Origin of the sequence: Actinospineispora acaciae DSM 45401, from assembly GCF_000620785.1 — a bacterium.
Classification (GTDB): domain Bacteria; phylum Actinomycetota; class Actinomycetes; order Mycobacteriales; family Pseudonocardiaceae; genus Pseudonocardia; species Pseudonocardia acaciae.
The window spans coordinates 340490-452871 of record NZ_JIAI01000003.1; the positions used below are offsets into that span (position 1 = coordinate 340490).

General features: G+C 73.7%; 107 protein-coding genes (1 of these 107 cut by a window edge). 39 read left to right on the plus strand and 68 right to left on the minus strand.

Annotation, left to right across the window (positions count from 1 at the left end):
• Positions 1 to 9: 9 nt before the first annotated feature.
• Complete coding sequence (locus tag N912_RS0118445; protein WP_028923571.1) at positions 10 to 219, plus strand: TOBE domain-containing protein; 210 nt, start codon at positions 10 to 12, stop codon at positions 217 to 219.
• A gap of 4 nt (positions 220 to 223) precedes the next feature.
• Here the strand turns inward: N912_RS0118445 and N912_RS52875 are convergent, their stop codons facing one another.
• The 3 genes from N912_RS52875 to N912_RS0118460 are packed head-to-tail and all read right to left on the minus strand — an operon-like array spanning position 224 to position 2109.
• Complete coding sequence (locus tag N912_RS52875) at positions 224 to 1489, minus strand: amidohydrolase family protein (protein WP_051580396.1); 1266 nt, start codon at positions 1487 to 1489, stop codon at positions 224 to 226.
• A 4-nt stretch (positions 1490 to 1493) separates the two neighbouring features.
• A complete protein-coding gene (locus N912_RS0118455) occupies positions 1494 to 1745 on the minus strand; it encodes a hypothetical protein (RefSeq protein WP_028923572.1) in 252 nt (83 codons plus the stop codon).
• Complete coding sequence (locus N912_RS0118460) at positions 1729 to 2109, minus strand: Rieske (2Fe-2S) protein (protein WP_028923573.1); 381 nt, start codon at positions 2107 to 2109, stop codon at positions 1729 to 1731. Before N912_RS0118460 ends, N912_RS0118455 begins: the two co-directional genes overlap by 17 nt.
• A gap of 54 nt (positions 2110 to 2163) precedes the next feature.
• On the opposite strand from N912_RS0118460, the gene N912_RS52880 reads away from it, so the two are divergent.
• Positions 2164 to 3384 carry a PucR family transcriptional regulator gene (locus N912_RS52880; RefSeq protein ID WP_051580397.1) on the plus strand — a complete coding sequence of 407 codons (1221 nt, stop codon included), beginning with the start codon at positions 2164 to 2166 and terminating at the stop codon, positions 3382 to 3384.
• On the opposite strand, the gene N912_RS0118470 is transcribed toward N912_RS52880, so the two are convergent.
• The 3 genes from N912_RS0118470 to N912_RS0118480 are packed head-to-tail and all read right to left on the minus strand — an operon-like array spanning position 3323 to position 6226.
• Positions 3323 to 4249 (minus strand): fumarylacetoacetate hydrolase family protein, encoded by a 927-nt coding sequence (locus N912_RS0118470; RefSeq protein ID WP_028923574.1) that lies wholly within the window; start codon positions 4247 to 4249, stop codon positions 3323 to 3325. The genes N912_RS52880 and N912_RS0118470 overlap by 62 nt on opposite strands.
• Positions 4246 to 5025 (minus strand): cyclase family protein, encoded by a 780-nt coding sequence (locus N912_RS0118475; RefSeq protein WP_028923575.1) that lies wholly within the window; start codon positions 5023 to 5025, stop codon positions 4246 to 4248. The genes N912_RS0118470 and N912_RS0118475 overlap by 4 nt, the downstream gene beginning before the upstream one ends.
• Complete coding sequence (locus N912_RS0118480) at positions 5009 to 6226, minus strand: MFS transporter (protein ID WP_028923576.1); 1218 nt, start codon at positions 6224 to 6226, stop codon at positions 5009 to 5011. The genes N912_RS0118475 and N912_RS0118480 overlap by 17 nt, the downstream gene beginning before the upstream one ends.
• A gap of 95 nt (positions 6227 to 6321) precedes the next feature.
• On the opposite strand from N912_RS0118480, the gene N912_RS52885 reads away from it, so the two are divergent.
• The 9 genes from N912_RS52885 to N912_RS0118525 all read left to right on the plus strand — a co-directional run bounded on the left by N912_RS52885 (position 6322) and on the right by N912_RS0118525 (position 17126).
• Complete coding sequence (locus N912_RS52885) at positions 6322 to 6945, plus strand: TetR/AcrR family transcriptional regulator (protein ID WP_037065321.1); 624 nt, start codon at positions 6322 to 6324, stop codon at positions 6943 to 6945.
• A 94-nt stretch (positions 6946 to 7039) separates the two neighbouring features.
• Entirely contained in the window at positions 7040 to 8494 is a 1455-nt protein-coding gene (locus N912_RS0118490) for a 4-hydroxyphenylacetate 3-hydroxylase family protein (protein ID WP_028923577.1), read from the plus strand.
• Between the two features lie 12 nt (positions 8495 to 8506).
• Positions 8507 to 9508 (plus strand): amidohydrolase family protein, encoded by a 1002-nt coding sequence (locus tag N912_RS0118495; RefSeq protein WP_028923578.1) that lies wholly within the window; start codon positions 8507 to 8509, stop codon positions 9506 to 9508.
• Positions 9509 to 9521: 13 nt separating this feature from the next.
• Positions 9522 to 10178, plus strand: a complete 657-nt coding sequence (locus tag N912_RS0118500; RefSeq protein ID WP_084211033.1) for an RraA family protein — start codon at positions 9522 to 9524, stop codon at positions 10176 to 10178.
• Positions 10175 to 10825: an RraA family protein gene (locus tag N912_RS0118505; protein WP_028923580.1), complete on the plus strand. Its 651-nt coding sequence runs from the start codon at positions 10175 to 10177 to the stop codon at positions 10823 to 10825. Before N912_RS0118500 ends, N912_RS0118505 begins: the two co-directional genes overlap by 4 nt.
• A 61-nt stretch (positions 10826 to 10886) precedes the next feature.
• Positions 10887 to 11387 (plus strand): flavin reductase family protein, encoded by a 501-nt coding sequence (locus N912_RS52890; RefSeq protein WP_037065322.1) that lies wholly within the window; start codon positions 10887 to 10889, stop codon positions 11385 to 11387.
• Between the two features lie 174 nt (positions 11388 to 11561).
• A complete protein-coding gene (locus N912_RS0118515; RefSeq protein WP_028923581.1) occupies positions 11562 to 12686 on the plus strand; it encodes an ABC transporter ATP-binding protein in 1125 nt (374 codons plus the stop codon).
• A gap of 8 nt (positions 12687 to 12694) precedes the next feature.
• Positions 12695 to 15742 (plus strand): AfsR/SARP family transcriptional regulator, encoded by a 3048-nt coding sequence (locus N912_RS0118520; RefSeq protein ID WP_028923582.1) that lies wholly within the window; start codon positions 12695 to 12697, stop codon positions 15740 to 15742.
• Between the two features lie 31 nt (positions 15743 to 15773).
• The gene (locus tag N912_RS0118525; RefSeq protein WP_028923583.1) at positions 15774 to 17126 is read left to right on the plus strand and encodes an erythromycin esterase family protein; all 1353 of its coding nucleotides are present in this window, start codon (positions 15774 to 15776) and stop codon (positions 17124 to 17126) included.
• Here the strand turns inward: N912_RS0118525 and N912_RS52895 are convergent.
• From N912_RS52895 to N912_RS60460, 8 genes are all read right to left on the minus strand, one after another.
• Positions 17123 to 17983: an MBL fold metallo-hydrolase gene (locus N912_RS52895; RefSeq protein WP_051580399.1), complete on the minus strand. Its 861-nt coding sequence runs from the start codon at positions 17981 to 17983 to the stop codon at positions 17123 to 17125. The two genes, N912_RS0118525 and N912_RS52895, sit on opposite strands and share 4 nt — an antisense overlap.
• Positions 17976 to 19229, minus strand: a complete 1254-nt coding sequence (locus N912_RS0118535; protein WP_028923584.1) for an MFS transporter — start codon at positions 19227 to 19229, stop codon at positions 17976 to 17978. The genes N912_RS52895 and N912_RS0118535 overlap by 8 nt, the downstream gene beginning before the upstream one ends.
• On the minus strand, positions 19226 to 20086 hold the full coding sequence (locus tag N912_RS60455; RefSeq protein ID WP_051580400.1) for an alpha/beta hydrolase: 861 nt from the start codon (positions 20084 to 20086) through the stop codon (positions 19226 to 19228). The genes N912_RS0118535 and N912_RS60455 overlap by 4 nt, the downstream gene beginning before the upstream one ends.
• A gap of 187 nt (positions 20087 to 20273) precedes the next feature.
• A complete protein-coding gene (gene nudC, locus N912_RS0118545; RefSeq protein WP_245645327.1) occupies positions 20274 to 21242 on the minus strand; it encodes an NAD(+) diphosphatase in 969 nt (322 codons plus the stop codon).
• Entirely contained in the window at positions 21239 to 22639 is a 1401-nt protein-coding gene (locus tag N912_RS0118550; protein ID WP_051580401.1) for a M16 family metallopeptidase, read from the minus strand. Before N912_RS0118550 ends, nudC begins: the two co-directional genes overlap by 4 nt.
• A complete protein-coding gene (locus N912_RS0118555) occupies positions 22636 to 23961 on the minus strand; it encodes a M16 family metallopeptidase (RefSeq protein ID WP_037065323.1) in 1326 nt (441 codons plus the stop codon). The genes N912_RS0118550 and N912_RS0118555 overlap by 4 nt, the downstream gene beginning before the upstream one ends.
• A 30-nt stretch (positions 23962 to 23991) precedes the next feature.
• Positions 23992 to 24495, minus strand: coding sequence for a YbaK/EbsC family protein (locus N912_RS0118560; protein ID WP_037065325.1), 504 nt, complete (start codon positions 24493 to 24495; stop codon positions 23992 to 23994).
• A 43-nt stretch (positions 24496 to 24538) separates the two neighbouring features.
• Complete coding sequence (locus N912_RS60460; RefSeq protein ID WP_051580402.1) at positions 24539 to 25348, minus strand: DUF5666 domain-containing protein; 810 nt, start codon at positions 25346 to 25348, stop codon at positions 24539 to 24541.
• A gap of 141 nt (positions 25349 to 25489) precedes the next feature.
• Between N912_RS60460 and N912_RS0118575 the strand changes: the two genes are divergently transcribed.
• Complete coding sequence (locus N912_RS0118575; protein ID WP_028923590.1) at positions 25490 to 26161, plus strand: response regulator transcription factor; 672 nt, start codon at positions 25490 to 25492, stop codon at positions 26159 to 26161.
• Positions 26158 to 27564 (plus strand): sensor histidine kinase, encoded by a 1407-nt coding sequence (locus N912_RS0118580; RefSeq protein ID WP_028923591.1) that lies wholly within the window; start codon positions 26158 to 26160, stop codon positions 27562 to 27564. The genes N912_RS0118575 and N912_RS0118580 overlap by 4 nt, the downstream gene beginning before the upstream one ends.
• Here the strand turns inward: N912_RS0118580 and N912_RS60465 are convergent.
• Positions 27561 to 28826, minus strand: a complete 1266-nt coding sequence (locus N912_RS60465) for an RDD family protein (protein WP_051580403.1) — start codon at positions 28824 to 28826, stop codon at positions 27561 to 27563. The two genes, N912_RS0118580 and N912_RS60465, sit on opposite strands and share 4 nt — an antisense overlap.
• 87 nt (positions 28827 to 28913) lie before the next feature.
• On the opposite strand from N912_RS60465, the gene N912_RS52915 reads away from it, so the two are divergent.
• Positions 28914 to 29600, plus strand: coding sequence for a class I SAM-dependent methyltransferase (locus N912_RS52915; RefSeq protein WP_037065327.1), 687 nt, complete (start codon positions 28914 to 28916; stop codon positions 29598 to 29600).
• Here N912_RS52915 and N912_RS0118595 read toward each other — a convergent pair.
• Together N912_RS0118595 and N912_RS0118600 are read right to left on the minus strand one after the other, a co-directional pair.
• On the minus strand, positions 29572 to 30567 hold the full coding sequence (locus N912_RS0118595) for a potassium channel family protein (protein WP_084211035.1): 996 nt from the start codon (positions 30565 to 30567) through the stop codon (positions 29572 to 29574). The genes N912_RS52915 and N912_RS0118595 overlap by 29 nt on opposite strands.
• 71 nt (positions 30568 to 30638) lie before the next feature.
• Positions 30639 to 31448, minus strand: coding sequence for an SDR family NAD(P)-dependent oxidoreductase (locus N912_RS0118600; protein WP_084210995.1), 810 nt, complete (start codon positions 31446 to 31448; stop codon positions 30639 to 30641).
• A gap of 87 nt (positions 31449 to 31535) precedes the next feature.
• On the opposite strand from N912_RS0118600, the gene N912_RS0118605 reads away from it, so the two are divergent.
• The gene (locus tag N912_RS0118605) at positions 31536 to 32183 is read left to right on the plus strand and encodes a winged helix-turn-helix transcriptional regulator (RefSeq protein ID WP_028923594.1); all 648 of its coding nucleotides are present in this window, start codon (positions 31536 to 31538) and stop codon (positions 32181 to 32183) included.
• On the opposite strand, the gene N912_RS0118610 is transcribed toward N912_RS0118605, so the two are convergent.
• From N912_RS0118610 to N912_RS0118645, 8 genes are all read right to left on the minus strand, one after another.
• Complete coding sequence (locus N912_RS0118610; protein WP_028923595.1) at positions 32155 to 33720, minus strand: GMC family oxidoreductase; 1566 nt, start codon at positions 33718 to 33720, stop codon at positions 32155 to 32157. The genes N912_RS0118605 and N912_RS0118610 overlap by 29 nt on opposite strands.
• 168 nt (positions 33721 to 33888) lie before the next feature.
• Positions 33889 to 35394, minus strand: a complete 1506-nt coding sequence (locus tag N912_RS0118615; protein WP_037065331.1) for an amidohydrolase family protein — start codon at positions 35392 to 35394, stop codon at positions 33889 to 33891.
• Positions 35391 to 36104: a nitroreductase gene (locus N912_RS0118620; protein ID WP_028923597.1), complete on the minus strand. Its 714-nt coding sequence runs from the start codon at positions 36102 to 36104 to the stop codon at positions 35391 to 35393. The genes N912_RS0118615 and N912_RS0118620 overlap by 4 nt, the downstream gene beginning before the upstream one ends.
• Positions 36105 to 36110: 6 nt before the next feature.
• On the minus strand, positions 36111 to 36623 hold the full coding sequence (locus tag N912_RS0118625) for a DUF4863 family protein (protein ID WP_028923598.1): 513 nt from the start codon (positions 36621 to 36623) through the stop codon (positions 36111 to 36113).
• Between the two features lie 79 nt (positions 36624 to 36702).
• A complete protein-coding gene (locus tag N912_RS0118630; protein ID WP_051580467.1) occupies positions 36703 to 37344 on the minus strand; it encodes a TetR/AcrR family transcriptional regulator in 642 nt (213 codons plus the stop codon).
• 114 nt (positions 37345 to 37458) lie between these two features.
• The gene (locus N912_RS0118635; RefSeq protein WP_028923600.1) at positions 37459 to 38586 is read right to left on the minus strand and encodes a saccharopine dehydrogenase family protein; all 1128 of its coding nucleotides are present in this window, start codon (positions 38584 to 38586) and stop codon (positions 37459 to 37461) included.
• Positions 38583 to 41936, minus strand: a complete 3354-nt coding sequence (locus N912_RS0118640) for an ATP-dependent helicase (RefSeq protein WP_028923601.1) — start codon at positions 41934 to 41936, stop codon at positions 38583 to 38585. The genes N912_RS0118635 and N912_RS0118640 overlap by 4 nt, the downstream gene beginning before the upstream one ends.
• A complete protein-coding gene (locus N912_RS0118645) occupies positions 41933 to 45253 on the minus strand; it encodes an ATP-dependent helicase (RefSeq protein ID WP_028923602.1) in 3321 nt (1106 codons plus the stop codon). Before N912_RS0118645 ends, N912_RS0118640 begins: the two co-directional genes overlap by 4 nt.
• A 70-nt stretch (positions 45254 to 45323) precedes the next feature.
• Between N912_RS0118645 and N912_RS0118650 the strand changes: the two genes are divergently transcribed.
• On the plus strand, positions 45324 to 45596 hold the full coding sequence (locus N912_RS0118650; RefSeq protein WP_028923603.1) for an MGMT family protein: 273 nt from the start codon (positions 45324 to 45326) through the stop codon (positions 45594 to 45596).
• A gap of 4 nt (positions 45597 to 45600) precedes the next feature.
• On the opposite strand, the gene N912_RS60470 is transcribed toward N912_RS0118650, so the two are convergent.
• The 7 genes from N912_RS60470 to N912_RS0118685 all read right to left on the minus strand — a co-directional run bounded on the left by N912_RS60470 (position 45601) and on the right by N912_RS0118685 (position 56229).
• Positions 45601 to 47916: a hypothetical protein gene (locus N912_RS60470; protein ID WP_028923604.1), complete on the minus strand. Its 2316-nt coding sequence runs from the start codon at positions 47914 to 47916 to the stop codon at positions 45601 to 45603.
• 269 nt (positions 47917 to 48185) lie between these two features.
• Entirely contained in the window at positions 48186 to 49307 is a 1122-nt protein-coding gene (locus tag N912_RS52925; protein ID WP_037065333.1) for a uroporphyrinogen-III synthase, read from the minus strand.
• Positions 49304 to 49627: a nitrite reductase small subunit NirD gene (gene nirD / locus N912_RS0118665; RefSeq protein ID WP_028923605.1), complete on the minus strand. Its 324-nt coding sequence runs from the start codon at positions 49625 to 49627 to the stop codon at positions 49304 to 49306. Before nirD ends, N912_RS52925 begins: the two co-directional genes overlap by 4 nt.
• Positions 49624 to 52122, minus strand: coding sequence for a nitrite reductase large subunit NirB (nirB, locus tag N912_RS0118670; protein WP_156993750.1), 2499 nt, complete (start codon positions 52120 to 52122; stop codon positions 49624 to 49626). Before nirB ends, nirD begins: the two co-directional genes overlap by 4 nt.
• Positions 52119 to 53576 (minus strand): FAD-dependent oxidoreductase, encoded by a 1458-nt coding sequence (locus N912_RS0118675; protein ID WP_028923607.1) that lies wholly within the window; start codon positions 53574 to 53576, stop codon positions 52119 to 52121. Before N912_RS0118675 ends, nirB begins: the two co-directional genes overlap by 4 nt.
• A 90-nt stretch (positions 53577 to 53666) precedes the next feature.
• Positions 53667 to 55736 carry a molybdopterin oxidoreductase family protein gene (locus N912_RS0118680; protein WP_028923608.1) on the minus strand — a complete coding sequence of 690 codons (2070 nt, stop codon included), beginning with the start codon at positions 55734 to 55736 and terminating at the stop codon, positions 53667 to 53669.
• A gap of 181 nt (positions 55737 to 55917) precedes the next feature.
• Complete coding sequence (locus N912_RS0118685; RefSeq protein ID WP_028923609.1) at positions 55918 to 56229, minus strand: hypothetical protein; 312 nt, start codon at positions 56227 to 56229, stop codon at positions 55918 to 55920.
• A gap of 135 nt (positions 56230 to 56364) precedes the next feature.
• On the opposite strand from N912_RS0118685, the gene N912_RS0118690 reads away from it, so the two are divergent.
• From N912_RS0118690 to N912_RS52930, 3 genes are all read left to right on the plus strand, one after another.
• Positions 56365 to 58035 carry a hypothetical protein gene (locus N912_RS0118690; RefSeq protein WP_156993752.1) on the plus strand — a complete coding sequence of 557 codons (1671 nt, stop codon included), beginning with the start codon at positions 56365 to 56367 and terminating at the stop codon, positions 58033 to 58035.
• Positions 58036 to 58130: 95 nt separating this feature from the next.
• The gene (locus N912_RS0118695; protein WP_028923611.1) at positions 58131 to 59129 is read left to right on the plus strand and encodes a zinc-binding dehydrogenase; all 999 of its coding nucleotides are present in this window, start codon (positions 58131 to 58133) and stop codon (positions 59127 to 59129) included.
• Between the two features lie 20 nt (positions 59130 to 59149).
• Positions 59150 to 60172, plus strand: a complete 1023-nt coding sequence (locus tag N912_RS52930) for an RNA polymerase subunit sigma-70 (protein WP_245645328.1) — start codon at positions 59150 to 59152, stop codon at positions 60170 to 60172.
• On the opposite strand, the gene N912_RS0118705 is transcribed toward N912_RS52930, so the two are convergent.
• From N912_RS0118705 to N912_RS0118725, 5 genes are all read right to left on the minus strand, one after another.
• A complete protein-coding gene (locus tag N912_RS0118705; protein ID WP_037065334.1) occupies positions 60112 to 61422 on the minus strand; it encodes a nitrate/nitrite transporter in 1311 nt (436 codons plus the stop codon). The two genes, N912_RS52930 and N912_RS0118705, sit on opposite strands and share 61 nt — an antisense overlap.
• Before the next feature lie 74 nt (positions 61423 to 61496).
• Positions 61497 to 62135 (minus strand): response regulator, encoded by a 639-nt coding sequence (locus N912_RS0118710; RefSeq protein ID WP_028923613.1) that lies wholly within the window; start codon positions 62133 to 62135, stop codon positions 61497 to 61499.
• Positions 62135 to 63532: a sensor histidine kinase gene (locus tag N912_RS66485; protein ID WP_211261293.1), complete on the minus strand. Its 1398-nt coding sequence runs from the start codon at positions 63530 to 63532 to the stop codon at positions 62135 to 62137. The genes N912_RS0118710 and N912_RS66485 overlap by 1 nt, the downstream gene beginning before the upstream one ends.
• A gap of 135 nt (positions 63533 to 63667) precedes the next feature.
• On the minus strand, positions 63668 to 64327 hold the full coding sequence (locus tag N912_RS52940) for a sensor domain-containing protein (protein ID WP_051580404.1): 660 nt from the start codon (positions 64325 to 64327) through the stop codon (positions 63668 to 63670).
• 190 nt (positions 64328 to 64517) lie between these two features.
• Positions 64518 to 65399, minus strand: coding sequence for a TIGR02569 family protein (locus tag N912_RS0118725; protein ID WP_281176282.1), 882 nt, complete (start codon positions 65397 to 65399; stop codon positions 64518 to 64520).
• 1322 nt (positions 65400 to 66721) lie between these two features.
• Here N912_RS0118725 and N912_RS0118730 point away from each other — a divergent pair.
• Positions 66722 to 67555: a hypothetical protein gene (locus tag N912_RS0118730; protein ID WP_028923615.1), complete on the plus strand. Its 834-nt coding sequence runs from the start codon at positions 66722 to 66724 to the stop codon at positions 67553 to 67555.
• A gap of 50 nt (positions 67556 to 67605) precedes the next feature.
• Here N912_RS0118730 and moeZ read toward each other — a convergent pair whose 3' ends face one another.
• Both moeZ and N912_RS0118740 read right to left on the minus strand, forming a co-directional pair.
• Positions 67606 to 68778 carry an adenylyltransferase/sulfurtransferase MoeZ gene (gene moeZ, locus N912_RS0118735; RefSeq protein ID WP_028923616.1) on the minus strand — a complete coding sequence of 391 codons (1173 nt, stop codon included), beginning with the start codon at positions 68776 to 68778 and terminating at the stop codon, positions 67606 to 67608.
• Positions 68779 to 68857: 79 nt separating this feature from the next.
• Entirely contained in the window at positions 68858 to 69922 is a 1065-nt protein-coding gene (locus N912_RS0118740) for an alpha/beta hydrolase (RefSeq protein WP_084210996.1), read from the minus strand.
• A gap of 150 nt (positions 69923 to 70072) precedes the next feature.
• Here N912_RS0118740 and N912_RS0118745 point away from each other — a divergent pair, with 150 nt between their 5' ends.
• Positions 70073 to 70711: a TetR/AcrR family transcriptional regulator gene (locus N912_RS0118745; protein WP_028923618.1), complete on the plus strand. Its 639-nt coding sequence runs from the start codon at positions 70073 to 70075 to the stop codon at positions 70709 to 70711.
• A 61-nt stretch (positions 70712 to 70772) separates the two neighbouring features.
• On the opposite strand, the gene N912_RS0118750 is transcribed toward N912_RS0118745, so the two are convergent.
• On the minus strand, positions 70773 to 71687 hold the full coding sequence (locus N912_RS0118750; RefSeq protein WP_028923619.1) for an AurF N-oxygenase family protein: 915 nt from the start codon (positions 71685 to 71687) through the stop codon (positions 70773 to 70775).
• 78 nt (positions 71688 to 71765) lie between these two features.
• On the opposite strand from N912_RS0118750, the gene N912_RS0118755 reads away from it, so the two are divergent.
• Positions 71766 to 72470: a TetR/AcrR family transcriptional regulator gene (locus N912_RS0118755; protein WP_051580405.1), complete on the plus strand. Its 705-nt coding sequence runs from the start codon at positions 71766 to 71768 to the stop codon at positions 72468 to 72470.
• A complete protein-coding gene (locus tag N912_RS0118760; protein WP_028923621.1) occupies positions 72467 to 72775 on the plus strand; it encodes a DUF4873 domain-containing protein in 309 nt (102 codons plus the stop codon). Before N912_RS0118755 ends, N912_RS0118760 begins: the two co-directional genes overlap by 4 nt.
• A 2-nt stretch (positions 72776 to 72777) precedes the next feature.
• Here the strand turns inward: N912_RS0118760 and N912_RS0118765 are convergent, their stop codons facing one another.
• The gene (locus N912_RS0118765; protein WP_028923622.1) at positions 72778 to 73008 is read right to left on the minus strand and encodes a DUF3107 domain-containing protein; all 231 of its coding nucleotides are present in this window, start codon (positions 73006 to 73008) and stop codon (positions 72778 to 72780) included.
• 117 nt (positions 73009 to 73125) lie between these two features.
• Positions 73126 to 73764: a ferritin-like fold-containing protein gene (locus N912_RS0118770; RefSeq protein WP_028923623.1), complete on the minus strand. Its 639-nt coding sequence runs from the start codon at positions 73762 to 73764 to the stop codon at positions 73126 to 73128.
• Positions 73765 to 74156: 392 nt separating this feature from the next.
• Here N912_RS0118770 and N912_RS0118775 point away from each other — a divergent pair, with 392 nt between their 5' ends.
• From N912_RS0118775 to N912_RS0118785, 3 genes are all read left to right on the plus strand, one after another.
• The gene (locus N912_RS0118775; RefSeq protein ID WP_051580406.1) at positions 74157 to 75842 is read left to right on the plus strand and encodes a DEAD/DEAH box helicase; all 1686 of its coding nucleotides are present in this window, start codon (positions 74157 to 74159) and stop codon (positions 75840 to 75842) included.
• Positions 75843 to 75875: 33 nt separating this feature from the next.
• The gene (locus N912_RS0118780; protein WP_483826444.1) at positions 75876 to 77090 is read left to right on the plus strand and encodes an Rv3212 family protein; all 1215 of its coding nucleotides are present in this window, start codon (positions 75876 to 75878) and stop codon (positions 77088 to 77090) included.
• 94 nt (positions 77091 to 77184) lie between these two features.
• Positions 77185 to 77754, plus strand: a complete 570-nt coding sequence (locus tag N912_RS0118785; RefSeq protein WP_028923626.1) for a dihydrofolate reductase family protein — start codon at positions 77185 to 77187, stop codon at positions 77752 to 77754.
• A gap of 7 nt (positions 77755 to 77761) precedes the next feature.
• Here the strand turns inward: N912_RS0118785 and N912_RS52945 are convergent, their stop codons facing one another.
• Genes N912_RS52945 through N912_RS64535 form a run of 5 tightly spaced genes read right to left on the minus strand, consistent with a single transcriptional unit; the run spans position 77762 to position 80484 of the window.
• A complete protein-coding gene (locus N912_RS52945) occupies positions 77762 to 78031 on the minus strand; it encodes a hypothetical protein (protein WP_051580407.1) in 270 nt (89 codons plus the stop codon).
• Complete coding sequence (locus tag N912_RS0118795; protein ID WP_028923627.1) at positions 78028 to 78849, minus strand: RecB family exonuclease; 822 nt, start codon at positions 78847 to 78849, stop codon at positions 78028 to 78030. The genes N912_RS52945 and N912_RS0118795 overlap by 4 nt, the downstream gene beginning before the upstream one ends.
• 55 nt (positions 78850 to 78904) lie before the next feature.
• Complete coding sequence (locus N912_RS0118800) at positions 78905 to 79762, minus strand: PHP domain-containing protein (RefSeq protein WP_028923628.1); 858 nt, start codon at positions 79760 to 79762, stop codon at positions 78905 to 78907.
• A gap of 8 nt (positions 79763 to 79770) precedes the next feature.
• Positions 79771 to 80301 (minus strand): PH domain-containing protein, encoded by a 531-nt coding sequence (locus tag N912_RS0118805; protein WP_028923629.1) that lies wholly within the window; start codon positions 80299 to 80301, stop codon positions 79771 to 79773.
• 24 nt (positions 80302 to 80325) lie between these two features.
• Positions 80326 to 80484, minus strand: a complete 159-nt coding sequence (locus N912_RS64535) for a hypothetical protein (RefSeq protein WP_169747905.1) — start codon at positions 80482 to 80484, stop codon at positions 80326 to 80328.
• 130 nt (positions 80485 to 80614) lie between these two features.
• Here N912_RS64535 and N912_RS0118815 point away from each other — a divergent pair, with 130 nt between their 5' ends.
• Positions 80615 to 81025, plus strand: a complete 411-nt coding sequence (locus tag N912_RS0118815) for an NUDIX domain-containing protein (RefSeq protein ID WP_037065338.1) — start codon at positions 80615 to 80617, stop codon at positions 81023 to 81025.
• A 41-nt stretch (positions 81026 to 81066) separates the two neighbouring features.
• Positions 81067 to 81495: a MerR family transcriptional regulator gene (locus N912_RS52950; RefSeq protein WP_037065339.1), complete on the plus strand. Its 429-nt coding sequence runs from the start codon at positions 81067 to 81069 to the stop codon at positions 81493 to 81495.
• 3 nt (positions 81496 to 81498) lie between these two features.
• On the opposite strand, the gene asnB is transcribed toward N912_RS52950, so the two are convergent.
• Positions 81499 to 83316 (minus strand): asparagine synthase (glutamine-hydrolyzing), encoded by a 1818-nt coding sequence (gene asnB / locus N912_RS0118825; protein WP_028923631.1) that lies wholly within the window; start codon positions 83314 to 83316, stop codon positions 81499 to 81501.
• Between the two features lie 127 nt (positions 83317 to 83443).
• Here asnB and N912_RS52955 point away from each other — a divergent pair, with 127 nt between their 5' ends.
• Positions 83444 to 84520, plus strand: coding sequence for a DUF4037 domain-containing protein (locus N912_RS52955; RefSeq protein ID WP_037065341.1), 1077 nt, complete (start codon positions 83444 to 83446; stop codon positions 84518 to 84520).
• On the opposite strand, the gene N912_RS52960 is transcribed toward N912_RS52955, so the two are convergent.
• Positions 84462 to 85082: a TetR/AcrR family transcriptional regulator gene (locus tag N912_RS52960; protein ID WP_051580409.1), complete on the minus strand. Its 621-nt coding sequence runs from the start codon at positions 85080 to 85082 to the stop codon at positions 84462 to 84464. The two genes, N912_RS52955 and N912_RS52960, sit on opposite strands and share 59 nt — an antisense overlap.
• 9 nt (positions 85083 to 85091) lie before the next feature.
• On the minus strand, positions 85092 to 85595 hold the full coding sequence (locus tag N912_RS0118840; RefSeq protein ID WP_028923632.1) for a MaoC family dehydratase: 504 nt from the start codon (positions 85593 to 85595) through the stop codon (positions 85092 to 85094).
• 262 nt (positions 85596 to 85857) lie between these two features.
• Between N912_RS0118840 and corA the strand changes: the two genes are divergently transcribed.
• A complete protein-coding gene (corA, locus tag N912_RS0118845; protein WP_028923633.1) occupies positions 85858 to 86952 on the plus strand; it encodes a magnesium/cobalt transporter CorA in 1095 nt (364 codons plus the stop codon).
• Between the two features lies 1 nt (position 86953).
• Here corA and N912_RS52965 read toward each other — a convergent pair whose 3' ends face one another.
• Positions 86954 to 88363: a DHA2 family efflux MFS transporter permease subunit gene (locus N912_RS52965; protein WP_051580410.1), complete on the minus strand. Its 1410-nt coding sequence runs from the start codon at positions 88361 to 88363 to the stop codon at positions 86954 to 86956.
• Positions 88364 to 88460: 97 nt separating this feature from the next.
• On the opposite strand from N912_RS52965, the gene N912_RS52970 reads away from it, so the two are divergent.
• Both N912_RS52970 and N912_RS0118860 read left to right on the plus strand, forming a co-directional pair.
• Positions 88461 to 88880: a MerR family transcriptional regulator gene (locus N912_RS52970; protein ID WP_037065343.1), complete on the plus strand. Its 420-nt coding sequence runs from the start codon at positions 88461 to 88463 to the stop codon at positions 88878 to 88880.
• Positions 88881 to 88890: 10 nt separating this feature from the next.
• Positions 88891 to 89853: a DUF5914 domain-containing protein gene (locus N912_RS0118860; protein WP_037065346.1), complete on the plus strand. Its 963-nt coding sequence runs from the start codon at positions 88891 to 88893 to the stop codon at positions 89851 to 89853.
• Between the two features lie 24 nt (positions 89854 to 89877).
• Here N912_RS0118860 and N912_RS0118865 read toward each other — a convergent pair whose 3' ends face one another.
• The 4 genes from N912_RS0118865 to N912_RS0118880 form a co-directional block, all read right to left on the minus strand.
• Positions 89878 to 90603, minus strand: coding sequence for a class I SAM-dependent methyltransferase (locus tag N912_RS0118865; RefSeq protein ID WP_028923635.1), 726 nt, complete (start codon positions 90601 to 90603; stop codon positions 89878 to 89880).
• Between the two features lie 4 nt (positions 90604 to 90607).
• The gene (locus N912_RS0118870; protein ID WP_037065348.1) at positions 90608 to 91135 is read right to left on the minus strand and encodes a YflT domain-containing protein; all 528 of its coding nucleotides are present in this window, start codon (positions 91133 to 91135) and stop codon (positions 90608 to 90610) included.
• A gap of 79 nt (positions 91136 to 91214) precedes the next feature.
• Positions 91215 to 92408 carry an acyl-CoA dehydrogenase family protein gene (locus tag N912_RS0118875; RefSeq protein ID WP_028923637.1) on the minus strand — a complete coding sequence of 398 codons (1194 nt, stop codon included), beginning with the start codon at positions 92406 to 92408 and terminating at the stop codon, positions 91215 to 91217.
• Positions 92409 to 92431: 23 nt separating this feature from the next.
• Positions 92432 to 93394, minus strand: coding sequence for an HpcH/HpaI aldolase/citrate lyase family protein (locus N912_RS0118880; RefSeq protein ID WP_028923638.1), 963 nt, complete (start codon positions 93392 to 93394; stop codon positions 92432 to 92434).
• 182 nt (positions 93395 to 93576) lie between these two features.
• On the opposite strand from N912_RS0118880, the gene N912_RS63575 reads away from it, so the two are divergent.
• Positions 93577 to 94437, plus strand: a complete 861-nt coding sequence (locus tag N912_RS63575; protein ID WP_037065350.1) for an endonuclease domain-containing protein — start codon at positions 93577 to 93579, stop codon at positions 94435 to 94437.
• Positions 94438 to 94549: 112 nt separating this feature from the next.
• Here N912_RS63575 and N912_RS0118890 read toward each other — a convergent pair whose 3' ends face one another.
• Positions 94550 to 95425 carry a PhzF family phenazine biosynthesis protein gene (locus N912_RS0118890; RefSeq protein ID WP_037065602.1) on the minus strand — a complete coding sequence of 292 codons (876 nt, stop codon included), beginning with the start codon at positions 95423 to 95425 and terminating at the stop codon, positions 94550 to 94552.
• A gap of 69 nt (positions 95426 to 95494) precedes the next feature.
• On the opposite strand from N912_RS0118890, the gene N912_RS52975 reads away from it, so the two are divergent.
• Positions 95495 to 96730: a magnesium transporter MgtE N-terminal domain-containing protein gene (locus N912_RS52975; RefSeq protein WP_037065604.1), complete on the plus strand. Its 1236-nt coding sequence runs from the start codon at positions 95495 to 95497 to the stop codon at positions 96728 to 96730.
• The gene (locus N912_RS0118900) at positions 96723 to 97229 is read left to right on the plus strand and encodes a DUF1003 domain-containing protein (RefSeq protein WP_028923641.1); all 507 of its coding nucleotides are present in this window, start codon (positions 96723 to 96725) and stop codon (positions 97227 to 97229) included. Before N912_RS52975 ends, N912_RS0118900 begins: the two co-directional genes overlap by 8 nt.
• A 24-nt stretch (positions 97230 to 97253) precedes the next feature.
• On the opposite strand, the gene N912_RS0118905 is transcribed toward N912_RS0118900, so the two are convergent.
• Positions 97254 to 97784: a MarR family winged helix-turn-helix transcriptional regulator gene (locus tag N912_RS0118905; RefSeq protein WP_084210999.1), complete on the minus strand. Its 531-nt coding sequence runs from the start codon at positions 97782 to 97784 to the stop codon at positions 97254 to 97256.
• A gap of 139 nt (positions 97785 to 97923) precedes the next feature.
• On the opposite strand from N912_RS0118905, the gene N912_RS0118910 reads away from it, so the two are divergent.
• Complete coding sequence (locus N912_RS0118910; protein ID WP_028923643.1) at positions 97924 to 99081, plus strand: Mrp/NBP35 family ATP-binding protein; 1158 nt, start codon at positions 97924 to 97926, stop codon at positions 99079 to 99081.
• On the opposite strand, the gene N912_RS0118915 is transcribed toward N912_RS0118910, so the two are convergent.
• The 6 genes from N912_RS0118915 to N912_RS0118940 form a co-directional block, all read right to left on the minus strand.
• Positions 99059 to 100393 carry an amino acid permease gene (locus tag N912_RS0118915; protein WP_051580411.1) on the minus strand — a complete coding sequence of 445 codons (1335 nt, stop codon included), beginning with the start codon at positions 100391 to 100393 and terminating at the stop codon, positions 99059 to 99061. The two genes, N912_RS0118910 and N912_RS0118915, sit on opposite strands and share 23 nt — an antisense overlap.
• Positions 100394 to 100480: 87 nt before the next feature.
• Complete coding sequence (locus N912_RS0118920; protein WP_028923645.1) at positions 100481 to 101749, minus strand: aspartate aminotransferase family protein; 1269 nt, start codon at positions 101747 to 101749, stop codon at positions 100481 to 100483.
• Between the two features lie 97 nt (positions 101750 to 101846).
• Complete coding sequence (locus tag N912_RS0118925) at positions 101847 to 102539, minus strand: GntR family transcriptional regulator (protein WP_028923646.1); 693 nt, start codon at positions 102537 to 102539, stop codon at positions 101847 to 101849.
• Entirely contained in the window at positions 102536 to 103300 is a 765-nt protein-coding gene (locus tag N912_RS0118930) for a maleate cis-trans isomerase family protein (protein ID WP_028923647.1), read from the minus strand. Before N912_RS0118930 ends, N912_RS0118925 begins: the two co-directional genes overlap by 4 nt.
• 21 nt (positions 103301 to 103321) lie before the next feature.
• On the minus strand, positions 103322 to 104083 hold the full coding sequence (locus tag N912_RS0118935; RefSeq protein ID WP_028923648.1) for a maleate cis-trans isomerase family protein: 762 nt from the start codon (positions 104081 to 104083) through the stop codon (positions 103322 to 103324).
• Positions 104084 to 104095: 12 nt separating this feature from the next.
• The gene (locus tag N912_RS0118940) at positions 104096 to 104593 is read right to left on the minus strand and encodes a DUF3830 family protein (RefSeq protein ID WP_028923649.1); all 498 of its coding nucleotides are present in this window, start codon (positions 104591 to 104593) and stop codon (positions 104096 to 104098) included.
• Between the two features lie 155 nt (positions 104594 to 104748).
• On the opposite strand from N912_RS0118940, the gene N912_RS0118945 reads away from it, so the two are divergent.
• Together N912_RS0118945 and N912_RS0118950 are read left to right on the plus strand one after the other, a co-directional pair.
• Positions 104749 to 105759, plus strand: coding sequence for a D-2-hydroxyacid dehydrogenase (locus N912_RS0118945; RefSeq protein WP_037065353.1), 1011 nt, complete (start codon positions 104749 to 104751; stop codon positions 105757 to 105759).
• Positions 105756 to 107198: an amidase gene (locus N912_RS0118950; RefSeq protein ID WP_051580412.1), complete on the plus strand. Its 1443-nt coding sequence runs from the start codon at positions 105756 to 105758 to the stop codon at positions 107196 to 107198. Before N912_RS0118945 ends, N912_RS0118950 begins: the two co-directional genes overlap by 4 nt.
• Before the next feature lie 151 nt (positions 107199 to 107349).
• Here N912_RS0118950 and tatB read toward each other — a convergent pair whose 3' ends face one another.
• From tatB to sigE, 4 genes are all read right to left on the minus strand, one after another.
• A complete protein-coding gene (gene tatB, locus N912_RS0118955) occupies positions 107350 to 107757 on the minus strand; it encodes a Sec-independent protein translocase protein TatB (RefSeq protein ID WP_028923652.1) in 408 nt (135 codons plus the stop codon).
• A 22-nt stretch (positions 107758 to 107779) separates the two neighbouring features.
• Positions 107780 to 109450: a trypsin-like peptidase domain-containing protein gene (locus tag N912_RS52980; protein WP_084211000.1), complete on the minus strand. Its 1671-nt coding sequence runs from the start codon at positions 109448 to 109450 to the stop codon at positions 107780 to 107782.
• A gap of 102 nt (positions 109451 to 109552) precedes the next feature.
• Entirely contained in the window at positions 109553 to 110221 is a 669-nt protein-coding gene (locus N912_RS60475; protein WP_064745316.1) for a zf-HC2 domain-containing protein, read from the minus strand.
• A gap of 3 nt (positions 110222 to 110224) precedes the next feature.
• Positions 110225 to 110818 carry an RNA polymerase sigma factor SigE gene (sigE, locus tag N912_RS0118970; protein ID WP_051580473.1) on the minus strand — a complete coding sequence of 198 codons (594 nt, stop codon included), beginning with the start codon at positions 110816 to 110818 and terminating at the stop codon, positions 110225 to 110227.
• Between the two features lie 268 nt (positions 110819 to 111086).
• Here sigE and N912_RS52990 point away from each other — a divergent pair, with 268 nt between their 5' ends.
• Positions 111087 to 111752, plus strand: a complete 666-nt coding sequence (locus N912_RS52990) for an O-methyltransferase (RefSeq protein WP_051580414.1) — start codon at positions 111087 to 111089, stop codon at positions 111750 to 111752.
• 243 nt (positions 111753 to 111995) lie between these two features.
• Here N912_RS52990 and glgC read toward each other — a convergent pair whose 3' ends face one another.
• On the minus strand, positions 111996 to 112382 hold the final stretch of the coding sequence (gene glgC, locus N912_RS0118980) for a glucose-1-phosphate adenylyltransferase (RefSeq protein WP_211261294.1). Its footprint extends 852 nt past the window's final position; only the last 387 of its 1239 coding nucleotides appear in the window; the start codon falls outside the window, past its right edge; it ends in the stop codon at positions 111996 to 111998.

Here is a 112382-nt window from a genome sequence, read left to right on the forward strand (position 1 = left end):
GAGGTCTCCGTGCGGCTCTCGGCCCGCAACCAGCTCGCCGGCACCGTCGCCTCGGTCGACGTCGGCGCCGTGATGACCATCGTCAAGGTCGACATCGGCGGCGGCCAGCAGATCACGTCGAGCATCACCAAGGACGCCGCCGAGGACCTCGGCCTGGCCACCGGCGCCCCGGTCACCGTCGTGATCAAGTCGACGGAGGTCATGCTCGCCACCGAGTGACCGGTCAGGACAGCGCGGGCTCGATGGGCTCGCCGCCGGTGAACGCGGGCCGGGTCGCGGCGGCGCGGGGGGCGCGCTTGCCGGCGGGCAGGCCGAACAGGTCCAGGGCGTTGCCGCCGAGGATCCTGCGCTTGGCGTGCTCGGACAGGAACGGCAGGTCGAGGATGACGCTGGGCACGTCGAAGTCCCAGTGCGGGTAGTCCGACGAGTACAGCAGGGTGTTCTCGGCGTTGATCTCCTCGAAGCTGGCCTTCATCAGCGCGGGCGAGCCGGTGCGCTCCATGGGCTGGGTGGAATAGTACATCTCGCGCATGTACTCGCTGGGCAGGCGTTTCAGGCCCGGGCACTCCGAGGTGCGCATCAGGTACTCGTTGTCCAGGCGCTGCATCAGGAACGGGATCCAGGCCAGGCCGGACTCCACCCAGATCAGCTTGAGCCGGGGGAACCGCTCCGGGATCGCGTTCACCAGCATGTTCGTCAGGTGGATGATGTTGCAGAAGGTGAAGCCCAGCGCGTGCGCGGAGATGAACTTGTTGAGCTGGGTCATGGCCTGCTCGTGCCAGTTGTAGGCGGCGTGGAAGGCCAGCGGCTTTCCGGTGTCCTGGATCGCGGAGTAGACGGGCGCGTACTCGTTGGCGTGCACGCCCCGGTAACGGATGCTGGTCACCATGAAGCCGACCACGCCCGGCACGTCGGCGAACTCCTCGACGAAGGCCAGGCTCGCGGCCGGGTCGTTGAACGGCAGGTAGACCAGCGTCTTGATCCGGTCGTCCTGAGGGAGTAGTTCCTCGGTGAGCCAGCGGGTGTAGGCGCGGGCCAGCGCCACCTCCACCTCGGGCGCGGGATGCAGCGACAGGTGCAGCATCGGGGTCGGGAACATGACCGTGTAGTCGATGCCCATCATGTCCATCGACCAGATGGTTCTGACCACGTCGTCGTGGCGCTTGCTCGCGCCGAGGTCGTGCTGCGAGGCGAGCTGGTTGCGGCCGGCCCGGAGCACCCGGCCCGAGATCTCCTGGTGGCCGAGCTGGGCGGTGGTGATCGTGGTCGCGGCGGCCTTGCCGGAGCGCTGGGTCATCGCCCTGGCCCAGTCCCGGATCTGGTCGTCGTCGATGTACGGGATGATCTCGTCCCAGCGCCGGTCCTCGTAGTGGTGCGAGTCGACGTCGACGATGGTGAACTCGTGCAGGCGCCGCTCCTCGGCCTGGCGCTGGGCGTTGCCGAGCAGGTTCTCGATCTGGATCTGGCCCCTGTCGTACAGCTCGCGCATTCCTTCACTCCCCCGCCGTCTGCCAGGGCCGGCCGCCCCAGGTCTCCCAGAGGGCCAGCTCGAAGACCTCCAGGTTCACCGCGTGCAGCAGCGCGCTGGCCGCTCGGGCCGCGTCGGTGGCGGTCACCCGGTGGTCGGCGTCCAGCACCGGGACCGCCTGGCCGGACTCGACCAGCTGCCCGTACCCCCGCACCGCGCGCTCCATCAGCCGTCTGACCTCGTCGATGTCCGGCTCGGACTCAGTCGAGTACGACATAGACGTCCTCCCCCTCCACGGTGACCGGGTAGGAGCGCAGCCGCCGGCGCCGGTCGCCGCAGAACTCGCCGGTGCGCAGGTCGTACTCCCAGCCGTGCCACGGGCAGACCAGGTGCGGCTCGGACTCGTCGTAGCGCTCGCCCAGCGCCCGGCCGCCGGCGTCCACCACCGCCGTCATCAGCGGGAAGTAGCGACCCTCGCAGACCGGGCCGCCCTGGTGCAGGCACACGTTGCGGTAGGCGCGGAACTCGCCGTCCACCCGGAACACCCCGACCGCGTACCGCCCGTGCGGCACCAGCACGCGGTGCCCCTCGGCGAACTCGTGCACGGAGCCGACGCGGACCCGGACCGCCGCTTGAGTCATGAGGTTATAATTATCATATGTTTTGGCACGGCGCCGGCTGAGCGGGACGGGCGGATGCTGTCCCCCGAGATCACCGAGTCGCTGGCCGCCCGCCTGGGGCGGCCGGTGGTGGTGTTCGACACCGGGCTGCGACTGGTGGAGTTCAGCAGGCACGACGGCGACGTCGACCCGGCCCGCATCTCGATCATCCTGTCCCGACGGGGCTCGGCAAGGGCCAGCAAGCTGATCAAGGAATCCGGGGTGCGGCACGCCGAGGGGCCGGTGGTCATCCCCCGCGAGCCGACCACCGGCAGCCCGCCGAGGGTGGTCTTCCCGGTGCGGCGGGACGGCGAGCTGCTCGGCTACATCGTGTACGTCGACCCGGACGCCGGCGACGAGCCACCCGGCTGGCAGCGGCGGGTGTTGGCGGAGGCGAACGGTGAGTTCGCCGAGCTGTTGGCCCGGCACCGGCTCGGCCGGCCGGGTGGCGACCAGCGACGGATCGACGCCCTGCTGGGCGAGCTGTTGCGCGGTGATCACCAGGCCGGCGAGCGGCTGGTCGGCGAGGGGCACCTGCGCGCCTCGGACCGCTACACGGCGATGGTGCTGGCCGGCGCGCCGTCAGATTCGAGCGCCGAGACGCGCGCGCGGCTGGAGGGCTGTCTGGCCGAGCTGCTGTCGCTGTGCGCGGCCACGGCGTGCGGGACGGTGCTCGACGACCCTGTGGTCCAAGCGGTGCTGGTGCTGCCCCGGCCGGTCAAGGTCGAGCTGCTCGCCGCCCGGCTGACCGGCCCGGTCCGCGCCGGCGTCGGCGACCCGCGCCCCACCCTCGACCAGATCGCCGAGGCCGCGCGCGAGGCAGGGACGGCGGCCAGGGCGGCCTGGCTGGACCCGGCGTACGGCGCGCTGGCGAGCTGGCGCGACCTGGGCGTGGACCGGCTGCTGCTACGGCTGCCGCTCGAACACATGACCGTCCGCGACCTGCCCACCCCGGTGCAGCTGCTGCTCGCCGAGGAGGACAAGGGGCCGGACCTGTGGACCACCCTGGACTGCTACCTGGACACCGGCGGCGACGCCCAGGAGAGCGCGCGGCGGCTGGTGATCCACCGCAGCAGCATGTACTACCGCCTGGACCGGATCAAGAAGATCATCAACGTCGACCTGGCCGACGGGCGGGTGCGCAGCGAGCTGCACGTCGGGCTGCGGGTGGCCCGGCTGCTGGGCTACGGCCCGGTCAGGGTGGGCTCGGACGGCCACGGCGCGCGGGCCGCACCTCGTGCAGCTCAGGACCGGTGACCACCGTGTTGCGGATGGTGCCGATGCCCTCGACGGTCATCCGCACGGTGTCCCCGACCCGCAGCGGCGGCGGGTACCGCTCGCCCCGCCACCCCCACAGCTCGGCCAGGCAGCCTCCGCCGCAGGTGCCGGAGCCCAGGACGTCGCCGGGACGCACCCAGGTCCCCCGGCTGGCGTAGGCGACCAGCTCGGCGAACGTCCAGGCCATGTTCGCCAGGGTGTCGCCGCCGATCCTGGTGTCGTTGACGAACACCTCCATGGCCAGGTCGTAGCGTCCGTTCCGGTCACGCAGCTCGTCGCGGGTGACCAGGACCGGGCCGAGCGTGGTGGCGGTGTCCTTGCCCTTGGCCGGGCCCAGGCCGACGCGCATCTCGCGGGCCTGCAGGTCGCGGGCCGACCAGTCGTTGAGGATGGTGAACCCGGCGATGTGCCCGGCGGCCTCGTCCGGGGTCAGGTTGAACCCGGGCCGGCCGATCACGGCGGCCACCTCCAGCTCGAAGTCCAGCACCTCACAGCCAGGGGGCATCGGCACCGGCGCGCCGGAGCCGATCGCGGCGTGCGGGTTGGTGAAGTAGAACGCGGGCGCCTCGTACCACGCGTCCGGCACCTGCGCCGCCCCGGTGACCGAGCGCAGCGAGCCTGCGGTGTGCTGCTCGAACGTGATGAAGTCTCTGATCGTGGCGACGGGGAACGGCACCTCCAGCGGTGCCGTCTCGTCCCAGGGCAGCCGCTCGCCGACGCGCAGTGAACCGGTCGCCAGCGCCTCGAAGACGTCGGCCTCGCGATCCAGCAGGTCGATGTGGCCGTCGGTAACGATGCCGTACCGCCGCACGCCGTCGAGGCGCAGCGACCCGATCCGGCTCACGCCGCCTCCTCGAAGATCGCTACCGCCCGCGTCCAGCCGGCCGATGCTTTGTGGATCTTGACGGGGAGGCACGACACGTCGAACCCGTGAGCGGGCAGCGCCTCCAGGTTGTGCAGCTTCTCGATGTGGCAGTAGCCGATCTCGCGGCCGGCCCGGTGGCCCTCCCAGATGATGCTCGCGTCGCCCTCCTCGGCGTAGCGGCGGGCGGTGTGCACGAACGGGGCGTCCCAGCTCCAGGCGTCGGTGCCGGTCACCCGCACGCCCTGGCGCAGCAGGTGCAGCGTCGCGTCCCGGCCCATCCCGCAGCCCCTGCTCAGGTAGTCGTCGTGGCCGTAGCGCGCGCCCGCGCTGGTGTTGACCAGCACGATGTCCAGCGGCGCCAGCTCGTGGCCGATCCGCTCCAGCTCGACGTCGACGTCCTCCGGGGTCACCACGTACCCGTCGTCGAACCGCCGGAAGTCCAGCTTGACCCCGCGCTGGAAGCACCAGTCCAGCGGCACCTCGTCGATGGTGATCGCCCGCTTCCCGCCGTCCATCGTGGACGCGTAGTGGTACGGCGCGTCGAGGTGCGTGCCGTTGTGCGTGGACAGGCGGACGTGCTCCAGCGCCCACCCCTCCCGGTCGGGCAGGTCGTCGACGCCCGCGCCGGGGAAGAACCGCAGCACGTCGTCGCGGGTCTGCTCGTGGTCCAGGTAGTCGATCTCGGGCAGCAGCCCGGGCGGGTCGGACGCGATCCCCGCCCGCAGGGGCACCGACAGGTCAACGATTCGCCGCATCCACGGCTCCTTCCAGGGTGCTCGGTTGGGCATCGGGCTCGCGGGGCAGCAGGAAGGTGAGCAGGCCGGCGGCGGCGAAGAACCCGGCGCACACCAGCAGCCCGCCGCCCAGCCCGGTCACCGCCGCGAGCGCCGCCAGACCGAACGGCGCGAACGCCGACACCCCACGCCCGACATTGAAGCTGAACCCGGCGCCGGTGGTCCGCACCCGGGTCGGGAACAGCTCGCCGAGGTACGAGCCGAACAGCCCGGTGAACGCCGCGAAGAACGCGAACAGCGGCCCGAACCACATCAGCGCCGTCGGGTCCGAGGTCAGCGCGTACAGCGGCAGCGTCGCCGCCACCCCGAGCAGCGAGACGATGATCGCGGTGCGCCGCCCGATCCGGTCGGCGAGCATGCCGAACACGTTGTAGCCAAGGAACATCCCGAGGTTCAGCACCGTCATGTACACCGCGACCGTGCCCGCCGCGATGCCGCGCTCCGCGCTCAGGTACGTCGGCAGCCAGGTCGACCCGCCCCACCAGCCGGTCAGGGCCAGCGCGGCGACCAGCGTGGCCACCACCGTGCGCCCGCGCAGCCCGGGCACGAAGATCTCCCCGATCGACACCCGCCCGGTGTCGGCCCGCGCCGCGCGCTCCCGTTCCCACTCCCCCGACTCCGGGAACAGCAGCACCACCACCAGCACCGGCATCGCCACCGCCAGCCCCGCGACCAGGAACAACAGCCGCCAGCTCGGCAGGAACAGCCCGGACAGCACGGCGGCCACCGCTCCCCCCACCGGAAAGCTGCTCAGCACGAACGCCGCCGCCTTGCCGCGCGAGCGGCTCGGCCAGGTCTCCACCACGTACGCCGAGACCACGCTCCACACCCCGCCCAGCCCGAACCCGGCCACGAACCGCAGCACCAGGAACAGCGCGAACCCCGGCACCGCCGCCAGCGCCGCCGTGCACACCCCGAACGTGACCAGCGAGCCGACCAGCGCCGTGCGCCGCCCGAAGTTGTCCGACAGGTAGCCCACGCTGACGCTGGACAGCCCGATCCCGAGCAGCGTCGCGGTGGCGAGCAGGCCGCCCTGCGCGGGCGTCAGCCCCAGGTCCGCGCGGATCGCCGGCAGCGCCAGCGACAGCAGCAGGATCTCCAGCGCGTCGAACATGTACGCGAGGAAGCCCCCGCCCAGCACCACCCAGCGCGTGCGCACCATCGCCTCCACCGCCTCGGCCCGAGCCGGAACTGTACGAGCGTCCAGTCAAGAGCGTCAAGAGGCCGGCTGCACGGACGTCCAGTAGCCTCGCCGCCATGTCCCCCGCCGCGCGCGCGGCCGCCCCGGCGGCGACCGACCGGCGCGTCCGCATCCTGGACGCCGCCGAGCGGATCTTCGCCGAGCACGGCTACGACGGCGCCACGCTGCGCCAGGTCGCCTCGACGGCCGGGGTCCAGCTGTCGCTGCTCGGCTACCACTTCCCGTCGAAGCTGGCGCTCTACTCGGCGGTGTTCGAACGCCGCCAGTACGTCAACGAGCAGCGGCTGGAACGCCTGGAGACGCTCGGCGACCCGCGCGCGCCGGACGCGCTGGACCGGCTGGTCGCGGCGTTCATGGACCCGGTCATGGCGCTGCGCGAGCAGGGCACCTGGTACCGCCGCCTGGTGCTGCGCGAGGCCGCCGACCCGTCCAGCCCCCGGCGCCCGATCATCCGCGAGCTGTTCGACCCGATGGCCCGGCGGTTCATCGCCGCGCTGCGCGAGGTCCGCCCCGGCCGGCCGGAGGGTTGGTACGAGTGGAGCTACCTGTTCGCCGTCGGCGCCCTGACCCAGAGCGCGTCGGACGACCGCCTGGCCAACCTCACCGAGCACCCGGCCGCCGCCACCCCGAACGACGAGCTGCTGCGCGGCTTCGTCACGGCGGCCTGGCGCCACGGCTGAGCCGTCGGGTCAGACACCGTGTCGCACGGGGTGCGGGCGGATTTCGCACAACGAACCGGTGAGCCGGGCACTGCGGCGCGGTTAGCGTCCGGACATGGATGTGACCGGCGCGAGCGGGGCCCTGAGCGGCGAACGCTTTCGGGACAGCCTCGACGACGGCCGTGAGGTCTGGCTGAGCGGCGAGCGGGTGAAGAACGTCGGCGAGCACCCGGCGTTCCGGGGCGTGATCGACGAGTTCGCCCGGCTGTTCGACCTGCGCCTGACCGACCCGGCGGCGCGCGCGGCCACGCTGTACACCAGCGAGCGCACCGCGAACCCGGTGAGCCTGGCGTACTCGCTGCCCCGGACCCGCGAGGAGCTGCGGGCCAAGCTGGCGGCCACCGAGTGGTGGATGCGGGAGAGCTGGGGCCAGCTGGGCCGCTCCCCGGACTTTATGTCCAACGTGGTGGTCGGGCTCTACGACTACCGCGACGAGCTGGAGGCACACCGCCCGGGGTTCGGCGCTCACGCGGTCGACTATCACCGGTTCGCGTCCGAGCACGACCTGGTGCTCACCCACGCGCTCGGCGACCCGCAGATCGACCGGAGCGCCAGCCCGCTCGAACACCCCGACCTGGCCCTGCGGGTGGTCGGCGAGAACGACAACGGCGTGGTGATCAGGGGCGCGAAGCAGCTGGCCACGCTGGCGCCGTTCGCGCACGAGGTGATGGTCTACCTGAACGGGGTCTCCGCGCTGCGGGGGGCCGAGGAGTTCGTCATCTGGTTCGCGCTGCCGATGAACACCAAGGGGCTCAAGACGCTGTGCCGCGAGCCGCTGGGCGCGCACCGCACCGGGCACAGCCACCACCTGGCCAGCCGGTTCGACGAGCAGGACGCGATGTTGTTCTTCGACGACGTCGTGGTGCCGTGGGAGCGGGTGTTCCTGCTCGGCGACGGGCCGCTGGCGCTGCGCGGGCTGGGCCGGCTCAACGCGTGGAGCATGCAGAGCACGCACATCAGGCTGCACGAGCGGCTGCGGGTGTTCGTCTCGGTGGCGGCGCTGCTGGCGAACAGCATCGGGGTGGACGCGTTCCGGGGCATCCAGGAGGAGCTCGGCGAGATCATCTCCTACGCCGAGACGCTGCGCCTGGGCATCGCGGGCGCTGAGGCGGGAGCGGCGATGACCCCGGGCGGGCTGCTCGCGCCCGCGCCCAGCTACGGGCTGGCGTACTGGTCGGCGGGGGTGTCCGCGCGGGTCGTCGAGGTGCTGCGGCGGATCGGCGCGTCCGGGCTGATCATGCAGCCGTCCGAGGCGGACCTGGCCAACCCCGAGCTGCGGCCGTTCCTGGAGCGGTACATGCGCGGCCACGACATCGGCGTGGACCAGAAGTCGCGGCTGTTCCGGATCGCCTGGGAGCTGGTCGGCGACGGGTTCGGCTCGCGGCAGGAGCTGTACGAGTACCTGCACCGCGGCGACCCGGGCGCCGGCCGGACCCGGCTGCTGCGGATGTACGACCGCTCCGAGGCCGACGAGCGAGTCCGCCGGCTCATCTCCTCCCCGCTGTCGTAGGAGGCGTTACACATGATCATTGACGTACACGGCCACCTGACCGCGCCGGCCGAGCTGTACGCGTGGAAGGCGAACCTGCTCTCCCACCGGGGCGCGCACGGCAGGGGCAGCCCCCGGATCAGCGACGACGCGCTGCGGGCCGCCCAGTTCGAGCCGAACCCCGCGTTCGGCAACGCCTCGCACGTCGAGCACCTGGACGGAGCGGGCGTGGACGTCCAGCTGATCTCGCCCCGGCCGTACCAGATGATGCACTCCGAGCAGGGCACCCTGGTGCGCTGGTTCATCGAGGAGACCAACGACGTCATCCACCGGGTCGGCACGCTCTTTCCCGACCGGTTCCGAGGCCTGGCCGGGCTGCCGCAGAGCCCGGAGCTTCCCGTCTCCGAGTGGGCGGCGGAACTGAGAAGGACGGTCACCGAGCTGGGGTTCGTCGGCTGCCTGCTCAACCCGGACCCGTGCGAGGGCACCTCGGTGCCGCCCGCGCTGGGCGAGCGGTACTGGTACCCGCTGTACGAGGCGCTGTGCGAGCTGGACGTGCCGGCGGTGATCCACGCCGCCGGCTGCCGGCCGCCCACCCGCGAGACGTACAGCCTGCACTTCATCCAGGAGGAGACGGTCGCGGTCTGGAGCCTGCTGTCCTCGACGGTCATGCGCGACTTCCCGGAGCTGAAGATCGTGGTCTCGCACGGCGGCGGGGCCATCCCGTACCAGGTGGGTCGGTTCCTGCCGTCCGGGGTGCGCTCCGGCGGCGAGCCGTACCTGGACAGGCTGCGCCGGCTGTGGTTCGACACCTGCCTGTACACCCGGGACGCGATCGAGCTGCTGATCCGGACGGTGGGCGTGGACAGGTGCCTGTTCGGCACCGAGAAGCCGGGCACCGGCTCGCAGCGCGACCCGGCGACCGGGCGGTGGTTCGACGACATCCACCTGCTCATCCGCGACATCGACTGGCTGGACGAGGACGCGCGGCGGACCCTGTTCGAGGACAACGCCCGGAAGCTGTTCGGGCTCTGACGCGGGGGTGGTCATGGCAGACCTGGTGGCGCGGCTGCGGGCGGTGGACAGCTGCGCGGTGTCGGACGCGCTCGACACGCTGGGGCGGCCGGGCGCGGTGCTCGGGCTGGCGCCGGTGTGGCCGTCGGGGGGCACGGTGGTCGGGCGGGCGCGGACGGTGGTGGCCGGGCCGAGGGCCGGTGGCGGGCCGGGCACGCACATCGCCAGCCCGGTGGTCGACTCGGCGGCCCCGGACGACGTGATCGTGATCGACAACCACGGCCGGACCGACGTGTCGTGCTGGGGCGGGCTGCTCGCGATGGCGGCCGCCCGGCGCGGGGTTGCGGGGGTGGTGGTGGACGGCGCCTGCCGGGACGTGCCGGACTGCGTGGACGCCGGCCTGCCGGTGTTCTCCCGGGCGGTGGTCCCGGTCAGCGCGCGCGGACGGATCGTGCAGCGCGACATGGACGTCCCGATCCAGGTGGCCGGGGTGCTGGTGAGCCCTGGCGACCTGGTGGTGGCGGACCGCAACGGCGTGGTGTTCGTGGCCGCCGAGGGCGCCGGCGAGGTGGTCGAGCTGGCCGAGCGGATCGTCGCGCGGGAACGTTCGATGGCCGAGGCGGTCGCGGCCGGGCGGCCGGTCAGCGAGGTCATGCACGACACGCGCTTCCCGAAGGTGGGACAGTCATGACGATCGACCCCCGGTTCGCGGACGTGTCCACCGCGAGCGTGTCCGACGCGCTGGACCGGCTGGGGCGCGCCGGCGGGCTGCCCGGGCTGGGGCCGCTGGCGGGAGGGCAGCGGCTGCTCGGGCGGGCGTACACGGTCCGCTACCGCCCGGCCGGCGACCCGCCGGGGACCGTGGGCGACTACCTCGACGAGGTGCCGCGCGGCGCCGTGGTGGTGCTGGCCAACGACGGGCTCACCGACCGCACCGTCTGGGGCGACATCCTCACCGCCGTGGCCCACCACCGGGGCGTGGCCGGCACCGTGATCGACGGGGTGTGCCGGGACGTGCGCCGAGCCCTGGACCTGGGCTACCCGATCTACAGCCGGGGCCGGTTCATGCGCACCGGCAAGGACCGGGTGGAGGTGGCCGCCGTGCAGGAGCCGGTGGGGGTCGCGGGCGTCCAGGTCCGGCCCGGCGACCTGCTGGTCGGGGACGACGACGGCGTGGTGCTGGTCCCGGCCGAGGTGGAGGCGGACGTGCTGGCGGTGGCGTTGGAGATCGCCGAGCGGGAGGCCGGCATCCTGGCCCGGGCACTCGGCGGCAGCTCGCTGGCCCAGGCGCGCGCCGCCTTCGGCTACCACGGCCTGCAGCGCGGGCCGGACCGGTGAGCACGCCGCCGCCGTCGCAAGGCGGTTCCGCGGAACCGCTTTTCCCGGCCGGACGCGGCGGATGAGCGCCGACCGCGACCCGACCGGGCGGTTCAAGCGCGCCGCCGGCCGGTTCGCGTCCGGGGTGACGGTGGTGGCCACCCGCAACGGCCGGCACCTCTACGGCATCACCTGCTCGTCGTTCCAGTCCCTGTCGCTGGACCCGCTGCTGGTCACCGTGTCGGTGAACGCCGCCAGCCCGTTCCTGGCCGAGGTGCGCGCGTCCGGGCACTTCGCGGTGAGCGTGCTCGCGTCCGACCAGCAGCGGGTGTCCCGGTACTTCGCCACCCCGGGCCGGGGCCGCGCCCGCGACCGGTTCCCCGGCGTCCCGACCGAGGTGGTGCAGACCGGGTCGCCGGTGGTCGGCGGCTGCCTGAGCTGGTTCGACGCCGCGCTGCACGCCCTGCTGCCCGGCGGCGACCACCAGATACTGATCGGCGAGGTCGTCGCGGCGGGCGGGCGCGACGGCGAGCCGCTGCTCTACTGGGCGGGCGGCTACCACCGGCTACGGGCACGCACCTGACTCACGGCGGAGGGCTGTACATGAGTCCGGCTGAGCGATGGCAGGCCGGAGGTCTGCCTGAGCGCCGGACCCTGCGCCGGGCCTACGAGACCCGGGAGATCGACGCGACGGCGCGCGACCGCCGGAGGCGGTCTCGATGGACAGCCCGACATTCAACAAAACACGGAGTGGACGATGGCAGAGGTCCAGATCGGCGGCTTGAGGAAACTGTTCGACGGGCACGCCGCCGTCGACGGCATCGACCTGAGGATCGAGGACGGCGAGTTCGTGGTGCTGCTCGGGCCCAGCGGGTGCGGCAAGACCACCACGCTGCGCTGCCTGGCCGGGCTGGAGGAGCCGACGGCCGGTGAGGTCCGGATCGGCGGCCAGGCCGTGTCCGACGCCGCCCGGGGCGTGTTCGTCCGGCCGGAGAAGCGCAAGGTCGGCATGGTGTTCCAGAGCTACGCGCTGTGGCCGCACATGACCGTGTTCGGCAACGTGGCCTACCCGCTGCGGCTGGCCGGGCTGCCCAGGCGCGACATCGCGGCCAGGGTGGCGGAGATCCTGGAACAGGTGGACCTGGCCGGGCGCGGCGAGCACCTGGCCACCACGCTGTCCGGCGGGCAGCAGCAGCGGGTGGCGCTGGCCAGGGCGATGGTGGCGCGGCCGAGGCTGGTGTTCTTCGACGAGCCGCTGTCCAACCTGGACGCCCGGCTGCGCTACACGATGCGCCAGCAGATCCGCTCGCTGCACGACGCCTACGGCATGACCTCGGTGTACGTCACGCACGACCAGGACGAGGCGATCGCGCTGGCCGACCGGGTGGTGGTGATGGACAGGGGCCGGATCGTGCAGGTCGGCGGCCCGCGCGAGCTCTACACCCGGCCCGCCACGCCGTTCGTGGCCGACTTCCTGGGCTACCAGAACCTGTGGGACGGCGCCGTGACCGCTCACGACACGACAACGGTGACCGTCCGTGTCCACGACCACACCCTGGACGTCCGCGCCCCCGCCCCGCCCGCGCCGCTCACCCCCGGCGACCGGGTGACGCTCGCGTTCCGCGCCGCGCACGTGCGGCTCAACCCCGCCGGCCCGGACCGGCGCAACACCGCGCTGAAGGGCACCGTGCGGCGCTCGACCTACCTGGGCAGCGCGGTGAACCTGCTGGTCGACCTGGACGGGCTGGGGCTGCGGGCGCGCCTGGACGAGGTGGAGCTGGCCCGCCTCGGCCAGTGCCCGCCCCGGGTGGGCGAGCCGGTCGCGCTGGAGCTGGCCACCGAGCACGTCGTGGTGCTGCCCGGGGCGGCGCGGGAGGTATAAACGCCCGGGTGCGGTTCGGGATCCTCGGGCCCCTGCTGGTGACCGGGGGCGACGGCGCGCCCGTCACGCTCGGCAGCCGGAAGGCCCGGGCGCTGGTCGCCCTGCTGGTGCTGGACGCGGGCCGGGTGGTGACCGTGGACCGGCTGCTGCACGCGGTGTACGGCGGCGCGCCGCCGGCCGGGGCGGCGAACGCGCTGCAGGCGCATGTGTCGCGGATCCGCCGGCGGCTGGGGGCGGACGCGGCGCTGGTGGAGTTCCACCCCGGCGGCTACCGGCTCGCGGTGCGCCCCGAGGAGGTCGACGCGCACGAGTTCGCGCGCCTGGCCGACGCCGGCCGCGAGGCGCTGGCCGGGGGCGAGCACGCCGCCGCGGCGGACCGGCTGCGCACGGCGCTCGGGCTGTGGCGCGGGCGCGCGCTGGCCGATCTGGACGACGCCCCTGGGGTGGCCGCCGAGCTGGACGAGCGGTGGGTCGAGGCGTCGGAGGACCTGGTCGACGCCGAGCTGGCGCTGGGCTCGGCGGACGGGCTGGTGGCGCGGCTGCGCGCGATGGTCGCGGCACACCCGTTGCGGGAGCGGCCGAGGGCGCTGCTGGTGCGGGCGCTGGCCGCCCAGGGGCGGGACGCGGAGGCGCTGGCCGCGTTCGAGGAGGCCAGGGCGACGCTGGCCGACGAGCTCGGCGCCGACCCCTCGCCCGAGCTGCGCCGCGCCCACCTCGACGTGCTCGCACAGGCCGGTGGCCCTAGGCCGAGGCCGCTGCCACAGTGGCCGAACGCGTTCGTCGGCCGGGAGCGCGAGCTGGACGAGCTGGCGTCCGCGCTGAAAGCCCACCGGCTGGTGACGGTGACCGGCCCCGGCGGCATCGGCAAGACCCGGCTGGCCGTGGCGGGCGCCCGCCGGCACCCGGGGCCGGCCCGTTTCGCCGACCTGAGCCCCGTGACCGAGCCCGAGGGCGTCATCGCGGCGCTGCGGTCCGCGCTCGGGCTGCGCGATGACGACGGGCCTCACCTCGCGCACGTACGAGCCGCGCTCGCCGAGGGGCCGAGCCTGCTCGTCCTGGACAACTGCGAACACGTCGTCGAGGCGGCCGCCGAGGTCGTGCACCGGCTGCTGGCCGGCTGCCCGGAGCTGCGGGTGCTGGCGACCAGCCGAGAGCCGCTGGCCATCGACGGCGAGGCCCCGTTCGCGGTCCCCACGCTGCCGGTACCGGCGGCGGTCGCCCTGTTCGCGTCCAGGTCCGGTCTGGCCAGCGCCCCCGACACCGCCTCCGACACCGGCTCCGACACCGCCTCCGGCGAGACCATGGCCCGCATCTGCGCCGCCCTGGACGGCCTGCCGCTGGCCATCGAGCTGGCGGCGGCCCGCGCCCGCGCGCTCCCGCTGGACGAGCTGGCGCGCCGCCTGGACGACCGTTTCACGCTGCTGTCCCGGAAACGGCGGGCGGCGGCCCCGGCCCGGCACGCCACGCTGCACGCCGTCGTGGCGTGGAGCTGGGAGCTGCTGGACGACGGCGAGCGGGCCACCCTGAGCAGGCTCAGCGTGTTCGCCGGCGGCGCCACCGTGGCGGCGGTGGAGCGGGTGTGCGGGCCGCCGGACCCGGTGCCGGCGCTGGCCTCGCTGGTGGACAGGTCGCTGGTCCAGCTCGCCGACGGGCGCTACCGGATGCTGGAGACGATCCGGCTGTTCGCGGCCCGGCTGCTGGACGCCGACGAGGCCGAACGGCTGCGCCGAGGGCACGCCGAACACCACCTCGCCCTGGCCAACCGGGCCGACCCCCGGCTGCGCGGCGGCGACCAGCTGGAGTGGCTGGCTCGCCTGGACGCCGAGCTGGACAACCTGCGCGCGGCCCTGCGCTGGGCGGTGGCGAACGACCCGGTGCTGGCGCTGCGGCTGTGCGGCGCGCTGGCCATGTACTGGTGGCTGCGCGGGCACGGCTGCGAGGCCGGGGCCACCTGCGCCGAGCTGGCAAACCGGATCGGCCCGCGCCCGCCCGAGAGCCTGGCCGAGGAGTACGCGCTGTGCGTGCTCACCGCCGCCGGCGCCGGCGCCGACCTCGGCGAGCACCTGGACGCGCTCAACTCGCTGGCCGCGACCTGGACCGAACCGCCCCGCCAGCCCATGCTCACGGTGCTCTGGGCGCGCCTGGCCGGCCCGCGCCCGGACGGGCGCCTGGCGCCGCCCCCGGACGCGCTGCTGGACTCCGACCCGTGGAACCACGCGCTGCGCCCGCTCTCCGACGGGCTGCGCGCGCTGCACCTGGGCCGCGCCGACGACGCCGAGCGCGCCCTGCGCCGCGCGCTGGAGCGCTTCCGGGTGCTCGGCGAGCGCTGGGGGCTGGTCAAGACGCTGGCCGAGCTGGCGGAGCTGACCGGCTGGCGCGGCCGGCGGGACCAGGCGCTGGCCTACCTGGACGAGGCCGTCGAGCTGTCCGTCCAGCTCGGCGCCCCGGAGGACACCGCCGAGCTGCTCTGCCGCCGCGCCGAATGGCACGCCCGCTCCGGCACCGAGCGTGACGCCGAGAACGACCTGCGCCGCGCGCTGGCGATCGCCGCGCGGACCGGCGCCGCCGCCCGGGTGGCCCGCGCGCACGGCGGCCTTGCCGAGCTGGCCAGGCTGCGCGGCGACCTGGCCACCGCCCGCGCCGAGGCCGCCCGCGCCCTCGCCGACACCCCGGCGCCCGGGATACGCCCGCCCGAGGCGCACCCGCGCGCGCTGGTCACGCTCGGTCTGGTCGCGGCGGCGGTCGGCGAGCTGGACGAGGCGGCGGACCGCCTCCGCGGGGCCCTGGACGGCCGGCACGCGCTGATCGCGGCCACCGCGACCGAGGCGGTGGCGGGCCTCGCGGTAGCCAGAAACGAGCACCGCGACGCCGCGAGGCTGCTCGGCGCGGCGGTGGCGCTGCGCGGGCTGCCGGTCGACGGCGACCCGACGGTGGCGCGGGTGGCCGGCGCCGTGCGCGGGCGCCTGGACGGCGCGAGCTTCGACGACCTCTACCGGGCCGGCGCCTCGCTCACCCAGGACCAGGCGCTGACGCTGGCCGCCCGCGCCTGTCAGTGATCGGTCAGCGCCGGCCCGCACGCTGGGCGCCATGAGACGAACTGTGCTGTCCGTGCTCGGCGCGCTGGTGCTGGCCTCCTGCTCGGTCGCGCCCGGCGAGGGGGCCGGGGACCTGGCGGCGGACCCGGCGGCGGACCCGGTGGCGGGGCTGGAGCGCGGGGCGCACCCGATCCGCTCCACCGAACCCGGCGGCGACGCCGACGACCTGGGCGCGTTCGGCGAGATGGTCGGCGGCGCCACGGTGGTCAGCGTCGGCGAGGCCACCCACAGCTCGCACGAGTTCGTCACCCTGCAACAGCGGCTGTTCGCGCACCTGGCCGCCGAGAAGGGCTTCGTCACGTTCGCCAGGGAGCTGAGCTGGAGCACCGGGGTGCGGCTCAACGACTACGTGCTGCGCGGCACCGGCGACCCGGGCGCGATCATGGACGACGAGTTCGACATGTACTACCAGTCGTTCGACAACCGCGAGATGCTCGGCCTCATCGAGTGGATGCGCGCCTACAACGCCGGCCACCAGAAGAAGGTCCAGTTCATGGGCAGTGACCTGGCCTACCCGGGCCAGGTGCTGTTCGACAGGGTGGGACGCTACGTCGCCCGCTGGCACCCGGACCTCACCGCCCGCATCGACCAGCTCTACAACGGCCTGGCCCCGGCGCCCGGGATGTCGCTGAACGACTACTTCGGCTCCCAGGCGGCCAAGCCGCTGCCCGAACGGCAACGGATCGCCCGCGACGCCGACGCCGTGGTCGAGCTGCTGCGCGCGCGCCCGCGCATCCAGGACCCCGAGTACGCCTGGACCGTCCAGCACGCGAGGGCGCTGGCGCAGAGCGCGCACGGCTACTCCTTCGACACCAGGACGCCACAGGGCCAGGCCGACGCGGGCGCCTACCGTGACCAGATCATGGCCGAGAACATCGCGTGGTGGCGCGAGCGCGTACCCGGCAAGATCATGATCTCGAACATGACGGCACACGCCAGCTACGAACCCATCGACCCGGCCGCCCCGCGCCGGACGGTGAGCGGCTGGCTGCGCGAGCGCCTCGGCGACACGTTCGTCACCGTCGGCACCAGCTTCCACCACGGCGGGTTCAACGCCGGCGACCCCAAGGAGCACTACCAGGCGTTCACCGTGGGCGACCCCGGCCCCGACCACAACGAGCACACCCTGGACCAGGTGAGCCACCGGAACTACGTCGTCGACCTGCGCGCCGTCCCCGCCGGCGCCCGGAGCTGGCTGGCCCAGGCCCGGCCGACCCGCAACGTCGGCGGCCACTACAACCAGGCCAAGCCCAACGCCGGCGACCTGGACGTGGCCCTCGGCCGCTCCTACGACATCCTCATCCACCTGCACGAGGTCCGGCCGACGGCGCTGCGGTTCTCCTAGGTCTCGGGTTCGAAGGTGTAGCCCGTGCCGGCGCGGGTGACGCGCCCGGGGCGGGGGTACGCGAAGTGGGCGGGGAGCATCGGGGCGGCGGTCGCTGCGAGGCGGTCGAGCAGGGCGCGGCGGGTCCGGGCCGCGGCGGCGGGGTCCACGCAGTAGCGGGTGCTCCAGTCCGGGCGCAGCAGCTGCAGCGGGTGGTGCAGCGCGTCGCCGAGCAGCCAGAGGTCGGACTCCGAGCCGGTGACGTGCACGCAGACGTTGCCGGGCGTGTGGCCGAAGGCGGGCACCAGGCGGATCCGGTTGCCGATGGCGGCGTTGGGCGCGGTCAGGCGCAGCAGGCCGCGCTCGCGCAGCGGGTGCACGCTGTCGGCCAGGTAGTCGCCGGTGCGGTGCATCGCGGCGGCGCCGGCCGGGCCGGTCCAGTAGTCGTACTCGCGGGCGGTGACGTGGTGGCGGGCGCGGGCGAACACCGGCTCCCAGGCCGGGCCGGCGCGGCGGGTGGCCCAGCCGACGTGGTCCACGTGCAGGTGGGTGAGGACCACGTCGGTGACGTCGTCGGGGTCGAGGCCGATCGAGCCCGCCGCGTCCAGCCAGCCCGTGTGCTGGTCGTCGAACTCGGGGCGCCGGCGGGGCTTGGCGTCGCCGACGCAGGCGTCCACCAGCACCGTCCGGTCCGGGGCACGCACCAGGAAGGCCCGGATGGCGTACACCAGCCGGTCGGCGCCGGTGTCGTACCACGGCTCGGCGAAACACCAGCCGGAGCGGTCGCCGGCCAGCCGGGGGAAGAACTCCTCGGGTTCGATCAGCAGCCGGGGGTTCTCCACCAGCGGGACGACCGTGACGTCACCCAGGTCATACACGGTGGGTACGCAACCACAGCGCGGCGGCGGCGCCGACGGCGGCCACCACCGGGATCGCGGTGAGCGCGATGATGTTCTGCCCGGACAGGGCGAGCGCGAGCAGGATGCCGGCCACGCCGGGGCCCACGATCGAGCCCACCCGGCCCAGCGCGGCCGCCCAGCCGACGCCGGTGGTGCGCGCCCCGGTCGGGTAGAGGGCCACCGCGAGCGCGAGCTGGCCGATCTGGCCGGCGGTCACGCCCGCGCCGGCGCCGCCGAGCACGAGCAGCAGCGCCAGCCCGTCGAGCCCGGCCCGCGAGGCGACCACCATGCACACCGCGGCCAGCGCCGGCATCAGCACCAGCGCGCGGGTGACGCCGATGCGCGCGGCCAGCGGGATCAGCACGATGCCGCCGAGCACGCCGCCCAGGTGCACGAACGCCAGCCCGAGCGGGGCCTGGCTGGCCGAGAAGCCGTACCCGGTCAGGAACGTCGGCACCCAGGAGGTCAGCGTGTACGCCGCCACGAAGACCAGGAACGCGAACGCCCACAGCAGCGCGGTGTTGGTCCGCAGCGCGGGCGCGAACAGCCGGCCGACCCTGGCCTCGTCCCTGGCCCGGTCCCTGGCCGCCTCCCGGTCCGGGCCGGTGGCCGCCGGGGGTTCGGGCAGCCAGCGCGCCATCAGCAGGGCCAGCACGACCGGGGCCAGACCGCCGATCCAGAACACCCCGGCGGTGCCCACGGTGCTGATCAACGGCCCGCCGACGAACCCGCCCAGGGTGCCGCCGGAGGCCAGCCCGAGCGTCACCGTGACCGAGACCAGCTCGCGGCGCCGCGCCGGGCTCTGGTCCGCGGACAGCGACACCGCGACCGGCAGCACCACGCCCAGACCGAGCCCGGTGACCAGCCGCACCACGCTGAGCGCCGCGATCGAGTGCACCGCCGGCAGCAGCACCGCCGTGCACAGCGTGCCCACCGCGAACACCAGCACGCCGCCGACCAGCAGCCGCCGCCGGCCGAACCGGGCGCCCAGCGCCCCGCAGCCCAGGTACCCGACCACCACCCCGATGTTCGTGAGCACCAGCGGGAAGGTGAACGCGGCCGGCGCCATCGCCCACTGCCTGGCCAGGGTGGGCACCGCGAACGCCAGCGACGCCGTGTCGAAGCCGTCCAACAGCACGGCCAGGAACGACAGCGCGACCACCCGCCAGGGCACGGTGGTCGGCTCGGTACGGGCGGCGGCGGGCGCGGGCTGGTCGGTGCTCACGGCCCGTCCCCGAACACGACGGCGCGGGCGGCGGCGAACAGCGGCGATGCCGGGTCGGCGAACGCGGCGGCGGTGGCGCGGTGGTCGGTGTGCCCGAGGTTGACGGTGGTGGCCGGCAGGTCGGCCTTGTCCAGCGCGTCGGCCAGCAGCCGGCCCTGTTCGGTGAGCAGCCTGTCGTCCTCGCTCTTCTTGTTCGGCTCCGGGTCGCCGTACGAGACGACCACCCCGGCCGGCGCGTGGGTGAGCCGCGCCACCGGGCTCAGCCGCTCCGCGTCCGCCTCGGCCAGCCCGCGAGTGCGCAGGTCCGCCGGCGCGCTCATGACCAGCGCGCCCCGTACCGAGCGGCCGGGTGCCCAGTCCGTCATGGTGACCATCGCCGCCAGGTGACCGCCCGCGGAGTGCCCGGCCACCGTGATCCTCTCCGGGTCACCGCCGTAACGGCGCGCGTTCGTACCGACCCAGTCCACCGCACTCACCGCGTCGTCGACGGCGTCCGCGATGCTGTGCTCCGGCGTGAGCCGATACCCTGCGGACACGAACACCGCGCCGGCCTCGACCCACGGCTCGCCGAAGTGGTCGTAGAACGCCGGATGCCCCTCCCGCCACCGTCCGCCGTGAAAGTAGACGATCACCGGGCGCCCCGACCCGCCGGCGTCGTGCGGGTGGTAGACGTCCAGCAGCTGATGCGGGTCAGGCCCGTACTTGACGTCCACCTCGTGCGGAAACCGCTCCTGGACGCCGCGACGCCGCTCCAGCGCCTCGGTGTAGAACCCCTTCCAGTCCGGATGGTACAGCTCCGGGTTCTGGTAGGTGACGAATCCGCTCGGGTCGGCCGCCCGGGCCACGCTGCTGCTCACCAAGGTCCTCCACGGCTGTGTGTCGCGACCGTCACATGGTCGTCGACGCCGGGAGCCCGGACCAGTACCAATCCGGCGCACCTGGATGCCCATACCGGCATACCCGCCTGGCTCGCCGCATACCTACCGGTGCTGCCGCACACCCCGCACCATGCGCGACACCCCAGGAAGGTATGCGGTGCCCAGGTCAGTCGGCGGCGGCCCAGGACTCCAGCATGGAGCGGGCTATCGAGACGGGGCCTGGGAGGAGGACCCTGCGCCGGTCGGTGTCGCCGGCGCGGGCGGCCCAGTCGCCGGCCTCCAGGGCGGCGCGCAGCTCGTCGCGGGTCAGCCAGAAGGCCTCGGCGATCTCGCCGTCGGCGGGGTGCAGCGGCTCGGACGGGTCGGCCACGGCGGAGAAGCCGATCATGATCGAGCGCGGGAACGGCCAGGCCTGGCTGCCGAGGTAGCGGATGTCGGAGACCCGCACCCCGACCTCCTCGTGGATCTCCCGCGCCACGCAGGCCTCCAGCGACTCGCCGGCCTCGACGAAACCGGCCAGCACCGAGTACCGCCCCGCCGGCCACACCGGCTGGCGGGCCAGCAGCAGCCGCGCCGAGCCGCCCGCGCCGCCGTCGTGGACCAGGCAGATGATCGCCGGGTCGGTGCGCGGGTACTCCTCGTGCCCGCACCTGGTGCAGACCCGCAGCCAGCCGGCGTTGCGCGGCTCGGTCGGCGAGCCGCAGCGCGCGCAGAAGCCGGCGTTGTCGTGCCAGCCCAGCGTCGCGACGGCGGTCACCATCAGGCCGGCGCCGGTGGCGTCCAGGTCCGCGCCACGCGCGCGGAGATCCTGCCAGGCCGCCGGGTCGTCGCCATCGACAAGGGACGGGCGCCCGCGCACCGCCCAGTAGGCGACCCCGGCCTGCTCGCCGAGGAACACCGCGCCGGGCGGCGGCGCGTCACCGAACTCGGGGCCGCGCTTGGTGAGCAGCTCGTGCCCGCCGGCCTCGATGGGGGTGCGGCCCTTCTCGTCCACCACCAGCACCCGGGCGCCGCGCCAGCCGGCGGCCAGCCGGGCGGCGTCGGTGCGCAGCGGCTCCTCGCGGTCCACCGTGGAGCGGGACAGCCTGGGCGGTTCGAGCAGGCCGAAGCCGCCCAGCGCGGACGAGCAGGTCAAGGCAGCTCGACCCCGCCGAGCGCGCGCAACCCGGAGCCGACGGCCGAGGCGTCCCCGACCACCACGCCGGTGAACGCGGTGGGGGTGAAGAACTCGGCGGCGGCCCGCGCCACCTGCTCGGGCGTGACCGCTTCCAGGCGAGCGGGGTGCGCCCGCAGCCATTGCGCGTCCAGGCCCACCCCGGCCAGCGCGGCCAGGGTGGCCGCCAGCCCGGGCTGGCTGTCCAGCGAGATCAGCAGCGAGCCGATCGCGTAGCGGCGGGCCGACTCCACCTCGGCGTCGGTGGGGGGCACGGCGGAGAGCCTGGCCAGCTCGTAGCGGGTCTCCAGCAGGGCGGCGGCGGTGACGTCGGTGGCCACGTCGGTCTCCACCAGCAGCGTCGCCCCGGACGGGGTGAACTCCAGGTAGGACGACGCGGAGTAGGTGTAGCCCTTGTCCTCGCGGATGTTCTCCACCAGGCGCGAGGAGAAGTAGCCGCCGAGCACCAGGTTGGCCAGTTGGACCGCGGGGTAGCTCGGGTCGGTGCGGGGTACGGCGGCCGCCGAGAGGCGAAGTTGGGACTGCACGGACCCCGGGCGGTCGACCAGCAGCAGGTCACGGCCGGTCAGGGTGGGCAGCGGCGGCAGCTCGGCGGCGGTGCCGGACGGCGCCCAGGCGGCCAGTTTGTCGGCCACGGTGGCGATCGCGCGCTCCGGCTCCACGTCGCCGACCAGCACCAGCGTCGAGCCGGCCGGCAGCACGGCGGCGCGGTGCAGCTCCCGGGCGTCCGTCGAGGCCACGGCTGCGACATCTTCGGCGAGCGGCATCTCGCGCGACGCCGGGTGGTCGCCGTAGCGGCGGCGCTGCAGTGCCTCCCTGGCCACCGTGCGCGGCTGCGAGCGGGCCACCGCGATCCGCTCCACCAGCCGCTCGCGCTCGCGGTCGAAGTCACCGTCCGGGTAGGCCGGCGCGACCAGCAGGTCGGCCAGCACGTCCAGCAGCGCGGGTAGCCCGCCGGCCAGCGCGCTGCCCGAGACCAGCAGCCGCTCCGGGTCCACCCCGGCGGCCAGCTCGCCGCCGATGTTGGCCAGCTCGTCGTCGATCTCCACCCGGCTGCGCCCCGCCGTGCCGGTGAGCAGCGCGGAGGCCACCATCTCGGCGCGGGCCGGATGGGTGGGCTCGGCCCCGGCGAACGGGATGCGCAGCCGCAGCTCCACGGTCGGCACCGTGCGCCTGGCCACCGCGATCACCCGCAGCCCGTTCGGCAGCGTGCGGTCCGCCAGGTCCAGGTCGGGCACCGTGCGCTGCGCGCCCAGCGGGGGCAGCGGGCGCGGCCCGGTCTCGGTGTGCCCGATCTGCTCGGCGCCTCGGTGGCCGCCGGCGCCGTTGCGCCCGGTCGTCCCGGCCGTGACAGTCACTGTGCTTCCCCGTTTCCGTTGCTTGCGGGTTCGACCACCAGGATCGCCCGGCCGTGCCCGCGCAGCCGGCCGGCCGCCTCGGCCACCTGGGCCGGGGTGACGGCCGCAATCCGGGCGGGCAGCTCGGCGGCCAGCTCGGCGCGACCGTAGAGCAGCTCGCGGGCGCCCAGCGCGAGCAGCCGGCTCATCACCCGGTCCTGCTCGTGGTACAGCGAGGCCGCCCAGCGCGCCGAGATCCGGGCCAGCTCGTGCTCGCCCGGCCCGTCGGTGGCCAGCCGGTCCAGCTCCTCGTCCACCGCGCGGGTCACCCGGTCCGGGTCGACGGTGGCCGGGTGCACGGCGGTCACCGTGAAGGTGTCCGGGTCGCGCGCGTCCAGCGGGGCGCCGAACAGCCCGCAGCCGGCGGAGATGTCGGTGACGATGCCCTCGCCGTAGACCAGCCGCTCCTGCAGCCGGGCCGCCTCGCCGTCGGTGAGCACCGAGCCGAGCAGCGTGTGCGCCAGGTAGCCGTCCAGGTCGGTGTCCGGGTCGGGCAGCCGGTAGCCCAGCGCGAGCGCGGGCAGCGGGGCGTGCGCGTCGGGCACGGACTGGCGCCGCTCGGTGCCCGGCAGCGGCTCGGCGAACGAAGGACGGGCCGGCACCGGGCGCTCCGGGATGTCCCCGAAGTGCTTCTCCACCAGCGCGGTGGTCTCGTCAACCGACAGGTCGCCGGCGATCGTGAGCACCGCGTTTCCCGGCGCGTAGTAGCCGTCGAAGAACGCGGCGGCGTCGTCCAGGGTGGCCTGCTCCAGCTCGGAGAAGTCGCCGTAGCCGTTGTGCGCGTTCGGGAACGTGTCGTAGAGCACCGGCGGCAGCAGGATCCACGGGAACCCGCCGTAGGGCCGGCTCAGCACGTTGAGCCGGATCTCCTCCTTGACCACGTCGACCTGGTTGCGCAGGTTCTCCTCGGTCAGCCGGGGCGCGCGCAGCCGGTCGGCCTCCATGAACAGCGCGCGTTCCAGCGCGGCGGCCGGCAGCACCTCGAAGTAGTCGGTGTAGTCCGGGTGGGTGGAGCCGTTGAACACCCCGCCGGAGCCCTGCACGTGCCGGAAGTGCGCCAGCTTCTCCAGGCTCTCGCTGCCCTGGAACATCAGGTGCTCGAACAGGTGCGCGAACCCGGTCCGGCCCTCCGGCTCGGAGCGGAAGCCCACGTCCACGTGGACCGACACCGCCACCACCGGGGTGCTGGCGTCCGGCGCGAGCAGCACCCGCAGGCCGTTGGGCAGGGTGAACCTGTGCAGCTCGGGCACGGTCGGGCGGCCGAGGTCGGTCAGCGGCCCCATGGGTGACGTGGCGGAAGACACTCCCCGACCCTAACGCGCGTCGGCGACGGCCGTGGCGGTACCGCCGGTGACGGCGACCAGCTCGTCGAACGTCGTTGGAAAGACCGCGTGCGGGACGCCGCCCGCCGCCCAGATCTCGTCGTGGTCGGCCAGCGCGACGTCCACCACGGTGCGCAGCTTTGCGGGGTGTCCGACCGGCGCCACCCCGCCGATCACCTGGCCGGTGGCGGCCCTGACGAACTTCGGGTCCGCCCTGCTGATCGTGCGCAGGCCCAGCTCGGCGGCCAGCTTGTCGGTGTCCACCCGGTGCGCGCCGGACGCGAGCACCAGCAGCGGCTGGTCTTGATCCGTCCGGAACACCAGGGAGTTCGCGATCTGGCCGACCTGGATGCCGAGCGCGTCGGCGGCGGCCTGCGCGGTGCTGACCGCGTCCGGGAGCACCCGCATCCGCTCGATGCTGCCCTCGGCCGCGCCGCCGGCACGCAACGCGGCCACCACTGCCTGGATGTTCGGATGGTCTGGTGGTGGAGTCACCAGACCATCCGATCACATCTCGTCAACGTGGTTTGGTTCGGTGTTACTTCGGCAGGGTGCGCAGCGAGCTGGCCTTGAGGGTGGCGCCGTTGTCGGCGATCACGCCGCGCACGTCCACCCGGTCGCCGGCCTTGGGCTTGTTGGTCACCCCGGAGACGTCCACCGCCTGGGTCAGGCCGTCCGGCCTGGTCACGGTGGCGCGGTCGCCTTCGAGCGCGGTGACGGTGCCGAACGCGCGGGCCGGCGGCACGAAGACGCCGACCGCCGTGTTCGCGTCCCGCACCCTGACCAGCACCCGGTCGCCGGGCTTGAGGTCGGCCACCGAGTGCCGCTGCTCGCCGGCCACCCTGGTCCGGTCGCTGGTGGTGACGGTGACCGGGCCGCCGCCGTCGGTGTTCACCACCAGGCTCGGGCCGTTCACCGAGGCCACCGTGCCGGCCAGCCCCTGGCCACCGGGGCCGCCGTGACCACCAGGACCGCCGGGGCCGCCGCGCTCGTGCCGACCCCAGCCCGGGCCGTCGCCGAACTCGCCGCGCTCGCCCATCATCCACGGGCCGCCGCCGGGGCCGTCGTGCATCCGGCCGGCGCCCCAGTGGTCGCCGCGACCACCGTGCCACCCGGGGCCGCCGTCGTGCCAGCGCCCGGTGGCCCGGCCGGCCCCGAACGCCGCGAACAGCAGCAGCACGCCCAGCACCGCCGCGCCCGCGATCAGCCACGGCCGCCGGCGGCTGCCCCGACCGGACGGGCCGGAGGGGCCGGAAGGCGGCGGCGCGGCGGGCGGCGGTTCGGACGGTGTGGTTGTGCCCTCGCCCTCGCCGGCGGCCTTGCTCTCGCCGGGTTCCGACGTCGTCATCGTTGTCCTCCCTCGACATCGTGGGGCTCGTTGACCCCTCTGACATCGACGGTGCGCCCGGTTTCTGTGTGGGGGCTGAGGACGGCCGAACCCTTCAGCCGATCTTCAGCTTGTCCGCGCTGAACGCGGCAAAATGGGCAGGTGAACGAACGTGCCCGGGTGCTGGTGGTGGAGGACGCCGAGGCGATCCTGGCCGCCGTGGTGGCCGGCCTTGCCGACGCCGGCTTCGAGGCCACCGGCCGCCCCGACGGCCAGGGCCTGGAGCACGACCTGGCCACCTTCCGCCCGGACTTGGTGGTGCTGGACGTGATGCTGCCCGGCCGCGACGGGTTCGCCCTGCTCGACGTCGTACGCCGGCACAGTGCGGCAGGGGTGCTGCTGCTGACCGCCCGCGACGGCATCGACGACCGGCTGCGCGGCCTGCACGGCGGCGCGGACGACTACCTGGTCAAGCCGTTCGTGCTGGCCGAGCTGGTGGCGCGGGTGACGGCGGTGCTGCGCCGGATGGGCCGCACCCCGTCCACCGTGCAGGTCGGCGACCTGGTGTTGGACGGCGCGGCGGGCACCGTGATGCGCGGCGACCGGCCGATCGAGCTGACCGCCACCGAGCGCCGGCTGCTCGAACACCTGGCCGCGCACCGGGACCGGGTGCTCAGCAAGGCGCAGCTGCTCACCTCGGTGTGGGGCTACGAGGACTTCGACCCGAACCTGGTCGAGGTCTACATCTCCTCGCTGCGCCGCAAGCTCGGCGAGCCCCGCCTGCTGCACACCGTGCGCGGCATGGGCTACGTGCTGCGCACAGGGCCGTCATGACCGCTCCGCTGTCCACCGTGTCCCTGCGCCGGCGGGTGATCCTGTACAGCCTCGCCGTGCTCGCCGTGGTGTTGCTGCTGGTCGGCGCGCTGTCGCTGGTGTTCGTCGGGGTCCAGTCCCGGGCCGACCTGGCCGCTGGGCTGGCCACCCGCGCCGCCCAGGCCGACCAGCTGGCCAGGCAGGGCACCCCGCCGGCGACGATCGTGGAGCGGCTGGCCGGGCCGGCGGTCCGGGTCGGGCTGGTCGGCGCGGACGGGACGGTGTACGGCTCGCGCCCCGGCCCGGACCACGGCTGGCCAGGCGAGGACAGAGACGGCGACGGCGACCGGGGTCCGGAAGGCCCCCGCTACCGGGGCGGGCCGCCCGGGCACTACGGCCCGGTGGTGCGGCGCACCCTGGCCGACGGGTCGCGGCTGACCCTGGCCGGCGACGTCGGCGAGCTGGCCGCCATCCAGCGCCGGCTGAGCCGGTTGCTGTTGCTGCTCGGCATCGGCGGGCTGGCGGCGGCCGGGCTGGCGCTGCTGGCCACCACCCGGGTGGCGCTGCGCCCGCTGGACACCATGACCTTGCTGGCCCGCTCCATCGCCGCCGGCGACCGGGGCCGGCGCCTCGGCCCGACCCGGCCGAACACCGAGCTGGGCCGCACCGCCGCGGCGTTCGACGACATGCTCGACGCGCTGGAGGGCGCCGAGCGGCAGGCCCGCGAGGCGGAGTCCGCCGCCCGCGAGTCCGAGCTGCGCACCCGCCAGTTCGTCGCGGACGCCGCGCACGAGCTGCGCACCCCGATCACCGGGCTGCGCGCCGCCGCCGAGGCCGCGCTGCGCACCCGGGCCACCGGCGAGGAGCGCGACCGGCTGCAGCTGCTGCTCATCCGGGAGGCCGGCCGGGCCGGGCGGCTGGTGGAGGACCTGCTGGCGATGGCCCAGATCGACGCCGGGCTGCGGCTGGTCACCGAGCCCGTGGAGCTGCGCGGCCTGGCCGAGGCGGAGGCCGAGCGGGTCCGGCTGCTGGCGCCCACGCTGACCGTCACCGTCACCGGGGAGCCGCTGACCGTGCCCGGGGACGCCGGCCGTCTCGCCCAGGTGCTGGCGAACCTGCTGGACAACGCCCGGCGGCACACCCCGGACGGCGGCACCGTCGACATCGAGGTGGTGCGCGCCTCGGCCCGGGCCGTAGTCCGAGTGGCGGACAGCGGGCCCGGCGTGCCGGCCGAGGACCGCGAGCGGATCTTCGACCGACTGGTGCGGCTGGACGGCGCGCGCGGCCGGGAGCCGGGCTCGCCCGGGTTCGGCGGCGCCGGGCTCGGCCTGGCCATCGCGCGCGGCATCGCCAGGGCCCACGGCGGCGACCTGACCTGCGGCGCCGACTCGGTCTTCGAGCTGACCCTGCCGGCCGAGCCCTAGGCCCGTATCACCAGGGTGTTGGCCGCCATGTCACCGATCCGCTGGTGCCGCGTGCTGGACAGCATGACGATCAGGCCGACCAGCCCCCAGAAGAAGCCGTCGACGATCAACAACAGCCAGCGCACGGTCAGCGCGCCGAGGCTCGGTTGGCCACCCTCCGTGGTCACGATGCGCAGGTTCAGCCAGCCCATCGCCGGGGTCTGCCCGCCGTGCGTGGACGGCCACCAGGCGAACACCAGCCAGTAGCCGACGATCCCGAGCACGGTCAACACCAGGAACCCGGTGACCGGCAGCATCGATCGGCGCGACCCGACGGAGGCCACCAGCGAGAAGAACCCGACCCACAGCGCGACCAGCGGCACCATGACCAGCAGCGCGTCCACGATGTACTGGCCGACCCTGGCGCCGACCACGTTGGTGGGGTCCTGCCCCGGAGGCGGTTGGCCGTACGGCTGCCCCGGGTAGGGCTGGCCGGGATAGGGCGGTTGACCCTGGTACGGCGGCTGGCCGGAGTAGGACGCCTGCCCTGGGTAGGGCTGTCCCGGGTACTGCTGCTGGCCTGGGTACTGCTGCTGTCCCGGGTACTGCTGCTGGCCGGAGTACGGCTGCTGGCCCGGGTACGGCTGGCCCGGGTAGGACTGCTGGCCCGGATAGGGCTGGCCGGGGTACGGCTGCTGTCCTGGGTACGGCTGCTGACCGGGGTATCCGGCCTGGCCGGGGTACGGCGCCTGCTGCTCCGGGTACGGCTGCCCCGGGTAGGGCTGCTGGCCGGGATAGGGCTGCTGGCCGGGATAGGGCTGCTGGCCGGGATAGGGCTGCTGGCCGGGGTACGGCTGGCCGGGATAGGACGGCTGCTCGTGCCCCGGCGGCTGCTCCTGGCGCGGCGGCGGGGCGGCGGGCGGCGGTGGCGCGGGCGGCGGCGGTGGCGCGGCGGGCGGCGGCTCGGCGGGGTGTGGCGGGACGGGTGGCCGGTCGGCGACGACCGTCGGCTCCTCCGGTGTGGCCGTCGGCTCCTCGGTGCCGGCGGGCGAGCGGTCGGAGGCGGCGGTCGGTTCCTCGGGATCGGCGGCCGGGCGCTCCGGGACGACCGTCGGCTCGTCGGGGCTCACGGCCGGCCGCTCGGCGACAACCGTCGGCTCCTCGGAGGCTTGCGTCGGTTCCTCGGAACCGGCGGCGGGCCTGTCCGGGCCGGATGTCGGCTTGTCCGAGCCGTCGGGCGGCTGTTCTGGACCGTCGGGCTGGGGCGGGCGTGTCATGGTCATCAAGGATTCCACGCGAACGGCCGCCACAGGCGGATTGGGCGTCGAAAATCGCGACGACTTTCTTGATCTTTCCGCTACCGTGCCGTGATGGCCGATGACGGGCTCGAGCCGCTGCTGGCCGAGCAGGTTTCCTACTACCGCGCCCGCGCGCCCGAATACTTCGACGGCACGCTCGACTTCCCGGGCATGGACGAGATCGAGGCGGCGCTCGACGCCTTCGCCCCCGCCGGTGACGTGCTCGAACTGGCCTGCGGCCCGGGGACATGGACGCCTCGCCTGCTGGACCACGCCGCGACGGTGACCGCCGTCGACGCCGCGCCGGAGATGCTCGCGATAGCGCGCGACCGCGTCCGTGACCGTGGCCAGGACCACCGGGTCCGGTTCGTGCTGGCCGACCTGTTCGAGTGGCGGCCGGACCGGCGCTACGACGTGGTGTTCTTCGGGTTCTGGCTCTCGCACGTGCCGCTGGAGCGCTTCGCCGACTTCTGGAAGCTGGTGGACGACGGCCTCGAACCCGGCGGCCGGGTCTTCTTCGCCGACGACGCCTACCGCGAGCCCGACGAGCTCATCGAGGGCGAGGCGTCGTCGACCATTCGCCGCCGGCTCAACGACGGCTCCGCCTACCGGGCGGTCAAGGTCCCGCACCAGGCGCTGGAGCTGGAGGCACGCCTCGCCGTCCACGGCTGGGAGTTCACGGTGACCCCGACCGAGGGCCCGTTCTACTGGGGCACGGGCGGCCGGGCGGCTACTCGCCGGGCGGGGTCACCTTCTTGACGTAGAGCAGGCGGTCGCCGGACTCCAGGGCGTCCACCGCCGGGGCGTCCACCCGGTGCAGCTCGTCGGCCCTGACCACGCCGAGCACGATGTCCGAGAGGTGCCGCGGCGAGCCGCCCACCTCGGACTGCTCCACCGGGCGCTCGGCGATGGCGAAGCCGACGTCCGGGGTCAACAGGTCCTCGATCACGTTGACCACCGACGGGGTGGTGGTGGCCATGCCGAGCAGCCGGCCGGCCGTCTCCGAGGAGACCACCACGGAGTCCGCGCCGGACTGGCGGACCAGGTGCACGTTCTCCGTCTCCCGCACCGAGGCCACGATGGTCGCCCGGGGCGCCAGCTCGCGGGCGGTGAGCGTGACCAGCACCGCGGTGTCGTCGCGGTTGGGGGCGACCACGATGGACGCGGCGCGGTCCACCCCCGCCGTGCGCAGCACCTCCGAGCGGGTGCCGCTGCCGGTCACCGTGACCAGCCCGCGCGCGCCGGCCAGCCGCAGCCGCTCCGGGTCGCTGTCCACCACGACGATCTTCGCCGGGTCCGCCGCCTCGTCGCCGAGCATGGTGTCCACGGCGGCCGCGCCCTTCGTGCCGTATCCGACAACCACCACGTGGTCGCGCACCCGTGACCTCCACTTCTGGACCTTGAACACCTGCCGGGAGCGCTCGGTGAGCAGCTCGATGGTGGTGCCCACGAACACGATGAGGAACACCAGCCGCAGCGGCGTGACCACCAGGATGTTGATCAGCCTGGCCTGGTCGCTGGCCGGAGTGATGTCACCGTAGCCGGTGGTGGACAGCGACACGGTGGCGTAGTAGATCGCGTCCAGCAGCGTGACGCCGTCCTCGTTGACGTCCCGGTAGCCGTCCCGCCCGAGGTAGACGACCAGCACCGTGATGCCCAACGCGAGCAGCGCCACGCCCAGCCGCCGCACGATCGCCTGGAGCGGGTGGAACCGCCGCTCAGGCATCCGGATCACACCGGCGCCGGGGTGCTCGATCTCGGGCCTGGGCGCGGTCACCCGGATAGCCTAACGGCAGTTCAGTCCACCAGTGCGCCGGCGGACAGGTTGACGACGGTCCCGGTCATGGCCCCGGCCCGGTCCGACGCCAGGAACGCGGCGGTCTCGGCTATCTCGGACAGCGTCGGCAGCCGTTTGAGCAGCGTCCCCTGCACCATCCCGACCTCGAGGAACTCCTGGACCGACTGCCCGGCCGCCGCGGCGGGTCGTTCGAAGAGGTCCTTGGTGTACGAACCAGCCGCCGGCGCATCGGCAACCGCGTGCGGCCGGATGTCGACGACCCGGATGTTCGCGGGCGCCAGCTCGGCGGCCAACAGCCGGGAGAACGCCTCCTTGCCGGCCGCGCTCACGCCGTGCCCCAGGATGCCGCCCACCGCCAGCTTGGCGCCCGGCTCGGACAACGTCAGGATGACGCCGGGGCGCTCCCGGCCCATGTGCCGCGCCACGGCCTTGCTGGTGATGAACAGCTGCCGCAGGAACCCGTCGATCGGCCGGATGAACTCCTCCAGCGAGAGGTCCGCGAGCAACGTGCCCTGGTCGTGCATGACGCTCACGGCGTTGAGGGCGATGTCGATGCCGCCGGCCTGCGCAGCGACCGCATCGGCGTGCCTCTCGACGGCCCGTTGATCGAGGACGTCGACCGCCTCGGCCTCGACGGCACCGCCCTGGGCGGCGATGTCACCCGCCACCGCGTCCAGCCTCGCCCGCGTCCGCCCGGCAATGAACACCCGCGCCCCTTCCCTGGCGAACACCCGCGCCACGGCACCGCCGATGGCACCCCCGCCGCCATAGATCACGGCGTTCTTCTTCTCCAGCAGCAACCCGCTCACGCGCGTCCTCCGTTCAATCGGTTTGATTGTGAAAGGCAAGCACAGTTGATTGTGAAAAACAACTACCTGTTGTGGTAGTTTCGAACCATGCCGACCAGCCGCAGCTACCGGGACGCCTGTGCGATCGCACGGGCCCTCGACGTCGTCGGGGAGCGGTGGGCGCTGCTGGTCGTGCGCGAGCTGCTCCTGGCGCCGCAACGCTTCTCGGAGCTGCGGCACGCGCTCCCGCACATCAGCTCGAACCTGCTGGCGGACCGGCTCCGTGAGCTGGAGCAGCAGGGCGTGGTCCGGCGGCCCACGGAAGGCCCCCGGGTCTACGAACTGACCGAGCGGGGCCGGAAGCTGGAGCCGGTGCTGCTGGCCCTGAGCGACTGGGGGCTCGACGCCCCGCAGCCCCCGCCGCCGAGCGCGCTCAGCGCCACCTCAGTGCTGATCTTTCTGCAACACGCCGCTCGCCCCGACCCCTCGGCGCCGCCGACGACGTGCCGTCTCGAGCTGGACGGCCGAGCCTGGGAGGTCCGCCTGGAGTCCGGACGGATCGAGGTGCGACCCGGCGAGCCCGCGACGGCGGCCGTCTCGCTCCGTACGGACCCCCGGACGCTCAGCACCCTGCTGACCGACCCGGCCACCCTCGCGCGGGCATCCGCCGACGGCAACGCGGCCGTCATCGGAGACGTGTCCGCCCTCGACCGGCTGCTGCGCGCGGTCACCGACCCGGCAGGCGGTCGGCCATGAGCTCGGCGGCCATGATGGTGGCGAGGTTGGGGTTGGCGCGCGGGCACGACGGGAAGACGGAGGCGTCGACGACGTGGAGTGCCTCCGTGCCGAGCACCCGGCAGTCGGGGTCGACGACGGTGGTCGGGGCGGACGGGTCGCCCATGCGGCAGGTGCTGGTGGCGTGCTGGCCGTCGGCGATGGTGGCGAGCAGGTGTTCGTCGAGGGCGGCGTCGTCGTCGACCACCGCGAGCAGCCCCTCGTTGACCTGGTCGAGCGTGCCGTCGGTGATCGCCTTGACGTGGCCGCTCCGGCCGAGGTCGAGCAGCAGCCGCACCCCGGTGCGCATCCGGGACAGGTCGCGGGGGTCGGAGAGCATCCGATGGTCCAGTACGGGTTGCACGGCGGGATCGGCCGAGGTGAGCGCCACCGTCCCCCGGGAGTAGGCCTGGTTGACCCAGACCAGCAGGGCGCCGGCGCCGAACCGGACGTCCGCGCTGGCCAGGGACAGGACGTTCTGGTTGCACGCCACGAGCATCATGTCGTCGGGCTGCCCGGCGGGGTCGTCACCGCTGTAGCGGACGCAGACGTTGGTGTACCTGTCGTCCGGTGATGCCGCCGACCGCTCGTTCAGCGGCAGCCCGAGGAAGTACAGCGCATGGTCCTGCAGCCCGTGCCCGACCGGCAGTTCGTGCAGCACGTCGATGCCGAGGGAGCGCAGACGACCGGCCGGCCCGATCCCGGACCGGAGCAGGATCGCCGGTGAGTGGATGGCTCCGGCACTGAGCACGACACGGTCGGCGTGCTCGGTCGCGGCGCGCCCGTCGGTGACCACCCGGACGCCGACCGCGCGGGTGCCGGCGAAGACCACCCGGTCGACGGTGGCATTGCCCCGGACCGTGAGGTTGGGGTCCGCCCTTGCCGGCTCGAGGTAGCCGTCGTTGGTGGACACCCGCCGGCCGCCCCGGGAGTTGACCGGGTACGGCGAGACCCCCGTCGCACCGGGGGCGTTGACATCCGGCGCCCAGCCGTACCCGGCGTCGCGGGCCGCCTCGTACAGGGCGTTGTCCGCCGCTCCCCAGTCCGGCCTCGGCGTGCGGTGGATCGGTATCGGCCCGCCCCGGCCGTGGTAGGCCGCCTCGCCGAACTCCTCGTCGTCCTCCATCCTGACGAAGTGGGGCAGCACGTCCGAGGGGGACCATCCGGTGCATCCCTCGCCGGCCCAGTCCTCGAAGTCCCGCATCGGCGGGCGGATCGCGATGTGCCCGTTGACCGACGAACCGCCGCCGACGCCGCGGCCCTGCGTGTACGGGGCGGCGGGCTGTCGCTCGGTCCGGCGGGTGTAGAGGCCGCGCTGGAGCAGGTCGGCGCCGGCAGCGGGGTCCAGCAGCGCCCGCAACGGGTTCGGCGACCGCCAGACCTCGGGCATGTCCGCCGACCGGTAGTCCGGTCCCGCCTCCAGCAGGAGCACGCGCCTGCCCATCGCGGCCGACCGCGCCGCCACCACGGCCCCCGCCGACCCCGCGCCCACGACGATCAGATCCCAGCCGCCCGGCATGCGCTTCTCCTCATTTCATTACAGTCACTGAACGTAACATAACTGCGTGCAGAAGGAGCCGCCAGTGAGATCCGCCGCCCACGGTGGCCCTGCACGAGCGGATGTACCTGGTGCGCGGGGATGAGGTGCTCACGACCTGGCCGGTGGACCTGCGAGGTTGGTGACCGCTCAGGCCGCCGAGGCGCGCACCGGGCGGCCGGGGCGGGCGTCGGGCAGCAGCTTGCCGTCGCGGACCACGAACTGGCCGTCCACGAGCACGTGGTGGATGCCGGCCGAGGGGGCGAGCGCGGCGTAGGTGGCCCGGTCGGTGATGGTGTCGGGGTCGAAGACGACCAGGTCGGCGTCGGCCCCGGGCTGGACGCGGCCCTTGGCCGCCATGGACGGCACGGCGTCGGCGAGGATCTGGGCGGGCAGCAGCGAGCAGCGGCGCACCGCCTCGGTCAGGGTCAGCGCGCCGGTCTCGCGGACCAGCCAGCGGAAGGTGCGGGCGTAGCAGCCGGCGCTGCGCGGGTGGGTGGCGTAGCCGGGCGGGACCGGCCAGACGTCGGCGGCGACCTCACCGCCGGGCTTGACCAGCGGCATCGCGTCGGTGGCGATCGCGGTGTCGGACAGCAGCAGCGAGCGGCGCAGCAGCGCCAGGTCGGCGTCGTCGTCCTCGTCGAGGAACCGCAGGAACACCAGCCCGCCCGGGTCGGCCGCGCGCAGCTCTCGCAGCCTGGCCTCGTCGGCGATCCGCTCGCCGGTGGCCAGGTAGGTCAGCGAGCACGGGCTCATGCCGTGCGCGGCCAGCTCCTCCGGGTCCAGGAAGGCGGCGCCGATCACGGTGGAGCCGGCGCCGTAGGGGTAGGCCTCGGTGGTGACCCGCAGCCCGTAGCCCCGTGCGCTGTCGATGGCGTCGGCGATGGCGTCGATCGAGCGGTTGGACGTGCTGTTGAGGTGGCACAGGTGCATGTGCGCGCCGGTGCCGGCGGCTGCCGAGATCACCTCCAGCGCCGCCTCCAGCGAGCCGTGCGGCTCCCGGTGCGCGCCGTAGCGGGCGTGGGTGAACGTCGGCACCCCCAGCCGTTGCGCGAGGCCGGCCAGCCGCAGGTACTCCGCGCGGCCGGTGTCCGGGGCGTAGCCCAGCAGCACGCCGATCCCGATCGCGCCCTCCCCGACCGCCTCCTCCAGCGCGCCGAGGATCCGCGACAGCTCCGGTCCCTCGGCGGGGCGCCGCCAGTTCGGGCCGTCCTGGTGAGCGGCGAACGCGGCCAGCCCGCCGCGCCCGTCCGACTGGAGGTCGACACCGTCCAGCACCCGCATCCGCGCCCCGGTCCAGGACGCGGAGAACCCGAAGTTGATCGGACGGCCCTCCTCGGCGGCCACCGCGTACGAACCCGCCACCGGCAGCGCCCCGGCCTCCAGCTCGAGCGCGGTGGTCACCCCGTCCAGCGCCTGCAGTTGCAGCCCGGTGGTGCCCTGCGCGTGGCTGTGCAGGTCGACGAAACCCGGCGCGACCACCAGGCCGGTGACGTCCAGGGTCCGGACCGCGCGAGGCGGGGACTCGGTGACCGCGACGATCCGGCCACCGTCGATCCCGACCGTCCGCACGGCGTCCAGCCCGGACTCCGGGTCGACCACCCGCGCGCCGGACAACGCCAGCTCACATCGTGGCGGCTCGTCGTACGTCGTCATCGGATCGGCTCCTCATCGGCGTCGGTCGGCCCGTGGAAGGTGGTGAAGCCGTCCACCGGTTCTCGTGGCGTCCGGTGCCGGCTCAGGACATGCTCGGGGTCCGCGTACCCCAGCGCCAGCCCGCAGACGATCAGCCGGTCCGGGGGGACCTCGAGGTGGGCACGCAGCACCGGGTAGAAGTGGATCAGCGACGCCTGCGGGCAGGTGTCCAGGCCGGCGCCCCGGGCGGCCAGCATGAGCGCCTGCAGGAACAGCCCGGCGTCGACCAGCGCGCCGGCCAGCGGATGCCTGCTGACGGTGAGGACCATGCCCACCGGCGCGCCGAAGAAGTCGTAGTTGCGCAGGTGGTAGGCGTGCCGGCGGGCGGTGTCGGCGCGGTCGATCCCGAGCGCCTCGCCGTAGAGGCCCTCGCCGAACCGGTGCCGCCGCGACCGGAACGGCTCCGGCCAGGCGCCCGGCTCGGGCTGGTACGGGTACTCCAGCTCGCGCTCCGCCACCCGCCGCCCGGCCGCCATCGCCGCCACCAGCGCCGCCGTCAGCCGGCGCTTCGGCTCCCCGGTCAGCACGTGCACGTGCCAGGGCTGCACGTTGGAGTTGCTCGCCGACCGCGCCGCCAGCGCCAGCAACCGCTCGATCTCGCCGCGCGAAACCTCGACCGGGAGGAACGCCCGGACACTGCGGCGCGACAGCAGGGCCTGCTCGACGTCCACCTCGCATCACGCGTCGGCGGGCGGGGTGATGTCGTAGGAGATCCGCCCCGCCGGCAGGTAGAACAACGCGATCAACGCGCCGCCCTTCACCTCCGGGTAGTGGTGGCTGCCGGGCTCCGGCGCGGTCCAGCCGGCGCCCGACCAGCCGCGCGGGCCGGCCAGCCGGGCGTCCGGGTCCAGCGGGACGACGAGGTTGAGCTCCCCGTAGGGATGCTGGTGGTACTGCCCCCGGTAGCCGGGCACGCTGTTCATGTAGACGGCGGTGATGCTGAAGTAGCTCAGCTCCTCGCTCGGGTCCGCGATCCGGCTCCGCCGGTAGTTCGGCCCGTCCACCTCGACGTTCGCCGCCCATCCCGCCGCGACGCCGTCGGCGATGATCCGGGCCAGGTCGTCGTGGAGCGGGCTGCCGGGGCCGTGGGTCCGGTTGAGCCACGACTCCAGCTCGGCCCCGGCGGTGCGGTTCTTGACCTCCTCCAGGAACGGGATGCTGCGCTCGATCAACTCACGGCTGGATGACATCTCGATCGCCTTTCGCCCGGCCGGTCACGACAGGACGGTAGGAACTTTTTCCGTTACGGTCAATAGCTGTAACGAAACTCTAGGAGCCGGCCGCGGCGATGCCCGGCCAGAGCACGGCGGCCACCTTGGCGGCCAGGTCGGCCCGGTCCGCCTCGCCGCGCAGGAACGCCGAGTAGTAGGCGCCGAAACAGAGGGTGGCGATCGTGTGCGTGTCGAGGTCGGCCCGTACCGCGCCCCGGTCGCGCAGGTCGCGCAGCACCCGCTCGACCAGGTGCACCCTCGGCTCCACGGCGTGCGCGCGGACCACCGCGAGCAGCTCCGGGGTGCGCAGCGTCTCCCCCATGAAGTTGCCCATCAGCACCATCGCGTCGGGGTTGAAGTAGCACGGGTCGACCCGCCGGATGGCCTCGGTGAACGCCTCCCGCGCCGACAGCTCCTCGAACGTCAGCCTCGGATACGTGTCGCGCTGGGCGCGGAAGCCGTAGTCCAGGGCGTCGATGGTCAGCTCGAGCTTGTCCCGCCAGCGCCGGTAGATCGTCGGGCGGGACACCCCGGCGTCGGCGGCGATGTCCCCGATGGTCATGTCGGAGTACCCGTCGAGCACCAGCCGCCGCCGGGTGGCCTTGACGATCGCCTCGTCCAGCGCCGGATCGCGCGGGCGGCCGCCCCGGGAGGCGCCCGCCTCACCCCGCCGCTCGTCGGTCCGCGCTCCGTCCGCCATGGACGCCATTGTCGACCACGCCGGCCGACCGGCGCCGACTCATGGCACCGCGCGCACCAAAACCCCAGCTCACCACCCGTGAGTGGTAAACGGTGCTATGGCACCTCTAGCCACTCACGGGTTGTGAGCTGGGACGATGCCCGCTTCGGCGGCGCCGGCGCGCAGGGTGTCCAGGCCGAACGCGGCCACCGGGTCCAGGGCGCCGGTGCCGGTGACGCCGTGCTCGGCGGCGTGGCCGGCGGCCCAGGCGAGCAGGTCGGCGGTGATCGCGTACGGGTCCGGGGCGGTCAGGGTCACGGAGGCCAGCCGCTGGCCGGAGGCGCCGGAGGCCTCGGCGACGAAGTACGAGGTGCTGGACGCCAGCGCGGCGGCGCTCGGTTCTTCGGAAGCTCGGCGCACCGCCAGGCCGGCCAGGGCGTTCACCGCGCGCGCCAGGGGCTCGGTGCGGGCGAGGAACGGGGTGATCTTGGAGCCGAGGTGCACGGCCTTGGTGGCCGGGCCGAACCAGCCGAGGTAGACGTCCACCTCGCGCAGCCGGGGGGCCACCCCGGTGGCGGCCAGCCGGGGCAGCGCGAACTGCTCGACGGCGCCGATCGTCGCCGCCGGGCGGTCCTTGCCGGCCACCGCGAACTCGCGCATCCGCAGCCCGGCCGGCTCGTCGTGCAGCGAGCCGTCCCGCCAGGCGTACATCGGCTCCAGCAGCACGCCGGCCAGCGAGCGCAGGGTGCCCTTGGAGAACGGCTGGCCGCCGCGCCCGCCGACCAGGAAGTAGCCGACGTGCACCGAGGCGGTGGCCACGCCGGCCTCGGTCAGCGCCATCGCGCCGGCCAGCACGCCGGGCACGTAGTCGTTGCCGAACGCAGGCAGCAGCGCGGCCCCGGTGCGCTCGGCCTCCGGCCCGTGCCGCTCGAACACCTCGCGGATGAACGGCGGCTCGCCGGTGGAGTCGAGGTAGACGGCGCCGGCGTCCACGGCGGCGGCCACCGCGGGCCCGCCCCGCTCGGCGAACGGGCCGACGGTGCTGACCAGCACGTCGCCGGCCCCGATCAGGGAGCGCACGGACGCCGGGTCGGAGGCGTCGGCGGTCGCGGTGGGCAGCCCGCCGAGCCGCTCGGCGACGGTGGCCAGGCGCGCGGGGTCCCGGCCGGCGAGTACCGGTGCGAGGCCCCGCCTGGTCATCGCCTCGGCGGTGCGCGCGCCGGTGTACCCGGTCGCGCCGAAGAGGACGATCTTCGCGGTCATGCCGGTGAGGGTAACCCCGTTTCGCCCGGCGGTGGCACGCCGCGTACGAGCGCGCGCAGGCCCTCGGCGTCGAGCAGGTCGGCGGGGCGGACGGTGACGCCGGCGCGGACGTAGTGGAACGCGGCGCGCACCCGGTCCACGTCGCAGCCGGCCAGCGCCGCCCAGGCCAGCCGGTAGGCGGCGAGCTGCACGGCCAGGGCGGGCTGGCGCGCGGAGTCCGGGACGGCGCCGGTCTTCCAGTCCACCACCGTCCAGCCGCCGTCCGGGTCGGCGAACACCGCGTCCATCCGGCCCCGGATGCCGATGCCGTCCAGCTCGGTCTCGAACGGGACCTCCACCTCGACCGGGCGGCGCGAGGCCCAGTCGGAGGCGAGGAAGGCGGTGCGCAGCTCGTCCAGGTCGGTGTCCGGGGCGGCGCCGTCGTCGGCCGCGCCGGGCAGCTCGTCCAGGTCCAGCAGCCGGGTGGCGCCGAAGCGCTGTTCGAGCCAGGCGTGGAACGCGGTGCCCCGGCGGGCGTAGGGGTTCGGCGGGAACGGCATCGGGCGGCGCAGCCGGGCGGCCAGGGCCTCCGGGTCGTCGGCCAGCTCGACCAGTTGGCTGACCGACAGGAACGGCGGCAGCGCCACCTGCGGGCGGGCCATGCTGGCGGCGGCCCGCTCGGCCAGCAGCGCGTCGACGTCCTCGGCCCAGCCTTCGGGGTCCTTCTCGGGGTCGCGCTCGGGCGGGGCCTCGCCGGTCGGGAACAGCTGCATCTGATCCTGGCGCTTCTTGGTCGGGATCTTCGCCAGCGCCTTGCGGACCAGCTGTGCGCCCAGGTGCACGCCGTCGTGGCGGTCGCCGAGCGGGTCGATGGGCCAGCGCTCGGTGCGGGGCTGGGCGGTCACCGGGTTCGGTTCGTCCTCTTCCGGCTCGTCCGCCCAGTGTTCTACGACCCCTAGCTGGGACAGCTCCTCGAGGAACTCGGACGGGCCGCGCGGGCGGTCGCCGCTGGCGCCCCACCAGTGGCCGGAGAGCAGCAGGGTGCGCTCGGCGCGGGTGATCGCCACGTAGAGCAGCCGCCGCTCCTCGGACAGCCGGCGGTCGTCCAGCGCCTCCTTGTGCGCCTTGATCGCGTCCACGACCTCCTTGCGGTCGCCGTCCTCGGGCAGCTCGGGGTCGGGCAGGTCGGGGGCGTCGCCGCGCAGCGGGACGGGCAGCTCGGCCGGGTTGGTCAGCCAGGAGCCGGTCTTGGCGGCGGACGGGAACACCTTGCGGACCAGGTGCGGCACCGCCACGAGCTGCCACTCCAGGCCCTTGGCGGCGTGCACCGTGAGGATCTGCACCCGGTCCTCGGCGACGGTCACCTCGCCGGGGCGCAGCCCGTCCTCGGCCTGCTCGGCGGTGGCCAGGTAGTCCAGCAGCGCGGGCAGGGTCGGCACCTCGGCGCCGGCCGCGAACTCGGCGACCACCTCGGCGAACGCGTCCAGGTGCGCGCGGCCGGCCGGGCCGGGGCGGGCCGCCGTCTCGGCGTCCAGCAGCAGCGCCCGCTCGGCGTCGGTGACCAGGTCGGACAGGCCGGCCCAGCCCGCGCTGCCGGCCCCGCCGGCCCGCGAGCGCAGGTGCAGCAGCTCGCCGGCGAGGCGGCGGATGCGCTGGTAGCCGGCCTCGGAGTAGCGCTCCGGGGGGCCGGGGTCGTCCAGCGCGTCGACCAGGCCGGCCTGTTCGGCATGCTCGCCGGGCAGCGCGGTGTCCACCAGGTCGGCGAGGTTGTTCGCCTTGGTGGGCGTCTCGTCCAGGGGCCTGGCCAGTTCTTTGGCGCGCGCCCAGAGCGCGGCCAGGTCGGCGGCGCCCAGCCGCCAGCGCGCCCCGGTGAGCAGCCGCATCGCGGCGGTGCCGGCCAGCGGGTCGGCGACCAGCCGCAGCGCGCTGACCAGGTCGCGGACCTCCGGCTCGGCCAGCAGCCCGCCGAGGCCGACCACCTCGACCGGGACGTTGCGTTCGCGCAGCGCGGCGGCCATCGGGGCCATGTCGGCGCGCCGGCGGACCAGCACGGCGGCGGTCGGCGCGGGGTCGCCGGCGTCCAGCGCGGCGTGCCAGCGGGCGGCGATCGCGTCGGCGGTCCAGGCGATCTCCTCGGTGACGTCGGCGAGCAGCGCGATCCGGACCGTTCCGGGGGCGGCGCCGTCCAGGGGGCGCAGCTCGTCCACGCTCACCGCGCCGGCGCGCAGCGGTTCGGACACGGCGTTGGCCAGCGTGAGCACCTCGGCCGGGTTGCGGAAGCTGGTGAGCAGGCCGTACCTCGGCGCCGGCCGGAGCGTGGGCGTCGGGAAGTCGGTGCTGAACCGGGGCAGGTTGGCCGCGCTCGCCCCGCGCCAGCCGTAGATCGACTGGCACGGGTCGCCGACCGCCGTGACCGCGACCGGCTCCTCCTCTGGGTCCGTACGGAACAGCGAGCGGAGCAGGACTCGCTGGGCGTGCCCGGTGTCCTGGTACTCGTCCAGCAGCACCGCCCGGTAGCGCGCGCGCTCGCCGGCGCCGACGTCCGGGTGCTCGGCGGCGATGCGGGCGGCGATGGCCATCTGGTCGGCGAAGTCCACCGCCCGCTCGGCCCGCTTGCGCGCGGTGAACGCCTCCAGCAGCGGCAGCAGTGCCACCCGGGTGCGCTGGGTGTCCAGCATCCGGCGCACGTCCTGGGCCAGCGCGGCCCGCTGCCCCTTCGCCCGGGGCGCGTTCTCCACCAGTTGGACGAACCAGTCCGCGTGCGCGCGAAGCTGGCCGGGCTCGACCAGGTGCTCGCCCAACTCGCCGGCCAGCGACAGCAGGTAGTTCGTGACGGTGGCCGGCACCCGGTCGATGTCCAGGTCCGCCGCCCAGGTGGACACCACCCGGTGCGCGAGCTGCCAGGCGGCGGTCTCGGACAGCAGCCGCGCGCCCGGCTCGGCGGGCAGCCGCAGCGCGTGCTCGCCGACCAGCCGGCCGGCGTAGGCGTGGTAGGTGGCCACCGTGACGTCCCCGGCCCGGTCGGCGAGCGCGGCCTTGCGCGCCCCGGTGGGGTCGATGTCGTCGAGCAGCCGGGAGCCGGCGAGGCGGCGCAGCCGGGAACGGACCCGGTCGGCGAGCTGCTGGGCGGCCTTGCGGGTGAACGTCAGGCCGAGCACCTGCTCGGGCAGCACCTGGCCGGTGGCCACCAGCCAGACCACCCTGGCCGCCATGGTCTCGGTCTTGCCGGCGCCGGCCCCGGCCACCACCAGCGCGGGCTCTGCGGGGGCGGCGATCACGGCGGCCTGCTCGGGGGTGGGCGGCGGGACACCTAGCGCGGCGGCCAGGCGGGCGGGGGTGAGCCACTCCGTTCTTTCCTGGACGACGGTCATCGGCCCGGGACCCCTCGGCCGTCGCCGGTGAGCGGGCAGCTGGTGCGGACGCCGCAGCGCTCGCAGTCGGGGCTCTCCCTGGCGGTGAACTCGGCGGCTCCGGTCACCTCGGCGCTGGCCCTGAGCTGGTCGCGCCAGCGGGCCACGTCCTCGGGCCCCAGCGCGGGCTGGTGGCGCTCCTTGGCGCGGCCGTCGGAGCGGCGGTCGGCCAGGAAGAGCAGCCGCGCCCCGCCCGGTTCCGCGGAACCGCGGCCCAGCACGTCCCGGAACGCGCCCAGCGCGGCGGCGAGCTGGTACATCGCCAGCTGCGGGTGGGCCAGGGCGTCGTCCTCGCTGATCGCCGTCTTGCCGGTCTTGACGTCCACGATCACCGGCCGGCCCTCGGCGTCACGTTCGAGCCGGTCCACCCGCCCGCGCAGCCGCACGCCGGGGCCGTCCTCGCTCGGCGGCAGGGTGAGCGCGAGCCCGCGTTCGACGTCGACCTGGGTCAGGCCGGCCGCCCTGGTCTCCTCCAGCCAGCGGCGGAACGCGGTGAGCATGCCGCGCACCCGCTCCAGCTCGCGGCGGCTGAACCACGGCGCGCCGGCGTCCACCGCCGACCAGGCGCGCCGCAGCGAGTCCTCCACCTCGGCCTCGTCGGCGCCGCTCGCGGTGGCCTGCACCAGCGCGTGCACCAGCGAGCCGGTGACCGAGGGCAGCATCGCGCCGTCGTCGCCGCCGTGGCGCTCCAGCATCCACCGCAGCTGGCACTTCATGATCTTCTCGACGTCCGAGGGCGAGACCGGGGCCGGCTCCGTCGGCTCGCGCAGTGGCTTGTCGGTGCTGACCGGCGCGAGCCCGTACCACTCGTCGGGATGCGCGCCCCGCACCCCGGCGGCGGCCAGCCGGGCGAGCTGGGCCACCGCCCGTTCCCGGCGCCCGGGTGGGCCGGGGTCGCCGGGGGGCGCGCAGGCCGCCCGGCGCAGCTCGCCGACCAGCTCGGCGAGCACCAGCGCCCGGGGCGGGCGGGTCACCGGTCGCGGCTCGTCCGGATCGACGCCGTCGGACGGCTGTGTTGATGCGCCTCCCGCTGAACTGGCTACCGGCGGCGGGTCCAGCTCGTCGAGGAACCGGGACGGCTGCTCGTCCTCGCCGCGCACCGCCGAGACGTACAGCGCCTCCCGCGCCCGGGTGCACGCCACGTAGAACAGCCGCCGCTCCTCGGCGAGCAGCGGCGCGACGCGGGACAGCCGCTCGGAGCCGCTCTCGGTGCCCTCCACGACGTCCACCAGCCGCTCGACGCCCAGCAGGGTGCCGCGCAGCCGCAGGTCCGGCCAGCTGCCCTCCTGCACGGCCGGCACCGCGACCACCCGCCACTCCCGCCCGCGCGCGGCGTGCGCGGTCAGCACCGCCACCGACTCGCCGGCCGGCGCGCGCGGCGCCAGGCTGTCGCCGGGGATCCGCTGGTCCTCGACGTACCGGACGAACCCGGCGATGTCCCCGCCGCCGGGCAGCCGGTCGGTGTAGCGGGCGGCCGCGTCGAACAGCGCGACCACGGCGTCCAGGTCCCGGTCCGCCTGCGCCCCCGCCGGACCCAGGCGCGCGCTCGCGGCCGCCCACCGCCCGGCCAGCCCGCTGGCCTGCCACACCCGCCACAGCACCTCCTCGGCGCTGGCCCCCTCCGCGCCCGACGAGCGGGCCAGCCCGAGCAACTCGGCCACCCGGCGCAGCGGGGCGGTGTCGGCGGCCGGCAGCGTGGGCAGCGGGTCGGTCTCCCCGTCCGCGCCGGCGCGCAACGCCGCGACCAGCAGCTCGTCGCTGCCGCCGTCCTCGTCGTCTGTCTCGTCGGCGGCCGCGCCACCCGCCGCGTGCAGCCGCAGCAGGCCGCGGCGCAGCCGGCGCAGCCGCAGCGGGTCCGCCGCCCCCAGCGGGGAGGACAGCAGCGCCACCGCGGCGTCCGCGTCGATCTCCTCCGGCCGGGCCGCGCTGCGCAGCAGCAACAGCAGCGGCAGCACCGCCGGCTGGCGGGACAGCGGCAGCTCGTCGGCCGGCACCGCCATCGGCACCCCGGCGGCCAGCAGCGCGCGCCGCAGCACCGGCAGCGAGCGGTTCGTGGAGCGCACCAGCACCGCCATCCGCGACCACGGCACGCCGTCGGACAGGTGCGCGCGGCGCAGCCGGTCGGCCACCCACCGGGCCTCCTGCGCGGCGGAGGCGAACACCCGCACCGCCAGCGTGCCCTCGCCCGCGTCGGACCGTTCGGGCGCGGTGCGGCGGCGGGCGCCGACGCCGGGCAGCCGCGCGGACAACCGGGCGGTGGCCTCCCGCAGCACCGGCGCGCTTCGGTGGTCGGCGGTGAGCACGGCGGTGCGGGTCCCGTCCGGGTCGGCGGCGCGCAGCGCTGTCGGGTCGGCGCCCCGGAACCCGAGCACTGCCTGGTCCGGGTCGCCGGCCAGCAGGAACGTCTCCGCCGTGGACCCGAGCAGGCGGACCAGCCGCATCTGCTGCGGGTCCAGGTCCTGCGCGTCGTCCACCACCAGGTGCCGGACCCGGTTGCGCTCGGCGGCCAGCAGCTCCGGGTCGGCGGCCAGCACGTCCAGCGCGGCGGCGACCAGCTCGGCGGCGTCCAGGGCGGGCGCGGTGGCCGCCCAGCCGGCGTCCCCGGCCGCTCCCCCACCGGCGCCGCGCAACAGGTTCACCTGCTCGTAGCCGAGGTAGAACCGCCCGGCGGCCACCCATTCGGGGGCGTCGCGCTCCGCGCCCAGCTCGGCCAGCTCGTACGGGCCGAGCCCGCGCTCGGCCGCCCGCAGCAGCAGCTCGCGCAGCTCGGTGGCGAAACCGGACACCTCCAGCGCGGGCCGCAGCCGCTCCGGCCACCCGGACCCCGGCACGTCGCCCTCCAGCTCGCCGGCCAGCAGCTCGCGCACCACGGCGTCCTGCTCCGGCCCGGCCAGCAGCCTCGGCGGCGGGTCGCCCACCCGCCCGGCGTAGAGCCGCAGCAGCCCGAACGCGTAGGAGTGCACGGTGCGCACCAGCGGCTCGCGGACGGTGCCCAGCCCGGACTCCCCCGTCACCCGTGAGGTGATGCGTTCGCGCAGCTCACCGGCCGCGCGACGGCTGCCGACCAGCACCAGCAGCCGCTCCGGGTCGGCGCCGGCCCCGATCCGGCGCAGCACCGACTCCACCAGCACCGTCGTCTTCCCGGTGCCCGGGGCGCCGAGCACCCGCAGCAGGCCGTCGGCGTGGTCGAGCACCCGGCGCGCGGTGGCGTCCCAATGCGGCTCCGGGGCCGCCGGCAGCGGGTGGCGAACCAGCAGCGGACGGGTCACGTTCGGCATGGAACCACGCCCGCCGGAGCGGGCCGGTCACGGGGCACGGCGTGTCCGGGGGTTGTCCTATCCTTCCGGCGTGGACCCTGAGGTGGCCGAGCGGGTGCGTGAGGTGATCGAGGCGATCCCGGTGGGCAGCGTGCTCAGCTACGGCGAGGTCGCGGCGCGGGCCGGGGTGACGTCCGCGCGGCAGGTCGGGCGGCTGCTCTCCGAGGACGGCCAGGACCTGCCGTGGCACCGGGTGCTGCGCGCCGACGGCACCTGCGCGCCGCACCTGGCCGACGAGCAGCTCGCCAGGCTACGGGCCGAGGGCGTCACGATCGTGAACAGGCGGGTCCGCCGCGCGAGGTGACCGGCTAGTGCTTGCCGCCGCCCTTGCTCTTGCCGCCGCCGCCCTTACCGCCGCCGCCCCGGCTTCCGCCGCCGCCGCTCTTACCGCTGCCGCCGCCGTGGCCGCCGCTGGTGCCGTGGGCGCCGCTGTGACCGCCGCCGCCCCGGCCGGCCCGGCTGCCGCCTCGGCCGCTGTCACCGCCGCTGCGGCCGCTCGCGCTGCTCTTCTTGCCGCCGCCGCTGGAGGACCGCGTGTACTTGCCGCCGCTCGTACCCGAACCGGAGCCGAACTTGGCGCCCCGGCCCCCGCCGTCGGACGACGAGCCGGACCTGGACTCGCGCAGCCTGCCGCCACCGCCGTGGGACGGCCTGCCCGATCCGGAGCCCGCCCCGACCAGCTCGCGGTCGCGGTGTGAGCCCGACCCGTTCATCGTCCCGGAGCCGTTGCGCGACTCGCCGCGCACGGTCCGGAACTTCCCGGTGCCGCGCGGCGAGGACGCCTCGCCCTGTTGCGCCTTCTTCGGCGAGCCGGCCGAGGGCTTCGTGGGCTGAGAGGGCTTCGCGGGCTGACCTGGTTGGCCTGGTTGGCCGGTGGACGGGCGCGAGCCGGGCCGCGCCTGACCGGGCCGCGCACCCGACCTGGACGGCGACTCGGAGCCCGCCTTCGGCTGGGCCTCGGACTTCGGCGCGGCCGCCTTGGGCGTGGCCGCCTTGGGCGTGGCTGCCTTGGGTGATGCCGTCTTAGGTGATGCCGTCTTAGGTGATGCCGTCTTAGGTGCGCCGGTCTCCGCCCTCGGCCCCGTCGTCGTGTCCGAGCCGGACCGCGACGGCCTGGACGGCAGGTGTGACCTGCCCTGCGAGCCCATGATGGACTTCACCGCGTCGTCCAAGTCACCGCCGCTCGACCCGTTGACCTGCGACACCAGCCGCATGGTCTCGCGCACCCGCCTGAGCTTCTCCGCGTCGGTGACCGAGTCGGAGTCGTCCCGGTGCCGGACCCGGCCCCGCGAGTCGTCGTCCGATCCGCCGGCCCGTTCGGAGCGCCCGCTCGAGTCGTCGTCCGAATCGTCGACGTCCACCGCGCGACCGACGGCGCCGGTCACGGTCCCACCGACACCGGAGCCGGTATCCGGCGACGCCAGGTTCGGCCCACCCGTCCCGCCCCCGGACCTCCCAGCGGGCGGCCCGACCAGCCCGTCCCGTGCGCCACCCGGGTTCGGTGGGGCGGCGTTGCCGGGGTCCTGCCGCTCCCGGCCGCCGGTCTGCGGGCGCTGGCCGATGGCGAGCGGGTTGTCGCCCGGGTCCTGCTCGGAACCCCGGCCGGGGTCCTTGCCCTCGGTCAGGTCGACCACGCCTCGGACCGCGGAGTCGGTGATGTCGGCGCCGGTGTCGCGCAGCGGGTTGCGGGCCGCGCTCTCCACCCCGCCGCGCAGCGCGGCCAGGTCCTTCTGCTTGGCGTCCACCTGGCCGCGCGCGGTGGCGCGCTGCTGGAGCAGCTGGTCGCGCGACGCCTGCTGCTCCGGGGTCGACTCGGCGACCGGCGGCAGTGCCTGCAGCATCTGGTCGAGGCTGGACATCCGCTGCTGCGCGGCGGCCAGGTCGGCGCCGGCCGTGCCCAGCGTCTGGTAGTTCGCCAACTGCGAGCGCAGAATGGCCTGCTGCTGCTTCAACAGCGACTCGCGGGCCAGCAGGTCGCGCACCGGGATCGGCAGGTCGGCGGCGTTGTGCCGCACCGGCGCCTGCCGCCACAGCTCCTTGGTCCGCTCGATCAGCGCGAGCTGGTCGTCCACCGAGTCCAGCGTGTCCCGGGCCTGGGTCGCCCACTGGGCCGGGTCGACCCGGGGCGGGGCGGCCTCCGGGGCGGCGGCCTCCGGCGTCCCCGGGATCGTGTTCTGGTTGCCGGCCACATAGCTGCCGCCGCCGGCCAGGATGCCGAACGCGCCGAGCAGCGCCACCGCCCGCCTGCGGGCCAACGCGGCGGCCTCGGTGCGCCTGCGGCGAGACGCGGCCTTCTTGACGTCGCCGGCCGGCGGCGGGGCGAACGGCGGCGGGGCCAACGCCGGCAGCTCGTCGGCCGGTGGCGGCGTCGGCTCCGGGATCCGGGGCGCCTCGGGCTCGGCGGGCGGGATCGGCACCGGCTCGGTGGGCGGGTCCGACTCGGCGGCCGGCTCGGTCCGTGGCGCCGGGGGTGCCCATGGCGAACGGGGCTCGGGGTCCTGCTCCTGCCGCTGGTAGGACTGTTCGAGCCGGAGCTTGCGGGCCGCCTGGCGGTGCGTGGGCGAGCAGTACTTCCGGTACGGGCGGCCGGGAATCTCCTCGATGATCTCTTCACATCCGGGCAACGCACACCGACGTGCCGACGGATCACTCATCGCGCTCAGTCCCCCATCAACGCAGTCGTCGAACCGACCGATTGAGTGCACTCGTCACACACGGTAACGTCGCATGTGATCGACGCACAACGGTACCCAGCCGTGATGAACTTGTCATGACCAAGGCCCGCATTGACGGCCCCAACGCGCAGCGGCAAAGGCGTGCGTAACGTTATCGAACCCGGGCGCGATAATGCGCTGAACGCCCAACTCAGGCGACCGAATTCTCCCGACGGGAACTACCCGCCGTCACCATCGAGGTCGTCCAACGCCAGCCGATAGCCGCGTTTGACCACCGTCCGCACCAGCGCCGGCTCGCCGAGGGCGGAGCGCAGCCTGGCCATCGCCGTCTCCACCGCGTGCTCGTCGTCGCCCCCGCCGGGCAGCGCGCGCAGCAGCTCCGCCCGCGCCACCACCCGCCCTGGCCGGTGCGCGAGCGCGCGCAGCAGCGCCATCCCGGCCGGCGGCACCGCGCGCAGCGAACCGTCCACCAGCGCGGCGTGCCCGCGCACCTCCAGCACGTGCCCGGCAACCGGGAAGCTGCGCGCCAGCCGGGGCGCCTGCGCCTCCAGCTCGCGCACCATCGCGCCCAGCCGGGACCGCGCCGGTTGCACCGTCGGCACGTCCAGCTCGCTCAGCGGCGCGGCGGTCACCGGGCCCACGCACACCGCGCACACCGGCCCGCGCAGCGCCGCCACCAGCTCGTCCCGCACGCCCCGTTCGGCCGCCCTGGCCAGCAGGCTGGTCGCGGCCGGCGCGCTGGTGAACGTCACCGCGTCCACCGAGCCGGCCAGCACCGCGTCGGTCAGCCGGTCCAGCGGGGCCAGGTCGGCCGGCGGCATCCAGCGGTACACCGGCACCTCGACCACCTCGGCCCCGGCCGCGCGCAGCGCCGCGACCAGCTCGGCCAGCGGGTCGCCGTGCAGCTGGACGGCGATGCGCCGCCCGCTCACCCCAGCGGCGAGCAGGTGCTCCAACACCTCGGCGGACGACTCGGAGGCCGGCGACCAGGCGTCGACCAGGCCCGCCGCGCGCACCGCGCCACGCGCCTTCGGTCCCCGGCACAGCACCGTGGCGTCGCGCAGCGCGGCCACCAGCCGCTCGCCGAGCCCCCAGCCCTCGGCCGCCTCCAGCCAGCCCCGGAACCCGATCCCGGTGGTCGCGATCGCCACGTCCGGGGGCGACTCGACCAGGTCGCGGGTGGCGGCGGCGAGCTGGGCGTCGTCGGGCAGCGGCAGGATGCGCAGCGCGGGCGCGTGCAGCACCGACGCGCCCCGGCGGGCCAGCAGCGCGCCCAGCTCCTCCGCGCGGCGCGCGGCCGTCACGCCCACCGTGAATCCGGCCAGCGGCGGGGCCGTCATCTCACCTCGACCTGCACGATGCCACCGCTCAACCGTACCCGGTGCACCCCGACGCGCCGCTCGGGTTCGTCCAGGCACCTGCCGCTGACCAGGCTGAACGCCTGCTTGTGCAGCGGCGAGGCGACCACCGGCTCGCCGTCGCGATCGCCGACGAGCCCCCGGCTGAGCACCGCCACCCCGGTGCACGGGTCGACGTTGTCGATCGCGTACACGGTGTCGGTGTCCGTCCGGAACAGCGCCACCTGGCGCTCGCCGAGCAGCGCGGCCACCCCGCGCCCCGGCTGCAGCGCCGCCGCCGGGCACACCGCCTCCCAGCTCATCCGGCCACCCGCAGCGTCGGCGTGCCCAGCGGCACCGGCTGGCCGCGCCGGTCGGTGAACTCGATGGTCGGGTCCGGGGTGTCGGGCGCGTTCACGAACGAGGTGAACCGCGCGAGCTTCTCCGGGTCCTCCAGCACGCCGCGCCACTCGTCGGCGTAGCCGGCCACGTGCCCGGTCATCGCCGCGTCCAGCTCGGCGCAGACGCCCAGCTTGTCGTCCATGATCACCTCTCGCAGGTGGTCGAGCCCGCCGGCGAGCGACTCGATCCAGGCGGCGGTCCGCTGCAGCCGGTCGGCGGTGCGGACGTAGAACATCAGGAACCTGTCGATGGTGCGCACCAGCGTCTCGGTGTCCAGGTCGGCGGCGAGCAGCTCGGCGTGGCGGGGGCGGAAGCCGCCGTTGCCGCCGACGTAGAGGTTCCAGCCGGCCTCGGTGGCGATCACGCCGAAGTCCTTGCCGCGCGCCTCGGCGCACTCCCGCGCGCACCCGGACACCCCCGCCTTGACCTTGTGCGGCGCGCGCAGCCCCCGGTAGCGCAGCTCCAGCGCGATGGCCAGGCTCACCGAGTCCTGCACGCCGTAGCGGCACCAGTCGGTGCCCACGCACGACTTGACGGTGCGCAGCGCCTTGCCGTACGCGTGCCCGGACTCGAACCCGGCGTCCACCAGCCGCCGCCAGATCGCCGGCAGCTGCTCCACCCGCGCGCCGAACAGGTCGATCCGCTGCCCGCCGGTGATCTTGGTGTACAGCCCGAAGTCGCGCGCCACCTCGCCGATGACGATGAGCTTGTCCGGGGTGACCTCGCCGCCCGGAATGCGCGGTACGACGGAGTACGTACCATTTCTCTGCAGGTTCGCCAGAAAATGGTCGTTCGTATCCTGTAGCGTCGCCTGCTCGCCATCGTGGATGTGCCCGGACCCGAGCGAGGCCAGGATCGAGGCCACCGCCGGTTTGCAGACGTGACAACCGCGTCCGGTGCCATGCTTTTCAACAAGCTCTGAAAACGTCCGTATCCCGGTACTCGCCACGATCTGGAACAGCTCGGCGCGGGTGTGCGCGAAGTGCTCGCACAGCGCCTTGGACACGGTCACGCCCTCGGCGGCGAGCAGCGAGGCGAGCGCCGGCACGCAGGAGCCGCAGCCGGTGCCGGCACGGGTGCACGCCTTGAGCGCCGCAACGTCGTGCGCCCCGCCCGCGATGGCCTCCCGCAGCGCGCCCTTGGTCACCGCGTTGCAGGAGCACACCTGCGCGGCGTCCGGCAGCGCGTCCGCGCCCACCTGCACGCCGCCCGGGGCGATCATGGCGACCGGGTCGGCCGGCAGCTTCGTGCCGACCAGCGGGCGCAGCGCGGCGTACCGGGAGGCGTCCCCGACCAGGATCCCGCCGAGCAGCGTGCCTGTTTCGGACACGACGAGCTTCTGGTACGAGCCCGCCACCGCGTCGCCGACCACGACCTCGCGCGCGTCCTCGGTGTCGCCGTGCGCGTCGCCGAAGCTGGCCACGTCCACGCCGAGCAGCTTGAGCTTGGTCGAGGTGTCCAGGTCGGAGGCGGTGACCGTGGCCCGCCCGCCGAGCAGCCGGTCGGCCACCACCTCGGCCATCGCGTACCCGGGCGCGACCAGCCCGTAGCTGCGCCCGGACACCGCCGCGCACTCGCCCACCGCGTAGATCCGCTCGTCCGAGGTGCGGCACGCGTCGTTGACCAGCACCCCGCCCCGCTCGCCGACCCGCAGCCCGGCGCGCCGCGCCAACCCGTCACACGGCCGCACGCCGGCGGAGAACACCACCACGTCCGCGTCCAGCTCCACGCCGTCGGAGAGCCGGGTGACCAGCCGCCGGTCGTGCCCGGCCTCGATCGCCTGCACCGACACCCCGCAGCGCACCGCCACCCCGAGCTCGGAGACCAGCCGCCGCAGCAGCGCGCCGCCGCCCTCGTCGACCTGCGCGGGCATCAGCCTGGGCGCGATCTCCACCAGGTGCGGGGACAGCCCGAGCAGCCGCAGCGCCCTGGCCGCCTCCAGCCCGAGCAGCCCACCGCCGACCACCACGCCCGCGCGCCGCCCCGGCCCGTCCCCGGCCACCGCCCGCGCGGCCGCCGCCTTGATCGCGTCTAGATCGTCGAGCGTGCGGTAGACGAAACAGCCCGGCAGGTCGTGCCCTGGCACCGGCGGCACGAACGGGTCCGAGCCGGTGGCCAGCACCAGCGCGTCGTACCCGACCCCTTCACCGTCCGCGGTCCGCACCATCCTTGTGTCCGCGTCGATGTACTCCACCCGCTGCCCCAACCGCAGCTCGACGCCGTCCACCTCGGGCAACCGCAGCCCGCGCTCGTCCGCGCCCTCGAAGTAGCTGGACAGCGCCACCCGGTCGTACGCCGGCCGCCGCTCCGCGCCGAACACCACGATCCGCCAGCGCCCGTCGACATCGCGCCGCCGCATCGCCTCCACCAGCCGATGCCCGACCATGCCGTGCCCGACCACCACCAGCCGTCTCACGAGGCCGTCCCCTCGGCCGCGGTGAGCCAGGCGTGCACGCCCGCGACCGCGTCCCGGCAGCCGCCGCACCCGGTGCTCGCCCTGGTGGCCCGCACCAGCCCGTCCAGGTCCGCCGCCCCCGCCCGGAACGCCGTCACCAGCTTGGACTTGGTCACCGTGTTGCACCGGCAGATCACCGACGCGGCCGGCAGGTGCGCGGGCGACGGCGCCGCCGCGCCCTCCGGGGGCAGCGCGCGCCCGAGTAGCAGCGCCAGCCGGTCCGACGGCGCCGGCCGCCCCGAGTCGTAGAGCTGGATCATCGACGCGGCCGCGTCCGGGGTGCCGAGCATGATCGCGCCGACCAGCCTGTCGCCGCGCAGCACCAGCTTGGCGTAACGCCCCCGCCGCGCGTCCTGCAGCCGCAGCACCTCCACGCTGCCGTCGCCGGGGTCCTCGGCCAGCCCGTCGCCCGCGGTGGCCAGGTCGATGTCGCGCGCCTTGAGCCGGGTGACCAGCGGCGAGCCTCGGTAACGGGCGGCCGGGTCGGCACCGATGAGCAGGTCGGCGAGCACCTCGGCCTGCTCGAACCCGGGCTGCACCAGGCCGGACACCGTGCCCGGGTGCCGCGCGCAGTCGCCGATGGCGTGCACCCGGTCGTCCGAGCTGGTCATCCGGTCGTCCACCAGCACGCCCCCGTCCACCGCGATCCCGGCCGCGGCCGCCAGCCCGTCCTCCGGCCGCACCCCGGCGGCCACCACCACCGCGTCCACCGCCAGCCGGCCGCCGTCGTCGCACTCCAGCCCCTCGCCGGGAGTCCACCTCTTGGCCAGCACGCCCAACCGCACGTCCACCCCCAGCCGGCCCAGCGCGGCGGCCAGCACCGCCCCGGCGCCGCTGTCCAACTGCCGTTCCATCAAATGCTCGACCGGGTGCAGCACGCTCACCCGCACCCCGCGCCCGACCAGCCCGCGCGCCGCCTCCAGCCCGAGCAGCCCGCCGCCGAGCACCGCCACCCGCCCACCCGGCCGGGCCAGCTCCAGGATCCGCGCGCAGTCGTCCAGGTCGCGGAACGCCGCGACCCCCTCCGCCGGCCGCCCGTCCTTCGTGACCAGCCCTTCGGTCGGCGGCATCCAGGCCCGGCTGCCGGTGGCCAGCACCAGCTCGTCATAGGGCTCGCTCGCGCCGTCGTCGCACAGAACCCGCCGCGCCGCCCTGTCGATCTCGGTGACGCGCACGCCCGTGCGCAGCTCGACGCGGTGCTCACTCGCCCAGCCCGGATCGTGCAGCCGCACCTGGTCCGCGCTCAACCCGCCGGCCAGCACGCTGGACAACAACACCCGGTTGTACGCCGCCCGCCGCTCCGCCCCGAACACCGCGACCCGAGCGCGCACCGCATCCGGATCACGGCGGCGGACCGCCTCGATGAAACGCGCGCCGACCATCCCGTTGCCGACGACGACTACCCGACGAGACACGACCGCCACGCTAGGAACCGCTCGTTACGACCACGGCACCCTCGATGACGACCCCGTTACGCTCCCCTCACCGCGTGACCGCCCCAAGACTTACTCCGGCTCCAGGCGGACCGCGCACGCCTTGAACTCCGGCATCCCGCTGACCGGGTCCGGCGCGGGGTTGGTCACCAGGTTCGCGGCCTGCTCGCCCGCGAAGTGGAACGGCAGGAACACGGTGTCGGCTCGTAACCCGGGCGCGCACCGCACCACCGCCCGCGCCGCGCCCCGCCGGGACACCACCCGAGCGCGCGCACCGTCGCCCAGGCCGGCCAGCCGCGCGGTGTCCGGGTGCACCTCGACGAACGACTCGGGCTCCACCGAGGCCAGCTCGGCGACCCGCCGGGTCTGGGTGCCGGACTGGTAGTGCGCGAGCACCCGGCCGGTGGTGGCCCACAGCGGGAACTCCGGGTCCGTCCGCTCCGCCGGGCCGACGTGCTCCACCGGAATGAACCGTGCCCGGCCATCGGGATGCGCGAACCGGTCGAGGAACAACCTGGGCGTGCCCGGGTGCTCGGCGGACGGGCACGGCCAGTACAGCGCCTCGCCCGCGTCCAGCCGCGCGTAGCTGATCCCGGAGTAGTCGGCCGGCCCGCCGGCCGACGCGGCCCGCAGCTCCTCGAACACCGCCTCCGGCTCGGACGGGAACGCGGACGGCGCCTCCAGCGCGGCACCGAGCGCCGAGAGGACCTCCAGATCGGTACGCACCCCCGGCGGCGGGGGCAGCGCGCGGCGGCGGCGCAGCACCCGTCCCTCCAGGTTCGTCACCGTCCCCTCCTCCTCGGCCCACTGCGTGACCGGCAGCACCACGTCGGCCATCCGGGCGGTCTCGGACACGAACGGATCCGCCACCACGAGCAGGTCCAACGCCGCCAACCGCGAGCGCACCGCCGCCGCGTCCGGCGCGGACACCACCGGGTTGGACCCGAACACCAGCAGCGCGCGCGGCCCGCCCGGCCGGCCCAGCGAACCCAGCAGCTCCACCGCGCCACACCCCGGCCCCGGCAGCGACGACGCCGGCACGCCCCACACCCCCGCCACGTGCGCACGCGCGGCCGGGTCGTCGATGCGCCGGTAGCCGGGCAGCTGGTCGGCCTTCTGCCCGTGCTCGCGGCCGCCCTGGCCGTTGCCCTGGCCGGTCAGGGTGCCGAACCCGCTGCCCGGCGTGCCCGGCATGCCCAGCGCGAGCGCCAGGTTGATCCACGCCGTCACGGTGTCCACGCCGTGCGCGTGCTGCTCGGCCCCGCGCGCGGTGAGCAGGTAACGACGCCGCGCACCGGCGAGCATCCGTACCACCGACCGCTGGTCGGCGGCCGCCACCCCGGTGACCCGTTCGACCCGCTCCGGCCACCAGGACGCCGCGACGCGCCACGCCTCCTCGAAACCGACCGACCGTCGGTCTAGATACACCGCGTCGGCCAGCCCCTCGGACACCGCCACGTGCAGCATGCCCAGCGCCAACGCCAGGTCCGTGCCCGGCGCCGGCCGCAGGTGCAGCCCGCCCGCCGCCACGGCCTGGCGCGCGGTGGCCGTCTCCCGGGGATCGATCACCACCTGCCGCGCCTCGCTCAGGTGGCTCACGAACGGCGGCATGGTCTCCGCCACGTTCGCCCCGACCAGCACCACCACCTCGGCCTCGTCCAGGTCGGTGACCGGGAACGGCAGCCCCCTGTCCAGCCCGAACGCCCGGGTGCCGGCGGCCGCCGCGGAGGACATGCAGAACCGCCCGTTGTAGTCCACCAGCGAGGTACCGAGCGCGACCCTGGCGAACTTGCCCAGCAGGTAGGCCTTCTCGTTCGTCAGCCCGCCCCCGCCGAACACCGCCACCGAGTCCGGCCCGTGCTCCGCGCGCAGCCGCGCCAACCGCCCCGCCACGAGCCCCAGCGCGCGGTCCCACGACGCCGGCGAGCCGTCCACCAGCGGCGTGACCAGCCGCTCCGGGTGGCCCACCAGCTCGCCAGCCGTCCAGCCCTTCTGGCACAGCCCGCCGGCGTTCGTCGGGAACCGCCTCGGCCGCACCCTCGCGCCCGAGTCCACCGTCATCCCGCACTGCAGCGCGCAGTACGGGCAATGCGTCTCGGTCTCAGTCTCGGACTCGGTCTCGGTTCGTGCGGCCACCGGCATGCCGGAATGCTCGACGCCACCGGTTGCCGCCATGTTTCCGAGCCGTTTCGACCACGCACGAGGACGCTCACCGCGTCCCGGTGCACCGAGATCGACACCCGCGCGTCGAGCCCCCTGGACGGCGCTGGTGTCGATCTCGGCTCGGCGGCCTGGCGTGGCCGCCGGGCGGGTGGCACCGCCCCTAGGCCGCCGGCTGCCGAGGCGGCAGGTACGACTCGCGCACCGGCAGCTCGACCGCCTCCCCCTCGCCGAGCCCCTCGCCGAGCCCCGCAACGACGTCCCGCTCGCGGCCCCAGTCCCGACGCGGCCGGTCGGACATGCTCTCGAACTCACCGAGGACGTACGCCCCGCCGTCGGTCCGCACCAGCGCGCGCCGCGCGTTCGCCAGCCGCCGCTCGCGCCACCTCAGGTTCAGCTCCTCGAACCGGGCACCGGCCGGGAACCCGACCAGGAATGCGGCACAAGCGATCAACAGCGTTCCGGTCACCCCCATGACCACCGACCTCCATAAATTTCTTCCTGCAATTTCGTCCCCCACCCGTGCAGGGCATCGGTCTACCCTGGTGATCAGGGCAAATACTGGTGACCGCCGGTTGAATGCCGGGCGTTTCTCGGGGAGCATCAGGTCATGGGGGGTCAGGGATCGGACGTGCATGCCGGCCTCTGCGCGGAGCTGAAGCTGCTGCGCCTGCACGGCGTGTATCGGGCGCGGACGCTGGACATCCCGCACCTGCTCGACGCGGCCGCCACGCTCGGCCTGCTCGGCCCGGACTCGCCCCAGGACCTGGGCGTGGAGTCGCTGCTGCTGCAGGCGGTGAGCGGGCTCGGGGAGAGCAGGGAGGCGAAGGCGGCCCGGTTGACGTTCGGGCTGGAGCCCGGGCACAAGCTGCTCAAGGCGGCCGACCGCAGGCGCAACGCCTCCCGCGAGCAGGGCGTCAGCATCGAGACCTACCGGGGCAGCTACGAGCGCGAGCTGATCGAGCAGCTGGCCACCGAGATCCTCGCGCTGCGCGGGCGGGTCGACGCGGTCCCGCCGCGGGCGCTGCCGGAGCTGCCCAGGGTGACGCCGGTGTTCGACCACGAGCAGCAGGTGGCCGACGTGCTGCGCACGGCGCACACGAACGCGGACTGGGACCTGGTCGAGGGCGCCTACCGGCAGTGCGTCGAGCTGGCCGACGACCACGGCGGGCGGTTCATGCCGGACGCGATCCCGGACTTCCTGGCCGAGGCGCTGGCCCGGATCGCGGCCAACTACCACGGCCGCGAGGAGCAGCTGATCCTGCACGGGCTGGGCATCCTGGGCAACGCCGAGGGCGCCAACCGGATCACCGGGTCGCTGTTCAAGCAGCTCTACGACGACGCCCGCTTCGACAGGTTCATCCAGTACACCTCCGAGCACGACCCGCGCCGGCCCTACCGGCGGCCGTGCCCGTACGAGACGATGGTCGAGACGGCACGCCGGTTCCGCGACCTCAACCACCTGGAGTCCGTGCTGGCCGACCTGCCGACCTCGTGCATCCTCGGCGGGTCGCTCAACTACGGCCGTTACTTCAGCGTGCGCGGCGCGTCCGGCGACGAGCCCGGGTCCAACGTTGACCTGGTGCTGGTGCTGCCCAGCTACGTCTGGGTGGACGAGGTGATCGCCAGCCTCGCCGAGCTGCACGGCGCCGCGCGGGCCAGCCTGGACACGCTCGAGCACCGCGCCAGGGTCTGGCACCGGCACCGCCTCGACGACGGCTACACGATGTTCAGCCAGCGCATCCGGATGTGGTCCGACCAGGACGACCCGGTGCTGGTCTGGACGCCGAACCGGGGCGAGTACGCGATCGACCTGCGGATCATGTCCAGCGCCGTGCTGGAGTGGATCCTGGTCGCGGACAACGCGAAGCTGACCGCCAGCGCGGCCGGCAAGTCACGGACCGTCCGCAACTTCTGCCAGCGGGGCACCCGGCCCGACGAGCACCAGTGCAGCTTCAGCGGCCGCAACCTGAGCACCACGCTGGAGACCACCGAGCTGGACGGCGACCTGCTGCGGCTGCACCAGGTCTACTCCATCCAGGACGACAGGTACTACCCCGGCGCGGTGCAGAACCTGATCCTGCCCCGGTTCAACAAGCGCTGGGACGACGTCCCGATCGAGGGCGCGCTGCAGGCGTTCCGCTGGAAGATCGTGGAACGGCTCCGGTTCGAGCGCCGGCTGCGGCCCTACGAGCTGCAGCGGGTCAGCCTCTCGCACACCCGCTCGGAGATGTTCGCCCCGCACATCCTGCGCGCGGTGGACAGCGCCGACATCACCTGACGATTCCTTTCCGTGGCGGCCGGGATCTACATGTACGGAAGGCGCGCCCTCGCGTCTCCCGTACATGTACGCCGAGACGGAAGGCCTGATAGCACATGAAGGTTCCCGCGACCATGCGCGCGCTGCGGCAGACGTCCCTGAACGGCCCACGGGACCTGCGCCTGGTCACCGACGCGCCGGTACCCAGCCCCGGCCCGGGGGAGGCCCTGATCCGGGTCACCGCCGCCGGCGTCAACTTCGTCGACCTCTCGCAGGCCAGGGGCACGTTCCCGGCCGGCCCGAAGCCGCCGTACCTGGCGGGCATCGAGGGCGCCGGCGAGGTCGTCGCGGTCGGCGAGGGGGTGACCGGCCTGGAGCCCGGCGCCCACGTCATCGGCGTCGGCATCACCGGCGGCGCGTTCGCCGAGTACATGGCGCTGCCCTCGGCCGCTGCGGCGGCGGTGCCGGCGGGCTGGGCCGACGAGCAGGCGCTGGGCCTGGTCGTGAGCTGGCCGACCGCGCTGGCGGCGCTCAAACCGCTGGGCGGGGTGACCGAGGGCCAGACCGTGCTGATCCACGCCGCCGCCGGCGCGACCGGCCAGGCCGCGGTGAGGATGGCCAAGCACTACGGCGCGACGGTGCTCGCCTCGGCCTCGCCCGGCAAGCACGACGTGGTCCGCGAGCTGGGCGCCGACCACGTCATCGACTCCCTCGGCTCCGACCTCGCCGCCGAGGTCCTGGAGCTGACCGGCGGCGCGGGCGTCGACCTGGTGCTGGAGTCGGTCGGCGGCGCCACCCTCGAGGCCAGCCTGGCCGCGACCAAGCGGGTCACCGGCCGCGTCGTCGTCTTCGGCATGGCCGCCGGCGACGCCGCCGTCACGAACCGGGAGCTGGTCTACAAGCACCAGGTCCACCTCATCGGCCTGAACATCGGCGTCCTGGCCCAGGCCGCGCCGCGGATCTTCGGCGAGCTCATGGGCGAGATGTTCGCGCTCATCGCGGACGGCGTCCTCGCCCCCGCCCGGCCCACCACCTACGACCTTGCCGACGGCCCGAAAGCGCTCGCCGAGCTGGAGTCCAGGGCCACCGTCGGCAAACTGGCCCTGCTGCCCTGAGCGGGTGGCAGGCTCGCGGTGTGAACCACGCTCGGTTCGAGGCCGAGACCGGGCGGTATCGGCGCGAGCTGCTGGCGCACTGCTACCGCATGGCCGGCTCCGCGCACGACGCCGAGGACCTGGTGCAGGAGACGTACCTGCGGGCGTGGCGTTCCTACTCCGGGTTCGAGGGCCGCGCGTCCGTCCGCTCCTGGCTCTACAAGATCGCGACCAACGTCTGCCTGAAGGCGTTGGAGCCGCGCCGGATCCGGCTGCTGCCCTCGGGCCTGACCGGCCCGTGCACCGAACCCGACACCGTGCCGAGCCCCGTCCCGCCGGGCGAGGTCTCCTGGCTGGAACCGCTGCCGGACGCGTGGATCGCCGCGCCCGCCGACGACCCGGCCGCGGTGGTGGTCGCGCGCGAGTCGGTGCGGCTGGCGCTCGTCGCGAGCCTGCAGCACCTGCCCGCCCGCCAGCGCGCGATCCTGCTCCTGCGCGAGGTGCTGGCGTTCTCCGCCGCCGAGACCGCGGCGATCCTCGACACCACCACCGCGGCGGTGAAGAGCGGCCTGCAGCGTGCCCGCGCCCGACTGGACGAGCTGGAGCCCGAGCCCGAGCACCTGCTCGAACCGACCGACCGGCGGGCCCGCGCGCTGCTGGACGGCTACATCGCGGCGTTCGAGCGCTCCGACGCCGCCCTGCTGGAACGGGTGCTGCGCGCGGACGCCACGCTGGAGGCGACGCCGTTCCGCGACTGGCGGTCCGGCCGGTCGATGTGCGTCCACCTGCTGGACACGTATGTGCTGGGCGCGCCGGGCGACTGGCGGATGATCGCCACCACCGCCAACGGCCAGCCCGCCGCCGTCGTCTACCACCGGGACACCGGCGGCGGCGCGCTGCGAGCCGACGGCGCCGTGGTGCTGGCCCCCACCGCCACCGGCGTCTCCCGCGTGGTCAAGTTCCACGAACCCGCGCTGGTCGCGGCGTTCGGCTTCCCGGAGGTTCACACGCCTGCGTACGCGGGCGCCCGCGCCGGCTCGCGCGACGCCCCGTACACCAGGTAGGTGAGCACCGCGCAGGCCAGGTAGCACGCCAGGAACGCCCAGAACGCCGGCACGCCCCCGCCGGTGGCCGCGAACGACTGCCGGAACGCCAGGTTGATCAGCAGCCCGCCGAGCGCGCCGACCGCCGAGATGATCCCGATCGCCGCGCCCGACACCCGCCGGGCCCGGCCGAGGTCGGGCTCGGCGCCGCCGTTGGAGGCCGCCAGTTCCTTGGCCCGGAAGATCGCCGGGATCATCTTGTACGTCGACCCGTTGCCCACCCCGGAGAACACGAACAGCCCGATGAACCCGGCGGTGAACAGCGCGGGCGACGACGCCGCGATGCAGACCGCGGTGGCCGCACCCATCAGCAGGAAGTTCCAGTACGTGACGCGCGCGCCGCCGACCCGGTCCGCCAGCCAGCCGCCGACCGGTCGGACCAGCGAGCCGAGCAGCGGCCCGAGGAACGTCACGGCGGCGGCCTGCAGCGGCGTGCGGCCGAACTGGTTCTGCAGCACCAGCCCGAACGCGAAGCTGTAGCCGATGAACGAGCCGAACGTCCCGATGTAGAGCACCGACATCACGGCGGTGTGCGGATCGGCCAGCGCCTCCCGCGCCGCGCCGGTGTCGTTGCGAACCGTGACCAGGTTGTCCATGAACAGCGCCGCGCACACCGCCGAGACGACGATCAGCGGGATGTACACCGCCAGCAGCAGCCACGGCCGTCCTACGCCGGCCGCCGCGATCACCAGCAGCCCCACCAGCTGGACCACCGCCACGCCGATGTTCCCCCCGCCCGCGTTGAGCCCGAGCGCGAGCCCCTTGCGGCCCTCCGGGAAGAACGTGTTGATGTTCGTCATGGACGAGGCGAAGTTGCCGCCGCCGAACCCGGCCAGCGCCGCCATCAGCACGAACGTCCCGTACGGCGTGCCAGGCTTCAGCACGAACGCCGCCGCCACCGTCGGCACCAGCAGCAACAGCGCGCTGATCACCGTCCAGTTGCGCCCGCCGAACCGCGCCACCGCGAACGTGTACGGCACCCGCAGCACCGCCCCGACCAGCGACGCGGTGGACACCAGAAAGAACTTCCCCGCCGCGTCTACCCCGTACTCCGGCCCCATGAACAGCACGAACACCGACCACAGCGTCCACACCGAGAACCCGACATGCTCGACGAAGATCGAGTACCACAGGTTTCGGACGGCTATCCGCCGACCGGTCCGCTCCCAGAACGACGGATCCTCGGGTTCCCAGTGCTCGATCCAAGCCATGGCGCGGACGCTAGGCAGCGCGCGTTACCCCGGCGTGGCCCCGCGTGACGCCCGTGCAACGACTAGCTCACGGGCTAGAGCCGCAGGTAGGTGAGGACCGCCATCACGCGCCGGTGGTCGCTGTCGGACTGGGCCAGCCCGAGCTTGCCGAAGATGTTGCCGATGTGCTTCTCCACCGCGCCCTCGCTGACCACCAGCTTGCGGCAGATCGCGGTGTTGGTGCGGCCCTCGGCCATGAGCGCGAGCACCTCCCCCTCCCTCGGGGTCAGCGCTGCGAGGGGGTCGCGGCGGGCCGCGAACAGCTGCGAGACCACCTGCGGGTCCAGCACGGTGCCCCCGGCGGCCACCCGGCGCAGCGCGTCGGTCAGCTCGTCGACGTCGGTCACCCGGTCCTTGAGCAGGTAGCCGACCCCGCCCTCGCGGTCGGCGAACAGGTCACCGGCGTAGGACACCTCGACATACTGGGACAGCACCAGGATCTTCGCGCCCGGGTGCTCGGCGCGGATCTCGACGGCCGCGCGCAGCCCCTCGTCGGTGTGCGTCGGCGGCATCCTGATGTCCACCACCGAGACATCAGGTTCGTGCTCGCCCACCGCCGCGACCAGCGACGGCCCGTCCCCCACCGCGGCGACGACCTTGCTCCCGGACTCCTCGATCAGCCGCACCAGCCCCTCCCGGAGCAGCACCGAGTCGTCGGCGACCACCACCCGCATCAGGCCCGGTCCCCCTCGGTGACCTCTGTGCCGATGCTCGTTCCGCTGGCGCTACTCTCGGGCAGCTCCGCGACCATCACCGTCGGCCCGCCCAGCGGGCTGTCCACCACCAGCTCGCCGTCCAGCGCCCGGACCCGATCGATCAGCCCGGCCAGCCCGTGCCCCTTGGCGGGATGCGCCCCGCCCCGCCCGTTGTCCGTCACCAGCACCCGCACCACGTCATCGTCGCGCACCAGCCGGACGGTGGCGGCGGTGGCGCCGCTGTGCTTGGCCACGTTGGTCAGCGCCTCGGCAACCACGAAGTAGGCCCCGTTCTCCACAGCGGCCGGCAACCGGTGCGCCTCCACCTGCTCGGTCTCCAGGCTCACCGGCACCGGGCAGCGCGCGGCCAGCGCGGCCAGCGCGGCGGCCAGGCCCCGGTCGGCCAGCACCGGCGGGGCGATCCCCCTGGACAGCGCGCGCAGCTCCTCCAGCGTCTCCCTGGTCTGCTCGATCGCGCCGCTGATCAGCGGGCCGGCCGCGTCCGGGTCGGTGCGCAGCCGGCGCTGCGCGGCGCCCAGGTCCATGGCCAGCCTGATCAGCCGCTGCTGCGGGCCGTCGTGCAGGTCGCGCTCCAGCTTGCGCAGCGCGATGGCCTCGGCGGACGCGGCGGCCGCCCGGCTCTCGGTGAGCGCCGAGACGCGCTCGGCCAGCACCTCGGCGCGCTGGCGGGTCAGCATCCCCCGGCCGAACCCGGACAGCAGCAGCGACAGCGCGCGCATCACCGCCGGCAGCGTCACCGCGGCGCCGATGCCGAGCGCGAAGTTCACCCCGATCCTGGCGAGCGTGGAGTCGCCGAGGCCGATCAGCTCGGAGAGCCCCGTGTCCCCCGGCCCGCGCGGGATCGCCCAGTCGTAGAGCGGGTACGCCACGCCGACCACCGCGACCATCCACCAGGCCAGCGCGATCGGGAACACGATCAGGCTCGGCACCAGCGCCAGCAGCCCGTAGAGCAGGTCCAGCCACCGCCGCCCGTCGGAGAACACCCGGATCACCCGGCTGGGCAGCGAGCCCTCGCGCAGCGACTTGTACGCCGGCACCAGCACCTCGGTCCCGGTTACCACCCGGATCCGGGTCCGCTCCAGGACCGCGAACCCCTGCGCGGCGAACAGCGCCAGCGCCAGGATCGGGAACCCGACCACCGTGACCAGCGTGCCCACCCCGACCGAGACCATCGTGATCAACACGACGAACCCGACCAGCGCGATCATCCACGCGGTGAGCACGTACGCGGAGTCCGCGATCAGCCTGGCGAACAGCGAGCGGGGCGGAACATCGGGCGCGTACGACGGCGGCTGCGGATGAGACGGGGTTCGGTTCGACGACTCGGGAGTGGTCGCCGCGGGCATGCCGTTCATAGTGCACGACGCTAAGCGCACCGCCAGTTCTTTCCCATCCAGCCCACCGCCGCCCCCGCGGTAGGGCTGGCCCTACCCCCGCACATGCGAAGGCGCCGCACACCCGGGTGTGCGGCGCCTTGGGGGCGGTCAGGGTCACGAACGGCCGGTCGGAGCGGCGGTGAGCAGGCCTCGCCCGAAGAACGACAGCCCCAGCGAGAGCGCCCGCATCGCGAACGGCAGCGTCACCGCGGCGACCAGCCCGACCACGAAGTTCACCGCGATCCGCGCGACCGGGGAGCCACCGAGGCCGAGCAGGTCGGACAGCCCGTGGTCGCCCGGCCCGTACGGGATCGCCCAGTCATAGACCGGGTACAGCACCCCCGCCACCGCCGTCGACCACCAGGCCACCGCGATCGGGAACACCACCACGCCCGGCACCAGCGCGATCAGCCCGTAGAACAGGTCCAGCCAACGCCGCACGTCGGAGAACAACCGAACCATCCGCGTGACCAGCGACCCGTCGCCGGCCGGCCGGTACACCGGCGAGATGACGTCCTCCCCCGTCACCAACCGGATCCGGCTCCGCTCCAGGATCGCGAACCCCTGCGCCACATGCAGCGCCAGCAACAAGATCGGAAAACCAACGACGATCACAAGCGTGCCCACCCCGACCGACCCCACCGTGACCAGCACGGTAAACCCGACCAGCGCGATCGGCATGGCGGTGAGCACATACGCGGAGTCGGCAACCAGCTGGACAAACAGGGAGCGCGACGACGAACCCGACTTCGCCTCGGCAACGGTATTGATCATAGTGACCGACGCTAAGTCCCCCACCCCACCATTCCCACCCAGCCCACCACCGCGTCACAGGTAGGGCCACCCCCACCACCGCACCCCCACCCACCCGCGAGTCGGGGGTTTGGGCACACTGAGTCGCGCGTTTCAGCACACCCGCCGGGAACGCACCTGGCGGCGCTGTGGCCGGCTCACGCCGGAGCGCTCACAGCCGGGGCACGATCAGCTCGGTGGCCGCCTCCAGGCCGTACAGCGACTCGGCGGACGCGGCCGGGTGCTGGGCGTGCAGCGCCACCCTGAACAGCAGCGCGCGCAGCAGCACCTGTGGCCAGCCCTCCAGGTGCGACCAGGCGCTGAGCAGCCTCGGGTCCGCGTTCCCCCAGGCCAGCGCGTCGACCACGACCACGGCGGCGGCCCATTCCACCGGCCGCCAGAACGGCACCAGGTCGAGCACGGCCGGCGGCTTGTTGCCGTCGAAGAGCACGGTGCCGAACAGGTCGGCGTGCACCACCTGGGCGGGCAGCCGGACCTTGCGGCGGTACCCGGCGAGCTCGGCGAACAGCACGCCGCCCGACTCCGGGTTCAAAGTGATCGTCCGTTCCCCCCAGGCGGCCGCGTCGGCGCGGGCGACCAGGTCGTCCCGGTCGTCCAGCAGCCGGGGCCGGCGGACCGACGCGGTCGCGGCGTGCAGCCGCATGGCGGCGTCCACCAGGTCGTCGTACCTGGGCTCCGGGGCGCCGCTGAGGTACTGGCAGGCCGACCAGCCGGCCACCACCCAACGCCCGTCCGAGGCGCGCACCGGCCGGGCGATCCGCAACCCGTCCGCCCGTAGCGTCTCCAGCACCCGCGCCGACCACGCGGCCAGCGCGTTGTCCTGCACCGGACGGATCACCACGTCGCCGCACCGCCAGGCGCACAGCCCGCCGAACCGCACCGGCCGGACCGGCACGTCACGGACCCCGAAGGCGTTGCGCACGTGCCGAGGCAGCTCATCGCCCCACTCGAGCGCCGCATCGGAGGCCTCGGCCCTGGGGCTGGGCACCGCGTCGTACGCCGAACCACTGGCACGATCCGTCACCGATGTCACAGATCGGCACGGTACCTCCGGATCACCCCAGCTCCCGGCTACGCCACGCCGATCGGTATCTGTAATAACGCACGGTAGCCGTTCGCGCCCCGCATCCCGCCCGGCCCACCGCACGACCGGCGGAAACCTCCCCACTCGGGCCAGCCAGCCGCTACCTTCGGCCCATGTCGACACCGCCGCCCCCCGGCCAGGGGCCAGAACCACCCGCCCCGGACCTGGACGAGCAGCGCCCGACGGACCAGGCAACACCGGCCGGCTCCCCACCCCCCGACCAGCCCTCGTCCGAAAACGGCCAGCCCTCCCCCGAACACCAGCCGTCCGACAGCGACCCGCTGCACGAACCGGACCCCCCAACCGAACGCCTGCAGATCGCACCCGAACCACCGACCGAACGAATCCCGACCGGACGCCTCCTGTCCGAACCCGAGCCGTCCGAGCCGTCCGAGCCCTCGGGCCTCGCCGAGCCCGGTTCCTCGGAACCGCCCGGCCCGCCCGAACCCGGTTCCGCGGAACCGTTCGCCGCCGTCGAACCCGGTTCGGCGGAACCGCTTGACACCCACGAACCCGGTTCCGCGGAACCGCCAGCCGCCATCGAACTCGGCCTCACGGAACCGCCCGACGCGGCCGCGCCCGGTTCCGCGGAACCGCGTGACACCGCCGAACCCGGCTCCCCAGAAGCGCTTGACGCCGCCGGACCCGGTTCCGCGGAACCGCTCAGCGCCATCGAACCGGGTTCCCCGGAACCGCTGAGCACCGTCGGACTCGGCTCCGCGGAACCGCCCGGCCCCGCCGAGCCCGGTTCCGCGGAACCGCTCACCGCCGCCGAGCCCGACCCCACGGAACCCCCCGAGCCCGCCGAACCCGGTTCCGCGGAACCGCCCGAGCGGCCGTCGTCCGAGCCCGACGCCTCACCGTGGCAACGCCCACCCGACGGCGACCAGGCTCCGCACGCCCGACCACCGGAAGCCGACCAGCCACCGGGGCACCCTCCGCCCGGCTCTCCACCGGCTCCGGACCACCCGCAACCGCCCGGCCACCCGCCACCCCCAGGACACCCACAGGCACCAGGAATCCCACAGACACCGGGTTACCCGGGCCCACCGCCCTACCCGCCGCCGGGTTCACCGCCCGCGCAGAGCTTCCCGCCGCCGGGCTTCCCACCGCCCGGCTATCCCCCGCCCCCGGGCCACCCGCACCCGCCCGGACACCCGCAGCAAGCCAACCCACCTCAGGGCTACCCGCCTCAGGTCTATCCACCGCCGCCCGGCTACCCGGCCGCCCAGGGCTACCCCGGCCCCGCCTACCCCGGCCCCGGCTACCCGATGGGCGGCGGCCACCCGGGCGGCGGGATCCCGGTGCCGCCGAACGACCCCCTGGTGCCGGCCGACCTGCGCGGCTGGTTCAACCGGATCGGCGGCGTCCTGCGGCGCAGCCTGCCGCAGCTGCTGGTCCTGCAGGCGGTCGCGGCGGTGGTGAGTGCGGTGGTCGGGGTGGTGCGGAGTCTGGTCACGCCGGCAGGGGCGCAGGTCGGCACCGGGTTCGGCGGCATGTTCGGCATGGTGGTGCGGGCCGACGCGCCCGGCGGGCTGATCGCGGTCAGCCTGATCGGCGTGCTGGTCATGCTCGCGGTCAGCGCGTTCATCCAGGGCGCCTCGGTGTTCGTGGTCGTCCGGGACGCGGCGGGGCGCCGCACCAGTGCGCCGGACGCGATGCGGCTGGTCATGTCGAAGGCGCCGGCGCTCGTCGGGTGGGGCGTGCTGGCCGGCGCCCTGATCGGGTTCGGGATGTTCGCGCTGGTGCTGCCGGGGCTCTACCTGATGGTCGTGTTCGGCTCGTCGCTGCTGGGGGTGCTGGTGGTGGAGCGCGGCACCATGGGGCGCTGTTTCGTGCTGGTGCACGGGCGGTTCCTGCCGACGGCGGCGCGGCTGGCGATCGTCATCGCCGTGGTGTTCGCCTACGGCTGGGTGACGATGCTCATCGCGGCGGTGCTGGGCGGCGGGCCGACCTCGGTGGGCACGGCGATCCTGCGCGCGATCCTGCTCATCCCGGTCGGCGTGGCGGTCACGGCGGTCGGCGTGGTCAGCTACGCCGAGCTGCGGTTCTACGAGAACCGGTCGGTCTCCACCCCGTGGCTGGCGTCGCAGATGTCGCTGTGACGCGCGGGCGCCGGCGTTCGTGGCGAACGCCGGCGCCCGGGGATGCGCCGTCAGTAGGTCGGCAGCGAAGGGTCGACCTGGTTCGCCCAGGCCAGCACGCCGCCGCCGACGTGCACCGCGTCGGAGAAGCCGGCCTTGTGCAGCGCGGCCAGCGCCTCCGCCGAGCGGCCGCCGGACTTGCAGTGCAGCACCACCGGCCGGTCCTGCGGGATCTCGGCCAGCGCCTCGCCGGACAGGATGCGGTCCTTGGGGATGAGCACCGCGCCGGGGATCTTGACGATCTCGTACTCGTGCGGCTCGCGGACGTCGATGAGCGCGAAGTCCTTACCGGCGTCCATCATGTCCTTGAGCTCGGTGGCCGTGATGGTGTGGCCGGCGGCGGCGTCCTGGGCGTCCTCGGACACCACGCCGCAGAACGCGTCGTAGTCGATCAGTTCGGTGATCTTGACCGACTCCGGGTCCTTGCGGATCTTGATGGTGCGGTAGCTCATCTCCAGGGCGTCGTAGACCATCAGCCGGCCCAGCAGCGGCTCGCCGATGCCGGTGATCAGCTTGATCGCCTCGTTCACCATGATCGAGCCGATGGACGCGCACAGCACGCCGAGCACCCCGCCCTCGGCGCAGGAGGGCACCATCCCGGGGGGCGGCGGCTCGGGGTAGAGGTCGCGGTAGTTCAGGCCGAGCCCGTTCGGCGCGTCCTCCCAGAACACCGAGGCCTGGCCCTCGAACCGGAAGATCGAGCCCCACACGTACGGCTTGCCCAGCAGCACGGCGGCGTCGTTGACCAGGTACCGGGTGGCGAAGTTGTCGGTGCCGTCCAGGATCAGGTCGTAGTCGCGGAAGATGTCCAGCGCGTTCGAGGAGTCCAGCCGCGTCTGGTGCAGCCGCACCTCGACGAACGGGTTCGTCTCGAGGATCGAGTTGCGCGCCGACTCCGCCTTGGACCTGCCGATGTCGGACTGGCCGTGGATGACCTGGCGCTGCAGGTTCGACTCGTCCACCACGTCGAAGTCGACGATGCCCAGCGTGCCCACCCCGGCGGCGGCCAGGTAGAGCAGCGCGGGCGACCCCAGCCCACCGGCGCCGATCACCAGCACCTTGGCGTTCTTCAGCCGCTTCTGCCCGTCCATCCCGACGTCCGGAATGATCAGGTGGCGGCTGTACCGGGCGACCTCGTCCTTGGTCAGCTCGGCTGCCGGCTCCACGAGCGGCGGTAGCGACATGTCGTCTCGCTCCTTAGGGTCTGTTTCGGCGGCTCAACCGTGCAACGCCGCGTACCCGGCCTATCTTCCCACCCCGGGCCTACCACCGTCCGGCTTCGACCGCGCGCCACATGCCCAGCACCGCCCGCGCGACGGTCACCGGCCGCTCGATCTGCGGGATGTGGCCCACCTCTGGCAGCGCCAGCAGCCGCCCGCGTGGCAGCGCGGACGCCGTGCGGGCGGCCAGCCGGGGCGCCATCAACCGGTCCCGGCCGCCCCAGACCACCAGCGTCGGCGCCGTCACCCCGGCGGCCACCGACCACAGCGACCGGCCGAGGAACCAGCCCCGCAGCATGCCCATGCTGGTGCCCCAGAGCGCCTCGCCCGCCCACGCCTGCTCCGCCCGCTCGGCGACCTCCGCCACCGCCTCGGCGATGCGGTGGTCGGGCACCGAGGACGGGTCGCCGAAGCACAGCCGCATCATCTGCTCGACCCGCTCCCTCGGCGTGACCTCGGCCAGCCGCGCGGCGACCCGGGCCCGCAGCCCCGGGACCGCGGCCAGCAGGATCCGGGGGTCGGACAGCCGGCGCGGGTCGGGGCGCCGGTCGGGCATCGCGGGCGCGAGCAGGGTCAGGCTGCGCACCAGCTCGGGCCGCCGGGCCGCCACCCGCAGCGCGATCGCGCCGCCCAGCGAGTTGCCCAGCAGGTGCACCGGCCGCCCATGGCCGGCCAGGAAGCAGAGCACCGCGTCGGCGTGCGCGGCCAGGCTGTACAGCCCGGACGCCAGCGGGCGTGACCTGCCGAAACCGGGCAGGTCCAGCGCCATGCCGGGGGCGTGCGGGGCCAGCTGCGCGGCCAGGTCCGTCCAGTTCGTGCCCGACCCGGACAGCCCGTGCAGGTACACCGCGGGCGCCTGGTCGTCCGGCCCCGGCGTCAGCCGCACGTGCAGGGTGACGCCACCGGAGCTGATCTCCTGACCTGGCCACGGTCGCTGGCCGAGGTCGAGCGGGGGCAGCTCGCCGGGGTCGGCCAGCGGCGCCGGGGCCGCGCGGGACGGGGAACCGGCGGCGGGAGCCGGTCGCGGCGTGGGTAGGGCGGGAGCAGCGGGCGTGGCGGATGCGGCGGCGGGCGCGGGGCCGGCGCCCGCCGGAGACGGGAGGACCATGACACCAGGATGCGGGACGCGCGCCCGTTCTCCCAACCCCCGCCGGACGGTTCCCGGTCACCGCCCGGTCGGCTGCGCGTCACCCGGAAGTCACCACGTGACCCGGAAGTCACCGGCCATTCTTGTTTCTCGCCGGTAGGGTGGGGCGCGATGACCGATATCGCGCGGCCGCCCACAGCCACCGCTGTGCAACGCGGTGTACGCCTGTCCCGGGACGCCCGCCGCGCCCAGCTGCTCGGCGCGGCCCGCGACGTCTTCGCCGCGCAGGGCTACCACGCCGCCGCCATGGACGACATCGCGGACCGGGCCGGGGTCAGCAAGCCCGTGCTCTATCAGCATTTTCCCAGCAAGCTGGAGCTGTACCGGGCGCTGCTGACCACCTACGCCGAGGAGCTCGTGGGCCGGCTGCGGCACGCCATCGAGCAGACCACCAACAACGAGCAGCGGATCCGGGCCGCCGTGTCCGCCTACTTCGACTTCGTCGCCGGCGAGGGCCGGTCGTACCGGTTGGTGTTCGCCTCCGACCTGCGCAGCGAGCCGGAGGCGGCCGCCGTGGTGGACCAGGCGCTGACCGACTGCATCAACGTGGTCACCGACGCGGTCACCACCGATGCCGGGCTGGACCGCGAGCGCGCGCGGCTGCTCGCCGTCGGGCTGGTCGGACTCAGCCAGGTCACCGCGCAGTACTGGCTGGACTCCGGCCGGGCGGTGCCGCAGGCCGAGGCGGTCGAGCTGATGTCCCGGCTGGCCTGGCGCGGGATAGCGCACTTCCCGATGGTGCACGACTGAAGCTCGCGTCCGGCGGCGAGAGCACGTTCGCACCCGCCGCCGGCCGACGCCCGAAACCCCGTCAGACCAGGAACGCGCGGCGCCAGAGCACCTCGCTCGGGCCGCCGATCATGCCCTGCTCGCGCAGGAACGGCACCAGCTTGCGCGCGGTCCAGCGCAGCGAGTCCCGGTGGTGCGGGTTGGCCCTGGCCACCGCGCGGGCCTGCTTCGGGTCCAGCCCGACGCTGCGGTAGACGTCCGGGTGGATCAGGTTGGTGGCGATGCGGTGCGCCATGACCGCGGTCAGCCAGCGGCCCACCGCCCGCTGCAACCGGTTCGCCTTCGGCACCAGCCGGGCCAGCTCCTCGCGGGCGTACCTGACGTGCCGGGCCTCCTCGGTGACGTGGATCTTGCTGACCATCCGGGTCAGCGGCTGCACGGTCTCGTCGCGCATGCCCTCCCGCTGCAGCTGGTCGGTGATCTCCTCGGCGACCAGGGTGCCGGCGAACATGGCCGGTCCGCTGACCACCGTCTTGCACAGCCGGCCGAGCTGCTGGGTCATCCAGGTCGGCTCGTAGTCCGGCACGCCGTAGCGCTCGGTCATCTTGGCGAACATGATCGAGTGCCGGCACTCGTCGGCGATCTCGGTGAGCGCGTACTGGATGTGTTGGCTGCGGGGGTCGCGGTCGTAGGAGTAGCGCAGCAGCATCTGCATCAGGATGATCTCGAACCACAGCCCGACCCTGGCGACGCTGCACACCTCGTGGATGGACAGCGTGACCTTCTGCTCCTCGGTCAGCGTGTCCCACAGCTCGGTGCCGTACAGCGAGACCCGGTGCGCCGGCATCCCGTAGGCGCCGTCGACCAGCGGGGCCTCCCAGTCGATCTCCAGGTTGGGCTCGTAGGAGTGCTCCAGCGAGCTGCGCAGCAGCCGGCGCGCGGTGGCCTCCCTGGCCTCGCGCGTGCTCTTCTTGCCGCTCTGCGTAGGGGCGCTCATAACGGCTCCGCTCCTTCCGGTGACGCTTTCGCCGGCGGAAACTTGACGTTACCGCCGGTAACTGTTACCAAGGGTAACGTGAAACGAGACGCTGTCAACCCCTCCCGGCGGAGCGGCCGGGCCGAGCGCTGGGCCGGGCACCGCGAGCAGCGCCGAACCGAGCTGGTCGAGGCCGCGATCGAGGCCATCCGCGAGCGCGGCGCCGGCGTCTCGGTGGCGGCCATCGCCGCGCAGGCCGGCGTCACCAAGCCGGTGCTGTACCGGCACTTCACCGACCGCGCCGACCTGCAGCGGGCGGTCAGCGAGCGGGCCGCGCGGATGCTGCTGGACCGGCTGCTGCCCGAGCTGGCCACCGAGCGCGACCCGATCGAACGGATCCGGGCGATCGTGGACGCCTTCCTCGCGGGCATCGAGGACGAGCCGGAGCTGTGGCGGTTCGTGGTGCACAACCCGGGCGGCGAGCACGAGGCCAGCGCCGACGTGGTGGCGCACAACCTGGCGCTGATCGCCGGGATGATCACCTCCGGCCTGGTGGAGGAGCTGCGGGCGCGCGGGCGCGACGCGGGCGGCGCGGAGGCGTGGGCCTACGGCATCGCGGGCATGGTCTACACGGCCGGCGACTGGTGGCTGCAGCGGCGCACCATGACCCGCGACGCGCTGACCGACTACCTCACCCAGCTGATCTGGGGCGGCCTGTCCGGGGTGCTGGGGACGGCGGCGCCGGCCCAGAAGGACGAGGACGGCCGGCCGCTGCGGCTGGTCGCCGGCGAGCAGGAGGGATGACCGAGATGGACGACGATGACTACGCGGGCCCCGCGACCGTGCGGCTGGACGAGCGCGAGCTGCCGGTCAAGGTCCGCCTGATCGCGGTGAACGAGCCGATCGACGGGCGGATCCACTGGTCCGGCCGGATCGAGGCGGACGCGGCGCTGGACGAGCTGCTCGGCGGCTCCAGCTCGGACATGGAGCTGGTCACCGCCGGCGGGCGGGCCGAGGGCAAGATCGGCGAGCCCGACCCGTGGGGCCGCTACCGGGTCACCGGCGTGGGCCCGCCCCCGTTCGAGATGGACCCGCCGCCGGAGGACTAGGCCTAGCTCCCGACCGCGAACCCGACCTTGCGCGAGTCCGCCGGCCCGATCTCCACGTACGACACCCGCGCGGCCGGGAGCACGAACCGCCGGCCCTTGTCGTCGACCAGGCTGAGCAGCCCGGTCGGGTTCTTCAGCGCGTCGTTCACCAGCGCCTCGACCTCGTCGGGTGTCTGCGCGCTGGACACCACGAGCTCGCGCGGGCTCTCCGCGACGCCGATCTTGACCTCCACGCCAAACCTCCAGGCCGAAACGCACTGTCGACAACCAAGTTCGACGGCCAGGCTAGCCGAGCCCGGCGCGCACGGCCGTGGCGGACCTCCGGGTTCGCCCAGAGCGCAACCCTCGGCTCAGGACAGCCCGAGCGCGCCCATCCGCTTGCCGTGGCGCGACTGCAGCTTCTTGAACAGCACCGAGATGCCGGCCAGGTCGCCGAAGCCGCGCACGAAGAACTCGGCCAGCTCGTCGCGCTCGGCCACCGCATGCTGCGCCTGCGTGATCGCCTCGCCGAGCAGGCGGCGGCCCCACAGCGCCAGCCGGTCGCGGGTCTGCCGACTGTGCGCGATCGCGGCGGCCACCTCGCGCTCGGCGAACGCGCTGTGCCCGGTGTCGGCGAGCACCTGGCGGACCAGCGAGCTGGTGGGCTCGGGCAGGATGCCGGCCACCTCGCGGTAGAAGTCGGCCGCCAGCCCGTCGCCGACATAGGCCTTGACCAGCGACTCCAGCCAGTTGTGCGGCGCGGTCAGCCGGTGGTACTCGTCCAGCACCGGCACGAACGGGAGCATCGCGTCGGCCACCGGGGCGTCCAGGCCGGCGAGGTGCTCCTCCAGCAGCCGGAAGTGTCCCATCTCGGCGGCGGCCATCGCCGCCAGCGCGGCCCGCCCGTCCAGCGTGGGCGCCGTCCTGGCGTCCTCGGCCAGCCGGTCGAACGCGGACAGCTCGCCGTACGCGAGCGCCCCCAACAGGTCGATCACCGCCGTCCGACTCACCGCGACACCTACGCCCGTCTCCTCGGTCACCCGACCGCCTGAAATCTGAGCCGTACCCTCGGAAGTCACGCTCTGGTCAGCCACATCGCGAGCGTAGTGCCGCGGAAGCGAGGTCGTCCTGCCCGTCTTCGGCGGCACTAGCCGATCCGCGAGGCGCGTCACGCTGCGGGCCCCACGGACCGACCGCTATGATGAGGCGCAACGCAGCGCCGTTATATCCGGCGCGCGTCCGGCGGAAGCCCGAAATTCCGGCCACAGTCCGGACAGTGCGGGCCCGCGACGACTGTGCGCGTGCAGCGCCTCGCCGTCTCTCCCGCCCGACCGAAACCGGCGGCGGTCGACGAGATGCGCAACGGCCCTCCGCGCGCTGGAGAGAGGCGATTGCTCTGACCGTGAACACCCATACCACCGATCCAACCCCCGACAACTCCACAGAAGGCGAACCGGACGCGGAACCGTTGCATGCCGGCGCACCCGTCCGGCCCGACTCCCCCACCTTCACCGAGCTCGGCGTGCGTCCCGAGATCGTCCGCGCGCTCGCCGACGTCGGCATCGAGCGCACCTTCGCCATCCAGGAGCTGACCCTGCCGCTGGCGCTGGCCGGCGAGGACGTCATCGGCCAGGCCCGCACCGGCACCGGCAAGACGCTGGGCTTCGGCGTGCCGCTGCTGCAGCGGCTCACGCCCGGTGACGGCGACCACGACGTGCCCCAGGCGCTGGTCGTGGTGCCGACCCGGGAGCTGTGCGTGCAGGTCGCGCGCGACCTCGCGGACGCCGGCAAGCACCTGGGCGCCCGGGTCACCGCCATCTACGGTGGCCGGCCCTACGAGCCGCAGATCGCCGAGCTGCGCAAGGGCGTGGACATCGTGGTCGGCACCCCCGGCCGGCTGCTGGACCTGGCCGAACAGCGCCACCTGGTGCTCGGCCGGGTGAACGCGCTGGTGCTGGACGAGGCCGACGAGATGCTCGACCTGGGCTTCCTGCCCGACGTGGAGCGGATCCTGCGGATGCTGCCCGAGCAGCGCCAGACCATGCTGTTCTCGGCCACCATGCCCGGCCCGATCATCACCCTGTCCCGGACGTTCCTCACCCGCCCGACGCACATCAGGGCCGAGGAGAACGACGCCAGCGCCATCCACGAGCGCACCCGCCAGGTGGTCTACCGGGCGCACGCGCTGGACAAGGTGGAGCTGCTGGCCAGGGCGCTGCAGGCCGGCGACCGTGGCCTGACCATGATCTTCACCCGGACCAAGCGCACCGCCCAGCGCGTCTCCGACGACCTCGGCGAGCGCGGGTTCGCGGTGGCCGCCGTGCACGGTGACCTGGGCCAGGGCGCGCGCGAGCAGGCGCTGCGCGCGTTCCGCTCGGAGAAGGTGGACGTGCTGGTCGCCACCGACGTGGCCGCTCGGGGCATCGACGTCACCGGCGTCACGCACGTGGTCAACTACCAGTGCCCCGAGGACGCCAAGACCTACATCCACCGCATCGGCCGCACCGGGCGGGCCGGCCGCGAGGGCGTGGCCGTCACGCTGGTGGACTGGGACGAGATCCCCCGCTGGAAGCTGATCAGCGAGGAGCTCGGCCTCGACATCGACGAGCCGGTGGAGACCTACTCCACCTCCGAGCACCTGTTCGCCGACCTGGAGATCCCGACCGACGCCACCGGACGGCTGCCGCACTCGAAGCGCACCAGGGCCGGGCTGGACGCCGAGCACCTGGAGGACGACGGCCGCCGCCCGCGCCGGGGCAGGAACCGCGACCGGGGCCACGGCGGCCGGGACCGCCGTTCCTCCGGCCGGAGCGCCGACGCGCAACGCGGCACCGAGCGCGGCGGCACCGAGGAGGACCAGGGGCCCACGTCTGCCCGCCCGCGCCGGGAGCGGCGCCGCCGCCGCGCCGGGGTCGTGGTGGCCGGGGGCGACTCCGCCGAGGCGGGCACCTCGACCGAGTCCGGGCAGCGGGCGGACGCCGAGCTGTCCGACGCCGCGCACGCCGGCGCCGCCACCGGCTCCGACCGGCGGCCCAGGCGCCGGCGTCGCCGCCGCACCTCCAGCACGCCGGACGCCGCCGCAAGCTAGAAGCGGCCGCACGCGGAAAGGACCCGCCCAACCGTGCTTCAGGCGGAACGTCGCCGCCGGGGTGACCTGGTGGCAGCCGCCGCGGTGGTGGCCGTCGTGGTGCTCGGGATCGTGCTGGTCGTGCTGACCAGCCCGGCCGCGCACACCGAGTCGGTGACCGCCGTGCCCCCACTGACCGCCGTACCCGCCGCACCGCCCGACGTGCCCGCCACCCTGACCGAGGCGTGGCGGGCACCCAGCGCGGCCAGCGACACCCCGCTCGCCTTCGGGCCCGCGGTGGTGACCGCCGACGGCTCCACGGTGACCGGCCACGACCCGCTGACCGGCGAGAGCCGCTGGCACTACCGCCGCGACCTGCCGCTGTGCACGCTGGGCAGCAACGCCGGGATGGCGCTCGCGGTCTACCGCAACGGCGAGTTCTGCAGCGAGGTCACCGCCCTGATGCCGGACACCGGCGCCAGGGGCCCGCAGCGCAACTCCGACGTGGTCCCCGGCACCCGCCTGATCAGCGACGGCTACCTGGTGACCGCCACCGGCCCGTACCACCTGGAGACCTGGCGCTCCGACCTGGTCAAGACGCTGGACTACGGCATGGTGCGCGCCCCCAGCGAGCCGAAGACCCAGCCCCGCCCGAACTGCCTGCACACCTCCACCGCGATCACGTCATGGCGGCTGGCCGTGCTGGAGCGCTGCCCGCGCGAGGCCGGCGACCGGCTGACCCTGCTGCGCCCCGGCAACAACGAGTCCGAGAAGCCCGACCAGGAGTTCAGCGTGGTGCTCCCGGCCAGCGGGACGCGGGTGGTCGCGGTCTCCCCGGACCGGGCGGCGGTGCTGCTGCCCAACCCGACCCGGCTGAGCGTGCGCGGCGCCGACGGCTCCGAGGTGGCCAGCTACCCGCTGGACGTGCCCGCCGAGGACCTGGCCGGCGACCCGCCCGGCGCCCTCACCCCGACCAGGGCCGTGCCCGGCGCCATCCTCTGGTGGACCGGCTCGCGCACGGTCGCCCTGGACCCGATCGACCTGCACCCGGTGTGGACGCTGCCCGGCACGCTCGGCCCGGGTGGCGCGATGTCCGAACGCCCGCTGATCCCCACCCCGGCCGGCCTCGCGGTGGTCAACCCGGCCGACGGCGCCGTGCAACGGACCATCCCGGTCGACCGCGGCGACTACCGAGGCCCGGTCACCCTGACCGCGCTCGGCCCGATCCTCCTGGAACAGCGCGGGCCCACCCTGGTCGCCCTCCGCTGAAAAATCTTGTCGCCGGGATGTCGAGACCGGCGTGGCGGCTCCGTCCCAGGCTCGGATGCGGCCGAGAGGGCCGCACGAACCGGAAGGACCAGCCATGCGCAAGCTCATCGTCCAGCAGTGGGTGACGGTCGACGCCATCGTCGCGGAGGAGGACGGCGGCCTCAGCTTCGTGTCGGGGGAACCCTTCGACGACGAGGTCACCGACGACCCGTTCCAGAACGGCATGATGAGTTTCATCGACTCGGTCGACACGATGATCCTCGGCGCGAACTCCTACACCCAGTTCAAGGACTACTGGCCCTACGCCGAGGAACAGGGCGAGTGGGGCCGCAAGCTCAACAACCTCACCAAGTTCGTCGCCTCGTCGACGCTCGGCGACGCCCCCTGGGGCGACTTCCCCGCCGCCACCGTGACGCGCGACCCGGCCGCCACCATCAAGGGGCTCAAGGAGCAGAGCGGCAAGGACATCGTGCTGTGGGGCAGCCTGACGCTCATGCGCTCCCTGCTGGACGCCGGCGTCGTCGACGAGGTCCGGATGCTGGTCTGCCCGGCGACACGCGGCAGCGGAACGCGCCTGTTCGCCGATCGCCACGACCTGAAGCTGGTCGAGGCCACCGGGTTCGACAACGGCCTGGCGCTGCTGCGGTACGAGATCACGAAGTAGGCGGTACTCAGTTCCACCAGTAGACGCCGACCAGCACCGCCACCAGCAGCAGCACCGCGATGGCGGCCAGGGTGCCGGTGCGGTCGGCGCGCCGGTCCGCGACCCGCTGCAGCGCCACCGCGACGGCGGCCGCCGCGAGGTGCCCGGCCAGCACCGGCGCTCCGGGCCCCGGCTGGCCGTGCGCGGCGGCCAGCGCCCAGATGACCACCAACGCGACGGCGAGCGCGACCACGCCGGCGGTGAGCGCGCCGCCCACCACCCGCACGGGGTCCCTCACGGCGCGAGCAGCGCCCACGGCTCACGGTCCGGCGCGGCGGCCTGGCCCTGCGGGCAGTGCCGGCGGAAGTCGCAGTACGAGCAGCCCGGCGAGGTGCGCGGCGGGAACAGCGCCTCGGGGTCGCCGCCGGCGGCCAGCGTGTCGGTGGCCAGCGCGGCGTCGTCGGCGGCCTCCTCCATCCTGGTCAGGTGCCGCTGCAGGGACGGCTCGGTGTGCTCCCAGGCGGCCACCTCGCCGCTGGGCAGGTGGTGCAGCTCCACCCGGCGGCAGTGCCGGCGCAGGGTGCGGCGCACGGCGAGGGCGTACAGCGCGAGCGCCGGCGAGGAGCGGGCGTCGTCCACGGTCAGCGGGTTCCGGCCGGTCTTGTAGTCGATCACGACCAGCTCGTCACCGCGCCGGTCGATGCGGTCCACCCGGCCCTCGGCGACGATCCGGCCGGTCGGCACCGACACCCAGCGCTCCACCCCGACCGGCTCGTCGGTCACGTCCAGCTCGGCCACATAGTCCGCGACCCAGCCGCGCGCCCGCTCCCGGTACGTGGCGGCCTGCTCGTCGTCCCGGAAGCCCTCGCCGTTCCAGTTCCGGTCCACCAGCCGGGCGCCCGCCTCCGGGGTGCGTCGTGGCGGGTCCAGGTCGAACAGCGCGCGCAGCGCGTTGTGCACGACAGCGCCGAGCGTGCTGTGCGCCCACGCGCCGCCCCGGGACGGCGGCGGGCGGTCAAGATAGGTCATCCGGTACCGGCGCGGACAGTCCAGCCAGGTGGCCAGCCGAGATGGGGTGATCTTGAACAGCCTGCGGGGCATCCCGTCCAGGCTCATCTGCCCGCCGCTTGTAGTGGCCACCTCACTACCGTATCCCCCACCCCCGACAGCCTCACCCGAGCACAGGAACACCGCTGGCCAGCGCGGCCAGCCGCTCGAACACCTCCGGGTCGGTGGTCTCCACGCCGATCGGGGTGGTCTTGTTCGCGCCGTGGTAGTCGCTCGACCCGGTGGCCAGCAGGCCCAGCTCGGCCGCCAGCCCGCGCAGCAGTGCCCGGTCGGCCGGGGCGTGGTCCGGGTGGTCCACCTCCACGCCGGCCAGCCCCGCCCCGGCCAGCTCCGCGATCACCGACGGCTCCACCACCCGGCCCCGGCGGCGGGCGAACGGGTGGGCGAACACGCACACCCCGCCGGCGGCGGTGACCATCTCGATGGCGTCCTCGACGGGGGTGTCCTCACGCGGGATGTAGTACCGGCTGTTGTTGTTGAGCAGGCTGGCGAACGCCTCGCCCACGCTGCCCACCACGCCCTGCTCCACCAGCGCCCTGGCCAGGTGCGGGCGCCCGGCCGGCAGGTCCGGCGGGAGCCGCTCGAAGAACGTCTCGGGGTCGACGGGGAACCCGTCGGCGGCCATCCGCGCCACCATCCGCACCAGCCGCTGCCGGCGTTCCCCGCGCAGCCGGGCCTGCTCCGCGACCACCGCCGGGTGCTCGGCGTCGAACAGGTACGCCAGCAGGTGCACCGAGACCCAGCCGCCCCGCCCGTCCTCGCTCACGCAGGACAGCTCGGCGCCGCGCACCAGCGCCAGCCCGTCGGGGCGGGCCTTCGCGGCGTCCGCCCAGCCGGCCGTGGTGTCGTGGTCGGTCAGCGCTACCACGTCCAGCCCGGCGGCGGCCGCGATCCGCACCAGCTCAGCGGGGTCGTCGGTGCCGTCGGACGCGTTGGAGTGGGTGTGCAGGTCGATCCGCAAGCGGTGGCCTACCGTCGCCTGGGCTTGGCCAGCAGGTGCGAGCGGGTCTGCTTCTTGTCACCGAAGATGAGCTCGGCGAGGGCCTCGTAGATCTCCTCGGGCCGGGGCATGAAGTCGATCTCGTTCAGCGCCTGGATCTGGCCGGCGGACTCGACGACCATCTTGCCGTAGCCCATCATCCGGCCGGTCAGGCTGCGCTCGAAGGTGAGGTCGGTGACCTTGCCCAGCGGCATCATGCCGATGTTGTGGGTGATGATGCCCTTGGAGATCATCACCCGCTTGTCGGTGATGACGATCCGCTCCACCCACCACAGCGCCACGATGATGGTCAGGCGCACCACCGCGACCAACCCCGCGTACCAGGTCAGGTTGTCCAGCACCAGGCTGGACGGCGCATAGGTGTCGATCGCGACCAGCGCGCCCAGCACGAGCGCCGTCGAGGTCATGTGACCGAGCAGCACCGACCAGTGTTGGCGCACCCTGATGACCCGACGCTCGGTCGGGAGGATGTACTCGTCGATCTCTCTGGGTGCAAGCACTGTCGTCTACCCCCAGCAACGAGTCTAGAACACCCCGCCGATGAAGGTGATGATCGATTGACCCACGTCTCGGAGGCCGGCCAGCACGCCGTTCACGGTGCCGCTGGCGTTCCCCGGCTGGGAGATGATCCAGAACAGCACGAATATGACCACGAGAAAACCCACGAGCTTCTTGAGATTCACCGTGACCCACCATCCAACTACGCGCGGCCCGCCTGGCCCTGTCGGATCTTGTTGTACAGCACAAGCGGGCCGGATGTGAACCCGACAGGCGGGCGTACGCCAATGGAGTGAGAAAGAAGAATAGGTGACCATGGGTGAAGAGACCATCGCTTGTGTCGGAGCGGTCGTGCACGACCGTTCCGGCCGCCTGCTGCTGATCCGCCGAGGGCAGCCGCCGGGCCAGGGGCTCTGGTCGCTTCCCGGCGGCCGGGTGGAGCCCGGCGAGTCCGATCACCAGGCGGTTGTCCGCGAGATCGAGGAGGAGACCGGCCTGCGGGTGCGGCCCGGCCGGCTGCTCGGCACGGTGCGCCGCCCGGCGCCGTCCGGGGCGACCTACGTGATCGCCGACTACGCCTGCGAGCTGGTCGGCCCCGACCGCCCGACCGGCGGCAGCGACGCCGACGAAGCTCGATGGGTGGATGAGGCCGACTACTACACGTTGCCGCTCGTGGCCGGCCTGACCGAGGCGCTGATCGACTGGGGCGCGCTCCCGGCGCGATAAAGCTGGTCATGAACGCAGACACGTTCGGGTGTAATGAGCCGGTGACGGATCGGGTGTGGTCGATCGGCGAGGCGGCCGAGCTGTTGGGCGTGGCGACCTCGACGCTGCGGTGGTGGGAACGGCGGGGCCTGGTGGACCCGGTGCGCCATGGCTCCGGCCAGCGCCGCTACACCTGGCCGGAGCTGCGCCGCCTGGCCATGATCCAGATGTGGCAGGAGACCGGCCTGATGAGCCTCGACGACATCGCCGTGCTGCTCGCCGGCCAGACCGCGAACGGCGACTGGCGCCAGACCGTCCGCCACCGGCTGGCCGCGTTCACCGAGCAGATCGCCAAGCTCACCGCCGCCAAGAGCTACCTCGACCACACCCTGGAATGCCCCCGCGACCACCCCGCCGTGGACTGCCCCTGGCTGCGCGAACAGGTCGACGAGCGGCTCACCGGCCGCCTGGCCGGCGAGGCCGGCCGGTAACGCCTAGACCAGCCGCACCCGGTAGTGGCGCAGCCAGAACGCGATCTGAAGCAGCGAGGCGAGCGTGTCGCTGGCGCGCCACCAGCCGGCGGGCTCGGCGCGCCCCCGCACCAGCGCGCGCACCGCGGCCCGGTCGATGAGCGGGTCCAGCGGCGAGTTCGGGTCGGCCAGCTCGGCGGACATCAGCTCGGCCAGCGCCGCGCGGTAGCCGGGGTGGTGCGTCACCGGGAACGAGGTCTTGCGGCGGTTCAGCACCGCGGCGGGCAGCAGGTCGGAGACGGCGGCGCGCAGCAGGCCCTTGTTCCGCCCGTCCAGTGTCTTGAGCGCCCACGGCACGTTCCAGGCGTACTCCAGCAGCCGGTGGTCGCAGAACGGCACCCGCACCTCCAGGCCCGAGCGCATGCTCATCCGGTCCTTGAAGTCGAGCAGCATGGTCAGCCACCGGGTCAGCGTCAGGTGGAACATCTCCCGGATGCGGGCGTCGGCGGCCGGCTCGCCGTCCAGCCTGGGCACCTCGGCGAGCGCGGTGGCGTACCCGTCGGCGAGGTACTCGCGCGGGCGCAGCCGTTCCAGCAGGCCGGGGTCGAGCACGGGCCGGTAGCCGTCCAGCGCCACCGCCCACGGGAACGTCGCCCCGTCCAGCAGCTCGGACAGGTGGAACCAGGCGTACCCGCCGAACACCTCGTCCGCCGCCTCGCCGGACAGCGCCACCGTCACCGCCCCCTTCACCTCGCGGAACAGCAGGTACTGGGCGGCGTTGATGTCCGCAAGGCCGGGCAGGTCGCGGGCGGTCACCACCTCGGACTGCGCGGCCAGCACGTCCTCGGTGCGCAGCACGATCTCGGTGTGCTTGCTGCCGATGTGCGCGGCGGCGGTGCGGGCGAACGGCGCGTCCTGCTCGGGCCGGTTGGCGTCCGGACGGAAGTGCTCGTCGTTGCCGGCGAAGTCGATCGAGTAGCTCGCAACGGTGCCGACGGTGCCACTCGCGGCCGAGGCCAGCGCGGTGACAGCGCTGGAGTCGAGCCCGCCGGACAGCAACGTCCCCACCGGGACGTCGGCCACCAGCTGGCGCTCGACGGTGTCGGCCAGCAGTTCGCGCACGGTGGCCGCCGTGGTCTCCGGGTCGTCGTCGTGCGGTGCGCTGTGCAGCCGCCAGTAGCACGACTCGCGCACGCCCCGGCGGTCGATCACGGCCAGGTGGCCGGGGCGCAGGGCGCGGATGCCCCGGAACACGGCGTGGCCCGGCGTCTGGGTCAGGCACAGCAGCTCGGCCAGCCCGCCGGCGTCCACCTCGGGCTCGACCAGTGGGTGCGCCAGCAGCGCCTTCTGCTCGGAGCCGAACACGACGCCGCCGTCGTAGCCGCGGTAGTAGAGCGGCTTGACGCCGAGCCGGTCCCTGGCCAGCAGCAGGCGCCCGGCCGCCGGGTCCCACACCGCGAACGAGAACATGCCGTTGAGCCTGGGCAGGCAGTCCTCGCCCCACTCCAGGTAGGCGCGCAGCAGCACCTCGGTGTCCGAACGCGTGCGGAACCGGTGCCCCCGGCCCTGGAGCTCGGACCGCAGCTCGCCGAAGTTGTAGATCTCGCCGGCGAACGTGATCACGCACTCGTCCTGGCCGGGGCGCGCGGCGGCCATCGGCTGGGCCCCGCCGGCCAGGTCGATCACGGCCAGCCGCCGGTGCCCGAGCACCGCCCGCCGCGACACCCACACGTCGCCGGCGTCCGGCCCCCTCGGCACCAGGGTCCGCGTCATCGCCGCCACCGTCTCCGCCTCGCCGCGAAGATCACGTTCCCAGTCCGCCCATCCGGCGATGCCGCACATCCGCGTCGCCCCTTTCCGCTCGATCGATCACTGTCGCGTCCAGGGTTCAACTTGAAGTCGACTTCAAGTCAAGCGGCGGGAAACCCGGCTGCGCGGGCGGCCCGGACCCCGCTACGGTCCCTGCCCGATGCCCGACTTCCGCCCCGGACTGGACCTCGCGCGCGACTTCTACCGTGAGGTGGTGCGCGAGCTCGTCGAGGTCCCGCACGCGGCGGCGCTGCTCGGCGAGGGGTCGGAGGTGCTCGGCTACGACCAGCCCCGCTCCACCGACCACGGCTGGGGTCCCCGGCTGCTGGTCTTCGTCTCCGAGCGGCACGTGCGGGCGGTCACGGACGCGGTGGAGAGCGGCCTGCCGGAGCGGTTCGCGGGCTGGCCGGTGCGGTTCTTCGACTCCGAAACCGGCACGGTGCGCCACCACGTCGGGGTCGGCACGCTGGGCTCGTGGCTGCTCGGCCAGCTCGGCGTGAGCCCGGGCGCTGTGTTGCCGACGTCGCTGCCGGTGTCGTGGTGGCTGGCCGTCCCGCAGCAGCACCTGCTCCAGGTCACCGCCGGTGAGGTGTTCACCGACGAGATCGGCGAGCTGACCGGGGTCCGCGACGCGCTCGCGCACTACCCGCGCGACGTCTGGCTGTGGCTAATGGCCAGCCAGTGGCACCTGATCGGCAACGCCGAACCGCTGGTCGGGCGGTGCGCCGAGGCGGGCGACGAGCGCGGCGGCCGGCTGGTCGCGACCCGGCTGGTCCGGCTGCTGGCCGAGCAGTGCTTCCTGCAGGAACGGCGGTACTGGCCGTACCCGAAGTGGTTCGGCACCGCGTTCGGGCGGCTGCCGTGCGCGGACCGGATCGGGCCGCTGCTGGACGAGCTGCTCGACGCGCGCGAGCCGGCCGCGCGGGAGCGGGCACTGGTGGCCGCGCTGGAGACGGTCGCCGGCCGGCACAACGAGCTGGGCGTGACGCCGCCGGTCGACCCGGCGTGCGGGCCGTTCGACGTCAACATCGCCGGCGCGGTGCGCCCGTACCGGGTGCTCAACGCCGGCCGGTTCGTCACCGCCTGCCGCGACGCCGTCTCCGACCGGGCGCTGCGCGAGCTGGTCACCGTCGGCGGCATCGACCAGCTCACCCACGCCGACGACGCGCTGGTCAACTTCACCCCGTGGCCCGGTCGGCTCCGGTCCGTCTACCAGGGTCTGTTGAGCGGGACCTGACGCCCTCCAGCGTGAGCTGCAGGTGGCGGCGCCAGTCGGCGTTGCCGGCCGGTGCGAAGTACATGGTGGACATCACGCCCCTGGCGAGCGTCGGGAAGTCGGCCATGGTGAGGTCGGCACGGACCGCGCCGGCGGCCACGGCGCGCTCGATGATGCGGGTGACGACCTCGGCGAACTCGGCCTTCTCCCGTTCCAGCCCGCCCCAGTCCAGCTCGCCCGAGCCCGAGCCCATCAGGGCGAGCTGGAACGCGGCGTCGCCGTCGGCGGCCTCCAGGTAGCCACGCAGGATGGCCTCGAAGGCCTCGCCGGGGTCGTCGATCCGCTCGGCGGCGCGGCCCAGCTCCGCCATCCCCCGGAAGCGCTCCCGGACCATCGCGGTGAGCAGCGCCTGCTTGTTCGGGAAGTGCCGGTACAGGGTGCCCATGCCCAGGCCGGCGTGCGCGGCGATGTCGTCCATCTGCGCCTCCCGCCCCCGGCGCGCGAACAGCTCGCCGGCGGCGGCCATGATCCGCTCCCGGTTGCGGCGGGCGTCGGCGCGCAGCGGGCGTTCGGTCTGGGCCATCGCCGCGGCTCAGGTGGTCGGCACCGGCCGGCCCGGTTGCTCGCCGCCGCGCGCGTCACCGTACGAGCGCTTGGGCACCATCACCTTGCGCCGGAACGTGCACACCACCGTGCCGTCCTGCTTGTAGCCCCTGCTCTCCACGTAGACGATGCCCCTGTCGTCCTTGGACTTCGACTCGGTCTTGTCCAGCACCTCGGTCTCGGCGTAGATGGTGTCGCCGTGGAACGTCGGCTTGGTGTGGCGCAGCGACTCGATCTCCAGGTTCGCGATCGCCTTGCCCGACACGTCCGGCACCGACATGCCCAGCACCAGCGAGTACACGTAGTTGCCAACCACCACGTTGCGCTTGAACTCGGTCGTCTCCTCGGCGTAGTTCGCGTCCAGGTGCAGCGGGTGGTGGTTCATGGTCAGCAGGCAGAACAGGTGGTCGTCGTACTCGGTGACCGTCTTGCCCGGCCAGTGCTTGTACACCGCACCGACCTCGAACTCCTCGTAGTAGCGCCCAAACTGCACGTCACACGCCTCCTTCGGCCGCTCTCAGCCTCTGCGGGGTACCCTAGGCGGGCGAACCGTCCGGGAGCTGCTCGGCAGGTCGATATCACTGAGGTGATGTGGCACAGGGGAGGTGGGGCCATGGACGCTGCGCCAGGTTGCAGTACCAGCCGGGTCCCCACCGCGGGGTTCGGCTGACGAACTTCGCACGGCCGGGGGCCTAGGGAAATCCCACCCGTCGCCCGGAGCCTCCCGCGCTCCGGCCCCCTGACCGGAGGTCGCCGTGCCCAGCCTGCCCTCGATCCGCCCCCGGGGCGCCCGGATGAAGCTCACCGGCCGCTCGAACGGCGTCGTGCAGCCACGGATCCCCATCCCGCTGTCCGCCTACGTGGTGGACTGCGCGGTCTACGTCGACGGACGTCGCCTTCCCGGCCGATGGAGCCACGAGCGGGCGGTGCGCGAGGTGCGCGGGCGCGACGACGCGTTCGTCTGGATCGGGCTGCACGAGCCGGACGACGAGCAGATCAACGGCATCGCGGAGGCGTTCGGCCTGCACGAGCTGGCCGTCGAGGACGCCGTGCACGCGCACAACCGCCCCAAGCTGGACCGCTACGACGACATGCTGTTCGCCGTGCTCAAGACCGTCTGTTACGTCGGGCACGCGGAGCCCACCACGGCCGCCGAGCTGGTGGAGACCGGCGAGGTCATGGCGTTCGTGGGCCGCGACTTCGTGGTCACCGTGCGCCACGGCAACCACTCCGGGCTGCACGACGTGCGGCTGCGGCTGGAGGCGGACCCGGAGCAGCTCGCGCTCGGCCCGGCCGCCGTGCTGCACGCGCTGGCCGACCACGTGGTGGACAGCTACCTGGAGGTCACCGACGCCATCGAGGCGGACATCGACACCATGGAGAGCGAGGTGTTCGCGCCGCGCTCGGTGGTCGGCGCCGAGCAGATCTACGTGATGAAGCGCGAGGTGCTGGAGCTGCGCCGCGCGGTGATGCCGCTCGGGCAGCCGCTGCGCCGCCTCGCCGAGGGCTACAGCTCGCTGATCCCGCACGAGGTGCGCTCCTACTTCCGCGACGTCGACGACCACCTGTCGAGCGTGGCCGAGCGGGTGACCGGGTTCGACGAGCTGCTCACCACGCTGGTCGACGCGGTGCTCGCCAAGATCACGCTGCAGCAGAACAACGACATGCGCAAGATCACCGCGTACGCCGCCATCATCTCGGTGCCGACGATGATCGCCGGGATCTACGGCATGAACTTCGACTACATGCCGGAGACCAAGTGGGAGTACGGCTACCCGGCGGTGGTGCTGCTGATCGTGGTCCTCTGTGGGCTGCTGTACCGGACGTTTCGCCGCAACAAGTGGCTTTAGGTCATGACCGGTCCGTTCGTCGCGGGCGCGTGCACAGCGAGCAGAGCACGGCGAGCGCTCCGATGATGCCGGCGGCACCGAACGCGAGCCGCATCCCGGCCGCGTCGGGCGTCCCGGCCGGGTTGGCGGCGCCGAGCGAGGCGACGGTGACGAACACCGCGGTGCCGAGAGCGCCCGCCATCTGCTGAGAGGTGCCCAGGATCGCCGTGCCGTGCGAGTAGAGCCCACCGGGCAGCGCGGCCAGCGGCTCGGTCATCAGCGGCGTCATCATCAGGCCGATCCCGGTCATCAACACGATGTGGACGCCGATGACGGCGCCCAGGGAGGTGCCCTCGCCGAGCGCGGCGAACACCCACAGCGACACCGCCATCGCGGCCGTGCCGGGGATCAGGAGCGGGCGCGCGCCGTAGCGGTCGAACAGCCGGCCGGTGGGGATCCCCAGCGACGCCAGGACCAGGCCTCCCGGGAGTACCGCCAGGCCGGTGACGAACGTGCCCTGGTGCAGCACGGTCTGCAGGTAGATCGGCAGTAGGACCGATCCCACTCCGATGTGACACATGAACAGCAGTACCGAGACCAGCAGCGCCACCACGAACCGTCGGTTGGTGAACGGCCGAGGGTCGAGTAGCGCGCGCTCGTCGCGCCGCAACGACAGCTGGCGCAGAACGAAGAGGACCAGCACGACGATACCGCCGGCGATCGGGATCCACGCCAGCACGCGACCGCCGGATTCGGGGATGGAGGACAGCCCGTAGAGGATCCCGCCGAACCCCAGCGCCGACAGCAGCACCGACGGCACGTCGAGCGGCACCGACCGCGTCTGGGACCGCACGCGGATCGTGACCGCGCCGGCGACCAGGGCCGCGACCGCGAGCGGGAGTACCGCGAGGAACATCCAGCGCCACCCCAGGTAGGCCAGCACCGCGCCGCCGACGGTCGGGCCGAGCGCCGGGGCGAACGCGACGACGATCGCCACCGTGCCCATCATCGCCCCCCGCCTCTCCCGCGCCACCAGGCGCATCACCGTGGTCGCCAGCAGGGGAAGCATCAACGCGGTGCCACCGGCCTGCGCCACGCGCCCGAGCAGCAGGACCGCGAAGCCCGGGGCCAGCGCGCCGGTCAGGGTGCCCGCGCAGAACAGCCCCATCGATGTCAGGAAGACCGTGCGCGGGGTGTAGCGCTCGAGCAGGAACCCGGTGGTCGGGATGACCACCGCCATGGTGAGCAGGAAGCCGCTGGTGAGCCACTGGACGGTGGCGGTGCTGACATCGAGCTCGACGCTCAGGCCGCGCAGCGCCACGCTCAGGATCGTCTCGTTGAGGAACATGACGAACGCGGAGACGACGAGCACTCCGATGACGACTCCGGCGCGGGTGGTCCCCTCGGCTCGTCCGGCGGTGAGCGGCGGCATATCGACCTTTCGGACCGGGAGTCGACCCTCGACCCAGGCTCAACTCAGGTGAGCCTTACCTTGCCCGCTGAACCGTGGTTCGGGTCAACTGGACGCCATGACCAAGCTGATACCGATCGCCGACGTTGCCGCGCACTTCGCCCTCCCGGTCTCGACGCTGCGTTTCTGGGAACGCCGCGGCCTGCTCACGTCGCACCGCCAGGGCAGCCGTCGCTGCTACGACCGCGAGCAGCTCTACCGGATCGCGAGCATCAAGCGCTCACGCGAGGTCACGCTGCTGGGTATCGAGCAGATCCGCGAGCTGATCGCCACCCGTCCCGCCACGGCGGCCTGGCGGCACGCGATCGACCGCATCATCGACGCCATCAGCCGGCGCATCAGTCAGCTCGAGGACGCCCGCGACTACCTCCATCACCTGCGGGACTGCCCCCATCAGGGCCGCGCCGACACCTGCCCGGGCTTCCGCGCCACCGTCACCCTGCCGCGCGCCGCCCGGACCGCGCGGCACACGGCCTAGTCTTGCCGGGGTGGCCAGCCGGTTGAACCCGCTGCGCCGGCTGCGCGTCCCGCCGTGGTCGGAGCAGCGACCGAGCTGGCCGGACGCGAAGCCGGAGCTGATCGACGCCGCGCTGGCCCGCGCGCTGGCCCGCCCGGCCGGCAACTGGTACGTGCTCGGCGCCAGTACCGCGCTGCGGGCCGGACGGCCGCTGGGGCGGACGGTGGCCGGGGTGGAGCTGGTGGCCTGGCGGGGTACGGACGGTCGGTTCTGCGTCGGGCCCGGGGCCTGCCCGCACCTGGGCGCGCCGCTGTGCGACGGCTCGGTGCACGGCAACCGGCTGGTGTGCCGCTGGCACGGGCTCGCGCTGTCCCCGTCCGGCCGGCGGGACTGGACCCCGTACCCCGCGCACGACGACGGCCTGCTGCTCTGGGTACGGCTGGACGAGGTGGGCGGCGAGGAGCCGCTGCCCGCGCCGGTGGTGCCGCGCCGGCCGCCGCTCGAGGGCAGCGTGGCCGCCGTGGCGTGCGCGGCCGGCCGGTGCGAGCCCGAGGACGTGGTGGCCAACCGGCTCGACCCGTGGCACGGCTCCTGGTACCACCCGTACGCCTTCGCCGGCCTCCGTGTCGTCTCCGCTCCCCCACCCGTCCCGGACTGCCCGGCCGATGACGATGTGTTCGTGGTCGACGTGGCCTACCGCGTGGTCGGCTCGCTCGGCGTCCCGGTGACCGCCGAGTTCCGCTGCCCCGACCCGCGCACCGTGGTGATGACGATCGTGTCCGGCGAGTTCGCCGGCAGCGTGGTCGAAACCCACGCCACCCCGCTCGCCCCCGGCCGTACCGCCGTGATCGAGGCCGTCCGCGCCCATTCGAACCGCCGTGGCCTCGCGCTCACCGCCCCACTCCTGCGCCCCCTGATCCGCCGCGCCTCCCACCGCCTCTGGCGCGACGACCTGGCCTACGCCGAACGCCGATACTCCCTGCGTAACCCGTGAGTGGTTGGCGTTGCTATGGCAACGCTAACCACTCACGGGTTCTGAGCTGGGACGACGGCCGAGGAAGGTGTGCACGATGTGCTGTTGCCAGCCGGGCATGGTCTGGGTGCGGAGGTCGACGAATCCGGCGGCGGCCAGGCGGTGTTCGAAGGCGGCCGCCCCGTCGAAGCGGCGCACGCTGCGCCACAGGTACTTGTAGATGTCCGCGTCGCCGGTGATCGCGGAACCGGCCGGGATGATCACGGACCAGCAGACCAGCGTCCAGATGGCGCGCGCCCGCACCGAGTCGGCCACCGAGTAGTCGTGCACGGCCACCGGCGCGCCGGGGCGCAACAGCTCGAAGATCGTGCGCAGGCCGGCGTCCGGGTCGGGCAGGTTGCGCACGAGGTAGGCGGCGAGCACGCCGTCGAACGGCCCGCGAACGCCCGGCGTGTCGGCCAGCTCCTCGGCGCGGGCGTGCACGAACCGCACGGACGCCGGCCAGGACTTGGCCTTGGCGGCCGCGAGCATGCCGGCCGAGGCGTCCACCGCGACGATCTCGGCCGCCGGGGCGACGTCGAGCAGCGCGGCGGTGGAGGCGCCGGTGCCACAGCCGAGGTCGAGCAGTCGCAGGCCTTCGCCCCGCCCGCGCAGCCCCATCCGGCGCACGGACATCCGCAGGTGCTCGTGATAGCCCGGGTTGGACCCGGTCAGCCGGTCGTAGCCCCGGGCGATCGCGTCGAACGCCTCCGGGACCGAGGTGTCCAGCATGGGGTCAGGTGTCCGCCACCGGACCCGGCCCCATCGCCAGCCGGGCCAGCATCTCCTTGGCCCGCTCGGCGTTGCGCGGGTGGCTGAGCACGTCGTAGCGGCCGGCCACCAGCTGGCTGGCCGAGGTGAAGTCGCGGCGTCCGCGGGTGAAGGCGTAGCTCAACGCCGCGAACAGCACACTGAACAACACGCCGGCAACCACCCCGATCACGAGCGCCCCGGCGTTGTTGTTGAAGTACGCCAGCAGCGCGCCGACGAAAAGGCCCATCCAGATCCCGGAGGCCGCGCCGCCGCCCAGGACGCGGCCCCAGGTCAACCGGCCGATCACCCGCTCGACCAGCATCAGGTCCACCCCGACGATCGTCACGTCGCCGACCGGGAACTCGTGGTCGGCGAGGTAGTCGACGGCCTGTTGGGCCTCCGCGTACGTGGCGTACGAACCCACCGGCCAGCCGGTGGGCGGCGTGGGCAGGTTGGGCAGCCCGGGACTGCCGCGTCCCATGCCGCCGAACGGAGTCGTCACTGGTGCCATCTCCTCGGAACTAGGCACACGTCTCTCGCGACACCATCATGCCGCTTCCTGATCCCCGGTGCCGAGCCCGCGAGATCAATTAGCGCGAACGATACTCGCGCAGCAGACCCCGGCTGATGATGGTCTTCTGGATCTCCGAAGTGCCCTCCCCGATGAGCAGGAACGGGGCCTCGCGCATCAAACGCTCGATCTCGTACTCCTTGGAGAACCCGTACCCGCCGTGGATGCGGAACGACTCGCTGGTCACCTCGGCGCAGAACTCGCTGGCCAGCAGCTTCGCCATGCCGGCCTCCACGTCGAACCGCTCGCCGGAGTCCTTCAGCCGCGCCGCGTTGACCATCATCAGGTGCGCGGCCTCCACCTTGGTGCCCATCTCGGCGAGCTTGAACGCGATCGCCTGGTGCTCGGCGATCGGCTTGCCGAACGTCTGGCGCTGCTGGGCGTACTCCACCGCCAGCTCGAACGCGCGGATGGAGATCCCGCAGGCCCTGGCCGAGACGTTCACCCGCCCGACCTCGATGCCGTCCATCATCTGCGCGAACCCGCCGCCGCGCCGGCCGCCGAGGATCTGCCCACCCGGGATGCGGAACCCGTCGAACACCGCCTCGGTGGTGTCCACGCCCTTGTAGCCCATCTTGTCGATCTTGCCGGGGATGGTCAGCCCGGGCGCGACCTCGCCGTAGCCCTCCGGCTTGTCGACCAGGAAGCAGGTCAGGTTCTGGTGCGGGCGGTCGGCACCCTCGTCGGTCTTGACCAGCAGCGCGATCAGGTTCGAGGTGCCGCCGTTGGTCAGCCACATCTTGGAGCCGTCGATGACGAAGTCGTCACCGTCCTCCCGCGCCCTGGTCTTGATCGCGGCAACGTCCGAGCCCAGGTCCGGCTCGGACATCGAGAACGCGCCCCGGACCTCGCCGGTGGCCATCTTCGGCAGGTAGTGCGCCTTCTGCTCCGGCGTGCCGTGGTGGGTGATCATGTACGCCACGATGAAGTGGGTGTTGATCACGCCGGAGACGCTCATCCAGCCGCGCGCGATCTGCTCGACCACCAGCGCGTAGGTCAGCAGCGACTCGCCGAGGCCGCCGTACTCCTCTTCGATGGTGAGCCCGAACAGGCCCATCTCCTTCATCCCGTCCACGATGTCCTGTGGGTAGGTGTCGGAGTGCTCCAGCGCCTGCGCGTGCGGGATGATCTCCTTGTCCACGAACGTCTTGACCGTGGCCAGGATCTCCTGCTGCACATCGGTCAGTCCGGCGGTCTGGGCGAGCTTGGCCATGGGTGCCTCCTCGGGGTCGCGGCTCAGTCCGTGGGCGGGGTCCAGCGGTCGCCGCGGGACATCCCCGCCGCGCGGCCCTTGCCGGCGATGACCAGCGCCATCTTCCGCGACGCCTCGTCGATCATCTCGTCGCCGAGCATGGCGGCGCCGCGCTTGCCGCCGGCCTCGGAGGTGTACCAGTCGTAGGCGTCCAGGATGTTCTCCGCGTGGTCGTAGTCGGCCTGCGCCGGGCTGTACGCCTCGTTCGCCGCGTCGATCTGGCCGGGGTGCAGCACCCACTTGCCGTCGAAGCCGAGCGCGGCGGACCGGCCGGCCACCCGGCGGTACCCGTCCACGTCCTTGATCTGCAGGTACGGCCCGTCGATGGCCTGCTTGTCGTGCGCGCGGGCGGCCATCAGGATGCTCATCAGGATGTGGTGGTACGCGTCGCCCACGTCGTAGCCCTGCGGCTGCTCGCCCACGACCAGGGACTTCATGTTGATGCTGGCCATGAAGTCGGCCGGCCCGAAGATGATCGTCTCCACCCGGGGGGACGCGGTGGCGATCGCGTTGACGTTGGTCAGCCCGAGCGCGTTCTCGATCTGCGCCTCGATGCCGATCCGGCCCACCTCGTAGCCCATGGTCTTCTCGACCTGCGTGACCAGCAGGTCCAGCGCGTGGATCTGCTCGGGCGTCTGCACCTTGGGCAGCATCAGGCAGTCCAGGTTCGCGCCCGCGCCCTCGACCACCTCGACCACGTCCCGGTAGGTCCACTCGGTGGTCCAGTCGTTGATCCGCACCACCCGCGTCTTGCCGTCCCAGCCGCCCTCGTTCAGCGCGGCCACGATGGTCTTGCGCGCGCCCGGCTTGGCCAGCGGCGCGCACGCGTCCTCCAGGTCCAGGAACACCTGGTCGGCGTTGAGCGTCCGGGCCTTGTCGATGAACTTCTGGCTGGACCCGGGCACCGCCAGGCACGATCGACGGGGACGGGGGCTGACGGTGCTCACCGGCGGCGCCTCCTTGGTCGGCGTTGACGTTCTTCTCTGCCCGTGGATGCTTCCACGAGATCGGCGCCACGGCGCCCCCTAGGTGATTGGTTTCTCACCCAGCCAAGGTCCGGACGGGTTACTCGACGGTATCTTCCGCGTTCCACCGTCGTGAGTCGATCTCGCCGGGCAACCTGGTCGCCATGCTCGACGCGCCGTTCCGGGGGACGCCGGCGGTGGCCACCGGCCTGGTGAGCCGCCAGGAGTTACGGGGGCGCCGTTACCGACGGTTGTTTCCCGACGTCTATGCGTCGGCCGCACTGGTCGCGGACCTCGTTCTTCGCTCCCGGGCGGCCTACCTGTGGTCTGGTGGGCGGGGGATTCTCGGCGGCTACGCGGCCGCCGCGGTGCTCGGCGCCGACTGCGCCCCGGCCGACGTCCCCGTCGAGGTGATCCTCGGCCGCTCACATCGCCGGGCGCCGGCCGGGCTGGTGGTACGGCAGGACGAGCTGGCCGGGGACGAGTGGCGCACGACTGGTGGCATCGACGTGACCACGCCGTTGCGGACCGCCTACGACCTGGCCCGGCGCGATCCACTGACGGAGGCGGTGGTCGCGCTGGACGCCCTGTCCGGCCGGTTCGGGTTCGCGCCGGTCGAGGTGCTCACGCTCGCCGAGAGGTACCCGGGCGCGCGCGGCACGCTGCGACTACCCGAGGTGGTATCGCTGGCCGAGCCGGCGGCGGCGTCGGCGATGGAGTCGCGGCTGCGGCTGGTGCTCGTGCTCGCCGGACTGCCCCGGCCGGTCGCACAGCACCAGGTCCGTGACGCTGACCACCGGCTGGTCGCGACTGTGGACCTGGCATACCCCGACGAGCTGATCGCGATCGAGTACGAGGGCGAGGACCACTTCACCGACGAGCGAGGGCGCCGCGACGTGTACCGGTACACCTGCCTGGTGGACGCGGGCTGGCGCGTGTACCGCCATGTGGCCCGCGACGTGTACCACAACCCCGCCCGCATCGTCGCCGACATCAGCCGCGCCCTGCACCACCTGCACCTCTGACCACCCGCTTCCCGTGATCATCAGGCCACCATGGTCGTTATAGCGCCCTGGAAACAACCGTAGTGACCTGATGATCACGGAATCCCCGCGCGCGGGGTTGGGTGGGTGCGGGCTAGCCGGCGGGCGGGACCGCGATCTGGCCGGACGACACGGCCACCACCCGGCCACCCACCGACGTACTGACCGCCGTACCCCCCTCGGCACGAACCTCGACCTCGAGCCGGGACGGCCGGTGCATCTCGGCGCCCTGGTACACCGTGAACGCGGACTCCCCGTCGACCGGCAACAGCCCTCGGTCCACCAGGAACACCGCCAGTGCGACGGCCGCCGAGCCGGTGGCGGGATCCTCGGGCACCCCGGACCCGGGCCCGAACACCCGCGCATGCACCCGACCTTCACCCAGATCCAGGGAGACCACGGCCACCAGGCCCCGACCCCCGGTGGCCGCCCGCAACGCCCCGACCTCCGGCACCACGGCCCTGGCCACCGCCTCGTCGCGGACCAGCAGGAACACGAACTCCAGCCCGGCCCCCGCCACCCCAGCCTCGGCCACCGGGTCCACGTCCTCATCCCTCAACCCGACCGCGCGCGCCAACCCGCCGGCTTCCAGGACCGGCCCCACCGACGCCGGCCCGCCGCCGATCCGGGCACCGGCCGCGTCCACCCGCACCGGAAGCAGCCCAGCCCCGCACTCCTGCACAGCGTCCCCGGCGGGAATCACCCCGTCCCGAGCCAGCACCCACGCCACCCCCACGCTTGGATGCCCCGCGAACGGCAGTTCCTCCGCCGGGGTGAAGATGCGCGCCCGGTAGCTCGCCCCCTCCACCGTCGGCGGCAGCGGGAACACCGTCTCGGAGAGGTTGAACTCGCGGGCAATGGCCTGAAGGCGGTCGGTGTCCAGCGCGTCCGCGCCGTGCACCACCGCGAGCGGGTTGCCGGCGAACGGCCGGTCGGCGAACACGTCCACCACATCGAACCTGAGTGTCATCGAGGACTCGGTCACATCGCCGAAGCTAACCTGATCGTCGTGGGTTCGGCGAGGGTGTTCGTGGCGCAGATGGTGGGCCTCGCCGTGTTCGGACCCGACGGGGAGCGGATCGGCAAGGTCCGCGACGCGGTCACCGCGCTGCGGGTGGACCGATTACCGCCCAGGGTGCTCGGGCTGGTGGTCGAGCTGCTCACCCGGCAGCGGATCTTCGTGCCGATGCTGCGGGTGACGGCGATCGACCCGGGCGCGGTCACGCTGGCCACCGGGATGGTCAACCTGCGCCGGTTCAGCCAGCGGCCCAACGAGACGCTGGTCGTCGGCCAGCTCCTGGACGCCAGGGTCCGGATCCCGGACGGCAAGGGCGGCATCGAGGCGGTCGTGGTGGACGCCGCGATCGAACGCACCCGCTCGCGGGACTGGGTGGTCGGGCGGCTGGCGGTGCGCGAGCGGCGCGGGCGGCTGAGCAGGCGCGGACAGGTCCAGGTGATGGACTGGTCGGAGGTCGACGGGCTGTCCGTGTCGCGGGACCAGGGCGCCGAGCGGCTGCTGGCCGTGTTCGAGGGCATGCGCGCCGCCGACGTGGCGGCCGCCTTCCGCGAGCTGCCCCGCAAGCGCCGGTTCGAGGTGGTCGACGCGCTGCACGACGAGCGGCTGGCGGACGTGTTCCAGGAGCTGCCCGAGTCCGACCAGCGCGAGATGCTGGCCCACCTGGACCCGGACCGGGCCGCCGACGTGCTGGAGGCGATGGACCCGGACGACGCCGCCGACCTGCTCGGCGAGCTGCCCGAGGCGGAGTCGGACCGGCTGCTGGAGCTGATGGAGCCCGAGGAGTCCGCGCCGCTGCGCCGGCTGCTGTCCTACTCCGCCGACACCGCGGGCGGGCTGATGACCCCGCAGCCGCTGATCCTGCAGCCCGACGCCACCGTCGCCGAGGCGCTGGCCAGGGTGCGCAACCCGGACGTGCCGCCGGCGCTGGCCAGCATGGTGTTCGTCTGCCGCCCGCCCACCGCCACCCCGACCGGGCGCTACCTGGGCTGCGTGCACATGCAGCGGCTGCTGCGCGAGCCGCCGCCGGAGCTGGTCGCCGGGCTGGTCGACGCCGAGCTGGCCCAACTGCACCCGCAGGCCCAGCTCGCCGAGGTGACCCGCTACTTCGCCACCTACAACCTGGTCTGCGGCCCGGTGGTGGACGACAACGACCACCTGCTCGGGGCGGTCACCGTGGACGACGTGCTGGACCACCTACTCCCCCCGGGCTGGCGCGAGCGCCAGACCGACGGCGAGGTGACGGTGACCGATGCCTGAGCTGTACTCCAGCCGCCGCCTCGACCAGCCGAGGGCCGGCCGCCGCGGGCCCCGGTTCGCGCTGGACCCGGAGGCGTTCGCCAGGCTCTCCGAGCGGGTCGCCCGGTTCCTGGGCACCGGCCGCTACCTGGCCATGCAGACGGTGATCGTGATCGTCTGGATCGCGCTGAACCTGGCCGCCGTGCGCCTGCGGTGGGACCCGTACCCGTTCATCCTGCTCAACCTGGCGTTCTCCACCCAGGCCGCGTACGCCGCGCCGCTGATCCTGCTCGCACAGAACCGGCAGGACGACAGGGACCGGGTGTCGCTGGAAGAGGACCGCAACCGCGCCGAGCGCACCAAGGCCGACACCGAGTACCTGGCCCGCGAGCTGGCCGCGCTGCGGCTGGCCATCGGCGAGGTCGCCACCCGCGACTACCTGCGCGGCGAGCTGGACAAGCTGGCCGCCCGGCTACCGCCCGAGCCCACCCGCAAGCACCGCGCCGACCGCCACCCGTGAGTGGTTAGCGTTGCTATAGCCACGCTAACCACTCACGGGTAGTTCGAGGGGTACGGACTGGGCCGCGAGCCGCACCCCGATGCGGCGCAGGTCGACCAGGTCGGAGTGGTCGAGCCGGTTCACGAAGTAGCGCGAGACCCCGGCCTGGTGGGTGCGTGACGCGGCACGCAGCTGGGCAAGGCCGCGTTCGGTGAGGCTCGCGGCCACGCCCCTGCCGTCCTCGCGGACCCGGCACCTGCTCACGAACCCGGCGCGCTCCAGCCGGTCGATCAGCCTGGTCACCCCGGAGCGGGACAGCAGCACCGCGTGCGCCAGCTCGGTCATCCGCAGCTGCCGGCCGGGCGCCTCGGCCAGGCGCATCAGCACGTCGTAGCCGGCCAGCGAGAGCCCGTGCTCGATGATCAGCTCGGCCTCCAGCGCGCGGGTCACGGTGGCGTGTCCGCGCAGTAAGCAGCGCCACGCCGCCAGGCCGTCGGCGTCCAGCTCTCCGCCGGCCAGGGCCAGCTCGGACAGGGCGGGCGCATCGGACTCGGACGTTTCCGTGCTCAACGACATGCAATCAGATATTACAAGCGACAGGGCCGCGCATCCGGCGACGAGCGGAGGTCGAACCTCATGGCCGCGAAGACCACCCGTCCGGGATCGGCGCACCGACTCACCACGGGCCGGACCAGCGCACGTACCATGGGTATCGATGACCACCACATCGCACACAGTGGCCGGGATCAGTGAGGATGCCGTTCGGGCCGCGCTGGCCCGGGTGGAGGATCCGGAGATCCACCGGCCGATCACCGAGCTCGGCATGGTCAAGTCCGTGTCGATCGCCGAGGACGGCACCGTCGCGGTAGCCGTCTACCTCACGGTGGCCGGCTGTCCGATGCGCGACACGATCACCCAACGGGTCCGCTCGGCGGTCACCGAGGTGCCCGGGGTGCGCGCCGTCGAGGTCGAGCTGGACGTGATGAGCGACGAACAGCGCGCCGAGCTGCGCCGTTCGCTGCGCGGCGACGCCAAGGAGCCGACCATCCCGTTCGCCGACCCCGGCTCCCTGACCAGGGTGTACTGCGTGGCGTCCGGCAAGGGCGGGGTGGGCAAGTCGTCCGTGACGGTCAACCTGGCCGCGTCCATGGCCGCGCGCGGGCTCAGCGTCGGGGTGCTCGACGCGGACATCTACGGCCACTCGGTGCCGCGCATGCTGGGCACCTCCGACCGGCCGACCAAGGTCGACGACATGATCATGCCGCCGCAGGCGCACGGCGTGAAGGTCATCTCCATCGGCATGTTCACCCAGGGTAACGCGGCGGTCACCTGGCGCGGCCCGATGCTGCACCGCGCGCTGCAGCAGTTCCTCTCCGACGTGTTCTGGGGCGACCTGGACGTGCTGCTGCTGGACCTGCCGCCGGGCACCGGCGACGTGGCCATCTCCTGCGCGCAGCTGATCCCGAACGCGGAGATCCTGGTGGTCACCACGCCGCAGCAGGCCGCCGCCGAGGTGGCCGAGCGGGCCGGCTCGATCGCGCTGCAGACCCACCAGCGGCTGGTCGGCGTGGTGGAGAACATGTCGTGGCTCCAGATGCCGGACGGCGGCCGGATGGAGGTGTTCGGCGCCGGCGGCGGTCAGGCCGTGTCCGAGTCGCTGTCCACCGCGCTGGGCGCCAGCGTGCCACTGCTCGGCCAGGTGCCGCTGGACCCACGGCTGCGCGAGTCCGGCGACGGCGGCACCCCGCTGGTGCTCTCCGCACCGGACACGGCGGCCGCCCAGGCGCTGGCCGGGGTGGCCCAGCGGCTGTCCACCCGCTCGCGCGGGCTGGCCGGCATGTCGCTGAACATCAGCCCGGTCCGGAAGAAGTAGCCTCCGCCCGCGCTCGGGCACCACCCCGCACGGCCGGGATGAAGTACACGCCCAGGATCACCGCCAGGCTGATCAGGCTCAGCCACAGCTGCGAGCGCGCGTCGTCCACCAGCACCATGGACGCCACCACCAGCAGGGTGGCGACCAGGGTCAGCCAGCTCAGCCACGGGTAGCCCCACATCCGCAGCTCCAGCCGCTCCGGCGCCTCGCGCTCCAGCCGCCCGCGCATCCGCAGCTGGGAGCCCGCGATGATCGCGTAGACGAACAGCGCGACCGCCCCGGCGGAGTTGATGATGAAGTAGAAGATGGTGTCCGGCGCGACGTAGCTCATGACCACCGCGACGTAGCCGACCGCGGTGGACAGCAGGATCGCCTTCCACGGCACGCCCCGGCCGTTCGTGTCGGCCACCCAGCGCGGCGCCCAGCCGTGCCGGCGCAGCGCGAACAGCATCCGCGACGCCGTGTAGAGCCCGGAGTTGAGCACGGACAGCGCGGCGGTCAGCACCACCACGCTCACGATCGTGCTCGCCGCCGGCACCCCGAACCTGTCGAACGCCGCCGCGAACGGGCTGGTCTCGCTCGGGATCTCCCGCCACGGCGTGATCATCACCAGCAGCGCGACCGAGCCGACGTAGAACAGCACCACCCGCCAGGCCACGGTGGCGGTCGCCTTGCGCACCGCCTTGCCCGGCTCGTTCGACTCGGCGGCGGCGATGGTGACGATCTCCGCGCCGAAGTAGGAGAAGATCACCAGCACCACGCCCTGGATGACCGTCAACCCGCCGTTCGGGACGAACCCGTCCAGCGCGATGTTGCCGACCGAGAACGTGGCGCCCGGCCACAGCCCGAGCACGAACAGCAGCCCCAGCGCCATGAAGACCACGATGGTGGCCACCTTGATCGAGGCCAGCCAGAACTCGGTCTCCCCGAACGAGCGCGCCGAGACCAGGTTCGTCCCGGTCAGCAGCAGCATCAGGATCAGCGAGAACACCCATTGCGGCACACCGTGGATCCACTGCACCAGGATCTTCGCGCCGGCCACCGCCTCGAACGCGACGACGCCGACCCAGAAGTACCAGTACAGCCAGCCGATCGCGAAGCCCGCCCAGCCGCCCAGCGACTCGCGCGCGTACTCCATGAACGAGCCGAGCGTGGGATGCGCGGTGGCCATCTCGCCGAGCATGCGCATGACCAGCACGACCAGCAGCCCGCCGATCGCGTAGGACAGCACCGCCGCCGGGCCTACGGTATGGATGACGGCGCCGCTGCCGATGAACAGGCTGGCCCCGATGATGCCGCCCAGGGCGATCATCCGAACGTGACGTTGCCTCAGTCCCTGGCGCAGTCCCTGGGCGTCGGCGATCTCGGTACGCGTGACCTCGTTGTCCACTCGCGGAGGCTAACGCGTCCGCGAAGCGACCGCCGCATTTACCGCGTCCGCCCACAGCTCGATGCCCTTGTCCACCTGCTCGGCGGTGACCACCAGCGGCGGGATCATCCGCACCACGTTGCCGGCCGCGCCGCAGGTCAGCAGCAACAGCCCGCGCTCGGCCGCCGCCGCGTGCGCGCGCGCCGCCGTGTCCGGGTCGGGCGCGCCGTCGGCGGTCTGGAACTCGTTGCCGACCATCAGCCCGAGCCCGCGCACGTCCGCGATCACCGGGTGGTCGGCGGCCACCTTGCGCAGCCCGTCGGCCAGCCGGCGGCCCTGCTCGGCGGCGTTGTCCACCAGGTTCTCGTCGCGCACCACGTCCAGGGTGGCCAGCGCGGCGGCACAGGCCACCGCGTTGCCGCCGTAGGTGCCGCCCTGCGAGCCCGGCCAGGCCTTGGCCATCAGCTCGGTCGGCGCCGCGATCCCGGACAACGGGAACCCGCTGGCCAGGCCCTTGGCGGTGATGATGATGTCGGGTGTGACGCCGGGCGCGTGCTGGTGTCCCCAGAACTTGCCGGTGCGCCCGACCCCGGTCTGCACCTCGTCGGCGATGAGCAGGATGCCGTGCCGGTCGGCCCGTTCGCGCAGCCCGGCCAGGAACTCCGGCGGGGTGGGCACGTAGCCGCCCTCACCGAGCACCGGCTCGATCAGGAACGCGGCGGTGTCCTGCACCGGCGCGGCGGTGGCCAGCAGATAATCGAGCTCACGTAGCGCAAACTCGGTGGCCTGGGGCACGGACCAGCCGTAACGGAACGCGTACGGGAACGGCGAGACGCTCACGCCCGGCATCAGCGGGCCGATCCCGGCGCGGATCTTGGCGCCGGAGGTGGTCAGCGCGGCGGCGCCCATGGTGCGGCCGTGGAACCCGCCGGCGAAGACCACGATCCCCTGCCGGCCGGTGGCGTGGCGGGCCAGCCGGACCGAGGCCTCCACCGCCTCGCTGCCGGAGTTCATGTAGAACACGCTGTCCAGCCGCTCCGGCAGCACGTCGCCGAGCCGCTCGGTCAGCTTCAGCAGCGGCTCGTGCATGACCGTCGTGTACTGGCCGTGGATCAGCGTGCCGACCTGCGCCTGCGCGGCGGCCACCACCCGGGGGTGGCAGTGCCCGGTGCTGGTCACCCCGATGCCGGCGGTGAAGTCCAGGTAGCGCCGGTCGTCGGCGTCGTAGAGGTACACGCCCTCGCCGCGCACCGCCCGCACCGGGGTGGCCTGCTTGAGGACGGGGGACAACCGCGCCATCGTGCGCTCCTCGCGTCGTGCTCGTTGTGTCAGCAATATTGTCCGATTGTCGACAACTACATGGAAACATCCGCCCCGGCCCGCTGTCCAGTGGGGACTATCCGGCGATGGGCGTGGCGGGTCGGGGCGCGCCGACGATGCGGTCCACGGCCGAGGCCATGTGTTCTTCGAGCACGGCGGCCAGTAGCGCGAAGTCCCCGGAACGCACCGCGTCGCAGAGCTGGCGGTGTTCGGCGACCAGCTCGGCCGGCGGCGGCGCGGTGTCCTGCAGCGCGGTCAGGCACATCCGCGTCTCGGTCAGCAGCCCGTCGGCCATCCGGCGCAGCCGGGGGCTCCCGGACGCGGCCACCAGGGTCGCGTGGAAGGCCTGGTCGGCGTCCGCGAGCGCCACCGGGTCACCGGTCGCGGCGGCGTCCTCGATCACCCGTACCGCCTCGCCGAGCAGCGCGATCGCCACCGTCTTGTTGCCGCCGTTGAGGATCAGCCGCCCGGCGGCCTGCTCGACGGCCAGCCGGGCGGTGTAGACGTCGCGCACGTCCGCCTCGTCCAGGTCGCGCACGAAAATGCCGCGATGCCGCTCGCTGCGCAGCAAGCCCTCGGCGACCAGCCGCTGCATGGCCTCCCGCAGCGGCCCCCTGCTGACCCCGAGCCGGCCGGCCAGCTCCACCTCGCCGAGCTGGCTGCCGGGCGGGAAGGTGCCGCGCATGATCGCGCGCCGCAGCTGGTCGGCGACCAGGGCCGGGGTGGACTTGCGGTCCACCGGCTCCAGCTCGCCGTCCTCGGCGCTCATCTCGGTTCGCCGGCCCCGTCCGAGGGCGGGGTGCGGAACAGCGCGCCGAGCCCGGTGCGCGCCGTGGTGTCGCCGGCCAGCCGCAGGCCCTGCCAGATGCTCACCTGGTTCGCGGTGAGCACCGGCTTGCCCAGCTTCTGCTCCAGGTCGTCCAGCCAGGCCATGGTGTGCAGCGCGGTGTCCGGCAGCAGCACCGCCTCGGCGTCCGGGTGGTCGCCGGCCGCCGCCACCTCGAGCACCCGCTCCCGGCCGAGCGTGCCCACCTCGGCGGCGGTGATGATGTCCAGGGCGGACAGCCGCACGACGGTGACCCCGGCGGTGGCCAGGAAGGTGACGAAGCGCTCGGCGATGTCCTCCGGATAGGTGGCGGCCACCGCCACCCTGCTCACGCCGAGGCGGGCGGCCGCGTCGGTGAACGCGAACGAGGTGCTCGACGCCGGCACGCCGGCCGCCGTGCGCAGCGCCTCGACCTGCGCCGCCGCCCCGTCCCAGCCGAACACGAAGCTGCCGGAGGTGCACGCCCAGATCACCGCGTCACAGCTCGCGTCGCCGGCCGCCAGCTCGCGCGCGCCCACGGCCAGCACGTCGTCGGCGCCGATGTCCAGCAGCGCGTCCACCCGGTGCGCGTCCTCGCGCATCTCGGTGTGCTGCACCAGCAGCTTCGGCACGGCGGGGTCGTCGGGCGAGCCGAGCAGGCCCGCCGCGGTCGGATAGTCGTCCTCGGCGCTGTACCCCGGGTACAGGAATCCTATGGTCCGCATGATTGTGGACAATCTACAACATCAGGCGGCGGATGGCTCGCCGGAAACCAGAAGTCGCTGGCCGGTGCCGATCCCCTGCAGCCCCATCAGGCGCAACGCCGACCACATGGTGACCTGGTTCGCGGTGAGCACCGGCTTGCCCAGCGCCTGCTCCAGCGGCTCGATGATGTCGTAGGTGGGCAGGTTGGTGCAGCTGATGAACATCGCGTCCGCCTCCGGGGTGTCCACCGCCTTCACGATCTCGATCACCTGGTGGTACGGCACCCGCCAGATGTGCCCGAGCAGGCCCAGCCCGTTGCTGGCCACGGTCTCGATGCCGTACTCGGCCAGGTAGCTGACCAGCAGCGCTGTCACGTCGTCCACGTACGGGGTGGCGATGGCCAGCTTGCGCGCCCCGAGCAGCCCGAGCGCCTCGACCAGCGCGCCCGAGGTGGTGCAGGCCGCCGGGGCGCCGGCGTCCTCCATGGTGCGCACCAGCAGCCGCTCGCCCAGCATGCCGCCCACGAAGCTCCCGGACGTGCAGGCGTAGACCACCACGTCCGGCTCCGGGGTCAGCACGTCCCGGGTGGCGCGGCGGACCACCGCGCGCTCGCTCACGGCGGCGGCCATCTCCACCGTCACCGGTGTGGTGAAGAACGGCATCCGGGTCAGGTACAGCGAGACGTTGTCCGGGACCCATCGCCAGAGCTCGCGGTCCAGCGCGAAGTCGAACGGGGTGACCACGCCGATCCCCCGCTGGTCGTTTGTGGCCTCCAGGTAGGCCACCGAGAGCTCGGTAGGCATCCCGGCACCTCTCTACGTCTCGCTGTGCCGCTCGTAGACCAGCCGTTCCCCGACGCTGCCCGACCGCCACACGTCGTGACAGGCCTGCGCCATCGGCGCGAGCCCCTCCACGATGGTGGCGTAGACGTTGCCGGGTACCCAACCGACATCGCCGTTGAGCAGCAGGTTGTTACGCCCGTAGAAGATGGCGAGGTCGACGACGCCGGGCAGTCCCGAGACGCCCTTGTCCTCCTTGAACGCGTGGTCGAGCATGCCGGCGCCGAACGAGAAGTAGACGACGTCGCCCGGGATGGGCGTGACCGTCGGGTTCTCCAGCCCGATCTCGGTCTCGGCGAAACGGGGCACCATCGTGTACACCTCGTTGCGGGCGTACTTGGCGTGCTGGGCATCACCGGCCTGGGGAAGCGCGTTCCAGACGGCCTCGCAGGTGCGCGGCGCCTCCTTGTCGAGGAGCTCGGCCAGGCAGGACACGCCCCGCTTGGCCAACGTGATACGAAGCAGACGAGGCATGCATTCCCCCCGCGAACGGAACTGTGTGAAGGTCTCCTGCGAGCTCCTACGGCCGCGGATTGTTGACAATCATACGAGCGCTTCCTAGCGTGTCAATGCCTCTCCCGTGCGATCGGCCGATCGTTTACACCACCGTCACGAGGGTAACAAAACTGATGGTTTCTCCTGCTCAGCCGCGTGATCCGGCATTGGCGGTGCTGTACTCGTCGGACCTGCCTCCCGACCTGGAGGCGCGCGCCTCGCTGGGCCCGGACGCCCGGGTCCGCTACGCCACCCCGACCGAGCTGCCCGCCGCGCTGCGCGGCGCCGAGGCGCTGTTGATCTGGGACTTCAACGTCGGCGAGGCGGTGCGGGCCAGCTGGGACGCCGCGGACGCGCTGCGCTGGGTGCACGCCACCAGCGCCGGCGTGGACAAGCTGATCTTCGACGAGATGGTGGCCTCGGACGTGGTGATCACCAACTCGCGCGGGGTGTTCGACAGGGCGATGGCCGAGTACGTGCTCGGGATGGTCCTGGCCATGGCCAAGGACCTGCCGGCCACGCTGCGGCACCAGGACCGGGGCGAATGGCGGCACCGGGAGACCGGGACGATCACCGGCCGGACCGCGGTGGTGGTCGGCGGCGGCCCGATCGGGGCCGGGATCGCCGGGCTGCTGGAGGCGGTGGGGATGCGGGTGCGGCTGGTCGGCCGGCGGGCCCGCCCCGGGATGCACGACGCCTCGGACCTGCCCAGGCTGCTGCCCGAGGCGGACTACCTGGTGCTCGCCGCGCCGCTGACCGAGCAGACCAGGGGCATGGTGGACGCCGCGCTGCTGTCCAGGCTTCCCTCCCGGGCCCGGCTGATCAACGTCGGCCGGGGCCAGCTGGTGGTGCAGGACGACCTGGTCGCCGCGCTGTCCACCCGACGGATCGCCGGGGCCGCGCTGGACGTGTTCGACACCGAGCCGCTGCCGGCGGACTCGCCGCTCTGGACGCTGCCCGGCGTGATCGTCTCGCCGCACATGTCCGGGGACTTCATCGGCTGGCGCGACGCGCTGGCCGACCTGTTCGTCGACAACCTGGCCCGCTACCGGGCCGGCGAGCCACTGCGCAACGTGGTGGACAAGACCATCGGATACGTCAGGAGCGACGCGTCCGTCACCGAGACCGCGGGGAGCCCACGGTGAGCACAACTTCGACGACCACTGAGGCCGGCGCGTCGCTTGCGGACCTGAGTGCCACCGAGCTGCTGGCCGGGTACCGGTCCGGCGAGCTGTCCCCGGTGCGCGCCACCCGGGACGCGCTGGACCGCGCCGAGCGGTTCAACCCGACAGTGAACGCCTACTGCCTGCTCGACCCGGCGGGCGCGCTGGACGCGGCCAGGGAGTCCGAGGCCCGCTGGCGGCGCGGCCAGCCGGTCGGGCCGCTGGACGGCGTGCCGATCTCGATCAAGGACATCCTGCTCACCAAGGGCTGGCCGACCCTGCGCGGCTCCTACTCGGTGGACGAGTCGGGGCCGTGGGACGCCGACGGGCCCTCGGTGGCCAGGGTCAGGGAGGCCGGCGCGGTGCTGCTCGGCAAGACCACCACGCCCGACCTGGCCTGGAAGGGCGTGACCGACTCCCCCCGCAACGGGGTCACCGGCAACCCGTGGGACCCCACGCTGACCTGCGGCGGCTCCAGCGGCGGCAGCGCGTCGGCGGTGGCGTTGGGGATGGGCGCGGGCAGCCTGGGCACGGACGGTGGTGGCTCGGTGCGCATCCCGGCCGCGTTCAGCGGCATCGTCGCGCACAAGCCCACCTACGGGCTGGTGCCGCACTACCCGGGCAGCCCGTTCGGCCCGCTGTCCCACGTCGGCCCGATGACCCGCACGGCGGCCGACGCGGCGCTGCTGCTGGACGTCATGGCCGGGTTCGACGCCAGGGATCCGTGGGCGGGCTCGGTGCCCGCGCGGTCGTGCGTGGCCGCGCTGGACGGCGCCGAGGCGGGGCTGCGCGGGCTGCGGGTCGCGGTCAGCCCGACGCTCGGGTACGTCTCGGTGCACCCGGAGGTGGCCGCCGCGTTCGAGCGGGCTGTCTCGGTGTTCGGGGAGTTGGGGGCGGCGGTGGAGGCGGCCGACCCGGGGTTCACCGACCCGGTGGACGCGTTCCACGTGCTCTGGTTCGCCGGCGCGGCGAAGTGCGTCGAGCACCTGGACGCGGAGGGCATGACCCGGCTGGACCCCGGGCTCGCCGAGGTGGCCGCGACCGGTGCCGGGTATTCCGCGATGGACTACCTGGGGGCGATGGCGGTGCGCAACGAGCTGGGCACCCGGATGGGCGCCTTCCACGAGCGCTACCCGCTGCTGCTGACCCCGACGCTGCCGATCCCGGCGTTCGAGGCGGGGATGGAGGTGCCGCCCGGGTTCGGCTCCCGGCGCTGGACCGGGTGGACGCCGTTCACCTACCCGTTCAACATGACCCAGCAGCCGGCGGCGAGCGTGCCGTGCGGGTTCACCTCGGACGGGCGGCCGATCGGCCTGCAGATCGTGGGCCCCCGCCACGCCGACGACGCCGTCCTGGCGGCCGCCCACGCCTACCAACAGGCCACCGACTGGCACCGCCGCCGCCCACCGCTCCTCGGCTGACCGCCCGTACCCCGGTACCCCCTCCGCCGGCACACACCCAGTGGGCGCCGCACACACGTTCCAACCTGTGTGCGGCGCCGCGACGGTGTGTGCCGAGAGTCCGGACGCCGCCCGCGACGGTGTGTGCGGTGGGCGCGTCCGTGCGGACGGCTCAGGTGGCGTCGGGGTCGATGGGCGGGCGTTCGCCGGGGGCCAGCGAGCGCGGCGGCGGGGGTGTCATCGGCGGGAGCGGGGGCGGCGGGGTGTAGCCGTTGGGCTTGTAGTCGGCCGGGTCGTCGTCGAACAGCGAGCGGACGGCGGCCCGGCGCGGGTCGAAGTTGCGCAGCCCGCGCAGCTCCTGCAGCGGCTGGCGCAGGTCCTCGAACGGCTTGCGCAGCTGGTCGAACTCGGGGCCGAGCTCGCCGCGCAGCTGGTCACGGGCGCCGGTGGCGAAGTTCCTGACCTGGCGGATGGTCTTGCCGAGCCAGGCGGCGGCCTCGGGCAGCCGCTCCGGGCCGAGGATGAACAGGCCGGCGAGCACGAGCACCAGGATCTCGCCCCAGCCGACGTTCTCGAACATTCCCGGCCCGCCTCCCCGCGGTCTAGTCCGACCGCAGCGTCGCGGTGACGGTCAGCGGGCGGCCCTGCCGGATCAGCTGGATCTGCACCCTGTCTCCGACGTTGTGCTCCACCACCGCGACATACATCTCGTTCGCCGACCGAATGATCCGGTCACCGATCTTCACGATGACATCCTGCTCGACTATACCGGCCTCGGCGCCCGCGCTACCCGGCCGAACGTTCTGCACCTGGGCGCCGTCGGTGCGGCCGTCCGTCACCGGCTTCGCCACGTTCACGCCCAGGTCGGCGTGCTTGACCGGCTTGCCGCGCATCAGCAGCTCGGCGACCTTGCGGGCGAAGTCGATCGGGATCGCGAAGCCCAGCCCTATCGACCCGCCGCTGCCCTCGCCGGTGCGGATCGCCGTGTTCAAACCGACCACCGCACCCGTCGAGTCCACCAGCGGACCGCCCGAGTTGCCGAAGTTGATCGCCGCGTCGGTCTGGATGGCGTCGATCACCGCGTTGGTGTCCGAGCCCTCGCCGCTGAGCCGGACCGGGCGGTTCAGCGCGCTCACGATGCCGTTGGTGACGGTGCTCTCCAGCCCGAGCGGCGAGCCGACGGCGATCACCTCGTCGCCCACGGCGAGCGCGTCGGAGCTGCCGATCTGGGCCACCGTCGGGTTCGGCACGTTCACCTTGATCACGGCGAGGTCGGTCTTCGGGTCGCGGCCGACGATCTGGGCGGGCACCCGGGTGCCGTCGTGGAAAACGGCCTCGACCTTCGCGCCGGTCGCGCCGGCCGCCGGGGCGATGACGTGGTTGTTGGTCAGCACGTAGCCGTCGTTGTCGATGACCACGCCGGAGCCGGTGCCGCCCTGCTCACCGACGGTGATCTGGATGGACACCACGGCCGGCACCACCCGGGCCGCGATGCCGGCGATCGAGCCGGGCGCGCGCTCCTTGCCGGGCGCGGCCTCGGCGATGGTGGCGCCGGGCTCGGTCAGCGCGGACGAGGTGTCGCTGGCCCACTTGCCGATCAGCCCGCCGACCGCCCCGATCAGCAGCGCGATCACCCCGAGCAGCGCCAGCGCGGTCGGCTTGACCCGCTTGCCGAACACCAGTTCGCGCGCGCTGAGCCGGGCTCCTTCCGGCCTGGGCAGGATCGCCGGGGTGGGCTCCGCCGCGGCCGGCGGCCCGAGCCGCGCCGAGGCAGCCGGGTCACGCCACGGGTCGGCGCCCGCACCGCCCTCCCAGAACGGGTCGGGGTCGCTCGGCTCCTGGCCGGCGTCGGGCGGGCGCTGCAGGTCGGTGCCCACGCCGTGCGGCCGGCTGAACGCGCTCACCAGCGCGTGGTGCGGCGGCGCGACCTCGATGCGCCGGGCTCCGTTGACCTCCGCCGGCCCGGGACCGCCGGGCGCCGGCACCGGGGCGAACGCGCCGGCAACTCCGCTCGGACGCCCGAAGACATCCGCCGAGCCGGCGTCCACCGGCGGCCGGTCCAGCGGCCGGGGGCCGAGGCGGGGCGGCTCGTCCTCCCGGGTCGGCCGCTCGCTCGGCGGCGGTGGTGGCGTCTTGTCGGCCTGTGCCGCCGGGTCGGCCCCCGGCGGTTCGTCCCGCTGTGCCGGCTCGCCGCCCGGTACCGGTTGGTCGGTCCGCGTCGGGTCGTCGTTCCGGGGCGTCTGGTCGTCCCGATCGGGTTGCGGGTCGCTCATCGCCAGCGGGACTCCTGAACGTCGGGACAGCGTAGGTCGACGTCAAGCGTGCCCCGAGGGGGGTGAAGCCCGTGTGACGACCCCCGCTGGTGCGCGTGATCGTTACCGGTGCAGGTGACGCACGGCGGCCGCGTCCGTGGGCGGCGGTGGCGCGGCGGGCGGGGCCAGCGCGGCGGGGGCCGGGGCCAGCACCGCGGCGGTGGGCACCGGGCGCCAGGGGTCGCCGGTCGGGGCGCCGATCCCGGCGCGGGACTCGGCGGTGGGCCGGGACAGGTCGCCGACCGGTACCGCGCCGCCGAACGACGCGGTGGGCGGCGGCACCGTCGGCGCGGCCGGGTCCGCCCCGACCATCAGCGCGCCCAGCGCCAGGCCGGACACCACGGCACCCGCGCCCAGCCGAACAACTCGGGTCTGCCGGCGCCGGTCGCCGCGCCGGCCGGGCTCGCGCAACATGGAGACCAGCTGGCCGTCGGGGCCGACCGCCAGGCCTGCGGGCGGGGCGGGCAGCTCAGCCTCCTGCGGGATCGCCCGCAGCGACGTGAGCAGGGAGGACGGCAGGCTCGGGGCCGACGACGCGCGCAACGCCCAGCGCGCCTGGGTCTGCGCGACCACCTCGGAGGCGCACTGCGCGCAGCGGGCCAGGTGCTCCAGCGCTCGGCGCCGGGCGCCCGGAGACAACTCCTCGTCGACGTAGGCCACGATGGCGTCCATGGCGAGGTGACCCCCGCCCCACGCCGGCCCCGTCGGGGACTGCCCCCGGAGCTCGGTCATCCACTAACCTCCCGCGCCCTGCAAAGCCCGTTCCTCGACGACCCGCGCCGCGCGATGCCGCTCCAGCGACGCCCGCAACGCTGCCCGCCCTCGGTGGATCCGACTGCGGACCGTACCCAGCTTCACTCCGAGGGTAGCGCCGATCTCCTCGTACGACAGGCCCTCGATGTCACAGAGCACGACGGCCGCCCTGAACTCCGGCGCCAGCTCGTCCAGCGAGGCCTGCAGCGCGGGGTCCAGGTGGGTGTCCGAGTAGACCTGCTCGGGGTCGGGGCCGCCGCCGGGCAGCCGGTCGGTGTCCTCCGGCAGGCCCTCCATGCGCAACCGGCCACGCCGGCGCACCATGTCCAGGAACAGGTTGGTGGTGATCCGGTGCAGCCAGCCCTCGAACGTGCCGGGCTGGTACGACGCCAGCGAGCGGAACACCCGGATGAACGTCTCCTGGGTGAGGTCCTCGGCGTCGTGCGCGTTGCCGGTGAGCCGGTAGGCCAGCCGGTAGACCCGGTCGGCGTGTTCTCGGACGACCTCGTCCCAGCTCGGCGGCGTCCAGCTGGACGCGGCGTCGGGCAGCGCGGCGGCGCTCGGTCGAGTGACCATGGTGACGGTTCGCACCTCCTGGGGGCGGGTCGTGCCACAAGTATGAACGTGGTGGCCAACCTCTTTGTTTCCTTGTGACCAAGTTATGCACAGTTGGGTTGGTCACCCGTGGGCGCTTCCGACGACCCCGAAGGCCCCCACGTTGTGCCATACACAGAGTGACGGATGACCGTGAGGGAGCCGTGAGGTTCGCCTAAGAGCCGCCTAAGAACCTCCCGCGCCCCGCTCAATACCCGGTTTGCCGGCGTTGACGCAGTAATCTCAGGACGTGAACGGTGACGGCGGCACGGCCGCCCGGCGTGGCTTCGCAACCAGAGCCGTCGGGTACCTCGCGCCGAGCCACCTCGACGAGGACGAGGTGCTGCTCGACGCTCGGACCCGAGGGACCGAGTTCGGCTGCGCCCCGATCGACCCCGCCGAGGGCGCCGCGCTGCGCTTCCTGGCCACCGCGCTGCGGGCCAGGGCGGTGGTCGAGATCGGCACCGGCGCGGGCGTGAGCGGCCAGTGGCTGCTGCGCGGCATGGCCCCGGACGGCGTGCTCACCTCCATCGACATCGAGCCCGAGCACCAGCGGGCCGCCCGCGCCGGCTTCCGCGAGGCCGGCTACCCCAGCGGCCGGCTGCGGTTGATCAACGGCATCGCCCTGGAGGTGCTCCCCCGCCTCGCCGACGGCGCCTACGACCTGGTGTTCGCCGACGCGGCCACCGTGGAGTACCCGAGGTACCTGGACGCGGCCATCCGGCTGCTCCGCCCCGGCGGGGTGGTCGCGCTGTGCGGCGTACCGACCGCCGACGAGCTGGACAGCTACGAGGCCGGCCCGGAGGCGCGCGCGCTGCTGGAGGTCCACCAGGCCTGCCGCGAGGACGAACGCCTTGTCCCGCTGCCGCAGGCCACCACCGGCCTGCTGATCGCCGCCCGCACCGCCGCGGCCTGACCCCACCGCTCGACCCAGCGGCCAGCCGACTCCAGCCCTGGCCAAGTCCGCCCCGGCCAACTCCGTAACCACGCCACCCGCCGCACTCACCCCACCCACGCCGCCGCGCCCGCTCACCACCCCACCAAACCGACCGACCGTCGGTCTACCTCACGACGGCGGACTGACGCCGCGGTGAGGTCCCGTTGATCATGGAAAGGCGGTTCCGCGGAACCGGGTACGGGCGGTTCCGGGGACGCGGAGTCAGCTGGCGGTGACGCCCTTGCCGAGCACCACGACGCCGCCTGCGCTGACCGTGTAGCGGGCTCGGTCCAGGGCCAGGTCCACGCCGACCTGGGCACCGTCGGGGACGAGCACGTTCTTGTCCAGGATGGCGTTGCGGACGGTGGCGCCCTTGCCGATGCGCACGCCCGGCAGCAGCACCGAGTCGGACACCTCCGCCCCGGCCTCGACGCGCACGCCGGCGCTGACCACCGAGCGGTTCACCACCCCGCCGGAGATGATCGTTCCCGGGCCGACGATGGAGTCCTCCGCGCGGCCGGTCTCGACGAACTTGGCCGGGGGCAGCGGCGGGGTCGCGGTGCGGATCGGCCAGCGGTCGTTGTAGAGGTTGAAGATGGGGTGCACGGA

Excerpts from the sequence above, each read along its gene's own strand:
- N912_RS0118785 (WP_028923626.1), top strand. The coding sequence starts at position 77,185 with ATGCGCAAGCTCATCGTCCAGCAGTGGGTGACGGTCGACGCCATCGTC.
- N912_RS0118595 (WP_084211035.1), bottom strand. The coding sequence starts at position 30,567 with ATGCCTGAGCGGCGGTTCCACCCGCTCCAGGCGATCGTGCGGCGGCTG.
- N912_RS0118455 (WP_028923572.1), bottom strand. The coding sequence starts at position 1,745 with ATGTCGTACTCGACTGAGTCCGAGCCGGACATCGACGAGGTCAGACGG.
- N912_RS52970 (WP_037065343.1), top strand. The coding sequence starts at position 88,461 with ATGACCAAGCTGATACCGATCGCCGACGTTGCCGCGCACTTCGCCCTC.
- N912_RS63575 (WP_037065350.1), top strand. The coding sequence starts at position 93,577 with ATGCTCGACGCGCCGTTCCGGGGGACGCCGGCGGTGGCCACCGGCCTG.
- N912_RS0118635 (WP_028923600.1), bottom strand. The coding sequence starts at position 38,586 with ATGACCGCGAAGATCGTCCTCTTCGGCGCGACCGGGTACACCGGCGCG.
- N912_RS52880 (WP_051580397.1), top strand. The coding sequence starts at position 2,164 with ATGCTGTCCCCCGAGATCACCGAGTCGCTGGCCGCCCGCCTGGGGCGG.
- tatB (WP_028923652.1), bottom strand. The coding sequence starts at position 107,757 with ATGTTCGAGAACGTCGGCTGGGGCGAGATCCTGGTGCTCGTGCTCGCC.
- N912_RS60475 (WP_064745316.1), bottom strand. The coding sequence starts at position 110,221 with ATGACCGAGCTCCGGGGGCAGTCCCCGACGGGGCCGGCGTGGGGCGGG.
- N912_RS0118685 (WP_028923609.1), bottom strand. The coding sequence starts at position 56,229 with ATGGGGGTGACCGGAACGCTGTTGATCGCTTGTGCCGCATTCCTGGTC.
- N912_RS0118710 (WP_028923613.1), bottom strand. The coding sequence starts at position 62,135 with ATGCGGGTGGTGGTCGCCGACGACTCGGTGCTGCTCCGGGAGGGGCTG.
- N912_RS0118815 (WP_037065338.1), top strand. The coding sequence starts at position 80,615 with ATGGGTGAAGAGACCATCGCTTGTGTCGGAGCGGTCGTGCACGACCGT.
- N912_RS0118920 (WP_028923645.1), bottom strand. The coding sequence starts at position 101,749 with ATGGCGCGGTTGTCCCCCGTCCTCAAGCAGGCCACCCCGGTGCGGGCG.
- N912_RS0118865 (WP_028923635.1), bottom strand. The coding sequence starts at position 90,603 with ATGCTGGACACCTCGGTCCCGGAGGCGTTCGACGCGATCGCCCGGGGC.
- N912_RS0118925 (WP_028923646.1), bottom strand. The coding sequence starts at position 102,539 with ATGAGCGCCGAGGACGGCGAGCTGGAGCCGGTGGACCGCAAGTCCACC.
- N912_RS0118645 (WP_028923602.1), bottom strand. The coding sequence starts at position 45,253 with ATGCCGAACGTGACCCGTCCGCTGCTGGTTCGCCACCCGCTGCCGGCG.
- N912_RS52955 (WP_037065341.1), top strand. The coding sequence starts at position 83,444 with ATGCCCGACTTCCGCCCCGGACTGGACCTCGCGCGCGACTTCTACCGT.
- N912_RS52890 (WP_037065322.1), top strand. The coding sequence starts at position 10,887 with ATGAGCGCCGACCGCGACCCGACCGGGCGGTTCAAGCGCGCCGCCGGC.
- N912_RS0118525 (WP_028923583.1), top strand. The coding sequence starts at position 15,774 with ATGAGACGAACTGTGCTGTCCGTGCTCGGCGCGCTGGTGCTGGCCTCC.
- N912_RS52940 (WP_051580404.1), bottom strand. The coding sequence starts at position 64,327 with ATGATCAATACCGTTGCCGAGGCGAAGTCGGGTTCGTCGTCGCGCTCC.
- N912_RS0118740 (WP_084210996.1), bottom strand. The coding sequence starts at position 69,922 with ATGGTCCTCCCGTCTCCGGCGGGCGCCGGCCCCGCGCCCGCCGCCGCA.
- N912_RS52885 (WP_037065321.1), top strand. The coding sequence starts at position 6,322 with ATGTCCCCCGCCGCGCGCGCGGCCGCCCCGGCGGCGACCGACCGGCGC.
- asnB (WP_028923631.1), bottom strand. The coding sequence starts at position 83,316 with ATGTGCGGCATCGCCGGATGGGCGGACTGGGAACGTGATCTTCGCGGC.
- N912_RS0118495 (WP_028923578.1), top strand. The coding sequence starts at position 8,507 with ATGATCATTGACGTACACGGCCACCTGACCGCGCCGGCCGAGCTGTAC.
- N912_RS0118930 (WP_028923647.1), bottom strand. The coding sequence starts at position 103,300 with ATGCGGACCATAGGATTCCTGTACCCGGGGTACAGCGCCGAGGACGAC.
- N912_RS60465 (WP_051580403.1), bottom strand. The coding sequence starts at position 28,826 with ATGACCATGACACGCCCGCCCCAGCCCGACGGTCCAGAACAGCCGCCC.
- moeZ (WP_028923616.1), bottom strand. The coding sequence starts at position 68,778 with ATGTCGCTACCGCCGCTCGTGGAGCCGGCAGCCGAGCTGACCAAGGAC.
- N912_RS0118935 (WP_028923648.1), bottom strand. The coding sequence starts at position 104,083 with ATGCCTACCGAGCTCTCGGTGGCCTACCTGGAGGCCACAAACGACCAG.
- N912_RS0118795 (WP_028923627.1), bottom strand. The coding sequence starts at position 78,849 with ATGAGCCTGGACGGGATGCCCCGCAGGCTGTTCAAGATCACCCCATCT.
- N912_RS52915 (WP_037065327.1), top strand. The coding sequence starts at position 28,914 with ATGGCCGATGACGGGCTCGAGCCGCTGCTGGCCGAGCAGGTTTCCTAC.
- N912_RS52875 (WP_051580396.1), bottom strand. The coding sequence starts at position 1,489 with ATGCGCGAGCTGTACGACAGGGGCCAGATCCAGATCGAGAACCTGCTC.
- N912_RS0118730 (WP_028923615.1), top strand. The coding sequence starts at position 66,722 with ATGGGCGGCGGCCACCCGGGCGGCGGGATCCCGGTGCCGCCGAACGAC.
- N912_RS0118490 (WP_028923577.1), top strand. The coding sequence starts at position 7,040 with ATGGATGTGACCGGCGCGAGCGGGGCCCTGAGCGGCGAACGCTTTCGG.
- N912_RS0118680 (WP_028923608.1), bottom strand. The coding sequence starts at position 55,736 with ATGCCGGTGGCCGCACGAACCGAGACCGAGTCCGAGACTGAGACCGAG.
- N912_RS52925 (WP_037065333.1), bottom strand. The coding sequence starts at position 49,307 with ATGACGGCCCCGCCGCTGGCCGGATTCACGGTGGGCGTGACGGCCGCG.
- N912_RS52960 (WP_051580409.1), bottom strand. The coding sequence starts at position 85,082 with ATGGCCCAGACCGAACGCCCGCTGCGCGCCGACGCCCGCCGCAACCGG.
- N912_RS0118640 (WP_028923601.1), bottom strand. The coding sequence starts at position 41,936 with ATGACCGTCGTCCAGGAAAGAACGGAGTGGCTCACCCCCGCCCGCCTG.
- N912_RS0118905 (WP_084210999.1), bottom strand. The coding sequence starts at position 97,784 with ATGTCGTTGAGCACGGAAACGTCCGAGTCCGATGCGCCCGCCCTGTCC.
- N912_RS52975 (WP_037065604.1), top strand. The coding sequence starts at position 95,495 with ATGGTGGGCCTCGCCGTGTTCGGACCCGACGGGGAGCGGATCGGCAAG.
- N912_RS0118900 (WP_028923641.1), top strand. The coding sequence starts at position 96,723 with ATGCCTGAGCTGTACTCCAGCCGCCGCCTCGACCAGCCGAGGGCCGGC.
- N912_RS0118515 (WP_028923581.1), top strand. The coding sequence starts at position 11,562 with ATGGCAGAGGTCCAGATCGGCGGCTTGAGGAAACTGTTCGACGGGCAC.
- N912_RS0118505 (WP_028923580.1), top strand. The coding sequence starts at position 10,175 with ATGACGATCGACCCCCGGTTCGCGGACGTGTCCACCGCGAGCGTGTCC.
- N912_RS0118475 (WP_028923575.1), bottom strand. The coding sequence starts at position 5,025 with ATGCGGCGAATCGTTGACCTGTCGGTGCCCCTGCGGGCGGGGATCGCG.
- N912_RS0118690 (WP_156993752.1), top strand. The coding sequence starts at position 56,365 with ATGGGGGGTCAGGGATCGGACGTGCATGCCGGCCTCTGCGCGGAGCTG.
- N912_RS0118945 (WP_037065353.1), top strand. The coding sequence starts at position 104,749 with ATGGTTTCTCCTGCTCAGCCGCGTGATCCGGCATTGGCGGTGCTGTAC.
- N912_RS0118610 (WP_028923595.1), bottom strand. The coding sequence starts at position 33,720 with ATGCCGGGCGGCTGGGATCTGATCGTCGTGGGCGCGGGGTCGGCGGGG.
- N912_RS0118750 (WP_028923619.1), bottom strand. The coding sequence starts at position 71,687 with ATGAGCGCCCCTACGCAGAGCGGCAAGAAGAGCACGCGCGAGGCCAGG.
- N912_RS0118625 (WP_028923598.1), bottom strand. The coding sequence starts at position 36,623 with ATGTCATCCAGCCGTGAGTTGATCGAGCGCAGCATCCCGTTCCTGGAG.
- N912_RS0118500 (WP_084211033.1), top strand. The coding sequence starts at position 9,522 with ATGGCAGACCTGGTGGCGCGGCTGCGGGCGGTGGACAGCTGCGCGGTG.
- N912_RS0118605 (WP_028923594.1), top strand. The coding sequence starts at position 31,536 with ATGCCGACCAGCCGCAGCTACCGGGACGCCTGTGCGATCGCACGGGCC.
- N912_RS0118910 (WP_028923643.1), top strand. The coding sequence starts at position 97,924 with ATGACCACCACATCGCACACAGTGGCCGGGATCAGTGAGGATGCCGTT.
- N912_RS0118630 (WP_051580467.1), bottom strand. The coding sequence starts at position 37,344 with ATGGCGGACGGAGCGCGGACCGACGAGCGGCGGGGTGAGGCGGGCGCC.
- nirD (WP_028923605.1), bottom strand. The coding sequence starts at position 49,627 with ATGAGCTGGGAGGCGGTGTGCCCGGCGGCGGCGCTGCAGCCGGGGCGC.
- N912_RS0118940 (WP_028923649.1), bottom strand. The coding sequence starts at position 104,593 with ATGCCTCGTCTGCTTCGTATCACGTTGGCCAAGCGGGGCGTGTCCTGC.
- N912_RS0118870 (WP_037065348.1), bottom strand. The coding sequence starts at position 91,135 with ATGGCACCAGTGACGACTCCGTTCGGCGGCATGGGACGCGGCAGTCCC.
- N912_RS52965 (WP_051580410.1), bottom strand. The coding sequence starts at position 88,363 with ATGCCGCCGCTCACCGCCGGACGAGCCGAGGGGACCACCCGCGCCGGA.
- N912_RS0118480 (WP_028923576.1), bottom strand. The coding sequence starts at position 6,226 with ATGGTGCGCACGCGCTGGGTGGTGCTGGGCGGGGGCTTCCTCGCGTAC.
- N912_RS0118760 (WP_028923621.1), top strand. The coding sequence starts at position 72,467 with ATGACCGAGATGGACGACGATGACTACGCGGGCCCCGCGACCGTGCGG.
- N912_RS0118695 (WP_028923611.1), top strand. The coding sequence starts at position 58,131 with ATGAAGGTTCCCGCGACCATGCGCGCGCTGCGGCAGACGTCCCTGAAC.
- N912_RS0118580 (WP_028923591.1), top strand. The coding sequence starts at position 26,158 with ATGACCGCTCCGCTGTCCACCGTGTCCCTGCGCCGGCGGGTGATCCTG.
- sigE (WP_051580473.1), bottom strand. The coding sequence starts at position 110,818 with ATGGTCACTCGACCGAGCGCCGCCGCGCTGCCCGACGCCGCGTCCAGC.
- N912_RS52980 (WP_084211000.1), bottom strand. The coding sequence starts at position 109,450 with ATGAGCGACCCGCAACCCGATCGGGACGACCAGACGCCCCGGAACGAC.
- N912_RS66485 (WP_211261293.1), bottom strand. The coding sequence starts at position 63,532 with ATGAACGGCATGCCCGCGGCGACCACTCCCGAGTCGTCGAACCGAACC.
- N912_RS0118460 (WP_028923573.1), bottom strand. The coding sequence starts at position 2,109 with ATGACTCAAGCGGCGGTCCGGGTCCGCGTCGGCTCCGTGCACGAGTTC.
- N912_RS0118745 (WP_028923618.1), top strand. The coding sequence starts at position 70,073 with ATGACCGATATCGCGCGGCCGCCCACAGCCACCGCTGTGCAACGCGGT.
- N912_RS0118875 (WP_028923637.1), bottom strand. The coding sequence starts at position 92,408 with ATGGCCAAGCTCGCCCAGACCGCCGGACTGACCGATGTGCAGCAGGAG.
- N912_RS0118555 (WP_037065323.1), bottom strand. The coding sequence starts at position 23,961 with ATGGGGCCGCTGACCGACCTCGGCCGCCCGACCGTGCCCGAGCTGCAC.
- N912_RS0118915 (WP_051580411.1), bottom strand. The coding sequence starts at position 100,393 with ATGATCGCCCTGGGCGGCATCATCGGGGCCAGCCTGTTCATCGGCAGC.
- N912_RS0118890 (WP_037065602.1), bottom strand. The coding sequence starts at position 95,425 with ATGACACTCAGGTTCGATGTGGTGGACGTGTTCGCCGACCGGCCGTTC.
- N912_RS0118615 (WP_037065331.1), bottom strand. The coding sequence starts at position 35,394 with ATGACGACGTACGACGAGCCGCCACGATGTGAGCTGGCGTTGTCCGGC.
- N912_RS60460 (WP_051580402.1), bottom strand. The coding sequence starts at position 25,348 with ATGACGACGTCGGAACCCGGCGAGAGCAAGGCCGCCGGCGAGGGCGAG.
- N912_RS0118705 (WP_037065334.1), bottom strand. The coding sequence starts at position 61,422 with ATGGCTTGGATCGAGCACTGGGAACCCGAGGATCCGTCGTTCTGGGAG.